The 114,615-nt window shown below is 43.2% G+C and carries 125 protein-coding genes and 21 pseudogenes (2 of these 146 only partly in view); 25 read left to right on the top strand and 121 right to left on the bottom strand.

The window, feature by feature from the left end:
• Nucleotides 1-679 carry the 3' portion of a Ppx/GppA family phosphatase gene (locus JCM19039_RS05370; RefSeq protein WP_042424659.1) on the top strand. The gene continues 875 nt to the left of window position 1, outside the view, so 679 of the gene's 1,554 nt are visible here — the last part of the coding sequence; its start codon lies off the left edge, out of view; its stop codon occupies nt 677-679.
• Here JCM19039_RS05370 and JCM19039_RS21620 read toward each other — a convergent pair.
• Complete coding sequence (locus JCM19039_RS21620; RefSeq protein ID WP_052398533.1) at nt 671-2,032, bottom strand: nitrogen regulation protein NR(II); 1,362 nt, start codon at nt 2,030-2,032, stop codon at nt 671-673. The genes JCM19039_RS05370 and JCM19039_RS21620 overlap by 9 nt on opposite strands.
• Nucleotides 2,033-2,211: 179 nt before the next feature.
• Between JCM19039_RS21620 and JCM19039_RS05360 the strand changes: the two genes are divergently transcribed.
• Nucleotides 2,212-2,466 (top strand): DUF2624 family protein, encoded by a 255-nt coding sequence (locus JCM19039_RS05360; RefSeq protein WP_042424656.1) that lies wholly within the window; start codon nt 2,212-2,214, stop codon nt 2,464-2,466.
• Here the strand turns inward: JCM19039_RS05360 and JCM19039_RS05355 are convergent.
• From JCM19039_RS05355 to JCM19039_RS25170, 3 genes and pseudogenes are all read right to left on the bottom strand, one after another.
• Nucleotides 2,461-3,362: pseudogene (locus tag JCM19039_RS05355) on the bottom strand (deoxyribonuclease IV). The gene JCM19039_RS05360 and the pseudogene JCM19039_RS05355 sit on opposite strands and share 6 nt — an antisense overlap.
• Before the next feature lie 7 nt (nt 3,363-3,369).
• Nucleotides 3,370-3,921 (bottom strand): C-terminal helicase domain-containing protein, encoded by a 552-nt coding sequence (locus JCM19039_RS25175; protein WP_238544929.1) that lies wholly within the window; start codon nt 3,919-3,921, stop codon nt 3,370-3,372.
• Nucleotides 3,921-4,658 carry a DEAD/DEAH box helicase gene (locus tag JCM19039_RS25170; RefSeq protein ID WP_238544928.1) on the bottom strand — a complete coding sequence of 246 codons (738 nt, stop codon included), beginning with the start codon at nt 4,656-4,658 and terminating at the stop codon, nt 3,921-3,923. The genes JCM19039_RS25175 and JCM19039_RS25170 overlap by 1 nt, the downstream gene beginning before the upstream one ends.
• A 141-nt stretch (nt 4,659-4,799) precedes the next feature.
• Between JCM19039_RS25170 and vrrA the strand changes: the two genes are divergently transcribed.
• The 3 genes and pseudogenes from vrrA to JCM19039_RS05335 all read left to right on the top strand — a co-directional run bounded on the left by vrrA (nt 4,800) and on the right by JCM19039_RS05335 (nt 7,389).
• Nucleotides 4,800-5,285 (top strand): VrrA/YqfQ family protein, encoded by a 486-nt coding sequence (gene vrrA, locus JCM19039_RS05345; RefSeq protein WP_042424654.1) that lies wholly within the window; start codon nt 4,800-4,802, stop codon nt 5,283-5,285.
• A gap of 78 nt (nt 5,286-5,363) precedes the next feature.
• Complete coding sequence (locus JCM19039_RS05340; RefSeq protein WP_042424652.1) at nt 5,364-6,323, top strand: 4-hydroxy-3-methylbut-2-enyl diphosphate reductase; 960 nt, start codon at nt 5,364-5,366, stop codon at nt 6,321-6,323.
• An 89-nt stretch (nt 6,324-6,412) separates the two neighbouring features.
• Nucleotides 6,413-7,389, top strand: a pseudogene (locus tag JCM19039_RS05335) (ring-cleaving dioxygenase).
• A 576-nt stretch (nt 7,390-7,965) separates the two neighbouring features.
• Here JCM19039_RS05335 and JCM19039_RS05330 read toward each other — a convergent pair.
• The 26 genes and pseudogenes from JCM19039_RS05330 to rpsU form a co-directional block, all read right to left on the bottom strand.
• A pseudogene (locus tag JCM19039_RS05330) lies at nt 7,966-9,085 on the bottom strand (Nif3-like dinuclear metal center hexameric protein).
• A complete protein-coding gene (locus JCM19039_RS05325) occupies nt 9,069-9,809 on the bottom strand; it encodes a class I SAM-dependent methyltransferase (RefSeq protein WP_052398532.1) in 741 nt (246 codons plus the stop codon). Before JCM19039_RS05325 ends, JCM19039_RS05330 begins: the two are co-directional and overlap by 17 nt.
• Before the next feature lie 63 nt (nt 9,810-9,872).
• Entirely contained in the window at nt 9,873-10,232 is a 360-nt protein-coding gene (locus tag JCM19039_RS05320) for a cytochrome c (RefSeq protein WP_042424649.1), read from the bottom strand.
• A 194-nt stretch (nt 10,233-10,426) separates the two neighbouring features.
• Entirely contained in the window at nt 10,427-11,539 is a 1,113-nt protein-coding gene (gene rpoD, locus JCM19039_RS05315) for an RNA polymerase sigma factor RpoD (RefSeq protein ID WP_042424643.1), read from the bottom strand.
• A gap of 47 nt (nt 11,540-11,586) precedes the next feature.
• Nucleotides 11,587-12,564: a toprim domain-containing protein gene (locus JCM19039_RS21615; protein WP_052398531.1), complete on the bottom strand. Its 978-nt coding sequence runs from the start codon at nt 12,562-12,564 to the stop codon at nt 11,587-11,589.
• Nucleotides 12,561-13,430 carry a DNA primase gene (dnaG, locus tag JCM19039_RS21610; protein ID WP_052398530.1) on the bottom strand — a complete coding sequence of 290 codons (870 nt, stop codon included), beginning with the start codon at nt 13,428-13,430 and terminating at the stop codon, nt 12,561-12,563. The genes JCM19039_RS21615 and dnaG overlap by 4 nt, the downstream gene beginning before the upstream one ends.
• Before the next feature lie 335 nt (nt 13,431-13,765).
• Nucleotides 13,766-14,577, bottom strand: a pseudogene (locus JCM19039_RS05305) (pyruvate, water dikinase regulatory protein).
• Nucleotides 14,570-15,222 (bottom strand): annotated as a pseudogene (locus JCM19039_RS05300) (helix-turn-helix transcriptional regulator). The pseudogenes JCM19039_RS05305 and JCM19039_RS05300 overlap by 8 nt, the downstream one beginning before the upstream one ends.
• A 47-nt stretch (nt 15,223-15,269) precedes the next feature.
• Nucleotides 15,270-17,351: a glycine--tRNA ligase subunit beta gene (glyS, locus tag JCM19039_RS05295; RefSeq protein WP_042424637.1), complete on the bottom strand. Its 2,082-nt coding sequence runs from the start codon at nt 17,349-17,351 to the stop codon at nt 15,270-15,272.
• Between the two features lies 1 nt (nt 17,352).
• A complete protein-coding gene (glyQ, locus tag JCM19039_RS05290) occupies nt 17,353-18,240 on the bottom strand; it encodes a glycine--tRNA ligase subunit alpha (protein ID WP_042424635.1) in 888 nt (295 codons plus the stop codon).
• Nucleotides 18,241-18,545: 305 nt separating this feature from the next.
• Nucleotides 18,546-19,298: a DNA repair protein RecO gene (gene recO, locus JCM19039_RS05285; RefSeq protein ID WP_042424632.1), complete on the bottom strand. Its 753-nt coding sequence runs from the start codon at nt 19,296-19,298 to the stop codon at nt 18,546-18,548.
• Between the two features lie 9 nt (nt 19,299-19,307).
• On the bottom strand, nt 19,308-19,436 hold the full coding sequence (locus tag JCM19039_RS23010; protein WP_152549040.1) for a YqzL family protein: 129 nt from the start codon (nt 19,434-19,436) through the stop codon (nt 19,308-19,310).
• Between the two features lie 198 nt (nt 19,437-19,634).
• Nucleotides 19,635-20,545, bottom strand: a pseudogene (gene era / locus JCM19039_RS05280) (GTPase Era).
• Nucleotides 20,532-20,930, bottom strand: coding sequence for a cytidine deaminase (locus JCM19039_RS05275; protein ID WP_042424629.1), 399 nt, complete (start codon nt 20,928-20,930; stop codon nt 20,532-20,534). Before JCM19039_RS05275 ends, era begins: the two are co-directional and overlap by 14 nt.
• A gap of 15 nt (nt 20,931-20,945) precedes the next feature.
• Nucleotides 20,946-21,233: a diacylglycerol kinase family protein gene (locus tag JCM19039_RS05270; RefSeq protein WP_238544927.1), complete on the bottom strand. Its 288-nt coding sequence runs from the start codon at nt 21,231-21,233 to the stop codon at nt 20,946-20,948.
• Between the two features lie 82 nt (nt 21,234-21,315).
• Nucleotides 21,316-21,780 (bottom strand): rRNA maturation RNase YbeY, encoded by a 465-nt coding sequence (gene ybeY, locus JCM19039_RS05265; RefSeq protein ID WP_042424623.1) that lies wholly within the window; start codon nt 21,778-21,780, stop codon nt 21,316-21,318.
• Complete coding sequence (locus JCM19039_RS05260) at nt 21,777-23,639, bottom strand: HD family phosphohydrolase (protein ID WP_152550091.1); 1,863 nt, start codon at nt 23,637-23,639, stop codon at nt 21,777-21,779. Before JCM19039_RS05260 ends, ybeY begins: the two co-directional genes overlap by 4 nt.
• The gene (locus JCM19039_RS21605) at nt 23,636-23,929 is read right to left on the bottom strand and encodes a hypothetical protein (RefSeq protein WP_052398528.1); all 294 of its coding nucleotides are present in this window, start codon (nt 23,927-23,929) and stop codon (nt 23,636-23,638) included. Before JCM19039_RS21605 ends, JCM19039_RS05260 begins: the two co-directional genes overlap by 4 nt.
• 36 nt (nt 23,930-23,965) lie before the next feature.
• Nucleotides 23,966-24,936 (bottom strand): annotated as a pseudogene (locus JCM19039_RS05255) (PhoH family protein).
• A pseudogene (locus JCM19039_RS25165) lies at nt 24,933-25,741 on the bottom strand (sporulation protein YqfD). Before JCM19039_RS25165 ends, JCM19039_RS05255 begins: the two co-directional pseudogenes overlap by 4 nt.
• Nucleotides 25,720-26,069, bottom strand: a pseudogene (locus JCM19039_RS27805) (sporulation protein YqfD). The pseudogenes JCM19039_RS25165 and JCM19039_RS27805 overlap by 22 nt, the downstream one beginning before the upstream one ends.
• Nucleotides 26,070-26,118: 49 nt before the next feature.
• Entirely contained in the window at nt 26,119-26,412 is a 294-nt protein-coding gene (gene yqfC, locus JCM19039_RS05235; RefSeq protein WP_238544673.1) for a sporulation protein YqfC, read from the bottom strand.
• Between the two features lie 107 nt (nt 26,413-26,519).
• Entirely contained in the window at nt 26,520-27,116 is a 597-nt protein-coding gene (locus JCM19039_RS05230; RefSeq protein WP_042424609.1) for a hypothetical protein, read from the bottom strand.
• Nucleotides 27,117-27,147: 31 nt separating this feature from the next.
• A complete protein-coding gene (gene floA, locus JCM19039_RS05225; RefSeq protein ID WP_042401080.1) occupies nt 27,148-28,161 on the bottom strand; it encodes a flotillin-like protein FloA in 1,014 nt (337 codons plus the stop codon).
• Between the two features lie 32 nt (nt 28,162-28,193).
• Nucleotides 28,194-29,489 (bottom strand): nodulation protein NfeD, encoded by a 1,296-nt coding sequence (locus JCM19039_RS05220; RefSeq protein WP_042424607.1) that lies wholly within the window; start codon nt 29,487-29,489, stop codon nt 28,194-28,196.
• 205 nt (nt 29,490-29,694) lie between these two features.
• Nucleotides 29,695-29,868: a 30S ribosomal protein S21 gene (gene rpsU, locus JCM19039_RS05215; RefSeq protein WP_042401074.1), complete on the bottom strand. Its 174-nt coding sequence runs from the start codon at nt 29,866-29,868 to the stop codon at nt 29,695-29,697.
• A 180-nt stretch (nt 29,869-30,048) separates the two neighbouring features.
• Here rpsU and JCM19039_RS05210 point away from each other — a divergent pair, with 180 nt between their 5' ends.
• Entirely contained in the window at nt 30,049-30,972 is a 924-nt protein-coding gene (locus tag JCM19039_RS05210) for a Na/Pi symporter (RefSeq protein WP_042424604.1), read from the top strand.
• A 45-nt stretch (nt 30,973-31,017) separates the two neighbouring features.
• Here the strand turns inward: JCM19039_RS05210 and mtaB are convergent, their stop codons facing one another.
• The 13 genes and pseudogenes from mtaB to gpr all read right to left on the bottom strand — a co-directional run bounded on the left by mtaB (nt 31,018) and on the right by gpr (nt 44,708).
• Nucleotides 31,018-32,352, bottom strand: coding sequence for a tRNA (N(6)-L-threonylcarbamoyladenosine(37)-C(2))-methylthiotransferase MtaB (gene mtaB, locus JCM19039_RS05205; protein ID WP_042424601.1), 1,335 nt, complete (start codon nt 32,350-32,352; stop codon nt 31,018-31,020).
• A 6-nt stretch (nt 32,353-32,358) separates the two neighbouring features.
• The gene (locus JCM19039_RS05200) at nt 32,359-33,111 is read right to left on the bottom strand and encodes a 16S rRNA (uracil(1498)-N(3))-methyltransferase (protein ID WP_042424597.1); all 753 of its coding nucleotides are present in this window, start codon (nt 33,109-33,111) and stop codon (nt 32,359-32,361) included.
• 4 nt (nt 33,112-33,115) lie between these two features.
• Nucleotides 33,116-34,072, bottom strand: coding sequence for a 50S ribosomal protein L11 methyltransferase (gene prmA, locus JCM19039_RS05195; protein WP_042424594.1), 957 nt, complete (start codon nt 34,070-34,072; stop codon nt 33,116-33,118).
• A gap of 68 nt (nt 34,073-34,140) precedes the next feature.
• On the bottom strand, nt 34,141-35,256 hold the full coding sequence (gene dnaJ / locus JCM19039_RS05190) for a molecular chaperone DnaJ (RefSeq protein WP_042424591.1): 1,116 nt from the start codon (nt 35,254-35,256) through the stop codon (nt 34,141-34,143).
• A 135-nt stretch (nt 35,257-35,391) separates the two neighbouring features.
• Nucleotides 35,392-37,241, bottom strand: a pseudogene (gene dnaK, locus JCM19039_RS05185) (molecular chaperone DnaK).
• Nucleotides 37,242-37,292: 51 nt separating this feature from the next.
• Nucleotides 37,293-37,850, bottom strand: coding sequence for a nucleotide exchange factor GrpE (grpE, locus tag JCM19039_RS05180; RefSeq protein ID WP_042424588.1), 558 nt, complete (start codon nt 37,848-37,850; stop codon nt 37,293-37,295).
• Nucleotides 37,851-37,894: 44 nt separating this feature from the next.
• Nucleotides 37,895-38,932, bottom strand: a complete 1,038-nt coding sequence (hrcA, locus tag JCM19039_RS05175; RefSeq protein WP_042424586.1) for a heat-inducible transcriptional repressor HrcA — start codon at nt 38,930-38,932, stop codon at nt 37,895-37,897.
• A 78-nt stretch (nt 38,933-39,010) separates the two neighbouring features.
• The gene (gene hemW, locus JCM19039_RS05170) at nt 39,011-40,168 is read right to left on the bottom strand and encodes a radical SAM family heme chaperone HemW (RefSeq protein WP_042424584.1); all 1,158 of its coding nucleotides are present in this window, start codon (nt 40,166-40,168) and stop codon (nt 39,011-39,013) included.
• Nucleotides 40,169-40,186: 18 nt separating this feature from the next.
• Nucleotides 40,187-42,013 carry a translation elongation factor 4 gene (gene lepA, locus JCM19039_RS05165; RefSeq protein WP_042424582.1) on the bottom strand — a complete coding sequence of 609 codons (1,827 nt, stop codon included), beginning with the start codon at nt 42,011-42,013 and terminating at the stop codon, nt 40,187-40,189.
• Nucleotides 42,014-42,140: 127 nt separating this feature from the next.
• Complete coding sequence (locus JCM19039_RS05160) at nt 42,141-42,410, bottom strand: hypothetical protein (RefSeq protein WP_042401061.1); 270 nt, start codon at nt 42,408-42,410, stop codon at nt 42,141-42,143.
• Entirely contained in the window at nt 42,407-43,180 is a 774-nt protein-coding gene (gene spoIIP / locus JCM19039_RS05155; RefSeq protein WP_152550089.1) for a stage II sporulation protein P, read from the bottom strand. The genes JCM19039_RS05160 and spoIIP overlap by 4 nt, the downstream gene beginning before the upstream one ends.
• A 13-nt stretch (nt 43,181-43,193) precedes the next feature.
• Entirely contained in the window at nt 43,194-43,550 is a 357-nt protein-coding gene (locus JCM19039_RS21600) for a hypothetical protein (RefSeq protein WP_052398526.1), read from the bottom strand.
• A 78-nt stretch (nt 43,551-43,628) separates the two neighbouring features.
• On the bottom strand, nt 43,629-44,708 hold the full coding sequence (gene gpr / locus JCM19039_RS05150; protein ID WP_042424734.1) for a GPR endopeptidase: 1,080 nt from the start codon (nt 44,706-44,708) through the stop codon (nt 43,629-43,631).
• Between the two features lie 207 nt (nt 44,709-44,915).
• Between gpr and rpsT the strand changes: the two genes are divergently transcribed.
• Nucleotides 44,916-45,245, top strand: a complete 330-nt coding sequence (rpsT, locus tag JCM19039_RS05145; protein WP_373975053.1) for a 30S ribosomal protein S20 — start codon at nt 44,916-44,918, stop codon at nt 45,243-45,245.
• Nucleotides 45,246-45,900: 655 nt separating this feature from the next.
• Here rpsT and holA read toward each other — a convergent pair.
• A complete protein-coding gene (holA, locus tag JCM19039_RS05140; RefSeq protein WP_042424578.1) occupies nt 45,901-46,938 on the bottom strand; it encodes a DNA polymerase III subunit delta in 1,038 nt (345 codons plus the stop codon).
• 342 nt (nt 46,939-47,280) lie between these two features.
• On the opposite strand from holA, the gene JCM19039_RS22995 reads away from it, so the two are divergent.
• A complete protein-coding gene (locus JCM19039_RS22995; protein ID WP_042401052.1) occupies nt 47,281-47,421 on the top strand; it encodes a YqzM family protein in 141 nt (46 codons plus the stop codon).
• A 49-nt stretch (nt 47,422-47,470) separates the two neighbouring features.
• On the opposite strand, the gene JCM19039_RS05130 is transcribed toward JCM19039_RS22995, so the two are convergent.
• From JCM19039_RS05130 to JCM19039_RS05075, 14 genes and pseudogenes are all read right to left on the bottom strand, one after another.
• Entirely contained in the window at nt 47,471-49,618 is a 2,148-nt protein-coding gene (locus tag JCM19039_RS05130) for a DNA internalization-related competence protein ComEC/Rec2 (protein WP_042424575.1), read from the bottom strand.
• A 193-nt stretch (nt 49,619-49,811) separates the two neighbouring features.
• A pseudogene (locus JCM19039_RS05125) lies at nt 49,812-51,088 on the bottom strand (O-acetylhomoserine aminocarboxypropyltransferase/cysteine synthase family protein).
• Nucleotides 51,089-51,212: 124 nt separating this feature from the next.
• A pseudogene (locus JCM19039_RS27800) lies at nt 51,213-52,456 on the bottom strand (glutathione ABC transporter substrate-binding protein).
• A 374-nt stretch (nt 52,457-52,830) separates the two neighbouring features.
• A complete protein-coding gene (locus JCM19039_RS27795; protein ID WP_373975083.1) occupies nt 52,831-52,944 on the bottom strand; it encodes a helix-hairpin-helix domain-containing protein in 114 nt (37 codons plus the stop codon).
• Nucleotides 52,893-53,141 (bottom strand): hypothetical protein, encoded by a 249-nt coding sequence (locus JCM19039_RS25155; protein WP_052398523.1) that lies wholly within the window; start codon nt 53,139-53,141, stop codon nt 52,893-52,895. Before JCM19039_RS25155 ends, JCM19039_RS27795 begins: the two co-directional genes overlap by 52 nt.
• Complete coding sequence (locus JCM19039_RS21580; protein ID WP_052398522.1) at nt 53,138-53,443, bottom strand: SLBB domain-containing protein; 306 nt, start codon at nt 53,441-53,443, stop codon at nt 53,138-53,140. The genes JCM19039_RS25155 and JCM19039_RS21580 overlap by 4 nt, the downstream gene beginning before the upstream one ends.
• A 124-nt stretch (nt 53,444-53,567) precedes the next feature.
• Nucleotides 53,568-54,305 carry a class I SAM-dependent methyltransferase gene (locus JCM19039_RS05110; protein ID WP_042424572.1) on the bottom strand — a complete coding sequence of 246 codons (738 nt, stop codon included), beginning with the start codon at nt 54,303-54,305 and terminating at the stop codon, nt 53,568-53,570.
• Nucleotides 54,306-54,319: 14 nt separating this feature from the next.
• The gene (gene rsfS / locus JCM19039_RS05105) at nt 54,320-54,673 is read right to left on the bottom strand and encodes a ribosome silencing factor (protein ID WP_042424570.1); all 354 of its coding nucleotides are present in this window, start codon (nt 54,671-54,673) and stop codon (nt 54,320-54,322) included.
• A 6-nt stretch (nt 54,674-54,679) separates the two neighbouring features.
• Nucleotides 54,680-55,258: a bis(5'-nucleosyl)-tetraphosphatase (symmetrical) YqeK gene (gene yqeK, locus JCM19039_RS05100; protein WP_042424567.1), complete on the bottom strand. Its 579-nt coding sequence runs from the start codon at nt 55,256-55,258 to the stop codon at nt 54,680-54,682.
• On the bottom strand, nt 55,239-55,829 hold the full coding sequence (locus JCM19039_RS05095) for a nicotinate-nucleotide adenylyltransferase (RefSeq protein ID WP_042424564.1): 591 nt from the start codon (nt 55,827-55,829) through the stop codon (nt 55,239-55,241). Before JCM19039_RS05095 ends, yqeK begins: the two co-directional genes overlap by 20 nt.
• Before the next feature lie 10 nt (nt 55,830-55,839).
• Entirely contained in the window at nt 55,840-56,133 is a 294-nt protein-coding gene (yhbY, locus tag JCM19039_RS05090; RefSeq protein WP_042424561.1) for a ribosome assembly RNA-binding protein YhbY, read from the bottom strand.
• Nucleotides 56,123-56,965 carry a shikimate dehydrogenase gene (aroE, locus tag JCM19039_RS05085; RefSeq protein ID WP_042424558.1) on the bottom strand — a complete coding sequence of 281 codons (843 nt, stop codon included), beginning with the start codon at nt 56,963-56,965 and terminating at the stop codon, nt 56,123-56,125. Before aroE ends, yhbY begins: the two co-directional genes overlap by 11 nt.
• A gap of 12 nt (nt 56,966-56,977) precedes the next feature.
• Nucleotides 56,978-58,089 (bottom strand): annotated as a pseudogene (gene yqeH / locus JCM19039_RS05080) (ribosome biogenesis GTPase YqeH).
• Entirely contained in the window at nt 58,076-58,591 is a 516-nt protein-coding gene (locus JCM19039_RS05075) for a YqeG family HAD IIIA-type phosphatase (RefSeq protein WP_042424731.1), read from the bottom strand. Before JCM19039_RS05075 ends, yqeH begins: the two are co-directional and overlap by 14 nt.
• Nucleotides 58,592-58,977: 386 nt before the next feature.
• Here JCM19039_RS05075 and JCM19039_RS22985 point away from each other — a divergent pair, with 386 nt between their 5' ends.
• The 11 genes and pseudogenes from JCM19039_RS22985 (at nt 58,978) to JCM19039_RS05035 (ending at nt 65,601) form a co-directional block, all read left to right on the top strand.
• Entirely contained in the window at nt 58,978-59,112 is a 135-nt protein-coding gene (locus tag JCM19039_RS22985; protein ID WP_081829246.1) for a sporulation histidine kinase inhibitor Sda, read from the top strand.
• A 268-nt stretch (nt 59,113-59,380) separates the two neighbouring features.
• On the top strand, nt 59,381-61,078 hold the full coding sequence (locus JCM19039_RS05070; RefSeq protein ID WP_373975046.1) for a proton-conducting transporter membrane subunit: 1,698 nt from the start codon (nt 59,381-59,383) through the stop codon (nt 61,076-61,078).
• A gap of 64 nt (nt 61,079-61,142) precedes the next feature.
• On the top strand, nt 61,143-61,760 hold the full coding sequence (gene mbhE / locus JCM19039_RS27790) for a hydrogen gas-evolving membrane-bound hydrogenase subunit E (RefSeq protein WP_373975044.1): 618 nt from the start codon (nt 61,143-61,145) through the stop codon (nt 61,758-61,760).
• 28 nt (nt 61,761-61,788) lie between these two features.
• A pseudogene (locus JCM19039_RS05065) lies at nt 61,789-62,221 on the top strand (MnhB domain-containing protein).
• A 1-nt stretch (nt 62,222) separates the two neighbouring features.
• The gene (locus JCM19039_RS05060; RefSeq protein WP_042401027.1) at nt 62,223-62,561 is read left to right on the top strand and encodes a Na(+)/H(+) antiporter subunit C; all 339 of its coding nucleotides are present in this window, start codon (nt 62,223-62,225) and stop codon (nt 62,559-62,561) included.
• The gene (locus JCM19039_RS27125; RefSeq protein WP_307190164.1) at nt 62,554-63,297 is read left to right on the top strand and encodes a proton-conducting transporter membrane subunit; all 744 of its coding nucleotides are present in this window, start codon (nt 62,554-62,556) and stop codon (nt 63,295-63,297) included. The genes JCM19039_RS05060 and JCM19039_RS27125 overlap by 8 nt, the downstream gene beginning before the upstream one ends.
• A 28-nt stretch (nt 63,298-63,325) precedes the next feature.
• On the top strand, nt 63,326-64,033 hold the full coding sequence (locus JCM19039_RS27120; RefSeq protein ID WP_307190167.1) for a proton-conducting transporter membrane subunit: 708 nt from the start codon (nt 63,326-63,328) through the stop codon (nt 64,031-64,033).
• 5 nt (nt 64,034-64,038) lie between these two features.
• Nucleotides 64,039-64,521, top strand: a complete 483-nt coding sequence (locus tag JCM19039_RS05050; RefSeq protein ID WP_042424555.1) for a Na+/H+ antiporter subunit E — start codon at nt 64,039-64,041, stop codon at nt 64,519-64,521.
• The gene (locus JCM19039_RS05045; RefSeq protein WP_042401020.1) at nt 64,521-64,802 is read left to right on the top strand and encodes a Na(+)/H(+) antiporter subunit F1; all 282 of its coding nucleotides are present in this window, start codon (nt 64,521-64,523) and stop codon (nt 64,800-64,802) included. The genes JCM19039_RS05050 and JCM19039_RS05045 overlap by 1 nt, the downstream gene beginning before the upstream one ends.
• A complete protein-coding gene (gene mnhG / locus JCM19039_RS05040; RefSeq protein WP_042424552.1) occupies nt 64,783-65,166 on the top strand; it encodes a monovalent cation/H(+) antiporter subunit G in 384 nt (127 codons plus the stop codon). The genes JCM19039_RS05045 and mnhG overlap by 20 nt, the downstream gene beginning before the upstream one ends.
• A gap of 159 nt (nt 65,167-65,325) precedes the next feature.
• Complete coding sequence (locus tag JCM19039_RS05035) at nt 65,326-65,601, top strand: HU family DNA-binding protein (RefSeq protein ID WP_042401017.1); 276 nt, start codon at nt 65,326-65,328, stop codon at nt 65,599-65,601.
• Nucleotides 65,602-67,787: 2,186 nt separating this feature from the next.
• Here JCM19039_RS05035 and JCM19039_RS23605 read toward each other — a convergent pair.
• The 4 genes and pseudogenes from JCM19039_RS23605 to JCM19039_RS05015 form a co-directional block, all read right to left on the bottom strand.
• Nucleotides 67,788-68,168 (bottom strand): annotated as a pseudogene (locus JCM19039_RS23605) (sigma-70 family RNA polymerase sigma factor); the annotation flags it as partial.
• A gap of 15 nt (nt 68,169-68,183) precedes the next feature.
• Complete coding sequence (locus tag JCM19039_RS05025) at nt 68,184-69,692, bottom strand: recombinase family protein (RefSeq protein ID WP_042424725.1); 1,509 nt, start codon at nt 69,690-69,692, stop codon at nt 68,184-68,186.
• Nucleotides 69,693-69,899: 207 nt separating this feature from the next.
• A complete protein-coding gene (locus tag JCM19039_RS05020) occupies nt 69,900-70,112 on the bottom strand; it encodes a hypothetical protein (RefSeq protein WP_052398521.1) in 213 nt (70 codons plus the stop codon).
• Nucleotides 70,109-70,327 (bottom strand): hypothetical protein, encoded by a 219-nt coding sequence (locus JCM19039_RS05015; RefSeq protein ID WP_042424549.1) that lies wholly within the window; start codon nt 70,325-70,327, stop codon nt 70,109-70,111. The genes JCM19039_RS05020 and JCM19039_RS05015 overlap by 4 nt, the downstream gene beginning before the upstream one ends.
• Nucleotides 70,328-70,447: 120 nt before the next feature.
• Here JCM19039_RS05015 and JCM19039_RS05010 point away from each other — a divergent pair, with 120 nt between their 5' ends.
• From JCM19039_RS05010 to JCM19039_RS04990, 5 genes and pseudogenes are all read left to right on the top strand, one after another.
• Nucleotides 70,448-70,669 carry a hypothetical protein gene (locus JCM19039_RS05010; RefSeq protein WP_042424546.1) on the top strand — a complete coding sequence of 74 codons (222 nt, stop codon included), beginning with the start codon at nt 70,448-70,450 and terminating at the stop codon, nt 70,667-70,669.
• 107 nt (nt 70,670-70,776) lie between these two features.
• Nucleotides 70,777-72,017 (top strand): annotated as a pseudogene (locus tag JCM19039_RS05005) (DNA polymerase IV).
• A 190-nt stretch (nt 72,018-72,207) separates the two neighbouring features.
• On the top strand, nt 72,208-72,462 hold the full coding sequence (locus JCM19039_RS05000) for a hypothetical protein (RefSeq protein ID WP_042424544.1): 255 nt from the start codon (nt 72,208-72,210) through the stop codon (nt 72,460-72,462).
• Nucleotides 72,455-73,042, top strand: a complete 588-nt coding sequence (locus JCM19039_RS21575) for a type II toxin-antitoxin system HicB family antitoxin (RefSeq protein ID WP_052398520.1) — start codon at nt 72,455-72,457, stop codon at nt 73,040-73,042. The genes JCM19039_RS05000 and JCM19039_RS21575 overlap by 8 nt, the downstream gene beginning before the upstream one ends.
• Nucleotides 73,042-73,458, top strand: a complete 417-nt coding sequence (locus JCM19039_RS04990; RefSeq protein ID WP_042424540.1) for a hypothetical protein — start codon at nt 73,042-73,044, stop codon at nt 73,456-73,458. The genes JCM19039_RS21575 and JCM19039_RS04990 overlap by 1 nt, the downstream gene beginning before the upstream one ends.
• 136 nt (nt 73,459-73,594) lie before the next feature.
• On the opposite strand, the gene JCM19039_RS21570 is transcribed toward JCM19039_RS04990, so the two are convergent.
• From JCM19039_RS21570 to JCM19039_RS04790, 46 genes and pseudogenes are all read right to left on the bottom strand, one after another.
• Nucleotides 73,595-74,401 (bottom strand): N-acetylmuramoyl-L-alanine amidase family protein, encoded by an 807-nt coding sequence (locus JCM19039_RS21570; RefSeq protein ID WP_052398519.1) that lies wholly within the window; start codon nt 74,399-74,401, stop codon nt 73,595-73,597.
• A gap of 32 nt (nt 74,402-74,433) precedes the next feature.
• Nucleotides 74,434-74,679 carry a phage holin gene (locus tag JCM19039_RS04980; RefSeq protein WP_307189872.1) on the bottom strand — a complete coding sequence of 82 codons (246 nt, stop codon included), beginning with the start codon at nt 74,677-74,679 and terminating at the stop codon, nt 74,434-74,436.
• 14 nt (nt 74,680-74,693) lie between these two features.
• Nucleotides 74,694-75,146 carry a hypothetical protein gene (locus JCM19039_RS04975; protein ID WP_042424535.1) on the bottom strand — a complete coding sequence of 151 codons (453 nt, stop codon included), beginning with the start codon at nt 75,144-75,146 and terminating at the stop codon, nt 74,694-74,696.
• Nucleotides 75,107-75,577 (bottom strand): hypothetical protein, encoded by a 471-nt coding sequence (locus JCM19039_RS04970; RefSeq protein ID WP_042424532.1) that lies wholly within the window; start codon nt 75,575-75,577, stop codon nt 75,107-75,109. Before JCM19039_RS04970 ends, JCM19039_RS04975 begins: the two co-directional genes overlap by 40 nt.
• 36 nt (nt 75,578-75,613) lie before the next feature.
• Nucleotides 75,614-75,766, bottom strand: a complete 153-nt coding sequence (locus tag JCM19039_RS24245; protein ID WP_193744148.1) for a CD1375 family protein — start codon at nt 75,764-75,766, stop codon at nt 75,614-75,616.
• Between the two features lie 55 nt (nt 75,767-75,821).
• Nucleotides 75,822-75,956, bottom strand: coding sequence for a CD1375 family protein (locus JCM19039_RS26330; RefSeq protein ID WP_255343626.1), 135 nt, complete (start codon nt 75,954-75,956; stop codon nt 75,822-75,824).
• Nucleotides 75,949-76,215 (bottom strand): hypothetical protein, encoded by a 267-nt coding sequence (locus JCM19039_RS04960; protein ID WP_042424528.1) that lies wholly within the window; start codon nt 76,213-76,215, stop codon nt 75,949-75,951. The genes JCM19039_RS26330 and JCM19039_RS04960 overlap by 8 nt, the downstream gene beginning before the upstream one ends.
• A gap of 13 nt (nt 76,216-76,228) precedes the next feature.
• On the bottom strand, nt 76,229-78,643 hold the full coding sequence (locus JCM19039_RS04955; RefSeq protein WP_042424524.1) for a hypothetical protein: 2,415 nt from the start codon (nt 78,641-78,643) through the stop codon (nt 76,229-76,231).
• Nucleotides 78,643-79,020, bottom strand: a complete 378-nt coding sequence (locus JCM19039_RS04950) for a phage tail protein (RefSeq protein WP_152550087.1) — start codon at nt 79,018-79,020, stop codon at nt 78,643-78,645. The genes JCM19039_RS04955 and JCM19039_RS04950 overlap by 1 nt, the downstream gene beginning before the upstream one ends.
• 64 nt (nt 79,021-79,084) lie before the next feature.
• Nucleotides 79,085-79,651 carry a putative phage tail protein gene (locus JCM19039_RS04945; protein ID WP_052398518.1) on the bottom strand — a complete coding sequence of 189 codons (567 nt, stop codon included), beginning with the start codon at nt 79,649-79,651 and terminating at the stop codon, nt 79,085-79,087.
• Nucleotides 79,644-80,687: pseudogene (locus JCM19039_RS04940) on the bottom strand (baseplate J/gp47 family protein). The gene JCM19039_RS04945 and the pseudogene JCM19039_RS04940 overlap by 8 nt, the downstream one beginning before the upstream one ends.
• A pseudogene (locus tag JCM19039_RS04935) lies at nt 80,688-81,102 on the bottom strand (DUF2634 domain-containing protein). It lies immediately after the preceding pseudogene.
• 16 nt (nt 81,103-81,118) lie between these two features.
• Nucleotides 81,119-81,217 carry a hypothetical protein gene (locus JCM19039_RS27785; RefSeq protein WP_373975034.1) on the bottom strand — a complete coding sequence of 33 codons (99 nt, stop codon included), beginning with the start codon at nt 81,215-81,217 and terminating at the stop codon, nt 81,119-81,121.
• Nucleotides 81,205-81,543, bottom strand: coding sequence for a DUF2577 family protein (locus JCM19039_RS04930; protein WP_042424515.1), 339 nt, complete (start codon nt 81,541-81,543; stop codon nt 81,205-81,207). Before JCM19039_RS04930 ends, JCM19039_RS27785 begins: the two co-directional genes overlap by 13 nt.
• On the bottom strand, nt 81,544-82,497 hold the full coding sequence (locus JCM19039_RS04925) for a hypothetical protein (protein ID WP_042424512.1): 954 nt from the start codon (nt 82,495-82,497) through the stop codon (nt 81,544-81,546).
• 473 nt (nt 82,498-82,970) lie between these two features.
• On the bottom strand, nt 82,971-83,174 hold the full coding sequence (locus JCM19039_RS25145; protein WP_052398516.1) for a hypothetical protein: 204 nt from the start codon (nt 83,172-83,174) through the stop codon (nt 82,971-82,973).
• Nucleotides 83,167-84,360 (bottom strand): peptidoglycan DD-metalloendopeptidase family protein, encoded by a 1,194-nt coding sequence (locus JCM19039_RS04915; RefSeq protein ID WP_042424508.1) that lies wholly within the window; start codon nt 84,358-84,360, stop codon nt 83,167-83,169. The genes JCM19039_RS25145 and JCM19039_RS04915 overlap by 8 nt, the downstream gene beginning before the upstream one ends.
• Nucleotides 84,361-84,389: 29 nt before the next feature.
• Nucleotides 84,390-87,611 (bottom strand): hypothetical protein, encoded by a 3,222-nt coding sequence (locus JCM19039_RS04910; protein ID WP_042424505.1) that lies wholly within the window; start codon nt 87,609-87,611, stop codon nt 84,390-84,392.
• A gap of 89 nt (nt 87,612-87,700) precedes the next feature.
• The gene (locus JCM19039_RS04905; protein WP_042424502.1) at nt 87,701-88,255 is read right to left on the bottom strand and encodes a hypothetical protein; all 555 of its coding nucleotides are present in this window, start codon (nt 88,253-88,255) and stop codon (nt 87,701-87,703) included.
• 189 nt (nt 88,256-88,444) lie between these two features.
• Entirely contained in the window at nt 88,445-88,924 is a 480-nt protein-coding gene (locus JCM19039_RS04900) for a hypothetical protein (protein WP_042424499.1), read from the bottom strand.
• A gap of 50 nt (nt 88,925-88,974) precedes the next feature.
• The gene (locus tag JCM19039_RS04895) at nt 88,975-89,421 is read right to left on the bottom strand and encodes a phage tail tube protein (protein WP_042424495.1); all 447 of its coding nucleotides are present in this window, start codon (nt 89,419-89,421) and stop codon (nt 88,975-88,977) included.
• A 3-nt stretch (nt 89,422-89,424) separates the two neighbouring features.
• Nucleotides 89,425-90,830: pseudogene (locus tag JCM19039_RS04890) on the bottom strand (phage tail sheath family protein).
• Entirely contained in the window at nt 90,827-91,078 is a 252-nt protein-coding gene (locus tag JCM19039_RS04885) for a hypothetical protein (RefSeq protein ID WP_042424492.1), read from the bottom strand. The pseudogene JCM19039_RS04890 and the gene JCM19039_RS04885 overlap by 4 nt, the downstream one beginning before the upstream one ends.
• Nucleotides 91,078-91,521, bottom strand: a complete 444-nt coding sequence (locus JCM19039_RS04880) for a hypothetical protein (protein ID WP_042424489.1) — start codon at nt 91,519-91,521, stop codon at nt 91,078-91,080. The genes JCM19039_RS04885 and JCM19039_RS04880 overlap by 1 nt, the downstream gene beginning before the upstream one ends.
• Nucleotides 91,522-91,525: 4 nt before the next feature.
• Nucleotides 91,526-92,001 (bottom strand): annotated as a pseudogene (locus JCM19039_RS04875) (HK97 gp10 family phage protein).
• Nucleotides 92,002-92,033: 32 nt separating this feature from the next.
• Nucleotides 92,034-92,387, bottom strand: a complete 354-nt coding sequence (locus tag JCM19039_RS04870) for a DUF3599 family protein (RefSeq protein ID WP_042424486.1) — start codon at nt 92,385-92,387, stop codon at nt 92,034-92,036.
• On the bottom strand, nt 92,384-92,764 hold the full coding sequence (locus tag JCM19039_RS04865) for a DUF3199 family protein (protein ID WP_042424483.1): 381 nt from the start codon (nt 92,762-92,764) through the stop codon (nt 92,384-92,386). The genes JCM19039_RS04870 and JCM19039_RS04865 overlap by 4 nt, the downstream gene beginning before the upstream one ends.
• A gap of 4 nt (nt 92,765-92,768) precedes the next feature.
• Entirely contained in the window at nt 92,769-93,128 is a 360-nt protein-coding gene (locus tag JCM19039_RS04860; protein ID WP_042424480.1) for a hypothetical protein, read from the bottom strand.
• A 12-nt stretch (nt 93,129-93,140) separates the two neighbouring features.
• Complete coding sequence (locus JCM19039_RS04855) at nt 93,141-94,067, bottom strand: phage major capsid protein (RefSeq protein ID WP_042424477.1); 927 nt, start codon at nt 94,065-94,067, stop codon at nt 93,141-93,143.
• A 28-nt stretch (nt 94,068-94,095) separates the two neighbouring features.
• Complete coding sequence (locus JCM19039_RS04850; protein ID WP_042424475.1) at nt 94,096-95,205, bottom strand: XkdF-like putative serine protease domain-containing protein; 1,110 nt, start codon at nt 95,203-95,205, stop codon at nt 94,096-94,098.
• Between the two features lie 110 nt (nt 95,206-95,315).
• Complete coding sequence (locus JCM19039_RS24240; RefSeq protein ID WP_193744147.1) at nt 95,316-95,492, bottom strand: hypothetical protein; 177 nt, start codon at nt 95,490-95,492, stop codon at nt 95,316-95,318.
• Nucleotides 95,489-95,968 (bottom strand): DUF6883 domain-containing protein, encoded by a 480-nt coding sequence (locus JCM19039_RS27115; RefSeq protein WP_307190162.1) that lies wholly within the window; start codon nt 95,966-95,968, stop codon nt 95,489-95,491. The genes JCM19039_RS24240 and JCM19039_RS27115 overlap by 4 nt, the downstream gene beginning before the upstream one ends.
• Entirely contained in the window at nt 95,926-96,768 is an 843-nt protein-coding gene (locus tag JCM19039_RS04845) for a phage minor head protein (RefSeq protein WP_307190161.1), read from the bottom strand. The genes JCM19039_RS27115 and JCM19039_RS04845 overlap by 43 nt, the downstream gene beginning before the upstream one ends.
• Entirely contained in the window at nt 96,755-98,323 is a 1,569-nt protein-coding gene (locus JCM19039_RS04840) for a phage portal protein (RefSeq protein ID WP_042424472.1), read from the bottom strand. Before JCM19039_RS04840 ends, JCM19039_RS04845 begins: the two co-directional genes overlap by 14 nt.
• A 3-nt stretch (nt 98,324-98,326) precedes the next feature.
• On the bottom strand, nt 98,327-99,655 hold the full coding sequence (locus JCM19039_RS04835) for a PBSX family phage terminase large subunit (protein WP_081834328.1): 1,329 nt from the start codon (nt 99,653-99,655) through the stop codon (nt 98,327-98,329).
• Entirely contained in the window at nt 99,655-100,008 is a 354-nt protein-coding gene (locus tag JCM19039_RS23600; protein ID WP_152550086.1) for a hypothetical protein, read from the bottom strand. Before JCM19039_RS23600 ends, JCM19039_RS04835 begins: the two co-directional genes overlap by 1 nt.
• Nucleotides 100,005-100,517 (bottom strand): phage terminase small subunit, encoded by a 513-nt coding sequence (terS, locus tag JCM19039_RS23595; RefSeq protein WP_152550085.1) that lies wholly within the window; start codon nt 100,515-100,517, stop codon nt 100,005-100,007. Before terS ends, JCM19039_RS23600 begins: the two co-directional genes overlap by 4 nt.
• Before the next feature lie 46 nt (nt 100,518-100,563).
• On the bottom strand, nt 100,564-100,803 hold the full coding sequence (locus JCM19039_RS04825; RefSeq protein ID WP_042424465.1) for a hypothetical protein: 240 nt from the start codon (nt 100,801-100,803) through the stop codon (nt 100,564-100,566).
• A gap of 133 nt (nt 100,804-100,936) precedes the next feature.
• Nucleotides 100,937-101,221: a DNA methyltransferase gene (locus JCM19039_RS27110; protein WP_307190166.1), complete on the bottom strand. Its 285-nt coding sequence runs from the start codon at nt 101,219-101,221 to the stop codon at nt 100,937-100,939.
• Between the two features lie 8 nt (nt 101,222-101,229).
• The gene (locus tag JCM19039_RS04820) at nt 101,230-102,225 is read right to left on the bottom strand and encodes a ParB N-terminal domain-containing protein (RefSeq protein WP_307190160.1); all 996 of its coding nucleotides are present in this window, start codon (nt 102,223-102,225) and stop codon (nt 101,230-101,232) included.
• A gap of 111 nt (nt 102,226-102,336) precedes the next feature.
• Nucleotides 102,337-102,804, bottom strand: coding sequence for a hypothetical protein (locus JCM19039_RS04815; RefSeq protein ID WP_042424461.1), 468 nt, complete (start codon nt 102,802-102,804; stop codon nt 102,337-102,339).
• A gap of 400 nt (nt 102,805-103,204) precedes the next feature.
• Entirely contained in the window at nt 103,205-104,134 is a 930-nt protein-coding gene (locus tag JCM19039_RS04805) for a DUF5677 domain-containing protein (protein WP_152550084.1), read from the bottom strand.
• A gap of 53 nt (nt 104,135-104,187) precedes the next feature.
• Nucleotides 104,188-104,946, bottom strand: a complete 759-nt coding sequence (locus JCM19039_RS04800; RefSeq protein ID WP_238544924.1) for a phage antirepressor KilAC domain-containing protein — start codon at nt 104,944-104,946, stop codon at nt 104,188-104,190.
• A gap of 11 nt (nt 104,947-104,957) precedes the next feature.
• Nucleotides 104,958-105,017: pseudogene (locus JCM19039_RS27780) on the bottom strand (hypothetical protein); the annotation flags it as partial.
• Between the two features lie 413 nt (nt 105,018-105,430).
• Nucleotides 105,431-105,643, bottom strand: coding sequence for a hypothetical protein (locus JCM19039_RS04795; RefSeq protein ID WP_042424449.1), 213 nt, complete (start codon nt 105,641-105,643; stop codon nt 105,431-105,433).
• Between the two features lie 5 nt (nt 105,644-105,648).
• Nucleotides 105,649-106,035: a DUF1064 domain-containing protein gene (locus JCM19039_RS04790; RefSeq protein ID WP_052398515.1), complete on the bottom strand. Its 387-nt coding sequence runs from the start codon at nt 106,033-106,035 to the stop codon at nt 105,649-105,651.
• Between the two features lie 73 nt (nt 106,036-106,108).
• On the opposite strand from JCM19039_RS04790, the gene JCM19039_RS04785 reads away from it, so the two are divergent.
• The gene (locus JCM19039_RS04785; protein ID WP_042402987.1) at nt 106,109-106,297 is read left to right on the top strand and encodes a hypothetical protein; all 189 of its coding nucleotides are present in this window, start codon (nt 106,109-106,111) and stop codon (nt 106,295-106,297) included.
• Nucleotides 106,298-106,329: 32 nt separating this feature from the next.
• On the opposite strand, the gene JCM19039_RS24235 is transcribed toward JCM19039_RS04785, so the two are convergent.
• From JCM19039_RS24235 to JCM19039_RS04725, 13 genes are all read right to left on the bottom strand, one after another.
• Entirely contained in the window at nt 106,330-106,491 is a 162-nt protein-coding gene (locus JCM19039_RS24235) for a hypothetical protein (protein ID WP_193744146.1), read from the bottom strand.
• Nucleotides 106,492-106,769: 278 nt separating this feature from the next.
• Nucleotides 106,770-106,994: a hypothetical protein gene (locus JCM19039_RS04775; RefSeq protein WP_042424443.1), complete on the bottom strand. Its 225-nt coding sequence runs from the start codon at nt 106,992-106,994 to the stop codon at nt 106,770-106,772.
• A 148-nt stretch (nt 106,995-107,142) separates the two neighbouring features.
• Nucleotides 107,143-107,490 carry a DUF1140 family protein gene (locus JCM19039_RS04770; protein ID WP_042424440.1) on the bottom strand — a complete coding sequence of 116 codons (348 nt, stop codon included), beginning with the start codon at nt 107,488-107,490 and terminating at the stop codon, nt 107,143-107,145.
• Between the two features lie 14 nt (nt 107,491-107,504).
• Nucleotides 107,505-108,302: a DNA adenine methylase gene (locus tag JCM19039_RS04765; RefSeq protein WP_042424438.1), complete on the bottom strand. Its 798-nt coding sequence runs from the start codon at nt 108,300-108,302 to the stop codon at nt 107,505-107,507.
• Nucleotides 108,299-109,762 (bottom strand): DNA cytosine methyltransferase, encoded by a 1,464-nt coding sequence (locus tag JCM19039_RS04760; protein ID WP_238544923.1) that lies wholly within the window; start codon nt 109,760-109,762, stop codon nt 108,299-108,301. Before JCM19039_RS04760 ends, JCM19039_RS04765 begins: the two co-directional genes overlap by 4 nt.
• Nucleotides 109,763-109,937: 175 nt before the next feature.
• Nucleotides 109,938-110,855 (bottom strand): ATP-binding protein, encoded by a 918-nt coding sequence (locus JCM19039_RS04755; RefSeq protein ID WP_238544922.1) that lies wholly within the window; start codon nt 110,853-110,855, stop codon nt 109,938-109,940.
• A gap of 6 nt (nt 110,856-110,861) precedes the next feature.
• A complete protein-coding gene (locus JCM19039_RS04750) occupies nt 110,862-111,731 on the bottom strand; it encodes a hypothetical protein (protein WP_042424433.1) in 870 nt (289 codons plus the stop codon).
• Between the two features lie 176 nt (nt 111,732-111,907).
• On the bottom strand, nt 111,908-112,609 hold the full coding sequence (locus JCM19039_RS04745; RefSeq protein ID WP_042424429.1) for an MBL fold metallo-hydrolase: 702 nt from the start codon (nt 112,607-112,609) through the stop codon (nt 111,908-111,910).
• Nucleotides 112,606-113,547: a recombinase RecT gene (locus JCM19039_RS04740; RefSeq protein WP_042424427.1), complete on the bottom strand. Its 942-nt coding sequence runs from the start codon at nt 113,545-113,547 to the stop codon at nt 112,606-112,608. The genes JCM19039_RS04745 and JCM19039_RS04740 overlap by 4 nt, the downstream gene beginning before the upstream one ends.
• The gene (locus JCM19039_RS04735) at nt 113,547-113,828 is read right to left on the bottom strand and encodes a hypothetical protein (protein ID WP_042424425.1); all 282 of its coding nucleotides are present in this window, start codon (nt 113,826-113,828) and stop codon (nt 113,547-113,549) included. The genes JCM19039_RS04740 and JCM19039_RS04735 overlap by 1 nt, the downstream gene beginning before the upstream one ends.
• Complete coding sequence (locus JCM19039_RS04730; protein ID WP_042424423.1) at nt 113,825-114,157, bottom strand: VVA0879 family protein; 333 nt, start codon at nt 114,155-114,157, stop codon at nt 113,825-113,827. The genes JCM19039_RS04735 and JCM19039_RS04730 overlap by 4 nt, the downstream gene beginning before the upstream one ends.
• Nucleotides 114,158-114,496: a hypothetical protein gene (locus JCM19039_RS23585; protein ID WP_152550083.1), complete on the bottom strand. Its 339-nt coding sequence runs from the start codon at nt 114,494-114,496 to the stop codon at nt 114,158-114,160.
• Nucleotides 114,430-114,615, bottom strand: partial view of an AAA family ATPase gene (locus tag JCM19039_RS04725; protein WP_052398514.1) — the 3' portion only. Its footprint extends 1,563 nt past the window's final position; 186 of the gene's 1,749 nt are visible here — the last part of the coding sequence; its start codon lies beyond the right edge, outside the window; its stop codon occupies nt 114,430-114,432. Before JCM19039_RS04725 ends, JCM19039_RS23585 begins: the two co-directional genes overlap by 67 nt.

Raw genomic sequence — 114,615 nt, 5'->3', positions numbered from 1 at the left:
AGATGGGCTTCTTTATGATTCATTGCTTAGTGATCGACAAACCCGTCGCTTCGTGAACGTAAAGAAAGAGACGATCACTCAGTTAATGAGGGAGTTTAATCTCTCCACCGAATACGGTAAGGCCATTTATGCACTTTCACGTGAATTGTACAACTGTATTTATGCAAATGAACAAGAAGAAGACCAAAAAAATATGGAAGAGCTCCTCTACTTTAGCTCATTACTTCGACAGCTCGGCACATATATTGACGAAGAACATGCACACGCTCATACGCTAAACGTGTTAACGAATCGGTCATTGGATGGATTTTCCCACCAAGAGCGCATATCCATGGCTTTGCTCAGTTCATTCACGTCTGTTAAACGGTTGAGAAAAAGGGCCATCCAGTATAAACGCATCCTAAACGGGCGAACGGTTCGTAAGCTTGAAGTCATGGGTGCCATACTACGTATGGCTACATCATTATATGTAACCGGTAGAGATGTCATTGAGAAAATAGAATTGAAAAATACCGGTCGAAGCCGGCATCCACAATTCATTTTCCATGTAAAAAAAGGAGAACCTTATTACTTTGAACAACAGCATACGACGTTATCTCTAAAGCAACTCGAGCGAGCTACAAAGACGAAGTATCGCATGCTGTTCGTTGAACATCAGCCTACTGAAGAATCATCGTGAAAAGGGAGGGGAAGGGTTACAATCGTACCTGCCCCACTTCGCTATCAATACGGAACGTTCTCCATGATCTTCGATTAATTTTTTGGAAAGAGAAATACCGATTCCGGTCCCTTTCTCTTTCGTTGTTGTGAACGGCTCTCCGAGTTTATTGAGAATCTCAGGCGGGATTCCTTGCCCATTATCTCCAACCGTCACTACGTATCTGCTGTCTTTCATCTCCGTTTTTAACGTAAACAACTTGTTCGTCGTATCTTCTTTGTACGCTTCAACTGAATTACGCAACAAGTTCAATATGACTTGTTTAATCATCGTTTCATTCATAAAAATCTTCCGCTCTGTATCAACGAGCTCTGATGAGAATTGAACGTCATGGAGCAAGCACTCTGACCGAATGATGTCTTCGACAGAACGAATGACCCCCATCGGATTTTGCAACCTTCGCTCAAACTTCTTTCTAGACATGGATAGAAAGTTCTCAATAATAACATTCATTCTGTCTACTTCTGAAAAAATCGTATGGCTATATTTGTGGAAACTATCCGTTAGTTCCGACAATTGAAGAAACCCTCGAATAACAGACAATGGGTTTCTCAATTCGTGAGCTACTCCAGCTGCCAAGTGCGAAACCGATTCCATCTGTTGACGGTAAGCAAGCAAGTTTTCATATTTTAGTTCTGCACTTTCATCAAAAATAAACCCGACAATCTCGTCGTCTGCCGGTAAGTATGTGGCATACGCGGCGATTCGAAGTTCATTGCCAGCGTCAAAGCGTTTTACACTGAGCTGCTTTGTCGAAATGGCATTCATTACACACTCGTAAATGGTCCTGCCGTAATCTGACTCAAATTGAAGAGACGAAAGCTTTAATTCCGGCAATAAAAAGGTGTTTCGCATAAATACTAACTTTTCAAATCGACGATTCATTTCAACAATTGTAAGCTTTTCATTGACACGAACATACCCACAAGGAAGAGATTTCATCATGCGGCCTGTCGCTTCACGGTTTTTCACATCTGTGGCAGACTGAACTTGCCCAATCAAATAGAAAGCATCTTCTCGAAAAGCTCCACGATAAAATACCCTGATTTCTTTTCTAGCGAGAAAATGAGTGAGGACAGCCTCTTCAGAACGCTTCGTTTCGTACATCTTCTTGAAAAAGTCCATCGCCTTGCGCCATTCATACCCTAAGAAAGTAGCGAAAAAACGATCGGTTCGATCCAACACTTCTTTGGCATGTTCATTCTTGTACTGTACGGTACCATCCTGCTGGATCACTAACCGAATTTCCTTACTTAGTTGTTTGAATACACGTTGTTCGTCATAAGCATCTTCCACTTGCGCGAAATCTTTCATGCTCACACGCTCCTTACATCAACCGAATCGTTGGCAATTTTCATCATACTAAACTTTAATTTCATTATACCGAAACTTAAATTCATTGAATAGATAATATTTCCAATTCATTTGAAATTAAATAGTAGTCACATGACGAGCCTAATCCATCATACGTTGTATTAAAGGATGTGATCGTAATGTGGATGGGATTAATTAATCAGTACGTGAAGAATATGTCACCTCAAGAGCTCCAATCAATGGCGGCATCTCGAGGGGTTCAATTGACGTATGGTGAAGCCGATAAACTTCTTTACTTGGCGAGAACCGAGAAAGTGAATTTAAAAAACAAGGCGTCTGTGTATGCGTTTATTGATAAAGTCGAAAAAGCAACATCGAAGTCTCATGCGATGCTGCTTTACGATTTATATGCTCAGTATAGTCATAAACTATAGTGGCACACCTGCTAGTATCTTTTCTTTCAAATCCTCTTCGAAGTTACCCGCTCTAAACATGGCAAGCTCATACTGGTACGGCGGTTTTTTGTTTTTCTTATCTTCACCAACATAAGGCGTTTCAAGAATCTTTGGTATGTCCTTAACAGCCTCATGACGAACAATCCGATTTAATGCATCAAAACCAATGTGACCAAATCCAATATTCTCGTGTCGGTCTTTTCTGGCGCCTTGCGGATTTTTGCTGTCATTCACATGCAAAACTGCAAGGCGGTCCAGTCCGATTAAACGATCAAACTCTTCCATGACCCATCAAAGTTATTGACAATATCATAGCCTGCATCATGGGTATGGCACGTATCAAAACAGACCGTTAATTTATTGTTATGGGTCACACCTTCGATAATCTGTGCAAGCTCTTCGAAACTTCTTCCACACTCTGACCCTTTTCCGGCCATCGTTTCAAGAGCAATGTTTACTTTTTGATCAGGGTGAATGACTTCATTTAGCCCTTCAATAATCTTTTGAATCCCCTTTTCAGCACCTTCTCCTACATGAGCACCTGGGTGAAGAACAATTTGTTTACCGCCAAGCGCTTCTGTTCGTTCAATCTCAGAGCGCAAAAAACGAACGCCAAGGTCATACGTTTCTGGCTTGACAGAATTTCCGATGTTTATAATATACGGGGCATGCACAACAACTTCTTCAATGCCATGTTCTTTCATGTGTGCTTGTCCGTTTTCAATGTTTAGCTCTTCAATCGCTTTTCTGCGCGTATTCTGTGGCGCACCCGTATAAATCATCATTGCCGTTGCCCCGTACCCTGCTGCTTCCTCACTTGAAGCAAGCAACATTTTCTTACCACTCATCGATACGTGAGAACCGATCTTGTTGATCGTCATGTTAACCTCTCCTTCTTCTCGCTTCTTCTTTCATTTTTTTCTTATAGCCTGGCTTAATGTTTTTTTGTTTCTTGTTTGGCGTACGTGTCGGTGAACTACTTTTACTTGATGAAGATTTCGTTCGCACTTTACCTGGTGCATAACCACTACCTAGTTGTTCAATTTCCTTCCATTCCCCGTGTTTAAGATCAACGTAATGGAAAAAGAAACGCTGTTGTTGAAGTTTATGGAGAGCCGGATAGTCTTCCTTATCTACAATCGTATACACTTCTCCACTTAAGTCGGCTCTAGCGGTTCTTCCGGCCCGGTGTTGAAAGTACTCCAGCTCATGAGGGATTGACACATTCACGACGTGTGATACGCCTTCAATATCCATACCACGAGCGGCAAGGTCAGTACAAACGACGAACGGTACATCTGCACGGTTGATTTTTTTCATCGCTTGCTTACGCTCTCTTGGGCTTAAATCACCGTGGAGCGTCTCTGTATCTATTCCATGTTCAATGAACAAACGAGTGAGCGAATCTGCTTCTTTTTTTGTATTTACAAACACTAGACACAAATACGGGTTAAGGCTTGTGCCATTTCAATCGTGAGCATTTCCCGACTCCGACTTTTTAGTGGGATCAAATAGTGGGTCAACCCTTTGGGAGACGGCGTGTCCGGTTTAACGTGCACATGCTTAGGGGCTTGCATATACTTCTTTAAGAAAGGTCGCAACTGTTCAGGAATCGTTGCTGAAAAAACGAGCATTTGTAAGTCATCTGGCATTTGCCCTGCCACTTGGTCAATTTCGTTAATAAATCCCATATCTAACATCTGATCGGCTTCATCAATAATCAGTGTGCTTACGTGGTGGACGGACACTGCATGCTCCTGCCTTACAAGATCGTGAAGCCTGCCTGGCGTAGAAATAAGGATGTGTGGCACTCGTTTCAATCGTTCAATCGCCCGGTCTTTATCGGTTCCTCCGATGGCTCGTTGCACACGAATCTCACCTACTCGCTCTGCCAACGTGCGCATCACCCGATAAATCTGTTCTGCAAGTTCTCGCGTCGGTGCAACGACAACCGCTTGCAGTTCATTTTGATTGGTATCAATATTGGAAAGCACAGGTAACGCAAATGCTAACGTCTTTCCAGTACCAGTTTGTGATTGTCCGATCACATCATTTTTGTTTAAGATCGCTGGAATTAGCCGTTCCTGAATCTCTGTTGGTCGTGTAATTCTTTGTTCTTCTAACGCTTGTATTAATGAAGGCTCAATGTTGAGCTTTTGAAATCTAGACATCTAAATCACCTCAAGTTTTCCTTGGTAGACACATTCTTTAATTTTACCATAAACAAACATTGAAAAGAATACATCCCATTGAAGAGCCTAGCTGCATACTTTAATTATATTCCCTTTATTTCATCGAAAGGATGTGTTCATATGTATGGCTACCCTCCTATGCCCTTACCGATGGGTCCACCTGCTGCTTCTTTTTCGCGTGCGTTACCGATCGGGGCTGGCCTTCCGTTAAGCTCGGCAATGGCAGCTCCCGGAGCTGCATTATCTGGCGGACTTGCTCCTGGAATTGGAAGTGCAGCCGCGCTATCTGGTGGTTCAGGAATGCTCGGTTCAATCGGAAGATTTATGCCGATGATTCAAACCGGCGCTAAGTGGATTCCGGTTATTCGGAAATACGGTCCGATGGTGCGTCAAATTCCAGGCGTTGTTCGGCAAGTGAATCAGATGCGCCGAGGTTCTGGGCAAAATGAAAACACACAGGGCGAACTTCCCGCCCCGCAAACGGTTGCTGAAGAGGAACCCGTAGTGGAAACCGCTCCTACAACCCTGGAAACAACACAAGAAACGATGCCCGTGCCACCTTCTTCATATACCGGAAACGAACCTCCACCAAAACTATACGTCTAGTTTCGCCTCGCTTTGCTTTTCAATCCTACAGTCTACCTGTATAATACAAAGTAGCCTATTATATTGGAGGACTTGGCGATGGAAGTTGTAAAAATTACCCCTCGAGGTTACTGTTACGGTGTTGTTGACGCTATGGTCATCGCCCGCCAAGCAGCAAATGATGACAGTTTACCAAGACCGATTTATATTCTTGGTATGATTGTTCACAATAAACATGTGACCGATGCATTTGAAGAAGAAGGCATTATCTCTTTAGATGGTCCAAACCGTTTAGAAATTCTTAAGAACGTAGAGAATGGAACTGTGATTTTCACAGCCCATGGTGTCTCGCCAGAAGTTCGCAGACTTGCGGATGAGAAAGGCTTGATGACCATTGATGCAACGTGCCCAGATGTTACGGTTACGCATGACCTCATTCTCGATAAGAAGAGTGAAGGCTATGACATCGTGTATGTCGGGAAGCGCGGGCATCCGGAACCAGAAGGTGCAATTGGTGTCGCTCCCGAGCACGTACACCTCATTGAAACACTGGAAGACGTTGAAGCTTTAGATTTAAAACGTGACAACATCATCATTACGAATCAGACGACGATGAGCCAATGGGACGTTCAAAACATTATGGATCGTACGCTAGAAAGGTACCCTCACGCCGAAGTACACAATGAGATATGCCACGCGACTCAAGTGAGGCAAGAGGCCGTTGGCGATCAAGCGAAGGATGCCGATCTATTAATTGTTGTTGGAGATCCGATGAGCAACAACTCCAATCGACTTGCACAAGTATCTAAAGACATCGCGTCTACGAATGCTTATCGAATTGCTGATGTAAGTGAACTTAAACTCGAATGGTTAGAAGGTGTCAACAAAGTCGCTGTTACAGCTGGAGCGTCTACACCTACTGCCATTGCAAAAGAAGTCATTATGTTCTTAGATCAATACGATCCGGAAGATGAAGATACGTGGACACGTGAACGCAAAATTTACGGAGCTAAGATTCTTCCTCCTCTTCGCAAGAACATGAAATCAAGAGCAAGATAAAAAGCCTGGGTCTCAGGCTTTTTTATTTGACAATTTGTTAGTTTAATATTAAACTGATAACAACATCGAAATTGGAAGGATGAGTAAACGTGAATACACTCAAAGGATTGCACCATGTGACGGCAATTACGAGCAGCGCTGAAAAAAATTACGAGTTTTTTACGTATACACTCGGAATGAGACTCGTGAAAAAGACGGTTAATCAAGACGATATTCAAACGTATCACCTCTTTTTTGCTGACGATACAGGCAGCCCTGGGACAGATATGACCTTCTTCGATTTCCCTGGCATCCCTAAAGGCAGACACGGAAATGATGAAATCTACAAAACATCCTTTCGAGTACCTAGCGACGATGCTCTCGCTTACTGGGAAAAACGATTTAACGAACGCCAAGTTTCTCACACCGGCATTAAAGAACAATGGGGAAAAAAGACACTATCATTCGTTGACTTTGATGACCAACAATACCAACTCATCTCCGATGAGCATAACAGTGGTGTTGCTTCTGGAACTGCTTGGCAAAGTGGTCCCGTCCCTGTTGAATATGCAATCATAGGGCTAGGCCCCATCTTTGTACGCGTTGCCAACATCGAAGCGTTCTCTTTGTACATGCAAAAAGTCCTTGGTTTCGAGCAGCAAGGCAAAGAAGGCTCTTTTACATTGTTTGAAGTCGGAGAAGGTGGTAACGGGGCAAGCGTCATCGTCGAACACAATACGGTACTGCCTCCCGCTCAGCAAGGGTTCGGCACCGTTCACCATGCAGCATTTCGCGTTCACGACCGCGATGCACTGAACCATTGGATTGACCGACTTAACCAATTCCAAATTCCAAACTCAGGCACGTAGACCGACATTTCTTCGAATCTTTATATGCTCGGGCGACATCCCGTATCTTATTTGAATTTGCAACTGATGGCCCTGGATTCATGGGAGATGAGCCATATGAAACGTTAGGTGAGAAACTATCATTACCACCTTTCCTTGAAGAAAAACGCGAGGAAATTGAAGCCGTCGTTCGCCATATTGATACGAAACGAAGCACAAAGGATCTGACGAACGAGTAAAACCTCTTTTAGCTGGAGCTAAAATTAGTGTCATCTTCTATTTTGGAACAGCCCATGGAACGAACTTCTATGAGCTATATAAGTTGAACGAAAGAATTTCTTCACGAACGAATGATAGACCACCCGTTAAAGCCTAACGTTCATCGACTTTGAGATTGATCTTAATCGTTTACAATAGACGCAGCCATGATGGGTATCTAATGCTATTGACCTCCAAAGTGTACGGATCGAGTTGAATGCCGATATTGAGCAACCCCAGTTCAGCAACGTCGCCAATTCAGTACCGTTAATTGGAACGAAAGGCGGTGACGCCTGCGGAAAAGGGCCGAGACGAGACCCCGCAGATCGTAAGATTGAGGTGGCTCGGTCGGTCCTCCGCGGTCAAGAAAACACGGTGGGCGTCTTTTGACCACCGATGTTGCACTTATCGTCTGGACTGCAGACATCAGCCTGCAGTGGAAAGCGACAACAAACTGCGCAATTAGGAATATGTTAGGTCCATTCTATATAGTACTGCAAAATCAAATAAAAAACCTCTCCAAAGCAAACATTTTGGAGAGGTTTTTCTGTCACGTTTTAGATAAACGTAAACGGGTCGGTATTAATAGACGAAGCACGATATGTCACGTTGAGGCCAGCTTCATGCGTCTGCTCTCTTAGTTTACGCTCAACGCCTGCTTTCATAATTTCTTCAATATGATGACCAGGGTCAACGAGAGATAATCCAGCTAGCATGGCATCTTGTGCAGTATGAAATTTTAAGTCTCCTGTGACGAATACATCTGCCCTTGTTGCAATGCCTCTTGCCAATAATTATTACCGTCACCGCCTAGAACTGCTACCTTTTTTACTCGTTTGTTTTCATCTCCAGAAAAACGTAACCCCTCAACGGAAAATGACGTTTTCAACGTTTGGGCAAACGCTTTAAGAGTCGTTTCTTGTTCCAACTCGCCAATTCTTCCTAAACCTTTCATTTCCCCTTCCAACCTTAGCGGGTACAGATCATATGCCACTTCTTCGTATGGGTGCGCCTCATGTAATGCTGAAATCGCCTTGTTCAATAACATTTCAGGAACAATGGTTTCAATCCGAACTTCCTCGACTTTTGTAGGCTTCCCTACTTCGCCAATATGCGGGTTCGTATTACTACCAGGAAGAAAAGCACCTGTCCCAGAACTAGAAAATGAACAGTGAGAATAGTCCCAATGTGACCGGTGCCGGCATCACCTAAGCTTTGCCTCACGTCCTCGGCATTTTCAACAGGTACGAATGCCACGATTTTATACAGACGCTCTTGGTCAGTTTGTACGAGTACGTTTACATCTGTTAGCCCGATCTTTTCAGCAAGCATATCGTTCACGCCGCCGTCGGTAATATCAAGATTTGTGTGGGCAGCATAGACGCTAATGTCATGCTTTAAACATTTTTGAATAACTCTGCCTTTTGGACTGCTCAAATCAATGTTTGAAAGTGGCATGAATAACAAAGGATGATGCGCAATAATAAGTGTCGCACCGAAATTCACCGCTTCATCAACGACGTCCTCTGTAACGTCTAGTGTCGTTAAAACCGTCTCTACAGGCTGTTCTACATCGCCGATCATAAGACCGATCGGGTCTTTATCAAATGCTAGAGATTTGGGTGCAAACTCATCCATTAGCTGGATCACATCTTTTACTTTAGCGGCTTTTGACATAGGCGAGTGCCTCCTTAATTCGTTTTAACTGCTGATCGATACGTCCATACGCAGAATCTGCCTGCTGATCTTGATGATTGGCGATCGCAATCTGACCTTTGACCCGTGTGAGGTGCTCGTATTCTCCCTCCCACTTTGCGATGAATGCCTCTCCACCTTGATGAAGAAGCAGTGGACCAAACATCATCTCTTCCTCAAATCCAAGACCTGTGTGATGATAAGGCGCTTCCTTATGACCCCGTTTTGCGACAATCACCTCATAAAAATGGTCAGCATCTCGTACAAGCTTTTCCTTTACAATTTGCCAGCCTTGTGCATACAACCACTCTCTTAATAGATCTGCAGCAACATTCGCTTGCAGGATCAGTGTATTCACTCCATTGAGCTTGTCATTGCCTTCATCAAGAATGCTTTTGATTAAGCTACCACCCATACCCGCAATTGTGACGGTTGATATGTGATCTTCTTGCCTCAGCGGCTCTAATCCACTGCCATGGCGCACAGATATTTGCCTTGAGAGACCCGAACTTTCGATATTTCTTAGCGCGGTTTGAAACGGACCGGCATTCACATCGCTAGCAACCGCTGATTGAATGATACCAGCTTGGACAAGCGCCTCAGGTAACTGCGCATGATCCGTGCCAATATCGGCGAGTACTGCCCCCGCTTCCACTTCCAGAGCGATAACCCTCAGACGTTCAGACAATCGTTCAATCAATTCCAAAGAAGACCCTCATTTCTTATGATCAATAAAAACGAAAAAGGAGCCTCGTGGCTCCTTTAATGATTATTCTAAGCTTGATACGTATTCTGCAACAGCTTCAGCCTCTTCACCACTAACGAGACCATCTGGCATTGCCCCAGGACCCTCTTCAATCGCTTGGATGACAACATCCATATCCAAACCAGCTACCGGTGGTCCAGCTGTTCCCCCTGCACCAGCATCACCGTGACAGCTCAAACAGCTATCTTCAAATAACTGCTCGCCTAGCGCTACCGGATCATCTGTATCCATTTCTTCGCCATTTTCATTGCCTTCTTCGCCCTCTTCTCCACCAGCTCCTAGGCCGATAAAAGAAAAGACAAGCATCAAGCAAATACCAACTCCTGCAATAAGTGCGAGTGGAATTAATGGTTGTCCTTTCATGAAGTTTCCTCCTAATCGTAACGATATGTAAATAGTAATAGATTCGCTCTATATTTTATACGAAAAGCGAAAAAAAGAAAAGCATACACGACCGACTTTGCGCAAATTGTCATTTTCTAATGGCCATCAATTTGCATTTCACCTTGTAGGTGAGTAAGATAAAGAAAAACGGGTTGGAACACAACCCGCTTCCCTTACTCCATGAAATCTTTCAATCGTTTGCTTCTGCTTGGATGACGGAGCTTTCGAAGCGCTTTAGCTTCAATTTGACGAATTCGTTCACGTGTAACACCAAACACTTTACCGACCTCTTCAAGTGTACGTGTACGCCCATCATCAAGACCGAATCTGAGACGAAGAACGTTCTCTTCACGATCGGTTAACGTGTCAAGAACATCTTCGAGTTGTTCTTTAAGCAACTCGTATGCCGCAGCATCTGATGGTGCCAATGCTTCTTGGTCCTCAATGAAATCACCGAGGTGTGAATCATCTTCTTCACCAATTGGTGTTTCAAGCGATACGGGTTCTTGAGCAATCTTTAAGATCTCTCGAACTTTCTCTGGCGTTAAATCCATCTCTTCCGATACTTCTTCTGGCGTCGGCTCACGACCAAGATCTTGTAAAAGTTGTCGTTGAACACGGATGAGTTTATTAATCGTTTCCACCATATGCACTGGAATTCGAATGGTTCGTGCTTGGTCTGCGATTGCACGCGTAATCGCTTGACGAATCCACCACGTTGCATACGTACTGAATTTGAACCCTTTATTGTAATCAAATTTCTCTACGGCTTTAATCAGACCCATGTTACCTTCTTGAATTAAGTCAAGGAACAACATGCCACGACCTACATAACGCTTGGCAATGGACACAACGAGACGAAGGTTCGCTTCAGCCAATCGGCGCTTCGCTTCTTCATCGTCTTCTTCAATGCGTTTTGCAAGATTAATTTCCTCTTCCGCTGATAAGAGGGGTACACGGCCAATTTCTTTCAAGTACATACGCACGGGGTCGTTAATCTTAATACCCGGAGGTACACTCAAATCATTCAGATCAAGGTCTGTTTCTTTTTCAACTTGGTCCATACTCGGCACTTCTTCACCTTCATTAAGAAGATCCACACCTTGCTCACCCAAGTACTCAAAGAATTCATCCATCTGGTCTGAATCTTGATCATATGGGGCTAGCTTTTCTGTAATTTCGGCGTAAGATAGCACACCGCGTTTCTTACCTACTTCTACGAGTTGCTCTTTGACTTGATCGATCGACATTTCACCTTCTGCGATGCGAGGTGGTTTCTCTGCCATTCGATCTCCCTCCTTCCAATTCCAAAAACATGTTGCATTGCGTGTATTTAACGCACATTCGTGCGCTTCTTCGGAAACTTACCGCCAATTCTCTTTTTAAGCGCGATGATTTCATTTCCTATATTTAAGGCTGCCTCGATATCTTTTCTTCGTTCAGCGTCCTTAAGCTCATGTTCTTTACCTTCTATTTCTACCCAAGTTGGATAGTTCTTAACCAACTCAATATAATCGGTAAACGCTTCTTTCGTCATCTCCATACCTGATTCCATCATAATTTCCGTAGCAATCTGCTGAAGTTCCCTGTCATCCAGATGCATAATAAACGAATGACTACTCGCCTCGTGTCCGTCAGCATAGAAGGCGTACAAGTACGCAGCGATCGCTGCATACTGGTCCACATTAAACTCTCCACCAATGTGGTCCTTTACTTCATCCGCCCACTGTTCGTCATCAATCATCGCCCGAATTAACATGCGCTCGGCTCGATGAAACGCGGGTAATAATTCACGCTTTACTTGAGCTTGAGGTGGAGCTGATTGGGTTCGTGGCTTAAAAGAGCGAGACTGTACAGAATCTGTGTGATTTCTTCGTTGTTCAATCGACGATAACTCTTGATGCAATGCTTCTAACGATATATCAAATTCTTGAGAAAGGTCTTTCATAAAGTATTCTCGTTCAATAGCACTTTCAACACCAAGAATAATCTCTAATACTCTTTCGATATATTCGCGTCGATCTCCTTCTCGTTGTAAGTTTTTCTCTCGCCTTAACCGAGCAATCTTAAAGGAAGAGACTGCGGTAGCTTCATTTTCAATGAGATGGACAAATGCTTTGCTTCCGTACTCCGTCAAAAATTCATCGGGATCTTTACCCTCTGGCATAGGTACAACTCGCACATCGCAACCTACCCCTTGCAGTGTCTCCGCATTTTTGATGGCCGCTTCCTCACCCGCTTGATCTCCATCATAACAAAGGATTACATTTTCTGTCAGATTTCGGATTCGCTTTGCTTGGCTTTGATTCATGCAGTCCCGAGCGTAGCAATCCCATTATCTATACCATGTATCCAAGCGGACACGACATCCATACAGCCTTCAAACAATACGACTTGATCTTTCTTTCTCGCTACTGGTTTGGCGAGGTGATATGCATAAAGCATGTTGCTCTTTTTAAACAATGCACTCTCAGGGCTGTTCAAATACTTCGGATGGTTGTCTTTGACGAGCGCTCGTGCATTGAAACCAACATGTTTGCCACCAATATCATGCAACGGAAACATGACTCGATCAGAAAAGCGATCATAAGAGCTTCTTCCATCTTCAGGTACTTGCAATAAACCGGCGTTTGCCATCAACTTGAGATTAAACTCCCGCTTATCGAGCAATGTTTTTAACGCTGAGCGCTCTCTAGGCGCATAACCTAAACGAAAGTGAAGCATCGCCTCTTCATTTACGCCTCGCTCCTGAAAATATTGATAGGCCACCCTGCCCTGCTCTGTGTTCATAAGCAAGTGATGATAGAAGCGAGTCGCCAATGAATGACCCTCTCTCATCATCTCTCCTTCGGATGTTGGCTCGGGGGAAAGTTCTACATGCTGCGTATCAATATTTAAATTATCCGCGAGTTTAAGAATGGCTTCTTGGAACGATAGCTTCCCGTGGTCGATGAGAAATGAAACCACATTTCCTGATGCTTTACAACCAAAACAATGATATAACTGCCGGTCTTTGGAAACAGAGAAAGACGGCGTGTTCTCTCCGTGAAAAGGACATAACCCTACGTAACGGTCTTGCCCTTGTTTCTTTAGCTCTACGACTTCTCCGATGACGTCCACTATATCTGTCCGTTCACGAACTTCCCGAATTAGAGGCTCAGGAATAGTTTTAGACAATCGTACAATCACCACCGCATCGTTCGATTTTATTGTTATGGTTTACAAAAAATGACCAGCGTGTGAAAAAAGAATCCGACACATTCCATGACGGCCGTGTCGTATTCTTTACCACTCGCTGACGTATGGCAAACCATTTCTACATAAAACTAGAAAAACCTTTTTTCTTTGGTTTTTACTTATAACATTTGCGAACGTAAACAACACATTTACCTATTATAATTGATATTTCCACCGTTGACTACACCCGTCACGAAAAAAACACGAATATCGTCGAAAACCCACGAATGGAGGCGAGAGAGATCGAGTCAGACCTTTCTCACCTTTGGAAATGATTATTTCTTGAAATAACTGGAAATGATATTTGCCGTTTCTTCAACAGCTTTATTTGAAACATCGATCACACGGCAGCCGATCTTCTCCATAATTCTCTCGGAGTATGCCAATTCATTTTCAATGCGAGCGAGGCTAGCATAGTTCGCCTCAGCTTTTAAGCCGAGTGACTTTAACCGCTCTGAACGAATCTCTATCAACTTCTCAGGGGAAATCTTTAATCCGATACATTTCTCTGGAGAGATTTTGAACAGTTCCTCAGGCGGGTCCAGCTCTGGCACTATTGGCACATTCGCAACCTTTAACCTTTTGTGCGCCAAGTATTGTGAAAGTGGTGTTTTTGATGTTCTTGACACGCCAATAAGCACCACATCTGCATGCAACACCCCACGTGGTCCCGTCCATCATCATACTTCACCGCAAACTCAATCGCATCGACCTTCTGAAAATAATCTTCATCTAAGCGGTATACAAGTCCTGGTTCGTATTTTGGCTGCAATTGCAAAAGCGTCGTTAGTTTATCAAGAATCGGTCCTAAAAGGTCGACTGCTTCAACCTTTTCACGTTCTGCCGCCATCTGCATGTACGCTTTAATCTCTGGCACGACGAGCGTATACGCAATCATGGCACCAACGTCCTTTGCCAATTGTAACACTTCATTGATTGTCGCTTCATCTTCAACGTAAGGAATTCTCCTTACTTCAATTGTTGTATTTCCAAACTGGCTTGAAGCCGCACGGATGACAAGTTCTGCCGTTTCTCCAACAGAATCCGATACTACGTAAACAATCGGGTGTAGTTGAAACTTATTCATGGGTTTCCTCCTTCATTGGCAGATCACGATTCATCACATCCACAAGCAATTTTGTCATTGTTGTTTTCGTAATCCTGCCCACGACTTCATAGCCTCCATCGGGTCCTTGATTCACGACTGGAACAGCATCAATTTGTTTTTCAATCAATCGCTTGCATACCTCTATGAGCATGTCTTCTTTGTAACAAACCGTGATGTTCGGCATTCTCGTCATAATAATACTCACTGGCATGGATTCAAGCTCTTGATTGCCTAGACTCGCTCGCAACAAATCCTTACGAGACAATACACCAGCAAGCTTTGCATCGGCATTCACGACAAACAACGTGCCTACATCTTCAAGAAACATCGCGCTAATCGCGTCATACACAGAATCTGACTCATTCACAACGACAGGGATGGATTGATATTCTTTTACTTTTAATGTTTTTAACTGTTCAATCGGTATTTCTGCACCTGTTTTACCCGTGTAGTAATACCCGACTCTTGGCCTTGCTCCGAGAAACCCGACCATTGTGAGAATGGCAAGTCCGGGCGTAACGTCGCTCGTGTGAGAGAAAGTTTGTCTGCGATTTTCTCCCCAGTAATCGGCCCTTCACCCTTTACGATTTCTAAGATCCGCTCTTGCCGATTCGTCAATTCGATAACGCATCACCGCCTTTGTACAAAGATGCACCTCCCTTTTTATAAGCTTAAGAAGGAAGCACGAGAGATTGGAATTTCGCAAAACGATTGATTTCAACAGATAACAAGCGCATCTGGGCTAACCGATTGTTCTTTTCATGTTCTTCTTTGCTCATAACCATAATTTCATCGAAATAGCGATGAATGACCGGCGAAAGCTGCACGAGTTGCTGCCACGCTCCATCCACATCGTTATGATCGAGCATGGGTCCCATATTTTCTCGCAGAGCTTCGTACGCTTTGTATAAGTCATGTTCTTCAGCTTTTACGAAAAGCGATGGGCTCACATCAAGTAATAACTGTTCATCTTGCTTAGCAATATTGTTCACACGTCCAAGTGCTTCTGCTGCTTGTTTTAGTTCCTCTGTTCCGTGAATCGATTGCAAAAAGGAAGCTTTTTGAAATACGGTGTCCACTCTTCCTAGCGGCAATACAAGAAGCGATTCAACAATGTCATAACGTACGTCAGCTTCTTCTAACGCTGTTTTCATCCGCAATAAGAAAAACTCTTCGATATCTTTTTGGAGATGCGGATTCTCAATCGTGTATGGTGCTTTTTCAGCTACACCTACAGCAAGCTCAACCATTTGTTCAAACGTTATATTGAGAGCAAAATGATTGGCCAACGTAACAACCGCCGCTGCCTGTCTTCTCAGACCGTATGGGTCTTGCGAACCCGAAGGCTTTTGACCGATTGCGATAGCACTCGTAATCGTATCAAGCTTGTCAGCAATACTTGCATATGCACCAATTTTAGAATCTGGTAGCCGATCGCCATTAAATCGAGGAGAATAATGATCTTTCACAGCAGAAACAACCATTTCATGTTCTCCTCGTCTCGCTAAATAATCACTTCCGATTAACCCTTCTAGTTCTGGGAATTCATCTACCATGAGTGTCGACTGGTCTACTTTAAGAAGCTCTGTGGCTCGTTCTAAAAAGGCTCGATCTTTATCGCTCACGCCGAGTGCTTCTGCAAGCAAAAGAGCTAGTGCCGCAGTTCTTACACTTTTATCTTTTAACGTTCCGACCTTTTCTTGTTCAACGATGCTGTCCAGTCGCTTCAAGAGTTCGTCAACAGACAGTTTTTGATCTTCATTGTAGAAGAAAACCGCATCACTCAATCTTGCGCGAAGCACTTTTTCATTCCCTCGCTTAATATTGTCTAGGTGCAAGTGATCGCCATTTCGCACCGTCACAAAATGAGGGAGAAGCTCACCCGTTTCTGAATGAACGGCAAAGTACCGTTGATGCTCTCTCATTGAAGTAATTAAGACGGGATCAGGAAGCTGAAGGAAGTTCTCATCGAAATCTCCGTGTAATGCTGTAGGGTACTCCACAAGGTTTGTTACCTCTTGAAGAAGTTCTGCTGGTTGGTCAATTGTCCAGCCGTGCTCTTCTTCAAGGAGAGCAATTTGTTGCTTGATAGCTGCCTGCCGCTTCTCAGGCATCACAAGCACAAATTCGCGAAGAAGTGTTTCTTCATAATCATCTGCTTGTTCGAGCTCTACTTCTGTTCCTAAAAAGCGATGACCATACGTATTTCTTCCTGTCTGGATATTCGTAATAGTTGCGGGTATCACTTCATCACCAAATAGCGCGCACACCCAATGAATCGGCCGGACATATCGCGTTTTACTATGTCCCCAGCGCATGCTTTTTGGAAAAGATACGTCTAAGTATAACTGGACAACTTCTGGTAGCAGGTGAATCGTTTTTTGACCTGTTACTTTTTTGACAGCATACACGTATGACCCTTGTTCAGTATCTCTCGTTTCAAGTTGGTCAGCATCTAACCCTTTGCCCTTAGCAAAACCAATTGCCGCTTTTGACCAGCTTCCATCCTCATTTTTTGCAATGGATGCAGAAGGTCCCCTTGATTCTTCAACGGTATCTGGCTGTACTTCATCTACATCAAAAACGAGCACACCAAATCGACGCGGTGTCGAAAACGCTTTGATGCTCGAATAGTTGACGCGCTTATCCTTAAACCATTGGGTTACCTTTTGTTCAAAACTGTCACGCCCGATGTCAACAAACTGCGCTGGGATTTCTTCAAGACCTAATTCTAGTAATAATGTCTTTGCCATATTATGCTTCCTCCTTTGCTTTTTCCTTTAACAACGGGAAGCCTAATCGCTCTCGCTCTTGGTAATGAATAGAGGCACATTTTCTTGCTAAGTTACGAACGCGCCGAATATATCCGGTTCGCTCCGTAACAGAAATCGCTCCACCTGCATCTAAAAGGTTAAACGTGTGGGAACATTTTAAAATGTAATCATACGCAGGGAAGACGAGATTCTTAGCAAGGGCAGCAGCTGCTTCTTGCTCGTACGTGACGAACAGTTTTTGGAGCATGTCATGGTCTGCTACTTCAAATGTGTATGTGGAGTGCTCAAATTCCGGTTGGTAAAAAATATCTCGATACGTGTAACCCGCTTCCCATTCAAGATCAAACACATTCTCCTTATCTTGAATATACGAGCATAACCGCTCAAGACCATATGTGAGCTCTACAGCAACCGGATCAGCATCCAACCCTCCAACTTGTTGGAAGTACGTAAACTGCGTAATTTCCATCCCGTCAAGCCACACTTCCCAGCCTAGACCCCACGCATTTAATGTTGCATCTTCCCAATTGTCTTCAACAAAACGAATATCATGCTTTAAAGGGTCGATCCCTAGCGCTTTTAAACTTTCAAGATACAGCTCTTGAATATTCGGTGGAGAAGGCTTCATGATGACTTGAAATTGATGGTGCTGGTACAAGCGGTTTGGGTTATCTCCATATCGTCCATCAGATGGTCGGCGTGAAGGCTCCACGTAAGCGGCGTTCCATGGCTCTGGTCCGATACTTCTAAGAAACGTCATTGGATTCATCGTTCCTGCACCTTTTTCAACATCATACGGTTGCATAATAAAGCAGTTTTGCTCTGCCCAAAATGATTGCAACTTTAAAATCACTTGTTGTACATTCATCTTTCGTTCTCCTTTCATCTTTCAAAGGTTCGTCACACGAAAAATCCCGTCCCTAGCCCATTAACCAATTAATGAGCTAGGGACGGGATTTGCCCGCGGTTCCACCCTAGTTGTGCAACGTGCACCACTTCGTTCAATGCATTACTCAAAAGCGCCTTCCAAAGGATACATTTATGCGGCTTGCACCGTTCCGCATTCGCTATATAATGTACTGCCCTTTGTACTCTTCTTCATCTACGTAATGTTCGTATGTAAATAACTGTAGAGAAATCATACATAAAAACGAATCTGATGTCAACTCACAGTCAAGCTTTTGGCTTCCAATTCTCCCACTGGTCAAGAAACCGTTTTGACTTCAAACGAAGACCGCTATATTGATCGTAATACGTATCAATGACCGATGCTAGTTTATCCCTCATGGCGATGCTTACTTCGATTTGCTCAATGTTAGGTGTTCGAACATAAAACCATTCGCGTAGCATACGAACCTCTTCATCCGTTAATGCGAGCCGGTACTGATCTGTGTGTTTGCAACGATTACACAAGAAGCCCGCTTCTTTGATTGAAAAAGAAAAAATTCCTTTTGCTTCTCCGCAATTCGCACAAGCCTTTAATTGCGGTCGTATACCAAGAAGATGGGTCACCTTCCATTCAAACACCCGCCGCAATAAGACAGGGTCGTCCCCCGCTTCCAACCGCTCTAACAAGTGAAGCACGAGTGCAAATAAATTCGGGCTCGATTGCTTTTCCTCCACACTACTGTCCAAAAGCTCTAAAATATATGCTGCATACGCCGACATATCAAGGTCTTCACGTAAAGAACGGAATGTGTGCAACATTTCTCCTTGAGATAACGTTCCCATACTTTTGCCCATATAAAACGTGAGGTGCGTGTGTGCATACGGCTGACAAATGGCTGCGTACTGACTTTTTGGTTTTTTTGCACCTTTGGCCATGAGTGCCAGTTTGCCTTTTTCCTTCGTAAATACTTTCACAATCAGATGGGACTCGCCATACGGCAACGTGCGTATGACGATCCCTTCAGCTTTCTCTAGCATGAGTTACAATCAATCCCCTTCGTTTTGCAACCTCTCGTCCTCTGTAAACTCATCCTCACTATATCGCTCATTCTCTTTGTGTAAAAGGTACGTATCCAAATCACCGGTTAAGGAAAATAACTTCCAATAACTTAGCATCAATCTCCACCCCTTCATTATAACGTATGATTAGAATTTACATATACAAAAGAAATCATGAGTAGTAATAGTTTCCGTATTGAATAAAACGCAAATGATTGAATTGTCTTATAATTATAGTTAGCATCCATAAAAAAAACAATGGGTTCGATGTAAACACCATTGTTTCGCTCTCATCTGCGTAAATGTGAGTCAAATCTACATTTCGCGGTCGCTATATCCTTGTTCATTCAAAAATCTTGCTTTATTACGCCAGTCTTTTTGCACCTTTACCCATAATTCTAAGAATATATCTGAACCTAGAAGTACGCGAATGTCTTTTCTTGCTTCTTGACCGACCTTTTTCAGCATTGCTCCTTGCTTTCCAATGACAATCCCCTTTTGAGACTGTCTTTCGACAACAATCGTCGCTTGCACATACGTCTTTTGATTCGGTCTTTCTTTCACGGATCAATAATGACGGCAATGGAATGAGGAATTTCATCACGCGTATGAGCCAACACTTTCTCACGAATCAATTCAGCAATAATGAAGCGTTCTGGATGGTCGGTAACCTGCTCATCAGGGTAATATTTCGGCCCTTCAGGAAGGTATTTGCGAATTTCTTTCGTGAGCACATCAACATTTTGGTTGTGAAGCGCTGATATAGGAATGACTTCTTTAAAATCGTAATGATGTCGATATTCATCAATTCTCTCCAAAAGCTGGTCTGGGTGAATTTTGTCTATTTTATTCATCACGAGAAATACCGGCGTGTTTACGCGTTGTAATGATTCAAGAATATAAGCCTCACCACCGCCAAACTTCTCGGACACGTCAATAAAGAAAAGAACCACGTCGACTTCTTTTAGTGTATCTAACGCCTGACTAACCATAAATTCCCCAAGTCGATGCTTCGGCTTATGAATCCCCGGTGTGTCCAAGAAGATCATCTGTTCGTCTGCTGTAGTGTGCACCGCTTGAATTTTATTTCTCGTCGTCTGTGGTTTATCACTCATGATGGCGATCTTTTGACCGATCACTTGATTGAGTAATGTTGACTTCCCTGCATTCGGGCGGCCAATTAATGAAATGAACCCTGACTTGAATGAGTGATTATTGCTTGTCATTCATATCTCCTGCCTCAAAAGCACCCGGCAATAATGTAGCGATCGTTACTGTCCGAGTCTCTCCTTTTAAATTTCCTAAAATTACTTCACCTGTTGAATCCATAAATTCCGCAATCACTTGTCGACATGCGCCGCACGGTGAAACAGGGCCTTCTGTATCTGCGGTCACATAGAGCTTTTTTATTTTACGATGGCCTTCAGACATCGCCTTAAATATCGCCGTTCGTTCTGCACAGTTCGTTAATCCATACGATGCATTTTCTATATTTGCGCCTGTAAACAGCGTTCCGTCTTCAGTTTCTAAGCTCGCTCCAACTTGGAATTTCGAATAAGGAACATAGGCGTTGCTTCTTGCTTTTTCTGCAAGTGTTTGTAAATCAGACATGAATCATTCACCTTTCTATAGAAATAAATTCATTACCGGTTCGTAAAACACAATAATGCCAACAATGACAGCAATCATACTATAGATGAGCACAGCGGCGGCAGCTACGTCTTTTGCTGTCTTTGCAAGAGGATGATACGTCGGGGAGACGAGATCAACAACCCGCTCAATGGCCGTGTTGACCATCTCAAGAGTGATTACACCACCGATAACAATGAGTAGCATACCGATTTGCAAAAGGCCTACATCTAGCGAGATCGCTAACAATACGATAAACAACGTCAAAAAAACATGGATTTTCATGTTTTGTTCGTGCTTATAGACGTAATACAACCCACGCGCTGCGTAAACAAAGGAAAAACCTAGACGTCTTATGCCAGTTTTTTTACGTTTCTCTTTCCAATCCATAGGCAGTTAACAATTCCTCCTGCAACGCGAACATCTCTTTTTCGTCGGCCTCTGATTGATGATCATAACCGATGAGGTGTAGCAATCCGTGGATGGCTAGAAATCCGAGTTCGCGTTCGATTGAATGATTGTACTCTTTCGCTTGCTCTTTCATCCGCTCCACACAGATGACAATGTCCCCAAGCAGATGTTCATCTTGGAAACCCGCGTCCTCTTCATCATCATTTAGAGCAAAACTAAGTACATCCGTCACTTCATTTTTGTTTCGATATTCATGATTTAACGCTTGAATTTTCGTTTTTGAAACGAAAAGTACGGAGCTTTCCGTTTCCACTGGAAGTTGCAATCGTTGGCAGCTACTGCCTAGAATTTGAGTTACAAGTTCTAGTTGTTCAGCGGTGAGTTCTTCGGTTTCATCAATCACGTCGATCGGGTAATTCATTGGGCTGATTTCGACTCCTTTTCTTCATCTGGGTACTCAATTCGAGAGTGAAATGTTCCATGTAACGTTTCACACATTGAAGATGCGACGATCGCTAGTTCACGAACGGTAATATCACATTCGTCTAATTGCTGGTCCACGAGTCGATCTTGAATAATTGCATCTACGAGTGCTTTAATTTTAGCATCACTCGGTTCAGACATCGAACGGACCGCGGCTTCCACACTGTCGGCAATACCAATGACCGCTGATTCCTTAAATTGGGCTTTCGGTCCTGGGTACCGGTACGCTTCTTCCTTAGGACTTTCATCGATTTCTTTCGCTTTATAATAGAAATACTTTAACATCGTTGTCCCGTGGTGCTGTTTGGCAATATCAACGATTTCTTTAGGCATCTGGTGCGCTTCTAACATCTTTGCACCATCATACGGATGGGCAATAATTAATGCTGCACTTTTCTTAGGCGGTAAACGATCATGCGGGTTATCCATCTGCAGTTGATTCTCAATGAAATAGACCGGCTTTTTTGTTTTCCCTAGGTCATGATAATATGCCCCAACACGAGCAAGCAATCCATTTGCCCCGATTGCCTCACAAGCCGCTTCTGCGAGATTTGCCACCATCACACTATGATGATAGGTGCCTGGAGCTTCTAACAAAATCTTACGCAACAATGGATGGTTAGCATTCGTGAGCTCAATGAGTTTCGTTTGTGACAATATATTAAATCCGGTCTCGAAAAACGGCAACAAACCTAAGGTGAGCACAGCCGATAAAAACCCAGATAAAATTGCAAAAGTAATTTCAAAGCCGAATGTGGAGAGCACAAGCTGTTGATTGTTAAACACATGTAGAACGGTCACAATCGCGGCGTTAACAAGCGCGATGTACACACCTGCTTGCAAAATTTTACCAGTTCTAGGGTTCTTTCCGATAAAGAACACACCTGAAAATCCGCTTAAAATTGAATACACAAGAAATGACGAGTGAAAGGCACCTGCCGCTGACCCATTATAGATTACACTTGCACATAATGACAATAATACGACTGAAAACAGGGCGATCCGATAGTTGAGCAGTTGGGCAAGCAACATCGCGCCTAAAGCGATCGGCGTGATCCAGATGACCCCGTGGACGTCTAATACCGACAAAAGACTTATTAAGGTCATCAGTGCGAGCATAATGAAAAACACGATCACATACAACAATAGATGACGATTGCTATGTTTAATCGGGCTACTCGTTTGCACTGTATAGAATCGAAACATTAAAAGCAACACTGCGGTAAAAATGAGCAATCCTATGTATGGGTACGGGGTGATGTTTTCATCTAAGAGACCGACCAATCGCATTTGCTCATAAGCAGCGGGCCCAATAATCTCTCCTTCTTGTGCCAACAGTTGCCCTTCTCTAATGAGCACAGGGTCAACTTCACTGAGCAAAAGCTGAACTTGCTCACTCGTCGCTTCATCGTCATAAATATAATTTGCGATAACGAGTGAACGCGTAATCTCAGTCACTGCATCATGTAGGCGTGAACTGTTTAGTGAGTGCAACACACGTTCTTCAGCTTCATCGCGAGCCTCTGGCACTTCATCAACTGAAATCCCTTCATTCATCACCTCAAAAACCGAATTCCTAACGATATCTCTAGCGACACGCAGTTGTTCAGGGCTTGATGTTAATAACGTCTCGATCGTTGACATCGTCAAATCACGGTCAACGTCTTGATTGACTGCTTCTTGCATATACTCCATTTGTTCTTCTAATTCAGGTGGTGAATCTCCTTCTGTGAGCTCATCTTCATCACGTTCCATGTCTGAAGACAACTGGATCGCAAGCCCAAAGATCGCGTTCACCTTTTCCGTTTGCGATTGAGCATAGTCACTTCGGAGCACGTATACAGGTCGATCGTCGCAACAGCCTCTTGGCGTCGCTCAATCGTCTGCTCCTCATGCTCTACTGTAATCGGTGCTCGTATATCTTCAGGGGCAGGTTCAGATAGTGAAATATCTAGGCGGTCAGGGACAACATTTGACACCATTGATCCAAATAATAATATTGCAAGCAAGAGAAATAAGCCGATCCTTATGGTTCGGGAACTTAAACGAAGCAAAGGTCGGCTCATATTTCTTGTTTTGTTTTTCACGTTCAGCACTCCTACGCTTGCAATTTCAATGGTCGATTATTCATTACCTTCTTGGTCGTACGCTTCCAACACACGCTTTACGAGCGTGTGGCGCACAACATCGGCTCCTTGTAAGTAAACAAAACCAATGTCACGCACAGGCTTTAGAATATCTGTCGCCACTTGCAATCCTGATTTTTTGCCTTTCGGTAAATCAACTTGCGTAAGGTCGCCGTTGACAATCATTTTCGAGCCAAAGCCGAGGCGGGTAAGAAACATTTTTATTTGTTCAGGCGTCGTGTTCTGCGCCTCATCTAGTATGACAAACGCATCATCAATGTGCGTCCTCTCATATAAGCAAGCGGGGCCACTTCAATGGTTCCACGCTCCATTAGTCTCGCCGTATGCTCCGTGCCAAAAATATCGTGTAGTGCGTCATAAAGAGGCCGTAAATACGGGTCGACCTTCTCTTTAAGATCTCCTGGCAAAAACCCAAGGTTCTCGCCAGCTTCAACAGCTGGACGCGTCAACACAATTCGTTGAACAGAGCCTGCTTTTAAAGCGCTCACCGCCATAACAACAGCCAAGTATGTTTTACCTGTCCCAGCAGGACCAATACCAAAAACCATATCATGATTGCGGATCGCTGATACGTACGTTTGTTGTCCGAGCGTCTTAACGACAATAGGTTTCCCTTTCGCATTAATTGCAATGGTCTCTTGATAAATGTGATTTAGTTTATCAAGCTTGCCTTCTTCGTCCAACTGCACAGCATAAATGACGTCACGTTCACTAATATCTGTTCCTTGACGAAGTAACTGCAACAATTTAATGAGCACTCGTTCCACGCGGTCAATATGCTCTTCAGTTCCCGAAACGACGAGCGCTTCACCTCTTGTCACAATGGACACATCAAGAATTTCTTCCATTCGTTTTAGATGTACATCATTCGGACCAAAAAGGGATTGCAACTCGAGTGAATCTTGCACATGTAAATCGATGACTTTTCTCTCTGTCAAAATTCTCATTCTCCTTGTGATATCGGTGCTTCTTCAGCAATGTTTTCGATCACTTCATAATGGATGGATACTGTAACTTTACCATTGTCGGTTCGTGTCTGTAAAATATTTTCAGAAATCACTTCAGCGTCTGGCCCTAATTGTCTTCTTAATTCCCTGTCAGCCACTTGCTTTGCACGCTCACTAGCTTCATCTACGGAATAAGAAATTTCCCTTTGACCACGTTCTGAATAAGTCGTTCTTTCAATCGGTAATTCAATTGTCGTAAAAACGAGTGGAAGCTTTATCGACTCCGTTTGCTCATGGAAGTTGTCGAAATCTTCCTCAACTCCTCGTCCCCAAAACTGCCAAGCAAAATCCCCAAGTTGTAGCTCATACTGACTCGCCCGTTCCCCCGTGTACGTTTCTCCTCTTAGTGTCATCGGCACTTGAACCTGCCTTGGTACCACGTTTCTGCTCGAATGGTTCCTTCAGCAGCAATCGCAGACTCTTCCCCTTCACGTCCAATGAGTCCTGAGATGAGCAGGTCGCCAACTTGGACGACATCATTTAACGCGACAGCTGCTCGTCCATTTTCAACGTAAAGTTCATGAATGACACCGTTCTTCATTGCGACTAAATTTCTTGGAGATAATGCTTCTCTCTCCTCAGCCAATTGCTGCTCTACGACTTGAAACTGGTAGCTCGTACCCCTTTTCTCTACACCAATCCACGTCGCGCCTGGGACCTCTTCGGACACTCGTTGCTGAAGCTCCGATTCTGCAGGGATTCTCCATTGAGGACTACCTGGTGCTAAACTTGATCTTGTGCCCATACACGTATTTCATGTTCGATCTGCGGCGAAGCTCCTTCAACATCCACCCTCCAAACCATTTGTGACAAAAAGCCAACAACGAGGAAGAACACGAGAATACCTGCGACAAATCCAAAACGTCTAAAACCCTTTTGTTATATAAATACATGCCCTTTCGCTCACCAAACGATACTTTGATTGGGTGATTTCTTGCGATTTTTCGAAGCTTCTTCACATCAGGGATATTCATGATCGCCTGCACGTGACTCACATTCTTTCTTTCAACATTCACGAAAGAAATGTCGTCTTGAATACATTCATTAAGAAATGATTCAATTTGTTCTCCCACGAGGAAAAGCTCAACTTGCCCTTTCCAATTGCGCTCGGTTTTTTGCACATTACTTCTCTCCTTTATTATGAATGTGGGCCACTTGATCAATTTGACCTTCAAGAATTAATTCATCTGGCAAAATCGCTTTTATAATCATCTCTTTGCCTGTGACAAGAAGCTCCCCGTCACTTAAACGAAGTTGCACATTGTCAGAGGAGAAAGAAAGAATGCCTCGGTGATTTTCGATATATACATGGACGTGTCCGATCATCGTTACCCTACTGAGGCCAAGGGTCACATCAGCAGGAATTTGCATGCTTTTAGTCATAAGCTTTCTAAGCTTTCTTGATATGGACGCCACAAACATTCCCTCCTCAACTATACGTATGTCCTAATACGTCCGATCATCACTACGATTACGTTTTAGAACCGACCAAAAAAAGCACCCTCAAAGGAGGATGCTTTATCTTATGACATATAACGCTTAGGTGTTCGCGGATTCGTTCGATGAGGTTTAGTACCTCGAGGTTCGGTTAATATTTCTGACCAAACCATCCCTTGAACGATATCTTTTCTGGAGATGTTTTTGAAGGAGACAAGCTCCCCTTCATTATCACGTGAAGCGATGCGTTTTTGCTTCGCTTGTAACTGCTTTGTTTTTGCTTGGAGCTCCTGTTCAGCTTGACGCTTTCGACGTCTCACTTCTTCACGACGCTTTTCAAATTCCTGCATTTCTTTACTCACAACAGTCGAATCTGGAGACGACGTCTCTTGTTGCTCGGGTGTACTGAGTGTCGAGTCCGCACGTGGCTGGCGGCTCGTTGGCCGCTCTTGTTGCTCTTCTGACCGACCGCCAAACATTTCCTCCAGTTGCTTACCAAGATCACCAAATGGGCTTTCTTGACTTTCACCTGCCGATGTTTCCGTACGTTCTGACTGCTGAGTTTCTTGTGGACGAGGACCTGTCCCTGGTTTGGAGCGTTCATTTGTCTTCTTGGAATTGGTAAACAAGTTCATGATGCTCGAAATGATCATCATGAGAATAATAATTCCAATAATCTCCATTCATCAGTCCCCCTTTCTTCCATTCAAAAAACTATCCTCGATTACGGTGTGGATCTTCGTCTTCATCATCTTTCGTAGCTTTGCCGATACTCTCTCTCATATCCGTATCCGCTTGCACGTTTTGGAAGTTCACGTAATCCATAACTCCTAGGTTACCCGCTCTAAATGCTTCTGCCATGGCCATCGGTACTTCTGCCTCAGCTTCAACAACTTTCGCACGCATTTCTTCAACACGAGCTTTCATTTCTTGTTCTTTGGCAACAGCCATCGCACGACGCTCTTCTGCTTTAGCTTGTGCAATATTCTTATCTGCTTCTGCTTGGTCAGTCTGGAGCTCAGCACCAATGTTCTTCCCGATATCAATATCGGCAATATCAATGGATAGAATTTCAAAGGCAGTTCCTGAATCAAGACCTTTTGTTAGAACGGTTTGTGAAATCATATCTGGATTCTCTAGAACTTTCTTATGATCATTGTTAGAACCAATCGTGGAAACGATCCCTTCACCGACACGGGCAATGACTGTATCTTCACCAGCACCACCGACGAGGCGATCAATGTTCGCTCGTACTGTAATTCTTGACTTCGCTTTAATTTCGATACCGTCCATCGCTACACCGGCAATAAATGGTGTTTCGATGACTTTCGGATTTACACTCATTTGTACAGCTTCTAACACATCACGACCAGCAAGATCAATCGCTGCCGCACGCTCAAATGATAAGTCAATGTTCGCACGATGCGCAGCAATCAACGCATTGACAACCCGATCGACGTTACCACCCGCTAGGTAGTGACCTTCCAACATGTTTGTTGTAATATCAAGACCCGCTTTTTTCGCTTTGATTAGCGGGTTAATGACCCGTTTTGGAACAACGTTACGTAAACGCATCCCGACGAGTTGGAAGATGCCGACTTTAACATTCGCTGCAATTGCAGCAATCCAAAGTCGAACAGGTACAAATGTGAATAGAACAGAAAGCAAGATGATTGCAATAGCAATCACGACAATGACCAAAAGTGGCCCTGTACTAATAATGTCCATTTTCGTAGTCCCCCTTTAATAGAATTACGTGCTTATTTGATCTCTCTAACGACAATACTCGCACCGTCTGTACGAACAACTTGAATCGACTTACCTTTCTCAATGAAACTACCTTCACTCACAACATCCACTTGGGCATCGTTTATTTCACCAATACCTGCAGGTCTTAACGGTGTAAGAGCCACGCCTGTTTCATTTAACAAACGTTCTTTATCCGCTTTTCTCTGTGTTCCTTCTTCGCTTGAAACCTCGTCTTGGAGCACGAGACGCTTCATTAAGCCAATACGTCCAAAATACTTGAACATAACGAATGCCGCGACACCTGCTGCTCCAACAGCAAGCAAAATCGAAAGAAAGATTTGTGAAGTATCAAAAGAGGCAAGATAGATACTGCCGATAATAGACCCAACCCCTAGTAAACCAAACAATCCGAAGCCTGTAAATACGATTTCGACAACAATCAGGATAATTCCTATAATTAATAGGATTAAACTTTCCCAACCTGCAAATCCAGCAAACAAATGCCCAAAGAAAAACAAGCCAAGTGATGATAATCCAACAATCCCTGCAATACCAAAACCAGGTGTGAAGAATTCAGTAATGAGGCCAACTGCACCTACAGCAAGAAGTACCGAGATCATGGCTGGATGTGTGATCCACCGCGTCATCGTTTCTGCTAAAGCAAGGTCTTGCTCAACGACTTCTGCGTCCGTCAAATCAAGAGCTGCTAGCACTCCTTCTCGGTCTTCTTCAATGCCCTCTGCATAATTGTTCTCTAACGCTTCGTTTGCATTTATAGATATCGGATTATCAGGGTTTACCATCCGTTCTGCAATGTCTGGAGGCCGGTCATGATCACTGCTCGCTGCAGCTGTTCTCATTTCCGTCGCCCAGTTTTCAGCGACTTTCTGGTCAGCAGCATTTCCCGCACCATCAATAACACTTGCATTTCCGATTTGAGCACCGGGTTGCATGTAGATATTGTCAGTATAAAGAGCAATGTACGCACCTGCAGAGATGGCTCCATCGTCTTCATTCTTTACGAATGTAGAAATCGGAACATCCGTTGCTTGAATCTTATTCACGATGTTCGTCGCGGCATTCACTGCCCCGCCAGGCGTATCCATTTCTAATAGAATATGGTCTGCACCGTCCTCAACTGCGTCCGTGATCGCTCGATCCAAGAAAGCTTCTAAACCACGTTCTACGGTTTGCTCAACTGGGATCACATGCACGGACTGATTGCTGTCAGCAACAGACTGAAATGGCAATATCATACCCGTGATGAGAAGTAAGAGGAAAAGAATAACACGACTTCTTTTTCCCATCTGCTCCCTCCCCTTCATGATGATCATTTATTTGCGAACTTACTCGTATTGTAACCGCTATAATTTAGTGTACACAATATATAAGCTAGAACACAAGTATTCCACACCTTCTGCCTAGTATTACGTGTGAGTTGACCAAAAGGTTTCAAAAATGCAAAACCCCTGATGCAAATCTGCACCAGGGGTTGAATCATTTCAGCCAATATTAGAACTTACGCTTACGCGCAGCTTCTGATTTTTTCTTCTTTTTAACGCTTGGCTTTTCATAATGTTTACGCTTGCGGACCTCAGCAAGTGTACCGTCTTTAGAAACATTCTTCTTAAAACGACGCAATGCTGAATCGAGCGACTCATTCTTTCTTATACGTGTTTCAGCCATTTGAATCCCTCCCTCCGCAGTACCGCTCACAATCATGACATTCACTTGTACAATATGATGTCATTTTAGTAAATTGTAATGGAAATTCGTCTGTTTTGCAACACCAATCTTTGAATTTCCACAAACTCGCTTCATAAATCTTCTTTGCATGCCATAACTATAAGCATTGGGGGACGGGCTATGGAGTATTCATTTATGATGATCGTTGTTTATATATTTATTTTTTTATTTGGAATTGCGATTATTCGTCTTGGATTAGAGCAGGCAACACCAGCGCGTGTAAAATCGTTAATTGAAAAAAGTACGAGCCACCCTTTAGCCGGACTCTTTGTCGGCTTTGCAGTTACTGCTGTTCTCCAGAGCAGTACCGCTGTCATGGTTCTTGCTGTCAGCCTTGTAGCTGCTCGCGTCATCCCTTTTCGACAAACGATTGCCATCATTTTGGGAAGCAATGTCGGGACGACCATCACCCTTGAACTTCTCGTTTTCTCTGGTGAAACTCTCGGCATGGTTACGCTCGTTCTTGGAGTACTTGCCTTGCTAACGAGAAAACGCTCGTTATTTTTATTTGGGATGATTTTCTGTGGGATTGGTTGTATGTTTCTTGCCATGGACGGTATGGGGGAGTGGGGAGAAGCCTTCGCAAGTCATGGGTTTGCAAGCACACTAATTGAACACAACATGTCTAACCTTGTGTCCATGCTCGGCGGAACCGTACTCGCATCGATTATCCAATCCAGTACAGCTGCGATTGCTATCGGTATTCAATTGTATGCCAATGAAGTGCTCAGCCTCGAAGCTGTCATTAGTATTATGATGGGTGCCAATGTTGGTACTTGCCTTACAGCTGTTATTGCCGCATTTGGGGCAGGTCGTGGTGCGATGCAAACCGCTATGGCGAATGTGTTTCTAAATCTTGGGGGTGCGTTACTTTTTTTACCATTTGTTTCGCTCTTTGCCTATTTCGTCATGCAACTCACATCTGATCCCGCTACTCAAGTCGCTCATGCTTCTGTGCTCTTTAACGTCATATGTTCGCTGTTACTCTTACCTTTCATCCATCCTTTTGCTTCACTCGTCGAACGAGTAACTGGCGAAAAATGAGGAAAGACGAAACGGGAAACACCCCCTTCGTCTTTCCCTCGTTAATTAAACAAATTGTTTTGCGTCGTGGTCGATGACGCGAACGAACTCTGCCTCACTCTCAGGATAACCTGCTCGAGTAATTTTCGCTTTAACAATTTGCCCGACCATTTCTTTTGTCGCTGGAACTCTTACTTTTAAGTAATTGCTCGTATAACCAACAAACATCCCCGAATCGTCTTTCACTTCTTCTTCAGGAATCACTTCTACCACTTCGTTTTCGAATGATGACGCATACTGCTTTGCCAGTTGCTGAGACAACGCAATAAGCTTTTGAACACGTGCCTGCTTTACGTTGTCGTCCACTTGATCGTCTCTTCTCGCTGCTGGTGTACCTGTGCGCTTTGAATAAGGGAACACGTGCAGTTCGGAATAGCCCATCTCTTCGATAAATGCGTACGTCTCTTGAAACTCATCTTCTGTCTCTCCAGGAAACCCGACAATCACATCGGTTGTAATGGCCAAGTCAGGGAAGATTTGCTTCAACTTCGCCACACGCTCTTTATAAAATTGCGTTGTATACTTTCTTCTCATTCGTTTTAAAACCGTGTCTGAGCCTGCTTGTAAAGGAATGTGAAAGTGATTCACAATTTTATTCGAGTTTTTTACAACCTGAATAACTTCATCAGTGATTTGACTCGCTTCAATCGATGAAATTCTTAGACGTTTGATGCCTTCAACTTCTTCAAGTTGTTGTAGAAGCTTAGCAAAGTTGTAGTCTTTAAAATCCTCACCGTATCCTGCTGTGTGGATTCCAGTGAGTACGATTTCTTTATAGCCAGCCTCAACGAGTTGCTTTGCTTGTTGAAGAACTTGCTCAGGTTCTCTTGAGCGAAGTAGCCCTTTTGCCCAAGGAATGATACAAAACGTACAGAAATTGTTGCATCCTTCTTGAATCTTTAAGCTCGCCCGTGTGCGATCACGAAACGCTGGAACGTCTAACTCTTCATATGTCCGGGTTTTCATAATGTTACCGACCGCATTTTTTGGTTCTCTTGTTTGTTTAAATTCCTCAATGTAGCCGATCATCTTTTTACGATCTTGAGTACCAACGACGATATCGACACCTGGAATATCCATAATTTCCGCTGAAGATGTTTGTGCATAACATCCCGTCACACAAATGACGGCATCGGGGTTGTTACGGATTGAACGGCGAATTACTTGCCGACTTTTTTTATCTCCTGTGTTCGTTACTGTACACGTATTAATAACATACACATCAGCGGGATTCTCATCCGCGGTCTGCGTGTAACCCGCCTCTTTAAATAATTGCCAAATGGCCTCTGTTTCATAGTGGTTGACCTTGCAACCTAACGTATGGAAAGCAACGCTTGCCATCGGTCTTCACCTCTTAATTTCGTATTCATAACTGAGCATGCTAAGAAGAGCAGTAGATGCCGTTTCTGCCCTAAGTATTCTGGGACCTAAGCTTATAGACGCAAACCCTGCATCTTGAAACAGCTGGAATTCACTTTCACTAAAGCCCCCTTCAGGTCCCAAAATCGCGAGCGCAGAAACAGGCGAATGAAGAGCTTCTAATTGGTCGTATAACGCATGATGATTCGTCCCTCGACCCGACTGTTCCGAGACGACCCATACCACATCATAACGGTCCGCTATTGATAATAGTTCCTTTGCAGAAGCAACGTGTTGAACTGCAGGCAGTCGCAGCCTTTCCGATTGCTCTGCAGCTTCTTGAACGATCTTTTTGTAACGGGTGAGCTTTTTGTCTTGCTTTTTCTCGTCCCATTTTACGACGGAATGCTTTCCTCCAAAACCAATAAACCCAAAAGCACCTAACTCCGTTGCTTTTTGCAGCATCCATTCAAACCGATCACCTTTAATGTCTGCTTGCGCGATTGTAACACGAACAGGTAGCTCCGCGCATGTTTCGATCGTTTCAGAAAACTGTGCCGTCACCTTCTGTGCGTGTACAGATGTAATGGTAAACTTTGCTGCTTTTTCATTTTCATCTACACAAATGAACTCATCGCCTGCACTCATTCTCATCACCCGTTCAATGTGGTGAGCTTGTTCGCCTTGGAGAACGACTTGTTCCCCTTCTACATCTTCATTTTGGATAAAATATCGTTGCAACCACCTACACCTCACTCATTCGTTGTGCGTGAATCGCGACCCAATCCTTTATTTCATGAACGTCTTTGACGGTAAACCCGTGCAGAGAGAGCACATGAATAACTTCTGCTTTCTTTGATGAGATAATGCCCGAAACGAGCAAATGTCCGGTTTTTTTCAAGTGGTTTTGCACCGATGGAATCATGCGGATCACGATGTCACTTAACAGATTGGCCACCACTACATCTGCCTTGTCTGTTGAAGCAGTTTCAGCGAGCAAGTCTCGTTCTGTCACTTCAGTAGATTCAGCTGTTTGATTACGCTCGATGTTTTCTTTGGCCACCTTCACCGCGACCGGGTCCAAGTCAAATGCTTGTACGTGACGAGCACCTAGTTTCACCGCTGCAATACTTAATATACCCGAACCTGTACCGACATCAATGACGCGGTCTCCAGGTTGAATTAACGTCTCCAGTGCCCGTAAGCATAAGAGCGTCGTTTCGTGTGTGCCCGTTCCAAATGCCATGCCTGGGTCCAATTCGATGATCGTTTTCTCGTGATCCGTTGCACTGACCGGCTCCCACGAAGGGACGATTCGCAACGTGCTGCTCACATCAATCGGTTTATAATAGGTCTTCCATGCCTCTGACCAATCTTCTTCACGGATTGTCTGTTGTTCAATGTTTATCCCTTTTACCGGTAATCCACTTTCTCTCTCCAACTGCTCGAGCGCCTTTGTAATGGCGTTCATTGTTTCATTCAAACGCTCGTCAATAGGAAAATATGCTTTCAACACGACGCCAGACGTAGGCAAATGATCAACCGAAGGCTTACCGATAATATCACTGCCCCACTCAGGCTCGTATTCACGATCGCGACTGTCTTCGATAACGATCCCGTTCGCACCCTGTTCATTTAAAAGCCCAGCGACTTGCTCATGTGCTTCATGAGACGTATGTAGGCGACATTCTGTCCATTCCATAAATCAAAACCTCCTCATCGATAAAGCTGGTTTCCTCTAGAGGAAACCAGCCTTCATCATCATTCGTGTTAATCTCCGCGAAATGCCCGTTTTACTTTATCGAAGAAGCTGTCGCTATGCTCATCAACCGTTTCTCCACTTTCATCGGCAAATTCTTTCAGCAATGACTTTTGTTTATCGGACAATTTCTTAGGCGTAATCACACGAACTGTGATTAACTGATCCCCCGTTCCACGTCCGTGGACGTTTGGTGCACCTTTGCCTTTAAGTCGAAATTGCTTGCCGGTTTGAGTGCCTGCAGGTACTTTAATCTTCACTTTCCCACTTAAAGCAGGAACTTCGATCTCATCACCAAGCGCTGCCTGTGTAAAGGTGAGTGGCATCTCACACCTTACATGATCTCCATCACGCTCAAAAAACTCATGCGGTTTGACATTAATCACAATGTATAAATCTCCAGGAGGGCCACCATTCACACCTGCTTCCCCTTGGCCAGCTTGTCGCATTTGTTGACCATGATCAATACCTGCAGGAACGCGTACTTTTACTTTTTTGCGTTTTTCAACGCGACCGTCGCCACCGCACGTATTGCATTTATCTTTGATCGTTTGACCTGATCCTTCACAACGATCACAAATTCTACGATTTACGACACGGCCAAACGGCGTGTTTTGTTCAACATTTAGTTGACCGCTGCCGCCACACCTCCCGCACGTTTCAGGTGATGTGCCTGGCTTTGCGCCTGACCCAGAACACGTTTGGCAAGATTCTTCCCGCGGGATTTCAATTTCTTCCTCTTTGCCAAAAACGGCCTCTTTAAATTCCAACGTCATTGTATATTGAAGATCTGCTCCTTGTCGAGGTGCATTTGGATCTCGTCTGCCCCCGCCACCAAAGAACATGTCGAAAATATCACCAAAGCCGCTGCCACCAAAGTCTCCAGCACCGCCGCCGAAACCTTGATTCGGATCGGCATGCCCAAATTGATCATAATGGGCTTTCTTTTGAGAATCGCTTAAGGTGTCATACGCTTCTTTTACTTCTTTAAACTTCTCTTCCGCATCATCTTCTTTATTGACATCTGGATGATATTTTCTTGCAAGCTTACGGTAAGCTTTTTTTATCTCATCAGCAGATGCATCCTCACTGACGCCGAGCACTTCATAGAAGTCGCGCTTACTCATTGTCCAAATCACTCCCGTTAGTAACTACATGGCACTCATCTTACATTGGTTTTATGATGACAGCAACAACCATCAAGAAAAAAGTCAAAGCCTAGAGAAACTGACTTTGACTTTATCTCTTGAAATGATTATCTATTATTTGTTGTCGTCTTTTTTCTCTTCGTCGTCTTTCACTTCTTCAAAGTCAGCATCAACGACGTCTTCTTCTTGACCGGATTGTTCTTGGTTTTCAGCAGCGCCTTCTTGCTCAGCGTTTTGAGCCATTTGCTCATACATTTTCTGAGAAAGTGCATGAACAATTTCTTGGAGCTCATCTTTCGCTGTGCGGATCACTTCAAGGTCAGTTCCTTGCAACGCCTCTTGAAGCTTCACTTTAGCTGTTTCAGCATTTTCCTTGTCAGCAGCTTCTACATTTTCACCTAAATCTTTAATCGTTTTGTCTACGTTAAAGACGAGGCTGTCTGCTTCATTGCGAAGTTCAGCTTCTTCTTTCTTGTGTTTGTCCGCTTCAGCATTTTCTTCTGCTTGTTTGACCATGTCTTCAATTTCATCATCTGATAGACCTGAAGAAGAAGTAATGGTAATGGACTGTTCTTTGTTAGTTCCTTTGTCTTTGGCACGTACATTGACAATACCATTCGCGTCAATATCAAAGCTTACTTCGATTTGTGGAACGCCGCGAGGTGCTGCTGGAATATCATTTAACTGGAAACGTCCAAGTGTTTTGTTATCCGCGGCCATCTCACGCTCTCCTTGTAACACATGAATGTCTACAGAAGGCTGGTTGTCAGCCGCTGTCGAGAACACTTGCGATTGACTCGTAGGAATCGTTGTGTTTCGTTCGATCAAGCGTGTAAATACGCCACCCATCGTTTCGATCCCTAGTGAAAGTGGTGTCACGTCTAGCAAGACGACATCTTTCACATCTCCAGCGAGAACACCCGCTTGCACGGCTGCACCAAGTGCTACCACTTCATCAGGTTTACACCTTTATGAGGGTCTTTACCCGTAAGTTGTTTGATGCCCTCTTGAACAGCAGGAATTCGCGTTGAACCCCCAACAAGAATAATTTTATCAATTTCAGATGCAGAAACTCCTGAATCTTGAATCGCACGACGCGTTGGTTCCATCGTTCTTTCAACTAGATGAGAAGAAATTTCGTCGAACTTCGCTCGTGTAAGGTTCATTTCAAGGTGTTTAGGTCCTGAAGCGTCAGCTGTAATAAACGGAAGCGACAGTTGTGTTTGTGTCACACCTGAAAGATCTTTCTTCGCCTTTTCAGCTGTATCTTTAAGACGTTGCATCGCCATTTTGTCTTGTTTTAAGTCAATGCCATTTTCTTTTTTGAACTCATCAACCATGTGGTCAATAATCACTTCATCGAAGTCATCCCCACCTAGTTCGTTATCACCAGAAGTTGATTTCACTTCGAAAAAGCCATCGCCAAGCTCGAGAATGGATACGTCAAACGTACCTCCACCGAGGTCATAAACGAGGATCGTTTGATCTTCGTCTTTCTCAAGACCATAAGCGAGCGCTGCCGCTGTCGGCTCATTCACAATTCGCTCGACTTCAAGTCCAGCAATCTTTCCTGCGTCTTTTGTTGCTTGACGTTGTGAATCATTGAAGTACGCTGGTACGGTAATGACTGCTTTTGAAACCGTTTCTCCAAGATAAGCTTCTGCGTCAGACTTAAGCTTTTGGAGAATAATCGCTGAAATTTCTTGCGGCGAGTAATCTTTTCCTTCTGCTTCAACTTTATGATCTGTCCCCATATGTCGTTTAATTGAAAGAATCGTATTCGGGTTCGTGATCGCTTGGCGCTTCGCGACCTCACCTACTTGGCGCTCACCATCTTTAAAGGCAACAACCGATGGTGTTGTACGATTTCCTTCTGGGTTTGGGATGACGACTGCTTCGCCACCTTCCATTACCGCTACGCAAGAATTTGTTGTTCCTAAGTCAATGCCGATTACTTTACTCATTGCTATATCCTCCTTGATTCCGTTCTAACTCATACCATTTGTTTCTATTCGTTACGCGTTAACCTTCACCATTGCTGGACGGATCACACGATCTTTAAGTTGATATCCCTTTTGCAGTTCTTCCACAACTTGGTTGCTTTCAAACCCTTCTTCTTCCACTTGCATAACTGCTTGATGGAAATTCGGGTCAAATGGCTCTCCTTCAGTCTTAATCTCGGTAAGACCTTCAGAGCGCAGCGATTCTTGCAGCTGCTCATACACCATTGTCATTCCTTTATGGATGCTCTCTGCCTCTTCTGATTGTGGTGCATGATCTAAAGCACGCTTGAAATTGTCCATCGCTGGAAGCAACGACTCGATAAGCTTTTGCGAACGATACTTTGCATCGGACTCTTTTTCCATACGCGTGCGCTTGCGGAAGTTATCATAATCCGCCTGTTGCCTTAACACTTTTTGCTTAAGCTCATTTAGCTCGTTTTGAAGAAGGTCTTCTTCACTTTGCTCAACTTCTTCATCCGAAACCGATTCTTCAGTGTCAGGCTCAATAATTTCAACCTCTTCTGCTGTTGGTTCTGTTTCTTCGTTTGTTTTCTTATCTTGTTCTGTCATACATTGACACCTCCAAGCCACATGAAATCACTCGGAGCATACGACTATCCATCATGCCGATACAGTCTCGTCAAAGATGCTGACAACCCGTCGGCCATTTGTTTGATAATCCGAATGGCTCGCTCATATTCCATACGTGTCGGACCGATAAGCCCGATCGAACCTACAGACTTTCCATCGATCGCATACGTGGCTGTTATCATGCTAATATCATCAAATAATTTCAAGTGGTTCTCCTCACCAATCTTTACGGTAAGACCACTCGTATTCGCAGAAGACAAAAATGAATATACTTCACCGCTATCTTCCAACCATTTCAACATGGCCCTCACACGATCAACATCTTTAAACTCAGGTTGAACGAGCAAGTTCATTAAGCCGTTGTAGAAGATCTGTTCATCGTTCCCTGGCTTAAATGCACGATGCAAAAACTGAAACATCTCTTTATAATGATGAACGTGTTTATCTAGAATCCTCTCAATTTCAACAGTCATTAGACTTTCCCATTGACCAAGTGGACTATTGGACAACTGTTCATTTAAGATGTTCACAAATTTCTCGAGATCCGTTGCACTCATGTTCTCTGGAATATCAAACGTTCGATTTTCGACATGCCCAGAATCGGTCACTAAAATCGCAACCGCTTGCGATGAAGAAAGCGGGATAATTTGAATCTGCTTTAACTTCGTGTTTGAAATCGCAGGCCCAAGAACAACGGAAACGTAATTCGTCATCTCTGAGAGAATGGCTGCCGTTTTTCTCATCACCGCTTCGACTTCAGAAACTTTCTGGTCAAAAAAATGTTGCACAAAATCAAGTCGTTGACTTTGAGGTTCATTGGAATATAATAGCTGGTCAACATAGAGTCGGTATCCTTGATGAGACGGAATTCTGCCTGCAGAACTATGCGGCTTAATTAAAAAACCCATCTCTTCCAAGTCAGCCATCTCGTTTCGAATCGTAGCTGCGCTAAACGTCACATCGGGTCGTTTTGATATACTTCTTGAACCGACGGGCTCAGCGCTTTGGACATAGTCATCGACGATGGCTTGCAGAATGAATAACTGACGACGACTTAACATGTGTCCATCACCTCTGTTAGCACTCAATGAGTTCGAGTGCTAAATCTACTCCAAATTTATCAAATGGCTCTGTCTTTGTCAACGAATGAGATGTGTGTCTTTTGGAAGCAAAAACTTTTCAAACACCTCATTGCCGAGAAGCTGCCCTCGTTCCGTTAACCGTAAGTGATTGTCCCGCCATTCAACAAGACCGTCGTCGATGAGTTCAGGTAAGACGTTTCTGTACAATTCAGCCATGTGAATGCCGTATTTTTCACGAAAGCGATCGGCTCGAACCCCTCGGTTTAAACGTAATCCTAAAAACATTTCTTCTTCCATTTGCTCGGTCATCGAGAGCGCTTCAGATTTTCTCGTCGGCAGCTTCTTCTCTTCAATAGACTTCAAATAGTGAGGGATTGGACCGATGTTGCTGTACCGACTGCCGCCGATGTAGCCGTGTGAACCAGCGCCCAAAGCAAGATACGGTTCGTTTTCCCAATAGAGCAAGTTGTGCCGACTTTCTTTGTTCGGCTTAGAAAAATTACTAATCTCATATTGGAGGAAACCTGCATCAGCTAAACGCTGAATCAGCCACTCATACATATCTGCTTCATCGTCTTCATCCATCGGCGTTAGCTTTCCGGCTTTTTTCCAATTATGAAATTGTGTTTTCGGCTCAATTTTTAGCCCATAAGCGGAAATATGATCCGGATCTAAGGAAATGGCTTTTTCAACCGTCGCTCTCCATTGTTCATCCGTTTGAGCAGGCAGTGCATACATCAAGTCGATCGAGACGTTGTTAAACCCTTGATCTCGGACCCGATGAATCAATCGCTCCACATCTTCCGCTCCGTGCGTTCTCCCAATTTGTTGCAAAAGCTCAGCATCGAAAGTTTGCACTCCGATGCTCAAGCGATTCACTCCTGCTTCTCTTAGTACGCGTAATTGCTCATCTGTCACCCCGTCAGGGTTCACTTCCACAGTCACTTCGCTCATTTCATCCCAATGAACACCGGCCTTCTTTAGACCGAGAAACAACTGCTGCAATTGCTCACTGTTTAGGGCAGTGGGTGTTCCTCCACCGATATAGAACGTATCGGCATGATACCTTCCATTCTCCACACGCCATTTACCTTCCGTAGACAGTGCACGAATATACGCATCGACAGGTTGGCCTTCCAGAAGAACTTTATTGAAATCACAGTAGTGACAGATCTGTTTACAAAAAGGGATGTGTACGTACAATCCTTGTTTCAAACGAGCACGTCCTTTTTGTTATTTTTGGTCGTCCATCTTCAGTACACTCATGAAAGCCTCTTGAGGAACTTCAACATTACCGACGTTCTTCATACGACGTTTTCCTTCTTTTTGCTTTTCAAGAAGCTTTCTTTTTCTCGTAATGTCTCCACCATAACACTTGGATAGTACATTTTTTCGAAGCGCTTTAATCGTTGAACGAGCAATAACTTTATTTCCGATACCTGCTTGAACAGGCACTTCGAATTGTTGTCTTGGAATCAATTCTTTCAGCTTATCTACAATAATCTTTCCGCGATCATACGCCATATCTCGATGAACGATAATCGATAAGGCATCAACTTTTTCACCGTTTAAAAGAATATCCATCTTAACGAGCTTAGACTCGCGATAGCCAATCATCTCGTAGTCAAACGAAGCATATCCTTTTGTGTTCGATTTCAATTGATCAAAAAAGTCATAGACAATCTCGGTGAGCGGCAACTCATAAACGAGATTTACACGATTTTCATCCATGTACGTCATATCAATGAAATTCCCGCGTTTCCTTTGACACAAATCCATAACCGCACCGACATAATCATTCGGAACCATAACGGTACTTTTCACATACGGCTCTTCCACATAATCAATTGATTGTTGATCTGGCATGTTTGACGGGTTATCAATTTTCACCATTGAACCGTCCAACTGATGCACGTGGTAAATAACACTTGGCGCTGTCGTAATTAAATTAATGTTATACTCACGCTCAATGCGCTCTTGCACAATCTCCATATGCAAAAGCCCTAAGAATCCACAACGAAAGCCAAACCCTAGTGCTTGTGAAGTCTCCGCTTCGTATTGCAACGCACTATCATTTAACTCAAGACGTTCAAGTGCATCCCTTAACGCATTATAATCACTCGCATCAATTGGGTATAACCCACAATAAACCATCGGGTTCATCCGTTTATACCCTGGTAATGGTTCAGGAGCTGGCTCATGGACGTGGGTAATCGTATCCCCTACCCTAGAATCTCCGACATTTTTAATTGATGCGGTAAGGAAACCAACGTCACCTACCGTCAATTCATCTGTAGCTACTGGTTTAGGGGTCATAACCCCAATCTCTGTCACTTCAAACTCTTTACCCGTTGCCATCATGCGAATCTTATCGCCTTTTTTGACTGTTCCTTCAGCAATCCTTATGTAAGCGATAACGCCGCGATAAGAATCATAAAGCGAATCAAAGATTAACGCCTTTAAAGGGCCGTTTGGATCGCCTGAAGGTGCAGGTACTTTCTCAACCACTTGTTCAAGAATATCTGTAATGCCTATCCCGCTTTTACCGGAAGCGTGCACCGCTTCATCAGCTTCTAACCCGATCACATCTTCAATTTCTTGTTTCACACGTTCTGGCTCTGCACTTGGCAAGTCGACTTTATTAATGACCGGCAAGATTTCTAGATCGTTATCAAGAGCTAGATACACGTTTGCTAATGTTTGAGCTTCAATTCCTTGGGAAGCATCAACCACAAGAAGTGCCCCTTCACATGCGGCTAAACTTCGTGACACTTCATAAGAGAAGTCCACATGCCCTGGGGTATCAATAAGATGGAAAATGTATTCTTCTCCGTCTTTGGCGACGTATTTCAGTTGCACAGAATTTAATTTAATCGTAATGCCTCGTTCGCGCTCCAAATCCATAGCATCGAGGAGCTGATCTTGCATTTCCCGTTCTGATACGGTCTTTGTCTGTTCTAGTATTCGGTCTGCTAACGTTGATTTCCCATGGTCAATATGGGCAATGATAGAGAAGTTCCGAATTCTTTCTTGGCGAGTCTTGCGCTCATTATTATTCATACAATCACTCCTGATTCAGGAACAAGCAACAAACGCTTTCGTTCCCGCGATGAAAACTACCCTACATTATAGCAATACCCTAGCTGAACAGCAATTCTTAACCGGTGATTCATAAGAAAAGAAACGCCTAGCGGGGAGATCCGCCAAGCGTTTTTCCTAAATCTGAGAAAAAATTACCTGATTCTTGCTCACGCAACTGCTCTTGCCGTTCCATCAAATCTTTCGTGTCTTCAGAGCTTGCGTTTCTTTCAACCATTACTTCTTCAGATACATCTCGTTCTTCATGATAAATCTCTCCCCATTGATAGTACGCATAATAATGGCCAGTAAGGATGCCAGATAAAAAGAGTGTTAGTGCTGCAAAGATTGAAAGAAACCCTCGTTTCATCTTCATCATTGTTCCACTTCTCCTTCCACCTGTTCATAAATGTAGTCAGCAATAATGTCCCCTACTGCTTCAGCACTTCGATTTAATTCCTCAAAGTTGTTCTGAATGCCACCAAACTCTATGAGCATCGCGTTTGGCGATAAATCTTGATTGTACACACCATCTACACCAGACCCTCCGCGTTCTAAAACCCCGCGACTTAAACCTGGGTATTCTTCTTCAATACGATAATGCATTTCTGTCGCTAGATTAAGATTTCGTTCATATTCTGGGTGGTCTGTACCTACTACAAAGAACAAGCGAGCCATCGGCTCTCCATTAACCGTTGCGGTTGTAATGTCACGAGGTTGAGAGTCTCGATGAATGTCTAGAAAAAATTCTAAGTTATCATTTCGCTCAATGGCTTCCACAAGCACATCCCTTGATAAGTCATAGGAACGACTAAAATGTAAACCTTGATCAAGGAGGCTACCATGAATATCGTCTTCGTTCACTTCGACGGGTATTCCATGTTCTTGGAATTGCTCTCCAAGATGCTTGCCGACTTCAACAATATTATCTTCCGTATCATAATCTTGACCATCACTATAAGGATGAAACGCTTCTCGATTGTGGGTATGCACGATATGCACAATCGCTTCTTCATCCATAAGGTTTCTTTCTTCCCCTTCATCTTCTACCTGACTGCTCTCTTCCTCTTCATCAGTTGTCGTAAAAGCATCTGGTGGAGGCGAAGACTCAATAGACATTGTCGTTAAGTCTGTCCCTTCTCCTGCCACGACAAGACGGTCGTCAAATGCCGAAAAACCAGGAATTTCTCGACCTAAAAAAAGTCCGTGGATCTTCTAAGTTCAATTGTGTTGTGAGCTCTAGCGCTACCGAAGCTACATTTAAATCCGCTATTTCGGGATTTGCTTCTAAATAGTAGCGATTTTCAGAACTCATAAGGTGTAAAAATAGGTCACTTTGCATTTGGGCTGTCCATTCATGAACAGCCGTTGACGAAAACCGGTTAAAATTCCCTGCTGTGGTCAGCATGGCAACGATGACAAACGTAATGACAATCATCGACACGATCGCAATGAATCCTGACTGGATTTGATTTTTTGACATCGTTACAACTTGTGGGTTTCGTTGTTTAACGTGCAAGGCTTCTCCCCCCTCACGTTTCTATTCTATGAGGAGTAGAGAAGCCTAGAACCAAAACTTTCATATATGATAGATTCGCTAATGTGTATAATGACCGCTCGCTTCTTCTGTAATCGCCTCGTGCAACGCAATGTTAATCCCCTCTGCTAAAACATTGGACATATCATCCATGAACGTGTCTACCTCTTTAGGGGTAACCATTAAATTGTGACCGAGGGGATTTAGCACTTCTTGAATGAGTTGGCGTTTCTCTTCTTCAGATAATGAGCCAATGATGCCAAAATACTTCTGCTTATCATCCTCCTCAAGGTTATCCTCATCGGTCAGTTTCTTTCTTTCACCAAAGGTCATGCCTGTTGGAACCAATGATTGCGCAGGTTTGTCACGGTCGTTTATCTCTCTCCCAAAATGTTTAAACAAAAAGTCGATCGTATCACTCGTAATCGACACAGCATCGACGACAGTCGGAATGCCAATCGCAAACACCGGCACGTTGAGGGTTTGCTCATTGATTTCCTTGCGTGCATTTTGAACACCAGATCCTGGGTGAATACCGGTATCAGAGATTTGCACTGTAGCGTTCACTCGTTCAATCGACCGGGCGGCAAGTGCATCGATGGCTATAACAAAATCAGGTTTTGTTTTTTCAACGGTACCAAAAATTATTTCTGACGTTTCAATACCTGTAATCCCCATCACACCTGGGGTTAGCGCTGATACAGAGCGAAAGCCGTCATCGGTTGATTGATGACCCAACTCAAACAAATGCCTTGTAATAACAAGCTGCTCAACCGTTTTTGGACCGAGGGCGTCAGGTGTGACATCGCGATTGCCAAGTCCAACAATTAAACACGTGCTGTCTTTTTTAATTCCGTGATTCGCTAAAAATGTTTTTAGTTCTTTACTTAATAAGTGGATGAGTTTTGATTGCATCGCTGTGTCTTTTTGCCTTAATCCAAGCGCTTCAAGTGTTAAATATCGGCCTGCTTTTTTTCCAGTAGACTCCGCAGCTTTTTCATCAATTTCAACAAACGTAATCGTAATCTCATCTTCTTCACGTTCTTCTACGTGAATGCCACTTCGGTGTCGCTCGGGTAAAATGTTCTCATCTTCTACCGCCAAATCACTGCGCGGAATGAACATACGGTCATCTTTCATCCTAATTCCCTCTCTTTTTTCGAAAGTAGTTGTATCATCTCCCTCTCTCCTTGATTTATTCGCTCTTGCAACGCCGGTAAGTATTTGGTACAATTCATCTGTCATGCATTGAGGAATCAATGAACGGTCAAACATGAAGAACTTGGACTTCTAAATGAACCCAAGTTTTCTGAGAAAGTTTTAGAGCAACTTGGGGAGGTGAACGACTTGGCAAACATTAAATCAGCGAAAAAACGTATTCTTGTTAACGAGCAAAAGCGTGTGAAGAATCAAGCTTTCAAATCTGCGATGCGTACGACGATCAAGGAATTCGATAAAAAAATCGAATCCAACGATGTAGAAGGCGCGAAAGCAGTGTTCCTGCTTGCTGAACAAAAGGTAGACAAAGCGGCGAACAAAGGCTTATTCATAAAAACAAAGCTGCCCGTAAGAAGTCCCAAATGGAACGTAAACTTAACGCAGCTGCGAAATAATGATGATTGCACAAACGACTCCTCGAGAGTCGTTTTTATTTTGGTTCAATCTATAAAAAAATAACGCCAACGTGAACGATTCGTTCATGTTAGCGTCTGGATGTATATAGGATGACCTTTAGATTTCTGAATTATGGACTATTGTTTGTTGCTTTCCACTTCAGGCCGATGCCAGCACTCGAGAGCAAAAGGACAACAACCACCGTGTTTTCTATGCAGTGGAGGCTCGTTCACGAGATCACTTCAAAAAACAGCGTCTTACTCTCTAAATTACTCGTTAACATGAACCATCGAGCCTATGTGGGGATTCCTGCTAAAATTTGTTACTCATTGAGGAAAAATCCCACATAGATAAGGTCTACGTGGGATTTTTCTATTTATAGCAAACGAAATACTGTTATACGTTTATCAATGTCTCTTTTTCAGCGAGCTTCTGATGACCTGCGGGGTCTCGTCTAGGACCTTGTTTCATAGGCGTCACCGGCTTTCATTCTCATCAACGGTACTGGGTAGCATCCTTGGTGTACTAGAGGTCCTTATTTGTGCCTCTTAACGCTGTTCATACATTTTTGGAGTCAATGGCAGTCATAACAACCATTCATTACTACATTTACCTAGAACGATTAAGATTGACCTTCAATGACGAAGAACTTTAGGCTTTAACGATTGGTTTACCATTGGTTCTTTTAGAAATTCTATAATTCAAGTTATGCTTTAGATTATTTCGTTGCAAGCGTCCCAGGTAGCGTAGCGATATAGAGCTTGAGTGCGGTATCCTTTTCGACGAGTCCTTGCTTCATTTTGTAATCAACTTCAGCTAAATCAAACAAAGCCCGGTAAATGGCGGTGCTTTGTAAACCCTTTGCTTTATTGCGAATTTTACCGACGACAAACGGTGGCACACCAATTGTGCCTGCCATTTTTTGTTGGGAGTACCCGCGATGATCCATATCCAGCACTAAGCTCATCATCCTTAACTGCCTAGCAAGTAAAACTGTAATTTTTATTGGCTCTTCCCCACTATTCATCAGTTCATCGTACAATACGAGTGCTTTTTCTGTATTCCCTTCACTTACCCGATCAATGAGTGTGAACACATTATCTTCGAGGCTTTTAGGAACAAGTTGGTCTACCATGCTTTCGGTGATGACACCACCCTCACCTGCGAACAATGCACATTTCTCAACTTCGTTTTTTCGAATATGTAAATCGGGTGCTGTAATAGAAAGAAAATGTTCCAATGCTCTCGGTTCAAATTGTACCGTCCACTTACTTGCCAATTTATTCAACCACTCTACTTGAGCGCTGTGTTCAAGAGGTGCTGCTTCAATAACGGTCGCTTGTTTTTTTAATCGCTTCACAATTTTCTTTCGCTCGTCTAATTTCTGAGACTCGACGGTGATGATGAGAATATCGTCAGACAGTCCTTCCTCAACATACCGCTCCAGTTGCGATAGATCATGGTCAATGGATTCCTTTGACTTTTGACCTGTCAGGAAATACGCATGTTTGAGGACAATCACCTTTTGATTCCCAAAAAATGATGCCGTTTTTGCATCCTCAATGCCAGCTTGTACCGGGGTTTCGGTTAGGTCATACTGAGAGAAATTAAATTCTTTCTCATCCGGTGATAACACCCGATCCGTAAGCGTTTGAATTACGTCTTCAATCATGTACGTTTCTGTACCGTACAATAAGTATAGAGGTTGAAGATTCCCTTTTTGTATTTGCTCGATTGCTTTTACGTATGTGCTCATCTTATCACTCTTTCATACATACACTTCGTTAAAAATGCCATCCTATATTTAGTGTACCATCGTTTTTCTATACGGGAAAATCGAATAAAGACAGTGCGTATGACGCACTGCCCAAAATTTATATGAACGTCGACTCGAGAGACCTAGGAACTGACAAATCGACGGTACACATCCGCATCTGTTCATTTCATATCGTATCCTATGCCCCGAGCGATTATAGGTGACAACTCTTACTAAAAATGAGAAAAGCGACTAGAACGCATGTAGTGGACGATTAACAATAAGTGGTGGATTTTTTTTCATGGTTGTCTTATACTTGACGAAGAATGAGGAGGGTCCGATATGAACAACGAGTTTGAAAAAGAAGTGCAAAGTAAGCGTAATGACTTTAACGATGCAATCGTAGGCGTAGGCGTATCTTTCGGTTTCTTTTCTCTAATTTTTATTATTGGTGTCGTCATTGAATTTGCTAGTCGCATGTAATGACTCAAACCACCACTCAGAAGAGCTAAATCTCATCGGTTTAGCTCTTTTATCGTTCAACGAGACTCGTTTCAACGTACCAACTGTTGTTTTTATACGTAAATCGAATCGCACCGTGCTCATAAGTGCCAACAATCCGCACGTCCTCTTTATTTAGACGCTCTACAACTTCATCATGAGGGTGTTGAAAACGATTATTCACCCCAGCAGAAATCACAGCAACTGTAGGGTTTAACTGCTCCAAAAATACTGCTGTAGTTGACGTACGACTCCCATGATGCCCGGCCTTTAAGATGTCTGTCTTTAAGTTTGGATAACGCTCAATGACTTGCTTTTCTCCATCCTCTTCAAGATCTCCCGTAAACAACCAACGCATGCCTCCAAGATAGGCATCCAACACAATGGATGCATCATTTCGATTGGGCATTGGCCCGTCCCCTGGGTGTAACACTCGGAATTTAGCCTTGCGGGACTCCCACGTGTACCCATCCGAAATTAACTGAAGCTCTACACCTTTTTCCAACGCCTCTGTAATCAAAGACCGTTCCGCATCTTCGGAAATATCAACGTCTGGGAAATACATCTTATCAACAGGAAATTCATCCAACACCGCGAACAACCCTCCGATATGGTCGTAGTCTCCATGCGAAACGATCACCTTATCAATTTTTTGGATCCCTCTTGCTTTTAAATATGGAATAACATTTTGCCTACCCGGATCACTGGGAACCTCTCGTTCTTGCCATTCTTCTTGAGGAAATGAGATATGTCCCCCAGCGTCGATGAGGTAAATTCCTTCTCTTCGCGGCAGCTCAATAAGAATGCTGTCTCCTTGACCCACATTAATAAACGTCACGGTTACACTTGAGTCGAAAGCCTTCATATAAATCGGATAGGCAGCAAGTAACAGGAAAACGCCAATCCCTACATAAAGCTGAACGTGCTTTCTTATTTCATACAAGTAAAACAAAACGACAGCAATTGCTGTTGTTACAATCACCCACGTGACAGACACTTCCCCAAATACCGTCGTGCCATATACACTTCCTTGCACCCAAATAAAAAAATGGTGAATTCCTTCCAACCCCCTTGATAAAAGGTGCAGCCACACGTAGGCAAAATCAGGATGAACGAGCGTAAGCAAAAACAATACCCACATCGCCGGCAAAACAATGATTGAAATAATCGGTACGTAAACGATATTTAAAAACAAACTCCATAGTGAATACGAATGGAAATAATAGATAATCAGTGGGAAAGAGAAAACTTGCGTAACGATCGCAACGTAGAGGGATTGCTTCGTTTTACTCTGGAATGAACGAAGGATGCTAATCGAAGTGATGATAGACAATGTGAGCATAAAAGAGAGCTGAAACCCCACATGAAAGATATAATATGGGTTGAAGCAAAGCATCAGGATATAGGCTGCGGAAAGGGTATGGAGAGGGTGAACATGAAAGCGAAAACGCACAGCTAAAAATACGATGAGACTCATACAAACCGCGCGTATGACGGACGGGGCACCTCCAGCTAATACTGCATACAACGGTAACAATATGAACATCATTTCTGCCGCTCGTTCTCTCGTTACGCCAAACCGGATGAATAAGAAATAGACGATGCCACTCACAATGCCGATATGCAATCCTGAGATGGCGAGCAAGTGAACTAATCCTAGTTGTTGATAAGCTTGAAGTATTTCATATTCAACTTTTGAGCGATCTCCAAACAATAGAGCAGAAGCTATCCCTTGAATTTCTGAAGGGAAATGCTCTTCAATATGCTGGATGGCATAATGCCTCCATTGTTTAATGATTAGCGAATGATAGCGATCCGTATGGTCACAAACGACGTTTTCATAATCAGCAGCCATCGTCCAATGAATCCTCTGTTCATAAAGATAACGTTCATAGTTGAGAGCAGAAAAATTGCGCTGACCCGATGGGACTCGCAACTCGCCTTCAATTATACAACGTGTCCCCGGCTTTGCATCGTCTCGCCAAAACGCGAGATCCTCTTCGTTACTGAGCTTAACGAAAGATTGAATCTTTTCCCCTTCGTAAGAACGCAATAAAAACGATACTTGACTGCCATCGATAGATACGACATCCATGATTGTACCTTCGATTCGTTTCGTTTCGTCTGTGATTACACTTTCATTCAAACGGTCAACGTTCGCGGCCCACAGCCTGAACAAAGGGAGGATACAACAACCACTCCAATGGACAAGAATGCTTTTCTCCTAGGTAATTTAAGGATATGAAGGAAGAGGAGAACTCCAGCAGTGACAAAGAGCACGGCTGGAGTAACTGGAAGAAGCACTGCAAACATAGTAAAAGTGATGGTTACAGCAATAAGAGGAGTATGTGCGAGTAAAGATTTGAACATGCTTATAGTTTTTCTAACCCAATGGCTAGGTCTTGGATGATATCATCTGCATGTTCGATACCGACAGAAAGTCGGATGAGTTCGGGCTTTACACCTGCTTGTTTTTGTTCTACTTCGCTCAATTGTTGATGTGTTGTGCTTGCTGGGTGAATGACTAATGACTTCGCATCCCCAACATTCGCAACGTGAGAATGAAGTTGTACATGATTGATGAACGCTTTGCCTTCTTCCATCCCACCGGTTACACCAAACGTCAAAACTGCCCCTGGACCGTATGTGAAATATTTGTCGGCTAACGGCTTACTAGGATGCGTTTCTAATCCTGCATAATCGACCCAACTTACCTTCTCATGGTTTTGCAAGTACTCGGCTACTTTTTGAGCGTTTTCCGTATGCCTTTCCATTCGTAAGTGAAGCGTTTCTAACCCTTGCAACATTTGGAATGCATTTGTTGGCGAAATTGCTGGACCAATATCTCGAAGCAAACGCACGCGCGCTCGAATAATAAATGCTAACTCACCGACCGCTTCCGTATAAACGACACCATGATAGCTCGGGTCTGGTTCACTAAACATCGGGAACTTCCCATTTGCCCAATTAAACTTTCCACTATCGACGATCACGCCAGCAATCGACGTTCCATGGCCCCCGATAAACTTTGTTGCCGAATGAACAACGATATCCGCACCGTGCTCAATCGGCCGACATAAATACGGAGTGGCGAGTGTCGCATCAACCATTAGCGGCAACCCTGCTTCATGGGCGACATTTGCAACACTTTCAATATCAAGAATTTTCCCGTCTGGATTGCCAATAAGTTCCCCGTAGACGAGTTTTGTATTGGTTGTGATCGCTTGTTTGTAAGCGTTTGGATCATCGATGGGTACGAAATGCACTGTGATGCCCATATCCGGTAACGTGTGCTTAAATAAATTGTATGTGCCTCCGTACAATGAGCTAGATGCAACGATCTCATCTCCTGCTTTACAAAGGTTTAGAATCGCTAAGTGAATCGCCGCACTTCCACTTGCTGTCGCTAAAGCACCGACCCTCCTTCAAGAGCAGCTACTCGTTTCTCAAACACATCTTGTGTCGGGTTCATGATGCGAGTATAAATATTCCCGATCTCAGCTAAAGAGAAAAGATTCGCAGCGTGTTCAGTATCATGAAAACCATACGATGTGGTCTGATATATAGGCACCGCTCGCGCTCCTGTCGTCGGATCAATCTCTTGCCCGCCGTGCACAGCAATCGTTTCCAACTTCCAATTTTCTTTCATCTCCATCGTCCTCTCACCCATCGTTTTAGAGGCTAGTAGCCAGCAGAAGCTTCCTCATCAATACTCACTTGCCATAACGGAAATTGCCCATTTGGGTAATGAATAAAGTCATTCACTGATGAATTCACCCGACGACATAATCGGTGTGCAATGTGTAAATCATCGGCGCCTCATCAATGAGCGTTTGTTGCACTTGACCATAAAGGTCTTGTCGAGCATCCTCATCTAGTTCAGCTCGTGCCTCATCTAATAGAACGTCGACTTCTTCATTATGATATAACGTTTGGTTCCCCGCAGAACCGAAGTTATCAGAATGGAAAAGTGTTCTCACGCCATTGTCTGCGTCGCCCGCTGAAATTGACCAGCCGAGAATGAACATTTCCGTATCACCCGCATCAACAAGGTCCAAGTACGCACCCCATTCGACTTCTTCAATCGTCACATCTACACCGATCTCCCCAAACTGATCTTGGGCAAGTTCAGCGATTTGCACCCGCATCGGATTAGCATCATTTGTATGCATCGTCGCACTAAAACCATCTTCATACCCTGCTTCTGCAAGTAATTCTTGTGCTCGATCTGGATCATATGGTAGTGATTCAACATCAGGACTTGATGCATTGACAAGATCGTTAAGTGGTCCGTGGGCTACCGATCCGTAGCCTTCATATAATCCTTCAACAATTGCTTCGCGGTCAAGCGCCATCGATAGCGCTTGTCGGACACGCTCATCATCGAATGGTTCTACTTCATTATTAAACCCGATGTAATCATCCCGAACCCTTCTTGGGAAACAACGTCCATGTTGTCCAACGCTTCCATTCTAGCAACATTTGCAGGTTCAATCTGTTGCATAAAATGGGCTTCGCCTTGCTCCATCATCGCCATCCGCGTCCCTTGTTCAGGTACGACTCGCAACGATACTTGGTCTAAAATTGCCGGTTCTCCCCAGTAGTCTTGGAAGTTAGCTAGAACAATTTCATTGTTTAGATCCCATTCTTCTAGCTCAAATGGGCCTGTTCCAACTGGGTTAGTTGCAATTGGTGTCTCTTCTGCGTTCGCAATCGCTTCAGGGCTTAGAATACCAGCTGACCCGTGAGCGAGATGTTGTAGCAACGGGGCAAAAGGCTCGTCAGTGGAAATATGTACGGTGTACTCATCGACGGCTTCCACTTCGTCAACAGGACCAAATAGATTCGCTCTTGGCGACGCCGTATCGGGATCTAGAAAGCGGTCGAAGTTCGTGACGACAGCTTCTGCGTTAAACGCCGCACCGTCATGAAACTCTATACCTTCACGAAGTTGAAATTCCCAAGTCAACTCATCAATCTGTTCATACGACTCAGCGAGTACGGGTTCCAATTCCATATTTTCGTCAAACATGAGTAAATTTTCGTACAAATTAAGAGTGACGATGTGCGACGGCACGTCAGTAATTTGGTGAGGATCTAAAGTGACTGCATCCGCTGGCATGGCCATGATGAAATGTCCGCCATCTGAGGCACCTTCCCCATTCGCGTCAGTTGCCGTCTCTTCTGCACCTTCATCTGCAGGGTCACTTGTACAAGCTGCTAACGCGAGACCAAACGTTGAAAACGTAAAAAATGCTGTTGTCTTTTTCATCTTATCGTGTCCTTTCTTGTCGTCGTGTTCCGATTGTAATACAACGACATTTGTAAAACAATTGTCACTCATCAGTTCATTCTATAAATGATTCGTTCGTCCTCGATCTTTTGGCAGATTTATGGGGTAGCGATCTGATCAACAAGTGCTGCAAATGATTTCTCCCCGATACCTGAGACGTTCATAAGTTCTGACGGATCATCAAATCGCCCATTCTCTTCGCGATACGTAATAATGGCCTGGGCTTTAGCGGGCCCGATGCTGGAAGCGTCTGTAAATCTTGTTCGGTAGCCGTATTAATATCAACCGTTGCACCCCCACCTTCTGCTTCCGCAGTTTCTGCCCAAAGCTCACTTATTGACCCTTCTTCCTCATCCTCATGTGGTACATAGATGACCATCTCATCGGTGAGAACTTGTGCGAAATTCACGTATGCTTCATTCCCTGATTCGGATACTCCTCCTGCCATTCGAATGCATCGTCGACTCGATATCCTTGGTCGAATTCATACACACCGGGTCGCTCTACCTCACCCTTCACATCAACGACGACAGTCGTTAGCTCGATCTCATCTTCTTGAGTTGCTTCCACACTTTCCTCTTCCCAAGGAAGCTCATCCAATGATGCGTCGAACGAATCCGGCTGACGGTCGCTTGATGCAAATAAAAACCCAAAAATCGTAATCATAAACATGCCTAAGCCCGCAACAATCATCCACCATTTTTGCGTCATAGTGCCTCCATATAAACCGTTAATTAATTGGAATAATTAGAATACAAAGGGCAGGAGAAATGCGAAGAAAAACTGCAGTATAGTTGATTGAATTATACTACAGTCTACTCGTCGTCACAATACTTTACTTAGCGGCAACAAAAAAGATGCGTTCACTCTCTTCAGTTGGCGCTTCATCTGTAAAATCTGCGGTCACTTGAACGTCGCGAAATCCAGCCTGCAGAAGCCACTTTATGTACGTATCGACAGAAAATGTGCGCTGCATATGCGTCTCATCCACCCGCTCGTAGTTCCCATCGGATTGTTTTTGGTAAAATGTCAAATCATGCACGACACCGTTTTCCAAATCTTCTAGTTCATAGCTATTCCAAATAAGAGACACATCCGGATCATCATCTCCATAACTAAACCCAGGGAAGTCGTTTAGAAATTTAGAAAGTGAGTGCACGTCAAAAATAAGAATGCCGGATTCATTTAAGTGATTGTAAAAAGATGCGATGCTCGCCTGAACGTCTTGCTCTTCGAGCACATAGTTTAATGAATCACAAAACACGGTAATCACGTCGTAAGATTCTCCTAGCGACAACTCGCTCATGTCTTGCGCATGAAGCTTTGGTTTCAAACCATTCAACCGCCGGATCTTTTCATCGGCAGCTGCAAGCATCGATTCCGACAAGTCTACCCCACTCACTTCATAACCTTGTGAGAGCATCATAGACATGAGCGTGCCCGTACCACACCCAACGTCTAATATTTTCGGATTACGTTTAGTAATCACATGATTTGTCCACTCCAACCAACGCTCATACGGGGCATCCTGCATTAAATAATCGTAGAGCGGGGCTCCTTTTTCACTGTACATATCGTTTCAACCCCTTAAGCAAGCATCCGTCCAACTTCAATTTGGTCGGCTTCTCCCCAAAGTTTTTCGAGGTTATAGTACAGTCGATCATCTTCATGGAAAACATGGGCAACCACATCTCCGAGATCGATTAACACCCAGCGGCCTTCTCGGTAACCTTCCATACGCTTTGTTTCATATCCGTTCTTCTCTGCCTGTTCTTTCACTTCACTTGCAATTGCTTGCACTTGTTTCACAGAAGATCCGTGGGTAATCATAAAGTAATCGGCAACGACAGAGATCCCATTCATGTGTAATACTTTAATGTTTTGCGCATTTTTTGAGTCTGCAGCTTGTACAGCAAGCTTCACTAGTGGTTGATCATTCATAAAAAGTCATTCACTCCTTGATGGATTGGTCATAAGCATTGAATTGTAAGAGGCTAGTGTCATCGGGTGTACCGGACGTCTTTTCTCGACTAGATGTGAGATTGTACTTACAAAACAAGCCGTTACTGCTTCATCTAAACCTTTTTCTGTCGCTTTTCTCACTTCATGAACACCAGGGAAATGACGTCCTGGTTCGATGAAATCGGCAAGAAAGATGATTTTTTCAAATGTAGACATATCCGGATGTCCCGTTGTATGCCAATAAACAGCATTAAAAATATCTTGATTGATTAAGTCCTTAAATTCACGCGCAATCATATAAGCACCTGCAGGCGCGTGTAAAAGAACACCTCCATATTCGGAGAAGTTTTCGTTCGGTTCATGCTGTTTTAGAACATTTAACAATGACTCTTTTGCAAGAGGTTTTGCATAATCATGAAGAAGGGCTGCCACTTCAATTCGGTACGTATCTTCATTATACTGTTTTGCAAGTCGCACCGCCTCATCTCGAACGCCAAGCGTATGCGTAAACCTTGACTCTGGAAGCACTTCTTTTACTCGGTTTTCAATGTCCTTCGTTTTCATACAAGCGATTCTCCTCGACGTAAGACCTTACCTCCTCCGGAATTAGAAACCGAATGGATTGCTGCTTTTTGATTCTAGAACGAATGTCTGAGGATGAGATGGACATTTGGGGTACGTGAATATACACCATCGCTTCCGAAATGTGTTCCCCTTTTTCCAACACATAATCAGGCCGGTCCGTCACGATAAAACGAACCATGTCGCGCAGCCGATCGATTTGATGCCATCGCTCCAAACTCTTTACCATGTCACCACCAATAATAAAATAAAATTGCTCATTCGGGTAAATTTGCAGCAAATTTTCAATCGTGTCGACCGTATAGGACGGGCCAGTTCTCGCTAGCTCCAGTCGCAATAATTTAAACTGCGGGTGGTGCTGGATCGCCAACTCTACCATGTGTGCTCGGTCTTTACCATCTGCCATTCCTTCATGCTTTTTATGAGGGGGAGTATTCGCTGGCATAAACCACACTTCATCTAGCGAACACTCATTTAATGCTTGTTCAGCAAGAATTAAATGAGCAATGTGCACAGGGTCAAATGTACCTCCGAAAATGCCGATCTTTCTCATTTTCTCCCCCTTACGGTAGTTCAATGCGTGGATTTTCAGTGGATGGGCGGTACAAAATGATCGTAAAGCCAATCACTTGAACGAGGTTGGCCTGTGAACGTTCAGCGAGCTTATTTGCAACCACATTCTTATCTTCAGGACAGTTTTGCAACACACTCACTTTAATGAGCTCTCGAGCCTCTAGCGCATCTTTGATTTGAGAAATGAGGTTCGGGTTCACTCCCGCTTTTCCTACTTGCAGTATCGGTTTAATCGCATTTGCTTCGCTTCTTAAATACTTAAGTTGTTTGTTCTTAAGTTGCATGTGGTATTCCCAACTTTCTTTCGACTGTTTGTTTCATCACCGTGCGGTTTGCTTCACGTTGACTCCATAGTTCGTAGGCTAGAGCCGCTTGCTCAATAAACATCCCTAAGCCATTTTGTACTGCTCTTGCATTCGTTCGATGTGTTTTTAACCAAGCGGTTTCACTCGGATTATAGATCAGATCGCTCAAATAAACGCCTGATTTCAATTTGGTCGAATCAATGAGTGTTAGCGGCTCCCCGTGCAACCCGATTGATGTGGTATTAATTACACAATCAAATTGAGGAAGTAACGGTGTGATATTATTCGTTGAGTAAACATCCATAGCGCCTATAGAAGCAAAATCCGCTGCAATTTTTTCGGCACGTTCCTCAGTCCGGTTCACGACACTTAGGCTGTTCACCCCATGTGTGAGTAAGGAATACGCGACAGCTCTAGCAGCACCTCCAGCGCCAATCATCAGAACATTCATCTGCCGTAACGCTTCAGAACCCGTCATGGCGAGAAGCGCATTCAAAAACCCTCTACCATCTGTATTATAACCTGTTAGCTTCCCACCGTCGTTGACAACCGTGTTGACAGCACCAATCATCTGCGCCTCAATATCAACGTCATCCAGTAGGTTCATAATGTTCACTTTGTGAGGAACCGTAACGTTCCACCCTGATACACCAAGAGTCTTAAACGCACGAACTGCCTCAGGCAGGTCGCTCGGAGAGACATCATACCCTGAATAATACGCAGCGTCACTTTGTGCGTTAAAATGTTCGTTATGCATATACGGAGACATCGAATGTTTAATCGGACTGCCAATGACTGCATAATTCTTCATTTACTCTCCTCCTTAAATGATTGCTGATCGAAGGGTAACTTTGACATTTTTCGGTGCGTATACGTTCACTTTTGCTCCTTTTTTACCGACAGTAATCCAACCTAGCCCTGGAATGACAAGATCAGTTTTATCCTCTTTAATATAAAACGTGTGTAACACAAGCTCTGGCACTTGTTCCAGAACATCTTTTGCTGGGGGCAAAAGTAAATCCTGACCTTTATGACGCTCATACAAATCATCGGCCGCTTCTAACTTTGTCCGGTGCGGCTTGAACGCCTCAGGAAAATAACAAACAAAATGATTTGACTCACCTTCTAAAAAGTCCATACGGGCAAGACCACCGATAAAAAGCGTTTGCTCGGACTGCAACTGGAAAATGGTCGGTTTAATTTCTTTTCGTGGTTGCAATACATGTACGGCGTGACGAGGTAATGATTGAAACATTTGTGATGGGTTGATTACACCGGTGTATCATATAACTTTGAGCCGTCATCTAAAGGCAAATCAATAAACGCAAGCGTTGTCCCTGGGTACACTGAGGTCGTAATGAGCTGATCATCATCACCTTCAAATGCCCGAATTAATTGGTTGATGAAGGTTGACTTGCCAACATTTGCGCTGCCGATGACGTATACATCTCTACCGTTCCGCAACTCATCAATGGCGGCTGCCACACGTACAACATCTGCTTTTTTGTTCGCACTCATAAGCTCGATCGATGTAGGAGCGTAACCTTTTGCCTTCGCTTCTCGTTTCAGCCAAAGCCGAATTTTATTTTCATTCACCGATTGCGGCAATAGATCGAACTTGTTGCCAACGAGCAACAGCGGCAGGTGCTTTAAATCTTTGCGATGAAGCATCCAACTGCCCTCAACGTCGAAGAGATCAACAAGCATGACGACTAGCGCGTCTTGCTTCCCTACATCAGAAAGCATTTTGCTAAAGTCTTCATCCGTGAGCGGGACATCAGGAACTTCATTATAATGTTTCAACCGATAGCAACGTTGACAAACGATGACGTCGCGTTGCAATGCATTTACAGGAACATATCCTGGTTCATTTTTATCTTTTGTCTGAACAGGTATACCACACCCCGAACAGATGATATCTTCATTCACTTCCATGGTGTCTTTTCCGCCTTTCTAACTTCCTCATAACCATCTGTTCCACTTTCCGGTTCGCCTTCGTCATCCATCCGTCTGTCTCAGATACTGGAACGACAAGAATCGTGTAAAATCCACCACGATTGCCCCCAAATACGTCGGTTAACAGCTGATCACCAACGACGACAACCTCATTTTTTTGCAGCCCCATCTCTCTCATCGCTCTCTTAAACGCTCGAGTGAGTGGCTTTTTGGCTGAATGAATAAACGCAACACCCGTCGGTTCTGAAAACGTGCTTACTCGTTTCTTCGTATTATTAGAAACGATTGTAAGTTTTAGTCCTTCTTGATGGACCATCTCAATCCAATCTAGTAACTCAGGCGTAACATCAGCACGATCCCATTCTACTAATGTATTGTCTAAATCGGTAATAACACCTTTGACCCCTCGGTCTTTCAACTCTTTTAAATCAATCTCGTATATACTCTCTGCAAATTGATCCGGCACCATGGCTCCTAACAAAGTTGCTCCTCCTCCGTAACATTCCTCACTATCACTAAACTGAAAGTATACCTGCTTTAGGTGGTGATTTCAACGATCACACGCCGTCACGCTCTCCCCACACTCATAGTCAAAACAAAAGCTGAGAAAATCGTAATTATTTATCGACAAAAAATGCATCTACAGCTCTGTGGATAAACTTATCCACTTATTCGCATCCGATAGGATCAAGGTTAAACAAACATTTAAACATTCTCTTCACATTTTATCCACCACGCGCTGTGGATAACAGTGCAGTTGTTCAAGTCGAAGGTTCGTGATAGGATCATAATAGATTCAAACAAGAGGCTACACACCTAAAGGCAATGATATATTGAGGAGGTGTACCCGCGTCTTGCGGTAACCCTATGCGCAACCTTTCTGACGACATGCTATTAGAAGCATATGAACAAGCATTGCATTTGCAATTAAGCGAAGATTTCATTGCCATCATTCGATCGGAAGTCGAAAGAAGGGCACTGACTCCTGCACTCCATCATTAATTATACACCAATACATGAACGCGTCTTCGTGAGTGGCACATTGTGTGCTGCTTACTTTTTTTGTATTGACAACTTCTTATTGGGGAAGTTAAAAAGAAAAACTTGCCTAGGTATAAAGTTCCATTTTCCCCTCCCTCACGTTTTTCTTATCCTATTTAAAAAGAAACGATTGCCTTAAGAGTTTAGAGTGGGCACGTTTTTAAGTATGCGCTATACTCAAGTATAACTCTTTCAGGGAATAGCTTACAGACTGGAGGCACACCGACATATGGAACAACTGACATTACTTCTTGTTCTATCACCATTTATCTTGGCAATCTTTGTTCCAATCTTGTATAAATACATACGCCCTGTTCATACAGGTTGGTTCGTATTTCTATTGCCATTGTTTCTATTTGTCTATTTCATCACCTATCTCCCAGATGTGATGAATGGCAACAATAGCTACTATTCCGTACCTTGGGTTCCAACGCTAGGAATGGATTTTTCTATCTTTGTTGACGGTTGGGGTCTACTGTTCGCCTTATTAATTACCGGGATTGGTTTTCTCGTTGTTCTTTATTCAATCTATTACCTCGATAAAAACCAGGAAAAAATCCATAACTTCTATGTTTATTTATTAATGTTTATGGGTGCGATGCTTGGTGTCGTTCTATCAGACAACATCCTTGTTCTTTATGTGTTCTGGGAATTGACTAGTTTGTCATCGATGCTACTCATTAGTTACTGGTTTAAGCGAGAGGCTTCTATTAAGGGCGCGCAGAAGTCAACACTCATCACGGTGTTTGGCGGATTTACAATGCTCGCAGGGATTGCGCTTCTCTACTTAATGACCGGAACGTTAAGCATTCAAGAGATGATTGCAGGAGCAGATGGGCTATCGACCGAAACCTTTTTCCTTCCTGCAATGTTGTTACTCTTAGTCGGTGCGCTCACCAAATCTGCACAGTTTCCGTTCCACATCTGGTTGCCAGATGCAATGGAAGCGCCAACACCTGTCAGCGCCTACTTGCACTCAGCTACGATGGTAAAAGCCGGAATCTATCTCATCGCTCGTTTCACGCCTTTCTTTGGCGGAAGCGCGGAATGGTTTTGGATTCTCGCATCTTTCGGACTGTTTACGCTCTTGTACGGTTCCATATCTGCCGTTCGTCAAAAAGACTTAAAGAGCATTCTTGCCTATTCAACGATAAGTCAGCTAGGCATGATCGTAAGTTTACTCGGAATTGGCTCTGCAGCTCTTTACTTTGATGCACCCGACGAATTATATACAGGTGCAATTCTTGCGGCAGTATTTCACCTTATTAATCATGCTACATTCAAAGGTGCCTTGTTCATGGCCGCAGGCATTGTCGACCATGAGACAGGTACCCGTGACATTCGTAAATTGGGTGGTCTACTGACCATCATGCCAGCAACGTTTACAATTTCAGCGATTGGCGCGGCTTCCATGGCCGGTTTACCGCCATTCAATGGCTTTTTGAGTAAAGAAGAATTTTTCATGGCACTTACCGATGCCACTCAGTTTGAGATCTTCTCCATGCAATCGGCAGGAATATTCTTCCCGATCATCGGTTGGGTCGCGAGTGTATTTACATTCTTATATTGCTGTATCTTTGTGTTTCGTACTTTTGGAGGCAAATTTATTCCAGAGAACTTCAAAAAAGAAGTACACGAAGCACCGATCGGCATGCTTATTAGTCCAATTATTCTCGTTGCAATCGTCGTGATTACTGGGATCTTTCCAAACCTCTTGGCCGACACATTTATCGCGCCGGCGATGGCTTCTATATTACAAGGGATACCAGAATCACATGCCGCATTTGATGTAAACATTACACATTGGCACGGATTTGAAATCGAACTATTTATGACCATTGGTGTTTTTGTCCTTGGTGGCATTCTTTATGCAACGATGCGCCGTTGCAAAAACTTGCCATTTATAATCGTGAGCGAGATCTCGTAAACCACGTATATGACGCTGGTTTAACTGGCTTATCCGAGGATCAACGGGCATTACAAACGTACAAATGACCGGTCGGCTTCGCGATTATCTTGCCGTAACCGCCATCTTTTTAGTCTTGTTAACGGTATATACGATGGTGAAGTACAACAGTTTTGCCATAAATTTAGAAGGAATGAGTGATGTTGAACTTTACGAGTTTATCATCATCGGGATGTTTATCGTATCTGTACTCTCTATCCCTCTCATTCAAAAGCGAGTGGCTTCAATTGTTATGCTAGGTTTTGTCGGTTTTTACATCGCCGTTTTGTTCGTGCTCTTTAGAGCACCTGACCTAGCAATGACTCAACTACTAGTCGAGACGGTCGTCGTGATCCCGTTTATGCTTGCATTTTATCATTTACCTGAACTTCGCAAAGAAAAAAGCAAGCCGCTGTTTAAGTGGACGAATGTCATCATTTCGGTGGGTGTCGGCGTTACAGTTACGCTCGTTGCACTCGCTGCTAATGCGTATCGACAGGGACATGATTTGATCCCAATTTCTCAGTACCATCTCGAAAATTCTGCAGATCTTGCAGGTGGTTACAATGTCGTCAACGTCATCCTTGTTGATTACCGTGGGTGGATACGGTGCTCGAATTGCTCGTTCTCGGCATCGCAGCACTCGCCGTCTATGCGGTCGTAAAATTCCGTCTAAAGGAGGGTGAGAACGAATGGCAATGAAGTGGAAAACAAACAACCTGTTATTCATTCACGTCACGCGTGTCGCCGCATTTTTGATTCTCGCTCTATCCATTTATCTATTCTTTGCCGGGCATAACGCTCCGGGGTGGGTTTATCGGTGGACTTATGTTGGCAACGTCTATTCTTCTACTGTACGTGACCTTTGACCAGCGTAAAGTAAATAAGATTCTCCCTATTGATTATATAAAATGGATTGCTGCAGGCATTTTGATTTCGATGCTTACCGGATTGATCGGTACCGTTGTCGGCCTGCCGTTTCTCACACAGTTTTTCGATTACTTTTATCTGCCTTTCTTTGGCGAGTTTGAATTGACGACCGCTGTTCTGTTTGATTTAGGCATCTATTTAGGTGTCGGTGGGGCAGCATTACTCATTATCCTGACTATTGCGGAGGACATCTAATATGGAACTACTCATGTCAATCGCAATCGGTGTGCTTTTCATGGTGGGAACTTACCTTATGCTCACACGCAGCATCTTACGTGTCGTCATTGGAATTGTTCTTTTGTCCCACGGTGCTCACCTATTGCTGCTCACAATGGCTGGACTAAAAGAAGGCATGCCAGCGCTTGTTGACCAAGCGGAGTGGGCGTATACAGACCCACTCCCACAAGCGCTCATTCTGACTGCCATCGTTATTAGTTTCGGTATGACCTCTTTTTCACTTGCACTCGCATACCGACTATATAACGTTCATAAAACTGATGATCTTGATGAACTAAGGGGGGCTAATGATGACTAATTTAATACTAATACCACTGATTGTCCCGGTCATCATGGGCGCTGTGCTCGTCTTTTTCTCTAAAAATGAGCGGATTCAAAAGGTAATCAGTGCCGTTACGATGCTAGCCATGCTCATCGGAAGTATTCTTCTGTTCTCTGAGGTTTTGACAAATGGAACCGTTGTAATTCACCTAGGAGATTGGCAAGCCCCATACGGCATCCCTCTCGTTGCCGACTTATTATCTGCTTTTATGTTGCTCGTTTCAGCAATCATCGGGACGGTTAGTTTATACTATGCTTTCAAAACAATCCGCCCTGAACGTTCACGTTATTTCTTTTATCCGTTTTTCTTCTTCCTACTCACAGGAATTAACGGGTCCTTTTTAACGGGTGACCTCTTTAACTTGTTTGTATTCTTTGAAGTTATGCTCATATCTTCATACATACTTATGGTGCACGGCAGCAGCAAGTTTCAACTGCGAGAGACCTTTAAGTATTTTGTCATTAACATGTTTGCATCCATGCTATTTTTAGCAGGTGTTGCTTACATCTATGCGACAACCGGCACACTCAATTTCGCGCATTTAGGCGTGCGCGTTGCTGAGCTCGGGCAAGACGGCCTATTAAACGTCATCGCCGTGCTTTTCATCGTCATCTTCGGTGTAAAAGGCGCCATCTTCCCGCTGTACTTTTGGCTTCCACGGCTTATACGGGGCCTCCTTCAGCCATCGCCGCCCTATTTGGTGGTTTATTAACGAAAGTCGCTTGTATGCCATTATTCGGATGTTTAGTGTCGTCTTTAATCAAAATCCAGAGTTCACGCATACTGTTATCCTCGTTATGGCGGCATTCACGATGATCTTAGGTGTCCTCGGTGCAGTGGCAAGTTATAATTATAAGAGCATTTTGGCATACCACTGTATTAGTCAGTACGGCTATATTATGATGGGCTTTAGCATCTTTTCACCATTAGCAATTGCTGGTGCAATCTATTTCATTGCACACCATAGCATCGTTAAAACAGCGCTATTTCAATTTGCTGGTGTGACTGAACGGATAACGGGAACGAGTGACTTAAAGAAAATGGGAGGCGTATTGAGCTCTCATCCTTGGCTTGCTTGGCTATTCTTCATAACAGCCATGTCTTTAGCTGGTATCCCGCCACTTACAGGTTTCTTTGCGAAATATCCCCTCGTTTTAGATGGTTTGGATCAAGGACATTACATCATCGTAGGGATCGCCCTGTTTGTCGGTCTCCTTACCCTCTACTCCATGGTGAAAATCATGATGTATGTGTACTGGGGCAAAGAGAAACATACATCTGAGCAAAGAAAAATTAAGGTCGGTTCGCTTCTTTACCCGATCATCCCACTCGTTATGCTTACTGTCGTATTTGGTTTTGCAGCAGAACCTGTGATGCAAGTATCGATGACAATTGCTGAAGAAATATTAGAACCAAGCAACTATATCAATACGGTATTAGGAGAGTAGATGCTATGGTCTTTCAATTTTTATTAAACGTTGCCATTATGGTCATTTGGGTCGCCCTTCAACAGGAATATACAGGTTCTGATTTTCTTATCGGTTATATTCTAGGTATGATCATCGTTTACTTTTTCAGAGGGATACTAGATCAGCCCTTCTATTTAAGAAAAGGATTTGCGATTTTGAAATTGGTTCTCTTATTTATAAAAGAATTGTTAGTCGCCAATTACGACATGGTGAAAGTCGTGTTAAATCCGAACTTGAAACGTGACGTGAAACCGGGCATTATTGCCGTTCCAACGACACTCAAACACGATTGGGAGATAACCATCCTATCGATGTTGGTCACATTAACACCAGGTACATTAACGATGGATTACTCCGCAGATGCTAGAACCCTATATATTCACGTCATTCATGTTGATGACCGAGAAGATGTTATTAAAGACATCACAGACAGTTTCGAAAAAGCTATACGAGAGGTGGGAGAATAATGGTTGAGACGATTGTCCCCTATGCACTTATTGCATTGTCTATATCCATTGCCCTTTGCTTAATTCGTGCGCTTATCGGACCAACAACCTCGGATCGAGTTGTCGCGCTTGACTCGTTTGGCCTAAATTTGATCGGTGTCATCTGTCTCATTATGATCGTCCAAGACACAAGTGCTTACGTAGAAGTAACCCTCATCATTGCGATTCTCGCATTCCTAGGCTCAGTAGCCATTGCCAAATTCCTCGAGAGGGGTGTCGTCATTGATCGAGATTCTCATTAGTATATGTATTATTTTAGGTGTATTTTTAAGCTTAATTGGGTCGATCGGCATCCTCCGTTTAAAAGATGCCTACGGGCGCATGCACGCGGCTACGAAAAGTGCAACATTAGGAATCATCTTCGTCATCATCGGCACATTCTTTATGTTTTTAATGCGAGGCGAGCTGTTGTTACAGCTTCTTTTCGCCATTGTTTTCGTCTTTTTGACAGCCCCGGTCGCTGCTATGATCATTTCTAGGTCCGCTCACCGCATTGGTGTCGAACTTTGGGAGAACACCGAGATTGATGAACTTCATGACAGCTATCCGGAACACGTAAAGCCGACAAGAAGCGATGTTGTCGCCGAAAAGCCGTCGGATCGCTGATTCTAAAGACCGAATGATTAAAGCGCATTTTTCTCGGCTATACTTTAGACGAACGTTTCATTTCTCTTAAATATCGGTACAACACTTGACATAGCAAGGGTTTCATGAGTAAATTTGTAGTGTACCCGGATTAAAATGTCATGAAAGGGAGTAATTTCAATGAACAAAACAGATTTGATCAATGCTGTTGCTGAACATGCAGATCTTTCCAAAAAAGAAGCTTCAAAGGCCGTAGACGCGGTATTCGACAACATTACCGATTCTCTTAAGGCAGGCGACAAAGTTCAACTTGTTGGCTTTGGTAGCTTTGAAGTTCGCGAGCGTGCGTCCAGAAAAGGACGTAACCCGCAAACTGGAGATGAGATCGAAATCCCAGCAACGAAGAACCCTGCTTTCCGCCCAGGTAAGCAACTAAAGGATGCAGTCAACGAATAATCCATATGAAAAAAGAAACCAGGTGTCGGATGTTGCCGATACCTGGTTTCTTTTTTATGCACAGCCTCTCATTGCTCATATTTCGCTTATGAAGAGACTTTGTCGAATTCTCTATAACCAAACCCCTTATCGCTGTAAAACGGCCTGTTTGCCGCAATAGAGCGCCTTCTTGCTAGATAAACAGAAAAAGCGTGATGAAAACAAATACAATATACAAAAGTAGAACCATCATCGCTATACACGCAACGAGGGGCTTAAAAAGCGATTTATTTTTCTGAGCTGCGGGGTTTTAACGTGGGGCGCAAAAACTGGTTCCAAAGATTATTGATTGGAATCAGATTCACTCATATGTGACCATTTTGACTCTTTCTGATTCCAATCGATCGACATCTAGTACCAAACCTTCATTTATGGAATTAGATTCAGCACTTTAAAGAAATCGGTCAACAATCTAGTTCCAAAGCGATGTTCATTGAGTCGCACACCCAGCCCCCGCACCCCGAGGTGCAAGGGCAAAACTTCCGTCGCGCGAGTCGCGCCGAATTGAGACCGATTTAAATTCGGCCCCGCTGGGGCCGACAGGTCGTGAGGTGTTCGATTTAGTCCAATCTGCGCTCTAGTTGGAACAAACTGCGCGCAAGTTTTACGAAATGAGTGCTAAAAACGCTAAAAAGAGCAAACTTGATCACAAAAAGTGTAAACTAGCGTGCACAATGCAAACCACGCTCCCTGCCCCTCGCGGTATAAAACCATTGGAGTAATTTAGCTACGCGAACGGGGTGTGAAGACACTTTTTCCATAACAGTCAAATCACATGAAATAACGATGGATTCTCTACAGCCTGGCATCCCATGAAATTCTTTCGTTCATCCTATTAGATCGTTTCGGACATGATCTAATAGGATGAACTTAATATTTTCCTCATTGCGCAGTTTGTTGTTGCTTTCTACTTCAGGCGGATGCTTGTACTCCAGAGCACAAGTGCAACAGCGGTGGCGAAACATCTGCCACCGTGTTTTCTATGTAGTCCGGACTATAAGAGGGCAACATCGGTGTTCAAAAGACGGCCACCGTGTTTTCTATGTACTTCAAATCATAAGAGCAACACGGTTCACGCTTTTGCCTACTGGTCAGGGTGTGGAAAGAAGCCCAAATGCCCCATATATTCATTTGTGTGACACTTGGGAAAGAAAAATCATCATTTTAAACGTGGATGCGCACATAAACGAAGTCAACGGTCACAAATCACGATCTATGTGACCGTTGAGGACCGAAAGTGCACGGTTTAAAGGCTGGATTGTCACATATGTGCCAGGAGATCACACGCTTGCGCGAGGTGGTGACTATCGGTCACGCCTTTTTACCATTCAGAAAACGTCTTTTGTGTTTCCCACAACCCTTGCAGTAACGAACAACGAGCGACATCGAAGTGAGATGAACTTCAACAGACGATCAGTAGGCGTTTGCCTGTAAAGACCGATCTCGGTCATCGGATCCAGTGAAATTCTTTAAGAACCAATGGGTAGCTTGGTAAAGTGGAAACTGTGCTCGAGTTGCGACCGAACTGTTCTCAAGTGGAGGAAAATCGCAGGAAAAGCGATATATTCTCCTAAACTAGGTAACAGAATGAGCAAACTCGGTAACAGATCATCGGGTCAAGTGTACATCCCTGCCCCGAAGTACCCACAAGACGTCGGCGCGGTTCGTTCCGAATCGAATGCGGCTTCGTTTCGGCCCCCGACGGGGCCGACGTGTCGTTGGCACTTCAACTTAGAATCTGCACTCCAGTTGGAACAAACTGCGCAGGAGTTTAGCGGAAGGAGCGCCAAAATCGTTAAAATAGGCAAACTTGCGCGCAGAATAGCACCGCGCTCCCATCCAACCCAACACCCAACAGCGCAAATCAGGAAAATCTTAAGTTCTTTCTATCTAAATCATAAGATTCCAGTTTATCCCAAATGTGTAAGTGCTTAGAACCTTCACTCCCGCAACATGAAGTTGTGATGTTTAAACCGAATGTCGATAGAAGATCATGCGATTTTTCAGTGGCCTGCCTGGTCATCCCCTCTCACTAATATCAAAAATTTCCACAAAGACCCCCCAACCTACCTATACAGCGAGGTTGAGGGGGCGCTAATTTCAATGCGCTGACGATCATTTAAGATTAAGAGTGTGGAACTTTCCTTCTACAATTCACCTTTTTGCTGTTTATAAAACGCCTGGAAAAGCTTTAATAAAGCGCGTTTTTCAATTCGAGACACGTAGCTCCTTGAGATGCCTAAATCCTTTGCGATTTCGCGCTGAGTACGCTCCTCGTCTTCACCAAGGCCGAAACGACCGACAACGACTTCTTTTTCCCTTTCGGACAGAACGTGAATGCACTCGTATATTTGTTTTTTCTCCATCTTCAGTTGCAACGCATCGACGATGTCTGGTGCGTCATCTTGGAGAATTTCCATGAGACTAAGCTCATTTCCTTCTTTATCTGCACCAATCGGTTCATTAATGGAAACGTCTTTACGCACTTTCTTTAGTGAACGTAAATGCATAAGGATCTCGATCCTTATTACATTACCTATGCGTCAATAACTGTAAATGTGTACATCATCCCCATCAATGATGATTTCCTTAACAATTTTATTGAGCAACTCCTGCTTTTCCTCAAAGGAGAGATGACCTTCTTTTTCGAAGTAATATTCAGCTGCTTCTTGTAACAAAACCTCGTTAGCTTCATGTATCTGATTATCATTATTTTTCTGTTCAAGATTTTCGAGTTTAGATTGCAACACCTTTTCGCGCTGAGAGTTATCGTTCAGTTGCTCTCGGATCTCGTCAGTAGATATATCTAAATCTGCACTGAACAACTCAAACAACCTTTTACGTGCAATACGAAGCTTTTCAACTTCATCATTAATTCTTGCTATTTCAGCTTCTTCATAACTTGGAGTCGAACTCTCATTCTCAAATTCTGAAGCAACAATAATCTCTGATGGATCGTTAAGCCATTTCTCAACTTTATCCCACACTTCTACTTCTACACGATCTGCCGGCAGTCGCATTGAAGGTGTGCATCCACGCGATTTAGCTCCGACACTATTTTTTAAGCATGTATACTCCCGACGGTATTTGTTCCAGTTCTTGCTGTAACGGCCAGTTATCGTGTTTCCGCATCTCCTACACCGACACAATCCACTAAGCATATACTTACGCTTACTCTGCTTGCTGGATCTTCGGCGTATCGTCTCAAGTTTTTGCTGAGCTCTTTGAAACGTTTCTTGACTAATGATGGCAGGCACTTCTGTGGTGATCCATTCTTCTCTTGGGCGTAGGGCAATAGCTACACGATCTTCTGAACTCCTATATTTGTTTCCGAGCATATCTTCAGTGTTCCATTTGTTTTGATGATAGACACCGGTATAGCTCTCATTTAAGAGAATTTGCCTTACAACATTTCTATGCCAAATGCCCTTTCGCTTTTTCGTGGGTATATTCATTTCATTTAGGTAGTTGGCAATCGAATTCATACCTTTGATATGACTAGGAGGATTGTTAAACAAGTTAAAAATTAATTGAACTATCTTAGCTTCTTCATCTTTGATTATGAACATTCCATTTTCTTTATCATAATCATAACCGAGCATATAACTGTTCTTAACGACTTTTCCCTTTCGTGCTTTGTTAACACGACCCCGACTCATACGTTCGTTGATTTTCTCTTTTTCGAACTCAGCGATTGCACCGCGCATTTGATAAAAAAGCATACCTTCTGGAGTACGTGCAAACTCACCATTTACAAACTCAATGGATGCTCTTTTCTCAATTTCTTCCGAGATAATAAGTTGATGCACGAGCTTCCGAGCGAGTCGATCTGGATCATAACAGACGACTTTACTCACCAAGCCTTGCTTAATATCTTCACGAAGCCGTGTCAACGCTGGACGATCTAGCACAGACCCGCTTATTCCATCATCAATATATTCAAGTACTTCTTTTGTCTTCGCTTTCTCCTGGCAATCCCGAAGCTGCCCCTCCACACTGTACCCGCTTTTCGCCTGTTCTTCGGTGCTTACTCTCACATATATCCCGATCATCATTCATCACACTCCGGCTTCGGTAATAGCTTTTGATAAGCGTATAGCATTCCTGTCTAACACGATCAGATGACTCACCTTGATGCAAAATAACACGCATATCGCCACACCTCCATTTTAATGAGTATGAAGGTGCCGCCTGTACTCTTGACATTTACATTTCACTATATTTTTCATTTGTAGTGAAAAAGAGCATGCTCTAATGGTTTAGGCATACTCCTTTTGTTTTTCTGCTGATAAGATATTGGCAATCTTTAAGGTTCGTACTGCTCTTTTATAATGACACCAAACCAGTGCAGTGTTTTCATCCATCCTTCGAACTGTGACTCGTCTTTGACTTAAAATCCCATCTTTCGCTTCATATATAATGCTGACAGGTTTACCTGATGACAATGAATGTTGAAGCACATACCCTATCATTGTAATTCCTCCCTCATTAATATCTTTAAAGTTCTCGACTTATCCACTTCCCAAGTCACATAGCCTTTTTCCTTCAATTTAACGAATAGTTCGTAAACGGTTGATACGGTGCGGTAATTCATTAAATCACTAATTTCTCTGAATGTAGGAGCATAACCATACCTATCAATATAAGCTACTGCGACATCGAGTGCCTCTCTCTGTTTATAAGTCATAATAACCACTCTCCGTTAGTATTTACCTAAGTATATGCGAACATACATTCGAAATCAACACTTGATACGAACTTTTGTTCGTGTATAATGTGGATAGGTTAAACTAAATGGAGGCTCAACATGACTAACATCGATTCCTTCAAAACTACACTCCTCACTTGTATTGCGGAACAACAAAACCTGCTGTCAATTACATTCATAGTTGGTGACATAACTAATGAAGTAACAGGTCACCTCTCAAAACTTTCGGACTGTGATGAAGAGATAACGATTAAAGATGGTTCAACATTTACCATTATTAAATATAGTGACATTTTAAAAGCTGAGGTGATCACTTTATGACGGGCAACAAACTAACCCCCGGCTCCAACATGCGCTGGGAATCATCACGGATGGTCCTACCGGAGCACCGTGAGGCATTGTTACAGCATAAAGGCGACCAACAGCCTATGCCGACTAATAAAAAGAATCGTGTTGTCATGCTTGTTGACATGCAGTCGTTCTACGCCAATATTGAGAAATCCTATGACCCAACCTTAAAAGACAAACCTGTTGCGGTTGCTGGCGATCCCAAGATACGTAGTGGTGTTATTCTTGCTGCCTGCCCTATCGCTAAAAAACGGGGCGTTAAGACAGCAGAAGCTTTGTGGGAAGCGCAGATGAAGTGTCCGGACCTTGTAGTTGTCAGGCCACGCATGCAACTGTATCTCGATATCTCCATTGAAATTGCGATCATCCTAGAGACGTTCACTGATCTCGTCGAGCCGTACAGCATTGATGAAATCTTTGTCGAGATGACAGGCGCGCTACACGGTCGTACACCTCATGAAGTCGGACAATTAATGGTAAATAAAATTTATCAAAACCACGGATTGATCGCTCGTGTCGGGATCGGACCGAACAAGGTGATGGCAAAAATGGCGTGTGATCATTTTGCTAAAAAGCAACCGGAGGGCATTTTTTGTCTGACCAACGACAACATGCCCGATAAGTTATGGCCATTGCCGATTGGTAAAATGTTCGGTGTTGGAAACCGTATGGAACACCACCTACGAGATATGGGTATACGTACAATTGGCCAGCTTGCGAACGCTGAGTTAAAAGACATTACTAAGCGCTGGGGTATAAACGGCGAGGTGCTGTGGCAAACGGCGCACGGTATTGATGAAGCACCCGTTACGATTGATACTCATATACGTCGGAAGGCAATCGGACACAGCATGACACTACCTCGCGACTATAAAACATGGGATGAAATAAAAATCGTGCTCCGGGAGCTGTGCGAAGAAGTCGCTCGTCGCACACGTGCAAATGGATATGCAGGTACTGTGGTAACGGTTGGCGTTGGTGGTAGTTATAACAATCGTGGCAGTAGTTTTAGTCGACAGAAAAAGCTACTTACAGAGACGGATGACGGCAAAACGATATATGATGCTGCTGAAAAGTTGTTTAAATATCATTGGGATCGACAAGCCGTTAGGAGTGTCGGTGTAACCTAGGGGGATTAGATACCGCAGAGAGTATGCAGCTAAGTCTCTTTACGGTTGAAAATACTCGGGATCAACTTAATCATGCGATTGATAAGCTCAAGCACCGATACGGTAATACTGCGGTTATACAGGCGGCTTCACTCGGTCCAGGAGGGATGGCGATGGAGAGGGCGAAAAAGTTAGGCGGGCATTATAAATAGATGTCGTCGTGCATTTCAAATAAGGATAGGTTTTTGTTGATTTCAGTGTTTTAATTTCCGTTAACCAAATCGCTCTAGGTCCAGCGACTTTAGATGAAAAATAATTGACACCAGAAAAATTCATGCTAAAATTTTTATAAGGTGGTATCACATATGGTGCCTTATGCATAGAGTATAAGGAGCGTAGTTAATGTCCAAGATAGAAAAAGAATTCAAGAAAATAGTTAACAGCCCTAACAACACTGATTTTAAGGCTCTAAGAAGAGTTGCCGAAAGATATGGTTGTATTTTTAAACATGGTGGTAGTCACTGGAAGATGATATATCCACCTACAGGTGAAACTCAAATGATATCCGTTCACGGAGGTAAAGTTAAGACGGTGTATGTTAAAAAAGTTATTCGCCTAATTGAAGAAATAATTGAGGAGGATGACAACCATGAATGATTTAAATTTTTATTTATCTTTACAATATAAAACAATTGTAGAACCGATACCTTATGAAGATGGTGGAGGTTGGTTAGCTGAAGTACCTGAGCTTAAGGGATGTATGAGTGATGGAGAAACTCAATTAGAGGCATTGCAGAATTTAGAGAATGCTAAAAAAGAATATATTGAGTTTAAATTGAGTGAGGGATTACCAATACCTGAACCTAAGCCACCAGAAGATGAACTTCGAAAGTTTAGCGGAAAATTCACTACTAGAGTAGGTAAAAAAATTCATAAGCGGTTGGAGCAAGAAGCTAACCTTCAAGGGATTAGTTTAAACTCACTAGTAAATCAATATATTGTTGCAGGTTTAACTGATTCATATGCAAGTCATATACTAAAAAAGAAATATGAAGAAAATATCGCAAAACCTAATATAATGATCACACTTAATAATTCTAAAAAAGAAACTCCGTTTGGCGCTCGACCAATTATTGAAACTGGATACAACGATATCAATGCAAATGACTTTGATGATTTAGGATCTACAGGTGACAGTAGAATAAATTGGGCTCCAATAAGGGAAGGTATCAAATAATGACTAGAGAAGTTGAATTTAATATAAAAATTGAAAGTTACGACGTGCAGCTAGAATATGTTAATGTCTCACTTGGCACAAGTAATACAAATAAAATAAAACGAGAAAATGAATTAAGCATAGATAGCCTAAAAGATGATGAACTAACAATGTCATTAAAAGAGAGCATAAAAGGAACATTTAATTTAGATTTGGTATTAAAAGGACGATACAAAATCCATGTGGAAAGTGATGATGAAATTCCTCAAGAATATATAGAAGAATTTCTACAAAATAGCGAGACTCAAGCCGATATAAGTTATCCAATCCTTTCGCATTCTTCACAAATAATAGCCTTTTTAAGCGATAAAATGCTTGGGAACCCATTAATATCTGCACCTAAACTAAGGCCAAAAAAGTCTAATGAGGACAATTAAGTAGTAAATAAACCCCCATGCCAGTTATGACATGGGTTTTATAGTGGATAGTTTATTATCCAAACAAGCCCCGTTCTCATTGAACGGGGCTTTTATCGGAAACGAACTACCGGTTCCGACTCTCTCAAAATTTATACTAATCTAAGTTCCCAGTGCGGTCTAGCACAGATGCTAGTTGTTCTCTCGTCAAATACTCACCCGGACGACCACTCATAACACCTTTATCCTCGGCTTTCTTAACTGAACCAGCATGTGCATCTGAAGGGTTACGCCTGCTTGACCCATTAGCCATCGCCGCCTTTGCCAGTGTACCAAATAGATCACTTTGCTTGAGTTTACCTTCCTTTAACTTGCCCTCCATGTCACTAACGCCATAGCGCCTCACAACGTCCTCAATCGCTTTGTTATTGCTTGCAAAGTCCGCATCTAACATTACATATACCTCCTCATCTTCAATCGTTTCAGACTTAACCTGTTCCAAAACGCCAATGCCAGCTTTAAACGCTGCAAAACCTTCTCTTAACAAGTTGGCTGGGCAGTTCTTTCCAGTTTCCTGCTGATGTGTGGTGACCTCAATTAGTGAGATTCCCCAATTTTTTATAAGAAACGCAATCAACTGTTGACCCTTACGCTTAGTCTGAGCCCAATTTCCATCAATATTGACGCATAATTCAATGCCAATACTGTCAACATTGCCACTGCCAGCGTGCCAGCCTCTCTCCGTGTCCGGTAAGTGTTGACGGATCTCGGCTTCATCTACGCTGTAGTGCCACGACACTGAACGGTTACGGGCATCTTGACCTCTGACATACCGTCCGTGCATAGCTGCATTTGCGCCCCTCGATGTGTTGGCAGTTTCATGTACGACTATCTTGCGGGGCGTCTGCTTAATGCCTGGTCGATTGCGGGCGCTTGCGGGTATTAAATCTTGAATGATGTGCATGGTATCACTCCTCTCGACATAAAAAATACGCCTTATTTGGCGTTGGTTAGGTTCTGCCTTTTGAGCGCTTCCTTCTGAGCCTTTCCACGGGCAGTCACATAGTTATTTTTAAACCAAGCGACAGCTGCGGCAATACCAGTAATAATCGTTGCAATAACCTCCGTGTGCTGCTCCTCGGTTCCAGGGATAACATACAATCCCGCTGATGCTAAAAACTGATTGATCAATGCCACAACTAGCACGGCCGTTCTAATAAAAGTTCCTTTATCCATCTTCATTTTTCATTCTCCTCTCAATAGTTCGGTAAATAATTTAGTAAGAACGTGACAATTACTGTAATAATGCCGGTACCACCTAATCCAGCAGCGCCTATGCCAAACCATCCTTTAAGGCTAATGGTTTTTATTTCGTGTTCTCTATCCTGTGAGGATTCCATATTTTCCAAACGTCGACCATGATCATTTTGAATTTGGTTAATCGAAGAATTGAGCAGTTCCTGCGCTTTGGTTAGCTCCCGAATAGCTACTGTGTTTGAGTCTGTGGTGTCAGCAATACGTGTTAGTAGCTTTTCTTGATTTTCTGCTGCACGATTGGTGGCGTCTGTTATGCGTTTAAACTGATCAACCATCTTGCGCTCAGTAGCTGCATCCCCCTGAATGATTTCCTGAGAGATCGCCATACGCTCTTTTTTAAATTTGTCCCACGTCACGGGGTCTGTGCCGCTGCGCGTATTTGCTTGATCCACATAAACACCCCCGGTCCTGTGATACATAACATGTTGATGCCTAAAAACACCATTTGTCTTACTACTGTAATGAGTGACTCTGCTGTCAAAATAACAATGGCTGTATGCAGGCATAGCAACAGCACTCCTGCAAGTCCTGCCAGCACGTACAACGCCCATATTGTGGATTTATGCTCTAAAAACTTGATTAGCTGACCAAGACCAAGCCAAATCTGCAATAGCGAAACGAGCAAGAACAAGATGCCCAGTAAGTCCATATCAAAGTAACGCTGAATATATTCGTATGGTCGTATACCGCTTATCTCATCTTCCGTCATCGTAATAAAGAGCACCCCAGACGGGGCGAGCCACACGCCCGAAACAAGCAAAAATGCAGCAACCACTTTTGCGATCGCTGCATCAGACCTGATATATGCTTTACCGTCTTCCATGTACCACCACCTCATTTCACCCATAAAAAATACGCCCTACTCGGCGCTAGCTGTCTTAACATCTCCTGCATCATCAACAGTAAATCCCATCGCTTCCAAGTCCGCTTTTACATCTGCTTTTAAAATCATCGGCACACTGTTGTACGTTCTTCGTCCATTCACAATAAGCGTTACATATACGACTACCATTTGATCATCTCCATAGAATAGTATTTGTGTTGCTAATTTGATACGACTAAACAACCTAAGCATTGACCTCTGCCTCCACCTGCTCACGTAATATCTGAGGCACGACAGGGACATCATCGCCCTCCTCTAAAGAGCGTCGACCTGCTTGTACGAGCGTGACATAAACGCCCACCATCTGTGTACTATTCACCATTATCACCTCCCACAATAAGCTCGAAAAGCTCGGCAAACACCTCGTAATTAGATAGCTCTGCCTCTAACTGCTGCTCAAACAAAAAAGCAACCTGCTCCATTGCGTCAAGTTGCCCGTCTAACATGTCTTCGTATACCGTTGCAATGTGGTCGAATGCGTCTAGTTGGTTAAGTGATACATTCTCTTTGAGATCATCAATCATTATTTCTTCCTTAGATGGTAAATGATGATTATGACTGAACGGTATCTCTGCCATAAAAACACCTCCTTTAGTTTACTGAGACACCACCAATGATCTTAGTAATAGCAATAATAGGCTGTCTGCCTTGTGATTTGGCGGTCAATTCTAAATCGATATTAACTTCTTCCGACTCTTCAGTTCTGTATACGAACTTATATTCCGTTCCCAATGAGTTAGCAGAAGAACCCCTGTCTATCTCAGCGCCATTAGCAAAAGCACGCAAGTTTTCTATATCTTCAGTGGTTTGTATCCACAGCACCACTTCATTCGTGTTACGTTCTATTCTATATCTCGCTGAACCGTTTAGCTCTGAGTCTGGTTCTGAAAACAGTACATCACGCCAAAAACCTGTGAAATGCAACTTGTTGTCCGAATTGTTATACCAAACAGTGGGTGGTACATTACTAATTGAGGGGTGACGTATATTGAGTTCGGTCAGCATGCTAGGATCTCTTGTTTTCACTACTTGTAATTCGTAAAGCCCAAACATGGGCGACGAATCAACATCTGCACTATCAAATAACAATGCACTAATGTTAGGTGTTTGTGCTGGATCAACAATTCTAAGCGACCACCCAGCATTATTTATAAAGTTGAATAGTAAAGCCATGTTATCAAAAGCATCTATGAAGAACTTATTGTACGCATTTATGTTTGCATCCCCTATATCCCTTCTAAGAAATTCATCAGAACGGACACTAGAGCCATTATTAACCACACACACTGTGTCTGTCTTATGTCTGCCATCTCCAAGTGTTGTTGTGTCTACATCTGTTAAGAAGTCGAATGAGATATAATGGTTCCCTCTTGCATCTCTATTCACATCCATGTGCAGAGGGAACTCAGAAGCATATTCAGCCCGTGCTCTGGCGCTAGTAAAAAGATGCGGTCTAGGTTCTGACATAGTATAGGAAGCATAGCCGTAGCCAGCATTATTTGATGCAGGGGAATGTGCCCATATTTTGCTGTTGTCAAATAAGTTTACGTACAATACATTCCTAGTAAAGTTTGCGAAGTACCCAATACTATAAAGGCGTATAAATCCTTGAGCGTCTGAAGTAATATAGGCATCAGTAGCAAAACGATTTCCTGTGCTGTCTGTAGGTAAAGTCCCCTCCCATTCATAATCATCTACATTGCAGTACCAATGCCTTAGCCGACCGGAAGCGACATCATTAACAGTCCCGTTTGCATTATAGTTGACTACACAGGCAATATGAATCTCGTTCCTTGACTCACTAAAGTGTATTGTTGGTCTATAGTGAAGCATAGCAGAAGTGGTATGTGTAAAGTCTGCACCAATTGACGTAATCCTAATTCTTTCCGAGACGTTTCCAGTTTCAACACTAACACGACAAAAATGAATATCATGAGAAAGACTACTCCTTGTGCTTGAAACTTGTTGTGTATATACAATAAACAGATGATTTCCATCTGTATCCATCGCACAAAAGTTCGAAGCTCTAAGTGATGTCACAGAAGCATGTAAATCCCAAGTTTGACAGTTGTCCTCGCTCACTAAAATAACGTGCCTTCTTCTCGTTATATCACTTTTTATCTCGCTAACTGCAAGGAAGTATTTATCCCCCAATTTTAGGAATCTTTGATGACCATCTAATGGGTGTAGAGTATCTGTAATACTGCCGTGATCATCTAAAACAATACCTAACGATTCAAAGTCGATTTCTGGGACATTACCATCGGGGCTATTATATTTAGTAATTCGTCTGGCAGAAGATAAAGTATTAGGATTTACACTGATGCCTTCACTAGTCCTGTCTGTCTGGTTTCCACCTTCCCACGACATACCAATGCCACCATCGCCCAATTCTCCACTACCGTCAAATGTGTCGCCAATAGTAGCGCCATTCTCTACACGCTGACTTGCCTCAAGATGAAGATTTAAGTTGGCAACATCTCGTACCACACCATCTACATAAGGCTTATCTACATACCTAACTCCATTAAACACCAATTTCTTTTGTATATCCTGAGTTAGTTGATTAAGGATTTGTTGATTATGATGAATGTGGTGAATGTTGGTGTTGGCGACGTGCTCATCAAATGACTCCCCGTCCGCCATCCGCTTCCATTCACGCCACTGTTGACGGTCACTAGCCCAATTGCGGTACATGAACACTGCGTCACTGTCCGTGCTCAAAAACGTCTGATAGGCGTAGGCGTTGTCCTGTTGATAGTTAGTCGTGACTAGACCGTGCTGCGTCGGCCAGCCTGCGTCATCGCTCCACGTTCTAAATGTAGTGATTCCGAGTGGGAAAACGGATGGTGGCTCTGAAGCTGATGCAAAATCTAGCTCAAGCATAAGCGTGCTTTCATCCACTAATTGATGAGCATCAGCAATGCCTTGTTCAATTTTATTTAATCGTTCAGCACTAATACCAGGTCCTTGCCCTGGTCTCCAATGCGTTTTTTCATAAGGCATTAATCCTCACCTCCCCTGGCAATAATATCTCTGCGAACGACCTCAAAAGAAAACGGATGTGCATCATCACTTTTATCTAAGTTATACAGTATGCGGCTAATCATAGTCCCGTCCTCACAAAAAACGGCCGCTTCCCTAATACGGAAAGTAGCCTCCTCGTCTGTGATAAACACGCTGTATTCGACCGTTCCTGTTTCGGTTCGTTCAATGCTGTCAAAATCCTTTCGAAATTTTTCATTGCCTAGTTGCGTGTCTTGGACGTTTATTGGTGACCCATCGTCCCCGAATGCAATAGATTTAATCTTAGGATCTCGATCGATACCGGCAAGTAGATCACGAAGAAGGTTCAACGCTGTTGTGTATGTCGTTATGCACAACCTCTTTAACGTCTAGTTTAAAAATATACTTTCCTGACCAATACAATGACGTTCCTCCTCACTATCAACACGGAATCAAATCATTTAAAGGATAAAGCTCTTCCCTAGGTACAGGACAAGAGAACTGATTTATACTAGTCTCCTCTCGCCATCCTGAGCGAATACCTTCATATTCTAATGATAAGCTAAAACGTAAATGTGCAGGCTTCATCGTTTCAACCGTTTGGAAAATTTGCGTCTCATAGCGCAAATCACCTGCAGATACCGTCGCAAAGAGATGGTAATTTTCATGGTCTAGCTTCACCTTCGCAGACGGATTCAAAAGAAACTGATTAACTGAACGTTGTAAAGCACGTATTGTGATTGGTGGAATGTTCGAGCGTTTGTTTATGAGCATAGCCCGCCTAACATAGATGTCATCATGGCGTGATGATTCAACGTTTAGAAACCGCTCCCACCTGCTCAAAGACCATGTGGCGCTGCTTATAAACTGCTGATCTCTTAGATCGTTGTCAATGGCACCATTAAGTTTCTCGTATTCAGGAGCCTCTGTACTTAGGATTTCTTTCATTTCTCTAAGCTCGTGCAGGATAGGAGGATACATCGCCTTCATTTCTTCAAACTTAGACATCTAAGTTCACCTCACCAAGCTGCGGAATCTCTCGCTCACTAAGCTGTAAGTTTTCGGTTGATCCATTAATACGGACGTCAGCATAATCAACTATACTAGTAGCGCTAAAAAAGAGGTTGTTTAACGATGAAATACGAACAACATCATCATTAAAGGCAATGGACCTAAAAAATTCAACAAGCGCACCTTGAATTTCTTCCTCTGCATCCTCGATGTCATACCCAGATGTTAGCGCCACATTTGCGCTAATATCTACTGTGTGTACTTCAGCACTCCTTACGGTTGCTAGTGCACCCACTGGCGCCTGGCCTTCCCCCATACGAGGAACTGGATCAATATATTCTTGCGCCGCTTCCACAAGTTCCTGAGAAGCTGGACCATTATCAGCATTAAGTATAACGACTGATACCGTTCCATCTCCATCTGCTAACGGGAACACTCTTGCCTGTCCAACACCCTGTGCTTCTTCAGCCATTGTTTATAGTGGGCTTTATTGGCGCTAGCAGCTTCTCTTCGCGCGCGTGTTTGATAGCGCTCAAACAAAGACTCATCGCTCTCTTCGCTTTGACCTGGAATTAAAACTTCACCGATAACTGCGGATTCAAGCCCTGGAATGTTATCAACTGGTAACATGGGTTGACCCTCAATAAATGCATTACCTGCGGTTCCTACGGTTTCACATTCTACCGTGCATCTCTACCTGACTCAGTAACTACAAAATAAAGGTCTTCGTCCTCAATAAAAATCGTTCCCCCTCTTCAACAGCAGTGTTAAATGAAGCACGCCGAATTGCACGCGTCGCACTGTTTCGTTCAACGCCCACTTCGCCTGCCCGACGGTCCAAGAACTCACCGCTAGCTGTATCCGCAAATATCTGTTCGAGCACTATATCCATCCAAATATATGCTTGAGCTTGTTCAACAGCTGAAGCTGCTAGTGCCTTCCAAATGATGGATCCCTCTCGTTTATCTAAGTCATCAGGCAACCTCTCGAGCATCCGTTCCATAATCACTGGAAAGGTTTCATTTTCAAACAACTAAATCACCTCCTCAAACTCCAATGCCCCTTCATTTGATTCGACGGTAAAATTCACATGAAATGCATCGTCGACATGTTCAATGGTAAAGTTTGTCACTGCATCGATCCGCTCATCATAAATCAGAGCCTCTTCAATCAATCGCGGAATTTCCGTCTTTTTTAGAGCAATCGTCGCTTCCTCATCCTTAATTAATTCTTCTAGCTCGCTGCCGATGTTTGCGCTAAACATTGAGTAAGCAAAACGTGGGAAGCGTAGGGACAAAATGACAAACTGTCGAAACTGCATCTAATCCCGAAATCATCTCATTTGTTATGCGCTTATTCTCGAAATCAATACGGTAAGTGCGAGAAGTCTCAATTTCAACTTCTTGCTCAGTATCAAACTCCAGTTCAAGTTCAGGAGATAGAGCCATGTTTACCACCCTTAAATTAAGATCTATATCGGTCAAGTATCAAAAATTTCTCGCCACCCTGAATCATTTCAACAACAACCTTGTCGCCTACTTGTAATTCATCTAAGAATTCCACTTCGACTTCTGCTGTGAGCCTTCCGCCATCAATTCCAATCGATCGAATGGAGTGCGTATGGCCAGAACCAGCAGACTCATAGCACTGTTTATTACAGCACCACTTAGGTTCGCGTTCGATGAAGTAATACGCATCTTTTTTGAGTGCGTTGTGAGCTTCTCAGCTATTAACAGGCTCTCTTTTTCAAATATTAACTTGTCATTATTTTTCAGCTTAATACTGATTTCAGGTGGTGCAGAAACTACCGTTGCCGATAAAATTTGAACAGGATTGCTGGCATCAACCGTTTCTTTCGCAATTTTTCCAATCAGTTGTTTTAGTCCCAACTAGTTCACCTCTGGGAATTCATCATCATCAATCACACTTATGCTCATCCGATGGGAGTTTCCCTCGAATGTGTGCATATCATCATCAACAATCATTTTCTTATCCGTAGAAGGGTTATCAATTGTCACATGTACAGGCCGACCTGAATAAATCTCTCGATGTCCAAGACCTTCAAGGTCAAGCGTTTCCTTCCTACCTCTTCTTTTACGAAGAATTGTGTTTGCGCGATGGTCGAGCTGGGCTTGATTCAGATCCTCCGTTACTTTTTCAAAATGTTGTAGCACCCCGTAACGGCTGCGTCCTTCATCATCACGAACAATTGATGTTTTCTGATCATCCTCTTCACCGGTAACTAATTTCACCTGAGTTGCTGTTTCTTCAATACTTGACGTTAGGGTAAAGTCTTCAATATTTCTGCCTGTCTCCAACACGTGCATCCTTGGCGCTGATGATGGCGGGAGAAGTTGTGCCTTTCCACGTCTTGATTCAAGACGATACTTAACCCCTGTGTGCTTCTCTGTTTCAATCATCGCTTTCAGAACCATATCGTATAGCGATGTTTCGTTTACAAAAGATAGGGATTTGATCACATAACGAGAGCCCTCAATGACTGAATATGGGATGCTCTTATCATTACAAATGCGAATAAATATTTGTGACAAATTACGGTTGTTAAATACATAAACATCTTTGTTTAGCATCAAATATTGCAGCATATCATAAGCAGTCACAGAAAGGACCATGTCCTTCGTTAAAGAAGTCGTAAACACGGTGCCTCGGAATACTTCGTTGTCATACCATTTGAAAAGCAAGGTGTCTCCCATCCTCACTTGGCGATAGTAAACCCTTGCTTCTAATTTACGTGCTGCGTGATAACGTTGACCGCTCCACGTTATCGATTCAGTCGGTAACTCTGTCATTTCGTTTCCTCGTATGAGTTGTAACGTAATCATGGGATTTTCAACTCCTGTTCGGGATAAATCCAATGACCCGGACGAGAACGGTTTCTTGAGTCGCGACGAACTAACATGTCCTTATTAGCCTCCCAGATCTTTTTCCATTGAGAGGAGTCACCGTAGATATCTGCCGACCCGATATTGCGTAAAGCGTGTCACCACGACGCACGGTATACCTCTTCGCTTTTGCTTTTTCCACTGGGCGTTCTTCTTTTGACTTTTGCGGTTTACTGTCTTTAATTTCTACAGTTCGATGAGAAACGAAGGTGAATTTCTTCAACCTCATTTCGTAGGATAGATCACCAATTGCTCCACCTTCCTCAGAGGGACGGAAGTCTTCAATTGCCATCGCAAGATTAATTGGCGTACCAGTCACAATAAAGCGAATTGGCCTCGTACTCTTCATCCATTTTTCAATTTGTTTTACATACTCCCACGGGTCCCAAAAGTCCTCAAATTCTACGAGACTACTAGATTGCTTTGGAAAAAGAGGAGAACTCGATCGTTCGAGCCATTGGTTCTTGAATACGAACGATTTCTCCTTGCTTCGCAATATTTATATTCACGTGATTGGTAGGAAAAACGATGTCCAACTTCTCCGGAAGTACGGGAAGTCGGAATTTCTCTTTTTCCTGTTGCCATGATAGCCAAAATTCATAGACGCTCTTAGCCAATATACGTACCTCCTTCAAAGTCATCTTCTTCAAGTGCTTTTTCTACAGCTTCCGTAACCATTCGTTCAAATTCAGCTTTATCCATATCGTTATGGAAGTGGTTGTCTCCATTAAACTGCAGAATGACTTCCTTTGTAACCTGTGCTACAGATTTATTTCTGGAAGAGCCACTGCTTAAAGCAACGGCCGTTTGGTCAGATCCAAGAGAATCCTGCACACCCAACTCTTCCTGAGCGTATGAAAGCAAGCCCAATGCTCGGTTACGATAGCGCTCAAGCGGAATAACAACTTCACGCTTGTTTCCTTCACCGATTCGTGCCAATTGGTCATTATCAACGATTCCTCCTCTTGCAAAGGCATTAATATGACCGCCCATCGGATTGATAGCTGAGCCGTTTCTTCTTACTTCATAATGGACATGTGGTCCCGTGCTATTTCCTGTACTTCCCACAAGACCGATGATCTGACCCGGTGAGACCATTTGCCCTTGTCTTACAAGGTTCGCCGAATTATGAGCATAGAGATACTCTAAACCACCCGCACCCGTAATACGGACTATGTTGCCGTAACCGCCTTGAACACCTGCGAAGTTCACCATCCCTCCGGCTTGCGCTCGGATCGGTGTTCCCATAGGTGCCGCAAAGTCTACGCCGCGATGATTAGTACTGCCAATGCCTCCTGGTGAAGAACGTGGACCAAATCCAGAAGTCATGCGGAATTGTCCTCCGAAGTTCGGATTAAATGCTGCAAACGTAGCAAGCAAAGCGTCAAGCTGTTTCTTTGCAAACTTATCCATATCAACATCGCTAAGCCCTTGAACAAATCCTAATGCCGAAAACTGACCGAGTTCAGCTAGCACTCTTGAAGGTGAATTAATGCCCAATTCACGGCGGAATGCTTCTTCTACCCGTTTAGCCAGTTCTGATGCTGCTTGACTGACTTGCGGGCCGCTACTGTTAATGCCCGATATAAATTCACGCATCGCACCAGTACCCCATTGCGGGGCGTGTGCTTGCATTTGGTTAAACGGTGTATGAACGTGGGCCTGTAAATAGCTGTTGGTGTTAGTTGGCGTGCTGTCTTGGCCTTGAGCAAAGTTTAAAACCATGCCCGTTCCGTATTGCGGCGCTTCATTCACTGTCTGAGTGAATGGGGTTTGGATGTTTCGCTTCTTCCATTGATCCAATGAAACGACTTTTCCATTAACTCCTTCACCTACAGACTCAGAAAATTTCTGGCCAACTTTCTCAGCATCGCGTCCAAGCCAGATGTGCCAATTGAATTTACACCTACGGATGCATATACAGTGCTTGCTTGACCTGCTGCCATTGGTAAAGCACCGCCAACGATACCGCCGTTCGCATAGGGTTGTACCCCTAACATCTTTCCTGTTTGTTCATAGAGATCGAGAGCACGTGATCGGCGGGTTGCGGATAATGGAATGATGGCTTCAGCACCTGCTTCACCTACCAAACCAACGTGAGGCTTTGTTATAATTCCACCATTGGCGTACTCTCCTTGCCAACCGGTTACATCCTCTCCTCGACCAACCATGTCTTGTACAAAAGTAACTACATTGCCGCCCCAGCCTTTGATGGTATCGCCCCATCCAGACACGGCATTCCATGCATCTTGTATCTTACTCCAAATTGGTTCAACTACCGACCATGCCGCTTCAAAAGCACCACTGATAGCCTCTCCTACTGTAGTGACTGCAGATTCTACAGGGTCCCATACCGTTTCTTGGAACCATGCTGCAACCGGCTCCCAAACCTCACTCATCCAATCGTAAGCTTCTTGGAATTTTTCAGAGAACCATAGAGCTAGTGGTGTTAATGCATCCATTAATGGCTGCCAAACAGTTTCATCAAACCATTCAACTGCCGAATTCCATGTTTCTTGAATCCATAGATATGCATCCAATAATCGTTCAAAAATCCAAATTCCAGCTGCAGTTACTCCTTCAATGACTGGATTCCAAACATTTTCCATGAACCACTCTGATACGATCCCCCATGTTTCAGAAATCCAGGTCCAAGCATCTACTAGTTGTTCCCAAACCCATAGAGCTGCAAGTGTTACCCCTTCTTTAACAGGATTCCAAACGTTCTCAACAAACCACTCAGAAGCAATACCCCATACGGTCGAAATTATTAACCAAGCCGCATCAAATAATCCAACAAAGAAGTTTATCGTATTGATTGCTGCATTCTTAATCGGCTCCCAAACACTCTCCGTAAACCATATGGAAAATGCTGACCATTTCTCTGAGATCCATTCAACGACATTCGTAACAGTATCAACTAAAGGGTTCCAGACGTTATCTAAGAACCATGATGAAAACGATGCCCACTTTTCTGTAATCCAACTCCATGCATTACCAAAGCCTTCTTTAAGTGGAGTGAAATCCAGATTATACATCCAATCAGCGAATTTCTCACCACCGATTGCGCCACCAATACCGCCGAGAATACCACCAGCAACTGCACCTTTAGGTCCAAGAAGAGCGCCTAATGCGGCCCCGCCTTTTGCGCCTGCAGCACCGCCAGCAAACGAACCACTTAGTGAGGCAAGTAAACCACCTCGCTCTCCTTCCTCAGCGTTGGCTACTTCCATTAGTCCAGCACCAAACATCAAAGGACGAATAAATCTACCTAACGTACGATTAATTCCTCCGCCGCCAGGAGGCTGTGGTGAATTAATAAATCCCGTTGCTGGAGCATTTTGTCTAAACAAACCTTTAGTAGATCCAACTACGCGACCCCAGACTCCAGGACCATGTCGTTGACTCCTTGTTTGGCGACCTACATCAGCTGACGTTTTCTTCGCAGATGGAGATAAAGAGAATAATCCTCCTAGCGCACCGGCTGTTCTTACCCAAGCACCACCACGATAAGAACGACTTGCTTTGCGTTGCTGTCTAGCTTCTTGTTTGGACTGATAACCTGCAACTTCTTCCTTAGACATGTATTGACCGTTTGAGCGATGCCAAGCACCTGCAGTGTCTTGAAAAGCTCCGCGAGGCATTCCTTTTTGTTTACCTTTACCACCAGTAAATAATCCACCCGCCCAGCCTGCGGCTCCTTTTCCGGCATTGAATAAACCTCTACCTAGACCTGCCACAGGACCAAGAAGTTTTAATAGTTTAGAAGCTGCCGCTAAAATTAAAACGTTGGTAATAATACCTTCTGCTAAAGACGTTTCGTTTGAATTAGCTCTCGCAACTTGATCCCATACTCTATTCATAAGATCTGCTGGATTTAAAGCTTCAATAAAACTATCCGCAAAACTCTTACCGGCTTCCATTCCTGCGTCAATAAAAGCATTTCCAGTAGATTCGTTATCATTTCCTAATAGTGCATTGATGACACCATTAATAATGCCGCCATATGCCTGACCAACTTTCTCAGCCATATTGTTTAACTGAGCTTGACCGGTGTTCTCCCACCAGTCCCCGAACACATCACGCGTATTATCCATCACAATAGAAAGACGAGCATTAAAAGGGGTTCGTTCTAACTCTCGAATCTTAGCAATCTCTGCTTCCATGCCTGTGTCACCCATTAATACAGCCATTTCCGCATGTTGATCATTGATGCCAGGGAACAAGATTTCAAACTGTTCTGCCGCGAACGAAAATATAGGATTCAGCGCATTAAAAAAGCGTTCGGCTGCTCTTTCGCCTAAACGCTCCATCTCTTCGCCCATTCGCTCAATATTTTCAGCGCTTGCACTACGCCATTCCCGAAAGCCTTCCAAAGAAGCCGTTAATCCTTTAGCCATCCCTTGGCCCCATCTAAGAAAGATCTCGTCACCAACGAAAGTTCGTACATCTAGTAATAGGCCTTCTAAGTTGTTTGCAATGTTCTCCATAATGCCATTGAACTTTTCAAATTCCCTAGCCGCTTTCGGCCATGTCTTTGAAATATCTTCGCCACTTTCAGCCAAGGCCTCGAGTCGCTCACGTCCTTCACCACTGATTGCCCCCATCTCTTGCAATCTTGCAGTAGCTTCGCCAATTGGACGTCCCGATCTCATCGCATCATACATTCGCCCAAACCAAACAGACGTTTCTTCTATGCCGTGTTGAGTACCTGCAGCAACATCTCCAATCAGTCGCAAACCATCACTTGTCGATAATGCATCACCAGTGAATGTTTGAAGGATGCGTGATGATTTATAGATCTCATCTCGCATAAAGGATGTTGTTTTAGCGAATTGGTCTAAGTCCCTGATACGGTCGTTTGCAGCTCCACGACTTCCGAGTAACACCTCAAAAGCTGTTTCAATGCCTTCGCGTTCAATTACCATATTTAAAGGTTTGTATACACCACCATAAATCCCGCCACCCACACCTAACATACCGAGCGTGGACGTAGCTAATCTACCAATGGCTCTTAAAGGTCGTGTAGCTAAATCTGCAACGCGTACAGTCATGGTATAGCTTCGACGTACGATTGATTCTGCAGTGGCACCAATTCGTGACAGTGTTCGAGTTGCCATATCAATTGCGCGGATGGTAAAAGCTAGGCACGGCCAGCAAAAGCTAATAAGCTTCTGCCGATCCTACGCAAAATGGGCGATGCCGTGTCATAAGCTAACACCGTAAACGCATAGATACGCTTTGCCATTCGACCGGCAATGTTCGCAATCGCTCGTATCGGACGACTTGCGTAATCAAGTGCCCGTACGACGATCTCATGCGTTCGAGGGAAGCGTCTCCTTAAGTATTGATTAATACGCTCAAGGCGTGTTGTCGCTCGGTCGCTCGTTAACACCTCAATAATTCTAGGCTTAGTAAACCGATTCACTGCTCGGTCTATTCGTTCAAAAACCCTCGTAGCGTTGTCCTGAGCACCAACTTCATAATTGACGTTCTTGCCATTGAGCTTATCAACGGAGCGATTGACACGGTCGATGGTTTTAGAGGCATTGTCTTCTGCATCAATTGTGATGGGATTATTCGTCTTTTGAACCATGTCATCTACTTTTTGGTTAAAATCAGTAAATCCCTTGGTCATCTTTTCAAGCTTTTTGGTAACCTTATCCTGAAGATCAAATACCGCCTTAAACTTCGCCATGCTATTTCGCCCCCTTCTTCTCTTTCTTTTTCTTCTCAGCTTCTAAATCAAGCTTATGTTCAATGATGCCTTCCACCCATGCTTTGAAGGGTTTTGGCGCATCATGCAGTTCTCTTAAATCTGAAGGGGAGTATTTAAGCTCATGAACAGCATAAAAATGAATGATCGCTGTTCGATCCCCTTCTTTAATTAGTTTTTTACGTCATCCACCAAATCTTCGTCGTAGTCGTCAAATCCGTTAATACGCATTGCGTTTGAAATTAATTCGGTATATTCACCAGGCACGCTAAGCATTTTCTTTGCTACTTCAATCGGGTCTTCAGTTTTGTAGGATTTGCGAAGTTGCGCATCCTTAAAGTTTGGATATAGAGTAGACTCAACAGCAATTCGTGCGCTGAAACGTTGTTGATCAAGCTTTTTCCCAACGAGCTTACGATTGACGTAATCATTAATCATGCACTGTTTTTGAATCTCATCAACTTTCTCTGTTTCAATGGCTTTCATTTCAAATTTAACAATCTTACCTTCACCATCTTTGAATCGCTTACTAATCGGGACAAATTCACTTGTCACTTCTTCCGCAGCGCCGGAAAGGAAGAAACTAACGTCACGGCCTTTGGTTTCTACTTCATTTGCTTCTACTTCCATGTTTTCATTTTTATTTGTCATCAAAATCACTCCATTATTAGTATTTGTTTTAGATAAAAAAGATGAAGCGACTAGTTAAAGTCGCTTCTAAGTTCTTCTGGAATGTCGAAGTCTTCAAATGTGAACGGGACTTCCTCTTCCAATGCTTCTGAATCAACGTCCAAACGGGCAATTTGAGCACTATCAAAGTTCACATCGAAAATCGATACTCGTTCCGTACCTCGGTTCGAACTTTGATCATCAAGAACACCTTGAATCGTAAAATAAGGGTCAACACCTGTTCGAACATAATCAAGCATCAGACGGGCGAATTGGGAAGTAACCTTGTAAAAGGTCGCTGTGCCTGTCCCAGATGCCCCGGTTGTCTTGTTGCCTTGCATACGACGTCCCATGATATTCACTTCAGACTTGTTCTTTTCCACGTTTGCTTCAAACACTTTGATATGCGCCATCTCCTCACCATCGAGGAAGAGACGCCCCTCCTTGCCACTAATGGCATTTTGAGCACGAAATGACATCGATTATCGCACCTCCGTATCGAAATAGAATTTTTCTGCTGCATCGACAGGCTGAGCACCCAAGTTAATGATGAACCCATCTTCTTGATCTGTTAATACAATGTCAATATCATCACTAGGATCAAAATTCTTAATGGCTCCGCCTTCTTGTAAAGCATTTAGGTAAACAGTGATTAAAGACCGAATGATCTGTTTCCCATCGTTACTACCCGGAATATCTTGACCCCGATCTTTACGAAGCTTAATCAGTGCTTTAAGCTCTCTAGTGATGTCATTGTTAATGGCATCAAGCACACGTACTATAAGGTTCTTAGAAAAACGATAATTCTTCTCCGCAGTGAACGAAGTAAATGAATTAATGTCCTTCTCAACGCTAACGGTTCTATCACGAGGATCGTAATGGAAAAGGAACTCTCCGTTTCTTAGGCGTTCTTTAATTTCATCGTCGTCGAGATCTTCATTGACGCCTATCGCTCCCTCGTAATCCACAAATGTTAGGGATTGATTGATCGTTGCACCGGCGCTAGCACCAGCAACCCAAGCCACTGTTTCAGCTACGTTTAATTTTCGCTCGGCAAGCTCAACAGAAGATGTAACATTGATAATGCCTTCATGGTCACCATCAAAGTTAGGCAGTACGCCCGTAATCTTAATTCCTGTTTCGTCTCGCATACGTTTTACAAAGCTGACAAAAGTAGTTTTGAGTTGGTCCTCGTCATCTACAGGTAAGCCTATCGTGTCATAACTGACATGTTCAGCAGCCGATAGAAAGTCTGTGTAGTCCACGTTCTCGCTTCGCTATTTGTACCGCCAGATAAATTTGTACCCGCTGTTTCTTGTAGTCTACCGCTGCCCTCAAAGCTCACCCAATCGTTATCTTGTAATTCTGATGACCGTCTAACGCTCTGACGATTGACAGCAACATTATTCAAATAAGTGGTTACATCGAACAATTCTGAGTCTAGTACGTTTTCCGATACTCGAATTTGAATATCATTGCCTTTCATGCCGCCAAATTTAGCTACCGCTCGTAGACCATTGGACTGACCCGAAGCACCTTCTTCTTCGTCATCCCCGTCGCTTCCTCCACCACCAGAGGATTCACCAATCACAGTCTCTGCCTTACTACCTTCATTCACACGGTAAGCAAGAACTGTTTGGCTTCTTTTCATAGCTTCTTTAAGCAATAACACGGATGAATCGTTCACACTAAGACCATATTTCTTCAATACATCATCCGGTCCATTTATCTCAACAAATGTCTTAGGAGCACCCCAAGACAATTCCAGAGGTAGTGCAACTGTTCCGCGTTCTCCTACCGAAAGACGATCATTTGCAGCTGAGGTAAAACGGAAATAAATGCCTGCGCGCTCTTTTTCTACGCCTGGAGCAAAAGTACCGCCATTCATGCTTTAGCCCCCTTTCTTGTTTTCTTAGTAAGGAAAGTATCAATCTTTTCCTTTACATCAGACTTTGTGATCTCACTAGTTTTAATATCAAAAAGAGCTCCGTCGAACACTTCAGGTTTTACTCCAAAGAGTTGGCGACAATGAGCTCTTAACTCTCCTACATGAAATTTTGTTTCTGGTTTAGATTGACTGGTCTTTGATGCAGAAGCTTTTGCTTGCGGTTTCTTTTCTTGCTTCTTTTCTGTCATTACTCTTTCACCCCACTATCAATTTGAAAATCTTCAACGCTCGGTACAGGATCACGCTCATAGTTGTAGCGACTATCCCACTGCAAAGCAATGGTTGCCACACCCATTTCTCCCACCCTTGTTTCGATGCTTGATATACGCAGTTTCCCATCCTCTGGATGACCATCACGGTTTATAAGGGGTATCACACTTCGCTTCGCTCTTACAACGTCCGCAATTCGTTCAGCTGCTGAATAAGCCTGTTGTGAATCATCATGAAAGATGTTCACGTTTAACGTATACGTTTTTAAAAATGTACTTACTGTATCTGAGCTATCAAAAGAAGTTGGTGTCGGGAAATACATGGACGGTCGCTTAAAATCTTGTGGCACTGACAGCGTATAGACCTTCACCGGCAACAAATCATGGAAAAAACGCATGATCGATCCTACTTCTGGATTCATGCGCTCACCCGAAATATTTGTCCATCCATCCTTGTAACCTCTTTTCTAAACTTTTATCAAAGAACTTTGAGAAAATCGCATTTGCGCTATCCCAATAACCGCTGCCGTCAATCCACCTTATTGTAAGGAGCATTCCTTCATCAGATCCCGCATCATAGATAAAACGGTTACCTGACCACCGACCCGGAACCAACGGCGATCACGACCGCTATTGGGATCAATGTTAAAGTGCCCGTCATTTACCCACTGTGCATATTCGACGTTTGTCCCAACCTCCAGTGTCATTCCTCCATTCGATACCGACCACACGTTATCTCCGTCTCCCTTGCCAAAGGAGTTTAAAAGACGGCGCGTATCTACGGTCTCAGTTCGAATGATTTCATCTTGAACAACATCAAGAAATTCAAGACCAATTGCTTCTAGCCATTCGGTCATTTCATCCTTAAGTCCGCCGCTTGCCGCTGATTCCATTTGAGCCATAAGCTTTTCAAAGCCCTCAAAACCCTTGCTACTCACAGGTACTCACTCCTTACAGCAGTTACCTCGATGTGATGATTTTTTATCATGCGTGGCTTTTGAAGCGTGTAAGTGACACCTTCCCAAACCACTTTGTCATTCATCCTAACGTCAGTATCAGGAAGAAAGTGAATGAGAAACCGGTGAACAATAAGGTTGCCCGGTTGCCCTTGTGTAATCGACTGTGACTTCTCAGCAAAATAACAAGGAACGGCAGCATCATCAGGAACTTCTGGATAATCAAATTGCGGTTGGCCAGACTCAATCGGAACACCGAAACCTGGACCTCGTTCACTCTTCACTAAGTGATAAACATCACACTTGTGATCAAGCAACTGTTCATAGCTCATAGTGATCGCATCCTTAATCGGGTGGTTCCTTCTACAACAGGCGCCTCATCAATATAACCCTCTAATAAACCAAAAATTTCAGGTTTTCGAATCGTTCCCCCGCTTGCCAATGAATAAGAGTAATCACTTATCTTTTCTGATTGATAACCTTTAACAATCGACTCATCCCCATTAATAAGCGCATAAAATTGAGCCATTTTAAGGAGAGCAATTCTAATTTTGCTTGGCAATTCATCAAATGTACTTACTTCTTTCCCAAGCACTGCTTCCACAGCAACAACTGCCTCTACAATATCCAATTCAATCAGTTCATCTGAGCGTTTCTTCACAGAGCTGAAAGTTGAATAATGCTTAACGTCTTCTGCAGAAATCACCATGTGGCTACTCCTGTTCTTCCTGGAGTAACAAGATAAGAGCCACACGTTCATCACTGTTTTTAGTTTCTGAAGGATCGCCCCCGAGTTGCTCAATAATCGCTTCTTGCTCAGCCTTGTTCATCGATCTTAACTCAGACTCGGTGTAGACGTTCCCTTCATCTCCATCAGGGGGAGGGCTTGGTTCAGTCGGTACTTCTGGATCCTCTGGATCTAATGGTCCATCAGCTTCAACCTTTTTTAAATCATAAGCTGAAACCAAACGCTGCTGTTCTTCTTCTGTGACCTTCACAGGTGTAAACCCATAAAAAAAGCGCCCGCCACCAATGTGCAAGGTGCCCTTCCGCTCGTATTGTACTTTTGACATATCGGTCGCCTCCTATAGATTGTCACCAGTCATGTACGCAACAGCTGGAACTTCACGAACAACACAATCTAGGTAGCTGTATAGAACGTGATAAGTTGCGTCTTTTGCAGCTGCCGTGGCACCGTCCGCTGTTCGGATGTAGCGAAGGTTCCGTGTAAATACTGGCTTATAGTTACTTGCAGGTGTAAGAGCCGCAAATCCTTGTTGAAGCTCTGATACAACTCGCACGTTGTAACCCGCTAAACGAGTGATTCGACCATCAACTAATACCGCATCACCATAGCCTGTTTGACGCTCAGAAACGAGCGATACAAGACGGTCGTGCGTTCGTTGGTTAATAAACCACGTTACATCCGTATGCGTTTTATACTTCTCAGGAAGCACTTGAATATGATTCACAAAATCAAGGATAGCAAGGTCCTTATCGGCAAGCTCTGTTTTGTTCGGGCTTGGCAATGACTTCTTAACGAAACCATCGAGAATTTGAATAAAGCTATCAGTAGACGATGCATCCCCGTTAAATGCAAGGTCCTGAAGATCAACGGCTAATTGGCTTTGAATCATGCTGATAACCTTCTGCTCTACATTATCGTTACGAGCTGAGAGGGAGTAGTAAACATCATCATTTTGCAACCATTCATCCCACTTGACCTTCTTAACTGCATAAGGGATTTGACGATTTGCAATCGCGTCAGTAGTGATATCTGGTGTGTCATTCCGACCTGCTTGTCGAAGCTTGCGACGGCCTACACTGAGTACATCTAAGTTACCCGCTGGCGTATCGCGAAAGATCGGCTGTAGCGTAGGCAGAGTAGATGCAGAGTTGATCGTATCAACAAGAAACGCCTCCGCATCACTGACAGCCATTGGGACATCAATGTTTTTCTTAATAGTTGCAAGCTTACTTTCTTTGTTTAGCATTTGTTCGTTGCTTGGCATGGGATAATATCCTCCTTTTTTCTTTTTTTTAAGAGAAGTGACGCATGTAGCCAGCGTCCTCACCCTTTTGGACTGGTTCAGGATCGTTGTCTGCCTGACGGGAAACACCGCGAGCTTTTTCTACCTTCTCAAGGCGTTGATGGATCGGCGCTAGGCTTTTTTCGAATAATGCTTCAAGTGCTTTTTGATCAATTTGTCCGTCAGTGCCTTCGGCATCGTTTGTCTGACTCTGTCCTTCTTCGCCGTCTTCTCCATCAGTATCCTGTTGTTTCTCGATCTGATCGAGCTTTGCGACAACAGGACTGAGCTTTTCATCAAATAGCTTTTCAATGTCTTCTTTCTTCACCTTGTTTGCCTCCTCCGGCCTTTCGGCCATTGCTTTTTGAATATCTCCAGATGACTGTATTTCAGCAGCGATTTCTTGAAATTCACCTGCAGCAATCTGCAAGCGCTCAAAATCGGCTGCTCCTGGTGTGGTATTGCTCCAAAGAGATTCGTAAAATTCATCCTCCATCGCATCCCAAGCTGCCCAAACGTTCCGGCGCTGTTGATTGCTTGCGTATTGATCACGCACGCCCTTATGAATGGATTCACCAGTAAAGAAGTTTTTGAGCAAATGAAAAAAGCCCTTCATCTCATCATGAGAATCAGAACTATCAACGGCAGATCGCTGGATGGTTTCAGCTGTTCCAGCCATACTGTAACCGGAAATTGAACCGTCTTTAATCTGCTTCCAAATCTCATCTGTTGCTTTGGTTACAAGCACCCAAGATCCTTTTTGAATAACTTGTCCATCCATATCAATGTCTGCAGGGGCAACATAAGACTCTACGACTTCTCCAACGCCCGATTGAAAATCATGTTGGGTATCAATGTTGCGAGCATCTTTCATAAATCCGTGGGCTGCCTTCTCGATTTCAGTAGCCGTCATGTAATCGCCGTGGCTGTCTTCTACTTCAGGTTCATAAACGACTCCGTAAACAAGTTGCTGCTCTTCTTCTTTTACAATTAGCTTAACTTCCTTCTGAAAATCAGGAGTTTCTTTTGCTGATTTCGTGAAGAAGAACTGCTTATTATTGGCACCTTTGTCAACGTACGAAACGTGTGTAATGTTCGCTTCCTTTAATTCACGTGGCATCAAGTATCACCTCCTTTCCATAGTAGTAAGAAATGGCTGTATATTGTCATGGTTCTCCCTCCTTTTAGGCATAAAAAAGAGCCCCTACTTGTTTTTGCAAGCGAGACTCTTTAACTCGTATAGGTAATGGCTTCAATTCGATCTTGTTGTATTACATCTTGTTCGTATTCATCGTCAGGAAGCTTAAACTCAAAAAGATAAACACGTGGCTTATCTTGAAGCACTTCAAGTATCGTTCCTTCAGTGCCATCTGTTAAGCGGACAACATCCAATTCCTTAGCTATCAATGCTTCTCACCCCTTTTTTCGTTTACATATATGCTCGTGAGTCTTGTAGCATTTCCATTATCAATCCAAGCAGTAAGGACGTTTGCATTTTTCCCATTCGGACCGTCTAAGTCCATAATGACTTCATATAAATCACCGTGTCCTTTATTGCCATTAAAAGTAGCTTTATAATGTGGGAGCTTCTCTATAACCTGCCTTTTCAACTCACGGAAATTATCTTTATTATACCCGAGTGCCAACTCAAAAGCCACGGCTTTATCCTTACCATCAGCGTGTTCTTTATCGAGTGCATAATGCGTAAGCTTTCGATCTGGAATTTCTGCATTCTCATAGTCTGGAAGAAGGTCTTCTTCATCTAATGTTGCAGGCTCAGATCCACCCATTTCACTCAAAGCTTCTCTTCGCAGCTGTTCTTTTTCTTCAGGCGTTAATCCTAAAATGTCATCATCAACAACAGGACCATTACGCAATGACAATTCACTCGCTCTCTTGCTGTTAAGTTAGGATCACGCGGATACATGGCCGTCTCGATAGAATCTATAATTGTGAACGGTTCATCCACTGCAACCACTGTTCCCGTCATAGCAACATGATTTGGCCTAGGTTCTATACCAGCTGAGCCTGAATGCTTCCACCGCTTGCCGATAACAGCTGGTGACTGTTTATAAGCTTCATAGTGTGATTGGCTCGATGCGGTTAAAACCTCTGTAATCGCCGTTGTTCGAGCTCTCGCTCTATTAAACTGAGGAAGCTCAGCTAACTCTAATTCAATATCTTGAATTGATGCCCCTCGTTCAATGCCTTCACGCAGAATTTTCTCGACCTTTTCATGGGTATTCAACTGCATAATTTCACCGAGTTCTTCTGACCATCCCTCAATCCAATCAGTTGTACGGCGAGAAACTGTGTTGAAAGCTACATCACGATCAATGCCGTCCATGACCGTGCTTGTGATCTCACGGATCGTCTCATCAAAAAATCGCTGATTGATCGTTTTCATATCCACAGCGAAGTTGTCCTCGATAAACTGCACAGTCGTGAAGTTTACCAAGACACTTTCAAGAGGAGAACCGGCAAATCCCGATAAAGCATCCATGAAATGATTTCGCTCGTTGCGAAGCAATCGGGCAATCTCTGTTTCAAACTCATCGATTGTATTTGCTAGATTAGAGAACTCTGGAAATTCAGCTGCTAGAGCTTGAAGGAACGCATCATTGGTTTCGACTTTTTGAATAAAAGTATCCAAGCTACGTAAGAAGCGTTCAACCTTTGTCACGGTTGTTCAGCTCCTCTACCACATCACGCATATCTTTCAGTAAGTTGACGAGTTCGCTGTTGGCAGCGCCTTCCTTGCCTTTACCCAATGCCTTATCTATCTGAACAGAATGCTGACGATAATCCTGCATGTGCTCCATGAATGGTTGGTTGTATTCCTCTCCCCATTCTTCCAGCTCCTTGCCCAAGACTCGTGAAAGCAACGGCCGAAGGTCGTTAGGAGCAGTCGCTCCAGCATTAGTGAATGGCGTGAGTACCTTTGCTATCTCTACAGGGTCTCGGAAATCCGCACCTTTAAGATGTAAGCGTACATACTGCATGTCAAGCTCATTCATAAACAAAGCATTCAGTCGTCTAGCAAGAACCTTTCGTTCAGGCTCAAACACTTGCTCCTCCGTAACCTTCCGTGCCGTATCTGCAGTGGAGCGATTATAATCCTGCGCTTCACCGATGTGGATTGGAGTTAAGCGAAAAGAAGAACGAATCTTTTCTCTGATGCGCGCATCATAATCAAGAAAGAGAGCGTCATTCTGAACCATTTCAGCTAATGACTTAATTTGCACTTTGACCGGCGTTACGTTCTCGCCGCCATCAGTCATATTCTCTTGCGGTAAGCCTTCCGCTTCCAGCAATAAGAACTTATGAGCATTTTCTACTCCTTCCAAATCATCCATGTACTTCTGAAGCTCTTCATAGCTTTTCTCTGATAACATGCCATTATCAACCGTTATGGCAGCTGGAGTATGCCGACCTTGCTTAAAGTACAGCCAGTTCAACTCTTCAGCCTTACGAGCCCCATACACATTTACGATGTTTCCTATCCAACGAGGAACGCCGTAGACCCCGCTGCCAAGCTTGAAATGAATAACCTCACTCGCAACTTCTTCATCAGGCGTATTTTCATCGTATCTTCCGGTTTTAGCGTTCATTCGTCTAGGATCACCGTATTCTTTGAAGTAGACCTTCTCCCCACTGACGTCTTGCACAAACTTTCGGAAGCGTTTGTTTCGATGTAGGGTCTCTTTGACCTCACCGCGCCATACCGTATGAGTAACTGATACGGATTCACCGCGCTTGCAAACCCGGGTGTACTGAACGTCCATATATTCAATCCCAACAGGGGAGCCCGTCCCATCTCGCAAAACTTCAAGAAACCCATTCCCTGTTTTTTCCCGATCTTCAACTGCATAGCCAAGAATAATTTCCGAACTCTCATCAAGATTCATATACTTAATAAAGAAGTCGAGGCGTTCATGCTCAGTCTTTGCTGCATTTTTAACCTCATCCTTTTCATCATCGCCATTAATATCTATTAGATACTCAGGTTCTAAGCCAAACCCGATAATGTTTGTTTTATAGGCATCGATGCATTGACGAAGAATGGTGCTGTATTCCGTTAGCTCTTTGAGTTCACCAAGGTTATATTTTGGCTGTATGATTTCTCCACTGTAGTGATCTTTAAAAGGGTCTTCATAAATCTGCTTAGTTTCAGAAGAAGATGAACTTGCTTTGAAAACCCTAGCTTGAACGGTTTGTTGCGGTTTAAGTTCTGCCATTGTCTACCCTCCTTCAGCAAGCTCTCTTGTCGCTCGGTCCCTCTTCGGTCGGATCCGCTGAGCTTTATCCTTAATATCCGTTACGTCATAATCATCCAAGCCGTACCACATGGCTGAGAATGTATGCGGGTCAATGTTAAATTCATCATAGATCGTGTGTCCGTTGCGATCTTTTTTGTATGTGAGGTTCTTACACTCACGAATTGTGTTCGGGCAATGATCGGAACAAACGATACGAGTAAATCGTTTCATTTTTTTTGTATTCTGCAACCTAGAACCTTTTGGTTTATAAGCGCCTGTAATGTTAATGCCCATTTTGCGCATATAAGCTATGGTTTTAGGTTCAGCAGAGTCTCCCTTGATGCGTTCCGTTGATTCTTTGAACTCTTTTAAATCATCAACAATCTCAGGGTCATCCTTTTTACGCGTGTAATACTCCCAGTAGATATAAAGGACCTTATTTACATCGTCCACAGCCATCCGGAGCAAAGCATTGTAAGATTCTTCAAAGCCGAAGTCCATACCGTTTCTGTAAAGTGGATTCTTAATAAGCTCAATTTCCTTCATGACGTCTTCATGAGACTTGTTTTCAAACTTCGGCAATACTTTTGTCCCCGAAACACCAAAACGCCCCTCACGAGCTACTCGGTAGAGGTCAAGGTCATACACCTTTGTATTTTCCAACTCCTGCACATAGCTTTCAGGAAGAAAAAGGTTGTCGTCAGCTGTGGAATGATGGTAATACGTATCACCCACAACAACCGTGCGATCTTTATAAAGCCGCTCATCATCAAGAAAGATAACTTCATCCTCTTGCCCTTTGTTCTTAATGAAAAAATGGGAGTATGTCCAGTTCCCTTCGTCTACCGGGTTGGTTGAGAGAATCATATGAAGCGTCAAGGTTGGATGCCGGAGCCGACCCAGAAGCTCTTTAAAACCTGCATACTTGATCTCACTGCACTCTTCCAACCAGATTAACGAGATATTGTTAATCGATTTAAGCTTTCGTGGCTTGTCCATTCCCTTGAAAATGATGCGGCTACCATTTGGAAACTTAATCAACATAGGTGCTGTTCCGCATTTAACAATGTCGCCAAGCCCCATCTCTTCCAGGATCTCTTCAAGCAGTGAGAACGTTGACTCGCGATGCGTCTCAAAGACCTCGCGAACGACCAAGCAGGTGCGTCTCTCTTCGCATAACTTCGTAATGATCTTAACAGCAGCATGGTAACTTTTCGACGATCCATAGCCGCCAACGAGGAATTGAAATTTATGCTGCCAATTAAATATAAAATCATCAAAATGTGGGTTCACTTCTTTTTCAACGAGCATCATGAATCTTCCTTTGCAGGTTGTTTACGCTTGATTAAAATTTCAATTGGCTCGTCCGCATCATTAAGAACATCGGAAGCCTTCTCTTGAATTGCTAACCTTCGCAATGCGACATCTTTTCTATGTTCAAACGCAGTTGTGATCTCAAACCACTGCTTCAATGCTTTTTGCTTTTGATTCTGAACACGCGTCAATGCATCTTCAATTTTAAGAATGTCGTCAATCTTTCTATAAGCGGTTTCTTCAAATTCCGTTTCCACCATTTGAGCCTTCTTTGTTTTCACAACTTTCTTATGTCCAGTTCTCTCATCCGTTACCTCAATAGGCTCATCCGTCACTAGCCTTTCTTTCAAAACGCGCTGCTCTTTATCCGTAAGACCGCTTTTAATTTCTTCAATTCGAAGTAACATGCGTCTCTCCCGATGGTAAGCAATCGTATCTGTTCATCCAACTGGTTTAATGGGTCAGCATCAATTAAACCGAAGAGTGCCTTTTCATCATCCGGGAGTGCATCTAAAATGATTGATTCATATTCGCCTGAAGTGACTGCGTTTTTATTGCCTAACGGTGCTGACCCTCCAGAGTTTCCAACGGCGTTACGAGTGCCTTTAGGTGCGCCGCCGGTATTGCCAACAGCATATTGATTACCTTTGGGTGCGCCTCTTCTTTTGGTAACGTTACCTTTCTGATTAGTAACGTTACCATTTAATTTTTCATCCCATTGATCTTGATTCTTCCATTTCCTAATTTGCGATGGGGAACAATCAAGCTCATCAGCGATGTCTTTTAATTTCATTTCTCCGTTGCTATCTAACCAAAGCTGAAAAGCCTTTTCTCGCTTCTCGCTGCGTGCCCTAGCCATCTACATCATCACCCACCCCCGAAACCTTTAAAGTGTTATGTTTGTTTCAATCATCGTCATTCTGGAGTTGTAGGTCTAGCTCTATAAGCTTCTTAAGATCATCGACAGTATTAATTTTGATGTGTCCACTTTGAAAATCCTTCACCCAAGATGAAATACTCGCATGGACAATTTTCCGATATTTTTCTTTAGAGTCTTCGAGCCTTTGAAGCTGCTCAATTTCATGCTGTAATAATAGTTCGTCTTTACCTTCTGATATAATCGAACGTTTGTTTGTATTTTTCATTGCCCTTCACCCGACCTTTCAATATAATTGAAAGCGAGATAGCGAATATTGAGTAACTACCGTGCACGGTGTGTCGCTATCTCTGCCGGGTTACCGGCTCACTTAGAGGGAGGTGTTAGCGCACCTTCCTTTTTTATTTGTCTGTTGATAGTAAAACAGGTTCATTGCCTGTTGCTTGCTGATATCTCTTTTTGATTGCATCACAAAAATATGGATCAAGCTCCAACAAACCACATCTTCGATCTAACTGGTCGCAAGTCATGAGTGTTGATCCACTACCTCCAAACAAGTCAATAACGTAATCGTCATGCTTGCTGCTATTAATGATTGGAATAGCTAGAAGATCAAGTGGCTTCTGTGTTGGATGAACATACTTCGTAACATCTCCTCGAGAGACTTCCCAAACTGTTTCTGGTATCGGTTCCTCTAAAGGAATACCAGCTTTCCATACAGTTGTCTGTTTTCTGTTTCCATACCAAGAAGGTGATTTTCCTTTTTTATGAGCATAAAAATAGGCTCATGCTTGTAGCGATACTGAGCCCAACCGAAGGTAGCCGCATTCTTTACCCATATACATTGGGAACGTGATATTAGGCCATGCACGTTCATAGCATCTTCAAATTCTCTTTGATATGAGAATGGATGGAATACGTAAATGGCAGCCTGCTCACTCATAATTCTGCTGTATTGCTTAAAGATAGAAAGCAACAGCTCCTTGAAACTTTCATCCTCCATATCATCGTTCATGATTTCTGAATGGCCATCTTCTGTTAATTGCTTTGCATCACTCTTAACAGCAACATTATATGGTGGATCTGTGACCACTAAATCAGCTTTTTGTTCTTTTATAAGCTTTTGAACATCCCGTGCGTTTGTAGCATCACCGCAGACAAGCAAGTGTGGTCCAAGTTTCCAAACATCGCCATATTTCGTTTCTGCATCTTTAAACTTCAGTTCTGCAACCGTTTCATCAAACGGAAATTCATCGTCCTTCACATCTTCAACTACCCCATCCTCAACCTGCATATCAAGAATCTCCGCAAGATCTTCACTATTAAAACCGGTCAGGGTAATATCGAGGTTTGTATCTACAATACCCTGCAATAGAACAGAAAGCTTATTGTAATCCCAATCGCCCTCAATTTTATTGAGAGCAATGTTAAGAGTTTTCTCTTCATCCTCACTCAAGTCAACAACCGAAACCTTAGTGCTTGTCCACCCTAATTCTAGAAGAACCTTAAGTCGTTGATGACCACCTACAACATTCTTTGTTCTCTTGTTGTAAACAATAGGTTCAACTAAACCAAAAGATTCAATTGATCTCTTTATCTTTTCAAATTCTTTATCCCCTGGTTTCAGGTCTATTCTCGGGTTGTAATCAGCAGCATTTAATTCATGTAATTCCATTTTAATAATTTCCATACATTCACCCCATATAAAAAGCCACAGCGATTATTCTCACTGCGACTTTACAGAATGGCTTACCAACCAAAGAGAAGGTAGTGCTTCAAGTACTGCCCTCCCACCGCCAGTTTACACAATTTGTTTTTGGTATTTCAAATAACGCCAAGTTTGGCTATAGTGGCGATTTTGGCTTAAATGGCTAATGAGGTTATCACGATGCTTCCGCACCATATCCTTGCTCATCTCTATATGAGTAGCAATTGCTCGATAACTCATACCTTCCATCATGCAGCTATAAATAACCACGTGAATTGGGTTTTGTAGATGATCTTCACCTAATTCAACGAAATCAATAATCTCTTCGTAACGCTTTAGTCGATCAATGAGTTTTCTTTCTCTGCGGTCCAATTGATCATATTCAGCAGCACTCATACCTGACGAACCTTTAGGAAGCGTGGCTTCAATACCATAATTCACGGTTAGGTTATTATTTGAAGATTTAACCGACATATTACTTAATAACTCATCAAGACGTAATACTTCACGTTTCATCCAACGGTAATCACTAATTAGTTCTTCCATTTCTTTCACTTCCATAAGATCACCTCATTATCTTGATCTAAACGCTCCGCCTCGTCCCCTGTGATGGATCTGACGATCTATACCCATTAAGTTACGTAATTCATAGTTAGATAACGTTCTATTATCTGCTCTAATTAAAGGTTTTGGTTCGACTGTACATACTGCCGGTTTTGGTTTAAGTTCAGATTGCATTTGCTTTAAACCACATTTCTTACATTGTTGGTCTTGATCACTTCGACTATGCCGCCTAGAGAGATCCACCCATTCATGCTTACATTTGCTCTGAATAATCTCTCCAATTGTCACTTCTCGCTTGTGTGCACCTTTCACTTTTGTACCCCCTTTATAAACAACAAAAAGAGACACCAATCCCTGGTATGAGATTAGTGCCCCTGCAGACTTTGCTCAGAGCAATTTAATTATCAAGTCGTATTTTCTCTTCGTACCAATTCCTTAATTCTTCTTTTTCGCCTCTATTGAAATAGAAACTTGAAAATAAAAGTAATACCCTTACTGAAAAGCTGCAAGCTTGATTCAACAAGAAACCTATAGATTGATACTCAGTTACATCCTTCATAAAAGGATCGCCTTCATCTCTAACTTCTATAACATTATCTAGTGCATTTACACCATGCACTTCTCTTGACCAAGCGCTATACAAAACTAGATACTCAGGCTCCATATTGAATTCTTTAGCTAAAAACCTTAAGTTCTTAGGACCATTATTTAGTGAATACCATTGAGGATGATTAATTTTCTTACTACCTTTACCTATACTAAGACCCTTCTTCAAACTAAACTTATGCCCTTGATCTTCATAATGTTTTTCATGCTCCATGTTTGCTAAGTCTAATCCAGAGCTAGTCGCTAATCTCACATATATTTCTTTTCTTTTTTTTGTGAAATTAAATTTATCTTCTTCACTTAGATTCATATTTTCCTGTACCAATTTCGCATCTTTAGTATTGCCTATAAATAATTTTATAGAATCAAGTTGGGCTTTTAATGTGAAAAAGTAATATCGATATGCTCTTTTTTTAAATGTACTATCATTTTCCAGTAAATAACAACTATTTAAATAAACTTCAAACAGATTCCTTAATGTAATTTCGACAGATGCCTCAACGCCTTCTTCTGAGATTGCATAGATAGCATTTGCCTTTTCTAGACATTTCCTAAAAAGGGAGATTGCAACAAACTGTTCATCACTCAATTTGCCCTCGACAGTTGCAATTTCAATAAAGCGATCAATAAGCTCATCCATTTTCCTGACAATAAGAGCCAATTTTTCTAAATTGTATTTAGCAGTTTCGTCCAACATATAGTTAGCAAAAGGCTGTGGCACTGTTAAATCACTCTTTTCAGTGTAATCAGTTTTCTGATTATAATATACCATATTTAACCAGTCAACTGTTGATCTCTCAGTGCTATAATCCCGTTTTTTTCAAGAATATCATGAATAAAAAGTCTTCCTTTTTGTGTCCAACGATTATGCATGACAGCTCCTCTTCTGCCGTCTCTATGAGTTATATCAACGGTATTAGACTCAACGTAACCTTTATCCTGGTATTGACTGTATAATAGCCACTGACCATTTTGCTTATATTGAACCTTCTCATCTTTCAAGATAGCATTTAGCTTAACGCCTGACATGCCGTAATCTTTTGCGATCTGAGTGGTTGTAACCGTGCCTTTGGACGCTAGGATCTGATCAACGTAACGAGCTTTATGTTCGTACTCTGCTGCTTTCTGTTCCAATAACTGAACTTGCTCTTGTTCTCTTATCCACGCTTTCGCTCTCAGTATCGGGTCGTTAATTGTATAAGAAGGCTTGTCTACTTCATATTTTCCTGTTTGTCTTACTTGAGGGAGAACATCTTGTTTAACCCAGCGCTTAAAAGCTTTAGCTTCTTTTTTGCGACTAGCAAAGATTAATTCATATAAACCACTTTCATTAACTGCAGCATATAAACGGTTTTGTCTGCCGTCATTTAGAGTGACCTCAGCTTTTTCATCATCATCTAGCCTAGTCAGCGCTTGGCGACTGTTGTTAATTTCTAATACATCACATACATCTTTGGCAACGAACCAAGGTTCATCATTAATAATTACTGTACGAACTTCTTGTTGATGGTAATTAAAGATTTGTTGAAGCATCATTCCACCACCTAGACTTTAATAATTTCTTTATTTACAACTCGGTCAATTTTTCCATTTTGCCAAACAGCATGTTGCTCCCCGTATCCGCTACTAAGAGGAGATCATTTTAACCACTCCATCTTTTACGATATACATCGCATTTACAGAGCAATCAATCTCAGCTGTCATTGTCTCTAATTTTGTTTCCGGCATATTCTTACCCCTCCCGTTATGTTAAGCTTTACCTAGCGACAGGCTCCGAGAGGGGCCTTTTTTTATTTCTTTTTCTTCTCTGCATATATTATGAATGCAACAATGAATGGTAGCAGAATTGCTATCAGTATAGGTAGCCATATAAAATCCAATTTGGTCACCTCCTTTGATAACCTTTACCCTAAAACCCTCCGCGCAATCTCTTTGGCACGCTGTTCCGCCTTGTCCGCCTCGATCTCCTGCCTAATCACTTCACGTTGCCACTTGATCTGCTCGCTGTTTTTCGATTTCATGTCGTTTCCTCCAATTCATTGAGAATATCTTGCGATTGATTAAAATACTCACTTAGCGTTATTTCGTCGTTCTCGCAAGCAAGCCACGTTTTAGCTAGCCGCTCGAGCGCCTCTACTAACTGCCAATAATCCTGATTGCTCAATGTCACATTGCCGCTGTCATCCATGTCTACTTTGCCTTGCTTTAATTTCTCAATCCATTCACTCACCACTATCACCTCACGATTTTCAAACTAAGATCCGGATACTGCTTTTCAAACAATTTGCGCTTTAGCTTAAAGACCTCGGTTTCCATGCCCTTCACATCAACAATTTCAATTGTTCCATCAATGTGATACACCTTAAAATCCGCTTTATATTTTATCGCTCGGTGCGTCACTCCGTTTTTGCTAAATCCATCTTGCAACAGGTACTCCGGCTGCATTACAAAATCTTTTATATCCCCAGCCCGTTTACGCAGCATCAGACCTTGGTAGTATCTTGCCTCTCGCTTGCTGTCAAACGTAATGCCGTCCACCTCAACGCGTTTGTTGTGGTATTTGCTACGCCTCTTACGCTGACGCTTGTTATACTCCTCAGCTGCCATTCGAAGTTGCGTCATGTAAATCCTCCTTACTGTTTGATCACCTAATTTAAAGGGTAATTTCAATAGATACATGCTTGGAGTTGATATTATGAATAAACGATTAAAGTACACCCTTCAAGGGTCGTTGAGCCATTTTGTAATCGCATTTCTTGTTACATTCTTTTTTGACGATGAGATTAATTGGTCATTTGTTATTAGCATTACGCTTGGAGGTACCGTATATTGGGGATTAGTTCACCCCATTCTCAGCGATCGACGAGCAAGTAAATCCCAATAATAAAAATTGATTTGTAGAGAGGAGCGATGTATTCACTCATCGCCCTCTACCTCCTCGACCCACGCGTCCAAACGATCCCAAACCCACTCTTTAAATTCTGCTTCTATTTCTTCCTCAGTTGCGTCCCAATCGACCTCTGTGATTTCCTGCTGATCCCCGCCATCAACGTGTAGGCAAAATTTAAGCTTCTTCATCGCCCGCCGCCTCCATAACTTTTAACATAATCCGGTATCTCCTCGTATTTATCCGCCCATAGCACATTTGCTAATTCCAGCGACCACTCGGCTAAAATATATTTGATTACTGTTTGTGCATCCCTTTCATACTTACCGCTAGATGGTTGATAAATTAAACCTCTTAATAAATTGACCACCCAATATTGGTGCGGCTCTCCGACCTCTTTAATAACAGCCCACGCTTTTTGTATTTCCGTTATTTATGTGTTTTGTTCACTCATCGCCCTTCGCTCCTTTCATTCTCCTTGTTCTAAAACTTTTTCCACCTTGACTCCGCAATTGGGGCAGTAATTCGCTACCTCTGAATAATCCATGCAGTCATCGTGAGGGTAATGAAATAATTGTCCGTCAAAGCGCCAATTACATTCTTGACATTCGTATATAATTGATTCGATTTCGTTGTCGTTTTCATCCCAAGAACTAAATTCGTCTATAACTTTTATTGTGTTAAATTCACTCATCGCCCGCTGCCTCCTTATCAATTTCTTCCGATAAATCTTCCAAGGCGGCTATTGCTCCCTGCCCAAATCTATCTGTCTATATTTCATAAAGAGACTCATAGTTCTCGATCTTACCTTCAATCATTCTCTTGATTTGATCTGTATCCACTCACTCCGCCTCCTTGCTCCTATATCGTTTAAGATACTCTCCTAGAATAGCTCCGTGTTTTTCTTTCATAAAACTAAACCGAGTCTGATGCAAATTACCACTCCAACCTGTCAGATCATCAAGTTGCTTCATGTCGCAAAAACCTTTCTCTGTTTCGGCGTAAAAGAATTCAATGTCTCCAGAAGCTCTCCAATGACGCATGCTCCTAACTTCATTTGCGGATTTTGAAGTTACCATAGATCTTTCAGTGGCTCTTTCTTTTCTTCTTTGGTTGGAATGAATTTCAGAGACAACTTTCTTCAAAATCGTAGCGATATAGCGCTTAGTAAAGTCAGTTTGTTGGCTCATAACGAGTCACTCCCCTAACATAGTCTGAAGTTGTAAACCCAATCTGCAGCAACAGGATTAAGCCATAGTACCTCATTCCGGCTTGCTCCGCCCTCTGCGGCAACTTGACGTGTATCAGTCTTCCAGCCTTTTAATCGCTCATGATAAATGCTGTGTGTGTAACCAGACAACAGCACCGGCCCTGGGTGGTCGTTTAACGTATCGAGCAAGTCTACATGGTCATCGAGCGTCATCTCATGTTCATAATGGCGTTTTGTGCGTGTATCGATGATATAAGGCGGGTCTGCGTAAACGAGCACAGTGTCACGTTTGTAACGGTCAAGTATATCAATGGCTGGCTTATGCTCTATCTGAGCATCTTTCAAACGATCTGCAACCGACAGTATGCGGTCAGGTAACGTTTGCCACTCTCTCGCAACCTTTGGACCATTGGCACTAACAATAGCTCTCCAGCCAGTGCGATCCGTTGTCTTGCCACCTATCGCTTGCCAGCAACGGATTAAAAATCTTCGCGCATCCTCAAGCTGATCCCCTGTTTTATCGTAGCTTTCGTAGTACTCCTCACGAGCTAACGGGGTGTATTCAATCATTCTGGCCAGATCATATGGATGGTCTCTTAATACCCGAAATAGATTAACAATTTGGCTATCGAGGTCATTGATTGTCTCTACAACAGACGGTGGCTTGTTAAAGAACACTGCCCCGCTACCAAAGAACGGTTCTACATATGTTTCGTGCGGGGGCATCTGCTCAATGATCCACTGAGCGATACGCCACTTGCTGCCTGGATAATGCAATATTCTTTGAGTCATGCCATCGCCACCTCGATTTCTCTGTTTACATCGCATAGTTCAGGTAAATTAGCTTCTACAAGTGCTTTCGCAAACGGTGGAGGAACAGAGTTACCGCACCTTGCTACTTGATGTGTTTTAGGAATTTTATTACCTTCACGATCTCGATCAATGATGTAATCACTCGGGAATCCTTGTGCAGTGAACAGCTCGTGTGGTTGTAACATCCTCATGCCGATGTCTCCAATTACATACTGATCGTCAGCAACGGTAACAACTGCAAATTTAAGCCCTCCTGATGTAATGGTGTGCAATGGATCATCTGCACCGTGTCCCACACTAGTTCCGTAGTATTTCATCAAAAACGCTGCAACTAAAGAATGATGGTCCTTCATCGTAATAGTGTGAACAGGGGTGTCTATACTCACGCCTGCCCCAGTATAGTTGCCACCGTAATTTTTAGCCATAAAAGCTGTTACTAAGCCAAATCTATCTTTTGTTGGGATTGTATGCACCGGCTCCTCTAGCTGTTGTCCCACACCTTGTCCGTAGTATTTAGTAAGAAACGCAGAGACAAGACCAAACCTATTCGCTGTAGGGATTGTGGCAACCGGTTCATTAAGTCCTGTTGCCCGAGTTTCTCCGCCTTGATGCGTGTAATAATGCTGCAAAAAGTACGCTTGGTCCTTTACGATATAAGGATCATCATTTTCAAGAACAAACTTCTTTATGCCACGAGCAATACGTATGAGCGTATTTTCACTTAACGATTTCTTTCGGCTAAATATACTCGGTGCAGGTATGCTCCAATCAATAACTTCTGCGGCCGTGCGGTATGGCTTTTTAATGCCAAGTTGTACATTCAGCTCCTCTGGCTCCCCATGAGTTGCATCAGGCCAAGTGATTGGTTTACCATCACATCTCGCAATCATAAAAAGCCTTTGTCGAGTTGTTGGCGCTCCATAATCACATGCTTTTAACAATCTCCAGTCAACTTCATATCCTTTGCTTTTCAACTGTTTTATATAGGACCTAAAAGTCGATCCTCTCTCATCAGCAATCGGTTGTCCGTTTTCGTCTAACGGTCCCCATGTCTGAAACTCCTCTACATTTTCAAGAATAATAACTCTCGGTCTTACCTTAGCTGCCCATCGATGAGCAATCCATGCTAAACCGCGGATTGTCTTATCAACCGGCTTCCCGCCTTTAGCCTTTGAAAAATGCTTACAATCTGGAGAAAGCCAACACAGCCCAACATTGCGGCCTCGCACAACCTCAACAGGATCTACATCCCAAACTGATTCACAATAATGCTCAGTGTCTGGGTGATTGGCTTTGTGCATTGAAATGGCCGCGGGATCGTGATTAATCGCCACATCCACACTTAGGCCGGTCGCCTGTTCAATACCTAGCGATGCTCCACCGCCGCCTGCGAAATTGTCTACCACGATTTCACGAAACAATGAGGTTTCTCTTATCAAGCCGAACGCCTCCTCATATCCGCTTCCCATTTCGCCAGCAATGCTTCATTTTTTTCTTTGTTCTTTTTCATCCTCTTATCTCTTACTTCAGGAGGACAGTACATGCACCCACTAACGCTCACTCCATAACCCAAGTCTGTACGTAAAATTCCAGTACCTTCGCAAACCTTGCACACTAGACCCCACTCCCTTTAAAGCGCATATCTTTTCCTGATGCTTCGAGTAGATATTGTTCGCATCCACCAAACAACCTGCTTGCGCCGGCATAGCCAATCTTTTCAGCAAGTGAACTACGGTCTTCATTAGAGTTAAAAACAATCGGTTTATTTATCTTGGACCGCTCATTGATGATGGTGTAGTACATCCGTTCACGTGGTTCAGTGTTACTTACCTTGCCGATGTCATCCCAAATGAGCACGTCCGCTTTCAGAGCACTATCCAATAGCTTCGAATAAGTCTCATTGTTGTCATCAGATTTACGAGCCTGCATAAGGTCATCAATAAAAGTGACATCAGAGACGACCAGTACATTAAAACCGTCTTTAACCAACTTCTTTGCCAAGGCCATCTGTAGGTGCGTCTTTCCAATACCGAAGTTATTCTTTAGCTTTTTTAATTCAGCACGGTCCGTAGGATTCATCTCTCTCATCTTTGTCTCACCAACTTCAGCAAGAAATCCAAAATTGTACTGACAAAACTTTTTTATTCTTCTGCCGTCTTCAGATGTCTTAACGGCAAAATGTCTTAGGTAATCAAGAACCATCTCGTGCATGAGGTGTTGTGTGGCATCTTCCATCTTGAAGTTATCCAGTCTTGCATCAACGAATTCATCAGGAACCATTGAGCTTTTAAAGCGACGTTGCCATTCTTTTCTAGCTGAACATTCGCAAGGCTTTGCCCACTCCGTTCCTACTTTGTCATCTTCATCAATATAGACCTTGTAGAAAACAAGCTCTTTGTCGTTGCACTTAGGGCAAGTATTTTCATCCCCATGCTTCGTTGGAGGACTTGACTTCTGCGAGAATTTGCTCGGCTGTTTTAGTTGCTTTTGCATATCCTCCAGCACCTCGGCCATGCTTTGAAACCTTGCCATCGTTATTCACCCCACTTGCGCTATTCTTTTTTTCTTGCTGTTCATGATGCCGATCCAAGATAAAACCGACACAGTAATCGAGGCTTTGGATCTTGTCACGGTTATGACGAGGCTATAGGTGTCAAACCGCTCTTGTAACCATTTCAGAGCGTCATCTAGTTTGACACCTGCACCGACTATTTCTTGGGCTGCTGTAAAATCTTTCGAACTTTCCATGAATCCAGTTCCACGCAACTGAATATACTTTTCCAAGATCGTTCGCACAGGATCGGCAGAAGTATGTGATATTTCGTCTGTCTTAGAAACAGACTCACCATCATGGTCGGCTGTAGGCACTCCGTCACTTTCTTCCGCGCGCATATTAGTAGCTGTAGTTCTTAATTGATTAATCCTTAATTCATCTTTATTACATCGGACAGATGTGTCTGATCTCTTGGACAAATCTGTCCGATCTCTACCAGACAAATTTGTCTGTTCTCCGTCAGATGAGACATTATTGTCCGATCTCTTTTCATCTAAAGAGTGGACATTTTTGTCTGTTCTCTTTTTGAATCCACGCTTCGAATTTTTAACAGTAAAGATCAATCCATATGGTGCTCGTTTAACGTACAGATAGTTGTGTTTTTCTAAGTCCTTAATCCATCTGCTAACGGTCTTTTCACTGACATCAAACAGTGTAGCGAGATCATTTAACTTGTGAGGTTTATTGCCTTTAACGATGCCCCATAGCACCCCGTCCCTCTCAACCTCCGTTGTCGTCGAACTCACACACCATAGAAATAGCCATATAGCATTGCCGATCTGTTTGTAGTGCTCAGGTGTTAAAAGACCAGTGTAGGTATAGAATGGATGGCTCTGCTCTTGAGTTTCAGGCACCGTTCCACCCCCTTATTTCAGTTCACATATCGCTGTCATTTTCTCAATTCTCACTAGCCTAAACTCCGGATATGATTTAGCTAAATATCCCTCGACATAGCCTCTAAAAACTTTTGATTTGTTCTGGCTTCTACGTGCGATGTCTAAATACTCAACAGGTATCGGTATTCGATGCATCATGCAATATACACCGGCTTTCCTGTTACGGACTGTATATCTCTCTTAAAGGCAGCTTCATCGCTGTTGTTGTCACTCAGATGCAGCAACCAAGTTTCCTGCAGCTTGCTCAAGTCATTCGCCCGAAAAAAATCTTTAACATTTTCTAAGCTAAAATGAGAGCGCATAAGACGCTTCTTCATTATTTGTGGAACGGTGCCGTTCTCTATATTTTTATCTAGTATGCGTGTACTGTAATTCGCCTCTACCATCACATGGGTAAGGTCGTTGAACCGGTAACGAATGTAATACGTGTCTGTTGCAAACAGGAGCCGATCTCCCGCTTTGTTTTTAAGCACGAACCCAAAGGGTTCCGACACATCATGCTGTACATCAAACGGCAATATCGTCCAAGATCCTAACGTAAATTCTTGCTTGGCCTTTACAGTCTTAATCCGGTGACTGTCAGCTTTTATCGAATCCTTAGTTCCAGCAGACATGTAGCAATCAATGCCCGCCCGTGTAACCTCGTTAACAGCTTTGCTGTGGTCTAAGTGCTCATGAGTGACCAAGCATCCTGCTATATCACGCGTCTGAAAGTTAAGTTTGCGTTGTATCTCTTTAAAGCGAATCCCCGCTTCTAGGAGGATGGAAGTGCTACCGTCTGTCACCCGATAGCAATTTCCTTTTGAACTTGAAGCAAGCACCTTGATCTCGATCAAAACGGAACATCCCCTGACGCTTTTTTCAAGTCTTTATCTTGTTCATACATAGAAGGTTCTTCTGGTTCCGATCCCTCATTTACTTCTTGTTCCACAATTTCTTTCTTATCGTCAGGTGCTTCCTCTTGGACCTCTTCTGCTTGGAAATCAATAACTTCTTGATTGGCGTTCTGTTTAATTTCTTGTCTGTGGCGAGCTTCATCTGCCGAATGATCGGTTTGATTAAAGTAATCAATTACGAGAGAAGAGTCATCACTAGAATTCATTAACCTCTTACATGCTCGGTTGATAACTGTCTTTTTGGCCATCTCCTGCTTAAACTCATCATGTGTAGATCCGGCCTTTTCTTTCTTTTGATCCTTACCCCAGAACTGCGCTTTGCTCCAAGCCATACGCAATTCTGCCAGCGTCATCACTTCAGTATAGCTTTCGTCACTTGAAAGTGTAATGACAGCGTAAGCACCGGTGATTTTTTCTTTGTCGATATTTCCAAACTTTTGCTTGTGCTTTAAATTTTGAATCCGTCCATTGACCAAGTCGTAATCAACTTCGTCGTCCTCGTAAATCACGTTTGCATCGATGTTAGTGGCTCCAGTTACCCGCTTTGTGACAGCCATGGTCCCAAAGTAAGAACGTTGAAATGTAAGTTGATCACCATAAACAATGAAGTATCCTTGTTTCTTCGCAGGGTTTAGACCTTGTACAACCATTTCAAGCAACGAATTTGCAACACTATCTTTCGTACAGACCTCTAATGCAGGCTTTCTATTTTTGTCCTGAGTTCCTTGCAAGGTTAACCATGCTGACTTCATAGCGTTCTCAGGTGAGTATCCTGTAGGAAAATGAAGCTCACCCTTTTCTTGAAATTCCTTAACTTTGCTTGCTACAACGTCAACTGTGTCTTTCTTAATCATTGCTAGTTCATTTTTTGCTGTCATCATTTAGCCTCCCTTAGATTCTGATGTTCGAGCTGTTCAGCGAATACAATTTGATTGCTACTGTCGTTGATTACAACGGTTGCCTTCAGCGAACGATCGACAATGCCCACTTCAACCGGCATAGCGTTTTCGTTGGAAAAGTACCAAGGACGTTCCTGTAATTCTTCTTCCGTGTAAATACCAGCCTTATTTAAATCCTGAGTGTAGCCCCTACAATCGGGGCGCCACCACGTAAACACATCTCCGCTAGTTCGTTTGAGTGAAAGAATATAGTAATTCATGAGGTCACCACTTCATGATTCGGAAAGTTAAAAACCTCTACTTCCTCCCCATCATTTAAAACCTTTCTACCCTTTCCTAATGTTCCGAAGAGGCCATAAGAAGCCCAGTTACACCCATAACCAACGTCCTTTTGATCAGTGCTGCCTTTCCCGTTTACTCTGCCTATACACTGTTGATATACACTGTTAGGATCTGCATCTTCGTCTAAAAAATCTTGAACACTGGACACTCTTTCGCAAGCAGGGCATTTAAATTCCCATTGCTTCTTATCTGCTCCGAACCGTTCTTCCGCCTCTGTCAACCATTCCTGAAGTGTTTGTTTTTTCATTTAAATCGCCTCCTTGTGTTGTTCGCCAACTGGCTCCACTCGTAACTGTTTGTCCGGCTCTGATACGACTAAGGCAATAAGCTGAGCATCGACATCCATTAACTGAGTGACCGCCTCGCTGTTGTCGATGAAGATCGGGGCCGATAATCCGTAATGTCTTGATAGGGTCCGTATGATGTCCAGCCCTACGTTGATGCGAGCAGCATTGTTTAACCCGTGCTCATAAGGGACGCCTTTATAAAGCGTTTGGCATATTTCAGTAAATCCGCCGTTTAAAAGGTCTTCACGAAGCTTAAAACTTGCGTGCTCAAACTTACTGTTAATACGATCTTCAAGCATATTAACCTTTGTTCGTGTAAACTCATCGGCATGTGTATCTCTTCTTCTAGAGCCTCATATTGATCAGCCAGACGCCTTTGATCGTCCGATAATTGCTGTATTCTAGCATCAGCTGAAAC

This window comes from Geomicrobium sp. JCM 19039, from assembly GCF_000698145.1.
Taxonomy (GTDB): domain Bacteria; phylum Bacillota; class Bacilli; order Bacillales; family Marinococcaceae; genus Geomicrobium_A.
Note: the sequence above shows the minus strand (reverse complement) of the source record. Positions and strands in the feature narration are given on the sequence as shown.

Bases quoted from the DNA above. Each gene is read 5' to 3' on its own strand.
- JCM19039_RS21620 (WP_052398533.1), bottom strand. From the start codon at position 2,032: ATGAAAGATTTCGCGCAAGTGGAAGATGCTTATGACGAACAACGTGTA.
- JCM19039_RS05360 (WP_042424656.1), top strand. From the start codon at position 2,212: ATGTGGATGGGATTAATTAATCAGTACGTGAAGAATATGTCACCTCAA.
- JCM19039_RS25170 (WP_238544928.1), bottom strand. From the start codon at position 4,658: ATGTCTAGATTTCAAAAGCTCAACATTGAGCCTTCATTAATACAAGCG.
- vrrA (WP_042424654.1), top strand. From the start codon at position 4,800: ATGTATGGCTACCCTCCTATGCCCTTACCGATGGGTCCACCTGCTGCT.
- JCM19039_RS05340 (WP_042424652.1), top strand. From the start codon at position 5,364: ATGGAAGTTGTAAAAATTACCCCTCGAGGTTACTGTTACGGTGTTGTT.
- JCM19039_RS05320 (WP_042424649.1), bottom strand. From the start codon at position 10,232: ATGAAAGGACAACCATTAATTCCACTCGCACTTATTGCAGGAGTTGGT.
- rpoD (WP_042424643.1), bottom strand. From the start codon at position 11,539: ATGGCAGAGAAACCACCTCGCATCGCAGAAGGTGAAATGTCGATCGAT.
- JCM19039_RS21615 (WP_052398531.1), bottom strand. From the start codon at position 12,564: ATGAATCAAAGCCAAGCAAAGCGAATCCGAAATCTGACAGAAAATGTA.
- glyS (WP_042424637.1), bottom strand. From the start codon at position 17,351: ATGGCAAAGACATTATTACTAGAATTAGGTCTTGAAGAAATCCCAGCG.
- glyQ (WP_042424635.1), bottom strand. From the start codon at position 18,240: ATGAATGTACAACAAGTGATTTTAAAGTTGCAATCATTTTGGGCAGAG.
- recO (WP_042424632.1), bottom strand. From the start codon at position 19,298: ATGCTAGAGAAAGCTGAAGGGATCGTCATACGCACGTTGCCGTATGGC.
- JCM19039_RS23010 (WP_152549040.1), bottom strand. From the start codon at position 19,436: ATGCTAAGTTATTGGAAGTTATTTTCCTTAACCGGTGATTTGGATACG.
- JCM19039_RS05275 (WP_042424629.1), bottom strand. From the start codon at position 20,930: ATGTCTGATTTACAAACACTTGCAGAAAAAGCAAGAAGCAACGCCTAT.
- JCM19039_RS05270 (WP_238544927.1), bottom strand. From the start codon at position 21,233: ATGAAAATCCATGTTTTTTTGACGTTGTTTATCGTATTGTTAGCGATC.
- ybeY (WP_042424623.1), bottom strand. From the start codon at position 21,780: ATGAATTACCCGATCGACGTGATTGATGAAACCGAAGAACTCACCGCT.
- JCM19039_RS05230 (WP_042424609.1), bottom strand. From the start codon at position 27,116: ATGGAGATTATTGGAATTATTATTCTCATGATGATCATTTCGAGCATC.
- floA (WP_042401080.1), bottom strand. From the start codon at position 28,161: ATGGACATTATTAGTACAGGGCCACTTTTGGTCATTGTCGTGATTGCT.
- JCM19039_RS05220 (WP_042424607.1), bottom strand. From the start codon at position 29,489: ATGGGAAAAAGAAGTCGTGTTATTCTTTTCCTCTTACTTCTCATCACG.
- rpsU (WP_042401074.1), bottom strand. From the start codon at position 29,868: ATGGCTGAAACACGTATAAGAAAGAATGAGTCGCTCGATTCAGCATTG.
- JCM19039_RS05210 (WP_042424604.1), top strand. From the start codon at position 30,049: ATGGAGTATTCATTTATGATGATCGTTGTTTATATATTTATTTTTTTA.
- mtaB (WP_042424601.1), bottom strand. From the start codon at position 32,352: ATGGCAAGCGTTGCTTTCCATACGTTAGGTTGCAAGGTCAACCACTAT.
- prmA (WP_042424594.1), bottom strand. From the start codon at position 34,072: ATGGAATGGACAGAATGTCGCCTACATACGTCTCATGAAGCACATGAG.
- dnaJ (WP_042424591.1), bottom strand. From the start codon at position 35,256: ATGAGTAAGCGCGACTTCTATGAAGTGCTCGGCGTCAGTGAGGATGCA.
- grpE (WP_042424588.1), bottom strand. From the start codon at position 37,850: ATGACAGAACAAGATAAGAAAACAAACGAAGAAACAGAACCAACAGCA.
- hrcA (WP_042424586.1), bottom strand. From the start codon at position 38,932: ATGTTAAGTCGTCGTCAGTTATTCATTCTGCAAGCCATCGTCGATGAC.
- lepA (WP_042424582.1), bottom strand. From the start codon at position 42,013: ATGAATAATAATGAGCGCAAGACTCGCCAAGAAAGAATTCGGAACTTC.
- JCM19039_RS05160 (WP_042401061.1), bottom strand. From the start codon at position 42,410: ATGATGAAGATGAAACGAGGGTTTCTTTCAATCTTTGCAGCACTAACA.
- gpr (WP_042424734.1), bottom strand. From the start codon at position 44,708: ATGAAAGATGACCGTATGTTCATTCCGCGCAGTGATTTGGCGGTAGAA.
- holA (WP_042424578.1), bottom strand. From the start codon at position 46,938: ATGAGCACATACGTAAAAGCAATCGAGCAAATACAAAAAGGGAATCTT.
- JCM19039_RS22995 (WP_042401052.1), top strand. From the start codon at position 47,281: ATGAACAACGAGTTTGAAAAAGAAGTGCAAAGTAAGCGTAATGACTTT.
- JCM19039_RS21580 (WP_052398522.1), bottom strand. From the start codon at position 53,443: ATGACGCAAAAATGGTGGATGATTGTTGCGGGCTTAGGCATGTTTATG.
- JCM19039_RS05110 (WP_042424572.1), bottom strand. From the start codon at position 54,305: ATGTACAGTGAAAAAGGAGCCCCGCTCTACGATTATTTAATGCAGGAT.
- rsfS (WP_042424570.1), bottom strand. From the start codon at position 54,673: ATGAATGATCAACCACTAGTGAAGCTTGCTGTACAAGCTGCAGACTCA.
- yqeK (WP_042424567.1), bottom strand. From the start codon at position 55,258: ATGAAAACGAAGGACATTGAAAACCGAGTAAAAGAAGTGCTTCCAGAG.
- JCM19039_RS05095 (WP_042424564.1), bottom strand. From the start codon at position 55,829: ATGAGAAAGATCGGCATTTTCGGAGGTACATTTGACCCTGTGCACATT.
- yhbY (WP_042424561.1), bottom strand. From the start codon at position 56,133: ATGCAACTTAAGAACAAACAACTTAAGTATTTAAGAAGCGAAGCAAAT.
- aroE (WP_042424558.1), bottom strand. From the start codon at position 56,965: ATGAAGAATTATGCAGTCATTGGCAGTCCGATTAAACATTCGATGTCT.
- JCM19039_RS22985 (WP_081829246.1), top strand. From the start codon at position 58,978: ATGCGCAACCTTTCTGACGACATGCTATTAGAAGCATATGAACAAGCA.
- JCM19039_RS05070 (WP_373975046.1), top strand. From the start codon at position 59,381: ATGGAACAACTGACATTACTTCTTGTTCTATCACCATTTATCTTGGCA.
- mbhE (WP_373975044.1), top strand. From the start codon at position 61,143: ATGACCGGTCGGCTTCGCGATTATCTTGCCGTAACCGCCATCTTTTTA.
- JCM19039_RS05060 (WP_042401027.1), top strand. From the start codon at position 62,223: ATGGAACTACTCATGTCAATCGCAATCGGTGTGCTTTTCATGGTGGGA.
- JCM19039_RS27125 (WP_307190164.1), top strand. From the start codon at position 62,554: ATGACTAATTTAATACTAATACCACTGATTGTCCCGGTCATCATGGGC.
- JCM19039_RS27120 (WP_307190167.1), top strand. From the start codon at position 63,326: ATGTTTAGTGTCGTCTTTAATCAAAATCCAGAGTTCACGCATACTGTT.
- JCM19039_RS05050 (WP_042424555.1), top strand. From the start codon at position 64,039: ATGGTCTTTCAATTTTTATTAAACGTTGCCATTATGGTCATTTGGGTC.
- JCM19039_RS05045 (WP_042401020.1), top strand. From the start codon at position 64,521: ATGGTTGAGACGATTGTCCCCTATGCACTTATTGCATTGTCTATATCC.
- JCM19039_RS05035 (WP_042401017.1), top strand. From the start codon at position 65,326: ATGAACAAAACAGATTTGATCAATGCTGTTGCTGAACATGCAGATCTT.
- JCM19039_RS05025 (WP_042424725.1), bottom strand. From the start codon at position 69,692: ATGATCGGGATATATGTGAGAGTAAGCACCGAAGAACAGGCGAAAAGC.
- JCM19039_RS05020 (WP_052398521.1), bottom strand. From the start codon at position 70,112: ATGATAGGGTATGTGCTTCAACATTCATTGTCATCAGGTAAACCTGTC.
- JCM19039_RS05015 (WP_042424549.1), bottom strand. From the start codon at position 70,327: ATGACTTATAAACAGAGAGAGGCACTCGATGTCGCAGTAGCTTATATT.
- JCM19039_RS05010 (WP_042424546.1), top strand. From the start codon at position 70,448: ATGACTAACATCGATTCCTTCAAAACTACACTCCTCACTTGTATTGCG.
- JCM19039_RS05000 (WP_042424544.1), top strand. From the start codon at position 72,208: ATGTCCAAGATAGAAAAAGAATTCAAGAAAATAGTTAACAGCCCTAAC.
- JCM19039_RS21575 (WP_052398520.1), top strand. From the start codon at position 72,455: ATGAATGATTTAAATTTTTATTTATCTTTACAATATAAAACAATTGTA.
- JCM19039_RS04990 (WP_042424540.1), top strand. From the start codon at position 73,042: ATGACTAGAGAAGTTGAATTTAATATAAAAATTGAAAGTTACGACGTG.
- JCM19039_RS21570 (WP_052398519.1), bottom strand. From the start codon at position 74,401: ATGCACATCATTCAAGATTTAATACCCGCAAGCGCCCGCAATCGACCA.
- JCM19039_RS04980 (WP_307189872.1), bottom strand. From the start codon at position 74,679: ATGAAGATGGATAAAGGAACTTTTATTAGAACGGCCGTGCTAGTTGTG.
- JCM19039_RS04970 (WP_042424532.1), bottom strand. From the start codon at position 75,577: ATGGAAGACGGTAAAGCATATATCAGGTCTGATGCAGCGATCGCAAAA.
- JCM19039_RS24245 (WP_193744148.1), bottom strand. From the start codon at position 75,766: ATGGTAGTCGTATATGTAACGCTTATTGTGAATGGACGAAGAACGTAC.
- JCM19039_RS04960 (WP_042424528.1), bottom strand. From the start codon at position 76,215: ATGGCAGAGATACCGTTCAGTCATAATCATCATTTACCATCTAAGGAA.
- JCM19039_RS04955 (WP_042424524.1), bottom strand. From the start codon at position 78,643: ATGCCTTATGAAAAAACGCATTGGAGACCAGGGCAAGGACCTGGTATT.
- JCM19039_RS04945 (WP_052398518.1), bottom strand. From the start codon at position 79,651: ATGTCTAAGTTTGAAGAAATGAAGGCGATGTATCCTCCTATCCTGCAC.
- JCM19039_RS04925 (WP_042424512.1), bottom strand. From the start codon at position 82,497: ATGATTACGTTACAACTCATACGAGGAAACGAAATGACAGAGTTACCG.
- JCM19039_RS04910 (WP_042424505.1), bottom strand. From the start codon at position 87,611: ATGACTGTACGCGTTGCAGATTTAGCTACACGACCTTTAAGAGCCATT.
- JCM19039_RS04905 (WP_042424502.1), bottom strand. From the start codon at position 88,255: ATGGCGAAGTTTAAGGCGGTATTTGATCTTCAGGATAAGGTTACCAAA.
- JCM19039_RS04900 (WP_042424499.1), bottom strand. From the start codon at position 88,924: ATGACAAATAAAAATGAAAACATGGAAGTAGAAGCAAATGAAGTAGAA.
- JCM19039_RS04895 (WP_042424495.1), bottom strand. From the start codon at position 89,421: ATGTCATTTCGTGCTCAAAATGCCATTAGTGGCAAGGAGGGGCGTCTC.
- JCM19039_RS04885 (WP_042424492.1), bottom strand. From the start codon at position 91,078: ATGACAGAAAAGAAGCAAGAAAAGAAACCGCAAGCAAAAGCTTCTGCA.
- JCM19039_RS04880 (WP_042424489.1), bottom strand. From the start codon at position 91,521: ATGAATCCAGAAGTAGGATCGATCATGCGTTTTTTCCATGATTTGTTG.
- JCM19039_RS04870 (WP_042424486.1), bottom strand. From the start codon at position 92,387: ATGAGCTATGAACAGTTGCTTGATCACAAGTGTGATGTTTATCACTTA.
- JCM19039_RS04865 (WP_042424483.1), bottom strand. From the start codon at position 92,764: ATGGTGATTTCTGCAGAAGACGTTAAGCATTATTCAACTTTCAGCTCT.
- JCM19039_RS04860 (WP_042424480.1), bottom strand. From the start codon at position 93,128: ATGTCAAAAGTACAATACGAGCGGAAGGGCACCTTGCACATTGGTGGC.
- JCM19039_RS04855 (WP_042424477.1), bottom strand. From the start codon at position 94,067: ATGCCAAGCAACGAACAAATGCTAAACAAAGAAAGTAAGCTTGCAACT.
- JCM19039_RS04850 (WP_042424475.1), bottom strand. From the start codon at position 95,205: ATGCCACGTGAATTAAAGGAAGCGAACATTACACACGTTTCGTACGTT.
- JCM19039_RS04840 (WP_042424472.1), bottom strand. From the start codon at position 98,323: ATGGCAGAACTTAAACCGCAACAAACCGTTCAAGCTAGGGTTTTCAAA.
- JCM19039_RS04835 (WP_081834328.1), bottom strand. From the start codon at position 99,655: ATGCTCGTTGAAAAAGAAGTGAACCCACATTTTGATGATTTTATATTT.
- terS (WP_152550085.1), bottom strand. From the start codon at position 100,517: ATGGCTAGGGCACGCAGCGAGAAGCGAGAAAAGGCTTTTCAGCTTTGG.
- JCM19039_RS04825 (WP_042424465.1), bottom strand. From the start codon at position 100,803: ATGAAAAATACAAACAAACGTTCGATTATATCAGAAGGTAAAGACGAA.
- JCM19039_RS04820 (WP_307190160.1), bottom strand. From the start codon at position 102,225: ATGGAAATTATTAAAATGGAATTACATGAATTAAATGCTGCTGATTAC.
- JCM19039_RS04815 (WP_042424461.1), bottom strand. From the start codon at position 102,804: ATGGAAGTGAAAGAAATGGAAGAACTAATTAGTGATTACCGTTGGATG.
- JCM19039_RS04800 (WP_238544924.1), bottom strand. From the start codon at position 104,946: ATGCTTCAACAAATCTTTAATTACCATCAACAAGAAGTTCGTACAGTA.
- JCM19039_RS04790 (WP_052398515.1), bottom strand. From the start codon at position 106,035: ATGACGCAACTTCGAATGGCAGCTGAGGAGTATAACAAGCGTCAGCGT.
- JCM19039_RS04785 (WP_042402987.1), top strand. From the start codon at position 106,109: ATGAATAAACGATTAAAGTACACCCTTCAAGGGTCGTTGAGCCATTTT.
- JCM19039_RS24235 (WP_193744146.1), bottom strand. From the start codon at position 106,491: ATGAAGAAGCTTAAATTTTGCCTACACGTTGATGGCGGGGATCAGCAG.
- JCM19039_RS04775 (WP_042424443.1), bottom strand. From the start codon at position 106,994: ATGAGTGAATTTAACACAATAAAAGTTATAGACGAATTTAGTTCTTGG.
- JCM19039_RS04770 (WP_042424440.1), bottom strand. From the start codon at position 107,490: ATGAGCCAACAAACTGACTTTACTAAGCGCTATATCGCTACGATTTTG.
- JCM19039_RS04765 (WP_042424438.1), bottom strand. From the start codon at position 108,302: ATGACTCAAAGAATATTGCATTATCCAGGCAGCAAGTGGCGTATCGCT.
- JCM19039_RS04755 (WP_238544922.1), bottom strand. From the start codon at position 110,855: ATGGCAAGGTTTCAAAGCATGGCCGAGGTGCTGGAGGATATGCAAAAG.
- JCM19039_RS04740 (WP_042424427.1), bottom strand. From the start codon at position 113,547: ATGACAGCAAAAAATGAACTAGCAATGATTAAGAAAGACACAGTTGAC.
- JCM19039_RS04735 (WP_042424425.1), bottom strand. From the start codon at position 113,828: ATGAATTACTATATTCTTTCACTCAAACGAACTAGCGGAGATGTGTTT.
- JCM19039_RS04730 (WP_042424423.1), bottom strand. From the start codon at position 114,157: ATGAAAAAACAAACACTTCAGGAATGGTTGACAGAGGCGGAAGAACGG.
- JCM19039_RS23585 (WP_152550083.1), bottom strand. From the start codon at position 114,496: ATGCTTGAAGATCGTATTAACAGTAAGTTTGAGCACGCAAGTTTTAAG.